95 protein-coding genes (1 of these 95 running past the window's edge) are annotated in these 115,343 nt (G+C 65.5%); 45 read left to right on the plus strand and 50 right to left on the minus strand.

Translation table 11 applies throughout. The annotated features are described in order from the left end of the window. Window positions 1-849, minus strand: an 849-nt coding sequence (locus AC07UH_RS17710) for a hypothetical protein (RefSeq protein ID WP_495193959.1), incomplete at its 3' end; no start/stop codon positions are given. Window positions 850-1,822: 973 nt separating this feature from the next. Here AC07UH_RS17710 and AC07UH_RS17715 point away from each other — a divergent pair. The 4 genes from AC07UH_RS17715 (at window position 1,823) to AC07UH_RS17730 (ending at window position 10,801) form a co-directional block, all read left to right on the plus strand. Next, window positions 1,823-8,752, plus strand: a complete 6,930-nt coding sequence (locus AC07UH_RS17715; RefSeq protein ID WP_495189998.1) for an autotransporter outer membrane beta-barrel domain-containing protein — start codon at window positions 1,823-1,825, stop codon at window positions 8,750-8,752. Window positions 8,753-8,882: 130 nt separating this feature from the next. Further along, a complete protein-coding gene (locus tag AC07UH_RS17720; RefSeq protein ID WP_495181336.1) occupies window positions 8,883-9,062 on the plus strand; it encodes a hypothetical protein in 180 nt (59 codons plus the stop codon). Window positions 9,063-9,614: 552 nt separating this feature from the next. Then, window positions 9,615-10,064, plus strand: a complete 450-nt coding sequence (locus AC07UH_RS17725) for a hypothetical protein (protein WP_495189999.1) — start codon at window positions 9,615-9,617, stop codon at window positions 10,062-10,064. 5 nt (window positions 10,065-10,069) lie between these two features. Continuing rightward, window positions 10,070-10,801, plus strand: coding sequence for a TorF family putative porin (locus tag AC07UH_RS17730; protein WP_495181338.1), 732 nt, complete (start codon window positions 10,070-10,072; stop codon window positions 10,799-10,801). A 24-nt stretch (window positions 10,802-10,825) separates the two neighbouring features. Here AC07UH_RS17730 and AC07UH_RS17735 read toward each other — a convergent pair whose 3' ends face one another. From AC07UH_RS17735 to AC07UH_RS17745, 3 genes are all read right to left on the minus strand, one after another. Continuing rightward, window positions 10,826-11,197 carry a response regulator gene (locus AC07UH_RS17735; protein WP_495181339.1) on the minus strand — a complete coding sequence of 124 codons (372 nt, stop codon included), beginning with the start codon at window positions 11,195-11,197 and terminating at the stop codon, window positions 10,826-10,828. Between the two features lie 52 nt (window positions 11,198-11,249). Further along, window positions 11,250-13,064 (minus strand): putative bifunctional diguanylate cyclase/phosphodiesterase, encoded by a 1,815-nt coding sequence (locus AC07UH_RS17740; protein WP_495181340.1) that lies wholly within the window; start codon window positions 13,062-13,064, stop codon window positions 11,250-11,252. 184 nt (window positions 13,065-13,248) lie between these two features. Further along, window positions 13,249-15,324, minus strand: a complete 2,076-nt coding sequence (locus AC07UH_RS17745) for an ATP-binding protein (protein WP_495181341.1) — start codon at window positions 15,322-15,324, stop codon at window positions 13,249-13,251. 344 nt (window positions 15,325-15,668) lie between these two features. On the opposite strand from AC07UH_RS17745, the gene AC07UH_RS17750 reads away from it, so the two are divergent. The 4 genes from AC07UH_RS17750 to AC07UH_RS17765 all read left to right on the plus strand — a co-directional run bounded on the left by AC07UH_RS17750 (window position 15,669) and on the right by AC07UH_RS17765 (window position 17,668). Next, window positions 15,669-15,980 (plus strand): hypothetical protein, encoded by a 312-nt coding sequence (locus tag AC07UH_RS17750; protein ID WP_179944597.1) that lies wholly within the window; start codon window positions 15,669-15,671, stop codon window positions 15,978-15,980. A gap of 117 nt (window positions 15,981-16,097) precedes the next feature. Continuing rightward, window positions 16,098-16,769, plus strand: a complete 672-nt coding sequence (locus AC07UH_RS17755; RefSeq protein ID WP_495181461.1) for a hypothetical protein — start codon at window positions 16,098-16,100, stop codon at window positions 16,767-16,769. A 229-nt stretch (window positions 16,770-16,998) separates the two neighbouring features. Continuing rightward, window positions 16,999-17,319, plus strand: coding sequence for a Rap1a/Tai family immunity protein (locus tag AC07UH_RS17760; RefSeq protein WP_495181342.1), 321 nt, complete (start codon window positions 16,999-17,001; stop codon window positions 17,317-17,319). Window positions 17,320-17,323: 4 nt separating this feature from the next. Continuing rightward, a complete protein-coding gene (locus AC07UH_RS17765; RefSeq protein ID WP_495181343.1) occupies window positions 17,324-17,668 on the plus strand; it encodes a hypothetical protein in 345 nt (114 codons plus the stop codon). 6 nt (window positions 17,669-17,674) lie between these two features. Here AC07UH_RS17765 and AC07UH_RS17770 read toward each other — a convergent pair whose 3' ends face one another. Beyond that, complete coding sequence (locus AC07UH_RS17770) at window positions 17,675-18,571, minus strand: AraC family transcriptional regulator (RefSeq protein WP_495181344.1); 897 nt, start codon at window positions 18,569-18,571, stop codon at window positions 17,675-17,677. Window positions 18,572-18,719: 148 nt separating this feature from the next. Here AC07UH_RS17770 and AC07UH_RS17775 point away from each other — a divergent pair, with 148 nt between their 5' ends. Then, complete coding sequence (locus AC07UH_RS17775) at window positions 18,720-19,445, plus strand: SDR family oxidoreductase (RefSeq protein WP_495181345.1); 726 nt, start codon at window positions 18,720-18,722, stop codon at window positions 19,443-19,445. A gap of 145 nt (window positions 19,446-19,590) precedes the next feature. Then, window positions 19,591-20,862: a PQQ-dependent sugar dehydrogenase gene (locus AC07UH_RS17780; RefSeq protein ID WP_495181346.1), complete on the plus strand. Its 1,272-nt coding sequence runs from the start codon at window positions 19,591-19,593 to the stop codon at window positions 20,860-20,862. A gap of 82 nt (window positions 20,863-20,944) precedes the next feature. Here the strand turns inward: AC07UH_RS17780 and AC07UH_RS17785 are convergent, their stop codons facing one another. The 4 genes from AC07UH_RS17785 to AC07UH_RS17800 form a co-directional block, all read right to left on the minus strand. Beyond that, window positions 20,945-23,335, minus strand: coding sequence for a TonB-dependent receptor (locus tag AC07UH_RS17785; protein WP_495181347.1), 2,391 nt, complete (start codon window positions 23,333-23,335; stop codon window positions 20,945-20,947). 89 nt (window positions 23,336-23,424) lie between these two features. Next, on the minus strand, window positions 23,425-23,802 hold the full coding sequence (locus AC07UH_RS17790) for a winged helix-turn-helix domain-containing protein (RefSeq protein WP_041394111.1): 378 nt from the start codon (window positions 23,800-23,802) through the stop codon (window positions 23,425-23,427). Window position 23,803: 1 nt separating this feature from the next. Then, window positions 23,804-24,010, minus strand: a complete 207-nt coding sequence (locus tag AC07UH_RS17795) for a TOBE domain-containing protein (protein ID WP_137897767.1) — start codon at window positions 24,008-24,010, stop codon at window positions 23,804-23,806. 63 nt (window positions 24,011-24,073) lie between these two features. Beyond that, window positions 24,074-25,336 (minus strand): S41 family peptidase, encoded by a 1,263-nt coding sequence (locus AC07UH_RS17800; protein WP_495181348.1) that lies wholly within the window; start codon window positions 25,334-25,336, stop codon window positions 24,074-24,076. Between the two features lie 153 nt (window positions 25,337-25,489). On the opposite strand from AC07UH_RS17800, the gene AC07UH_RS17805 reads away from it, so the two are divergent. Further along, complete coding sequence (locus AC07UH_RS17805; protein ID WP_495181349.1) at window positions 25,490-27,568, plus strand: TonB-dependent siderophore receptor; 2,079 nt, start codon at window positions 25,490-25,492, stop codon at window positions 27,566-27,568. A 90-nt stretch (window positions 27,569-27,658) separates the two neighbouring features. Here the strand turns inward: AC07UH_RS17805 and AC07UH_RS17810 are convergent, their stop codons facing one another. Beyond that, a complete protein-coding gene (locus tag AC07UH_RS17810) occupies window positions 27,659-27,799 on the minus strand; it encodes a hypothetical protein (RefSeq protein WP_495181350.1) in 141 nt (46 codons plus the stop codon). Between the two features lie 208 nt (window positions 27,800-28,007). On the opposite strand from AC07UH_RS17810, the gene AC07UH_RS17815 reads away from it, so the two are divergent. The 3 genes from AC07UH_RS17815 (at window position 28,008) to AC07UH_RS17825 (ending at window position 30,743) form a co-directional block, all read left to right on the plus strand. After that, on the plus strand, window positions 28,008-30,158 hold the full coding sequence (locus AC07UH_RS17815) for a TonB-dependent receptor (protein WP_495181351.1): 2,151 nt from the start codon (window positions 28,008-28,010) through the stop codon (window positions 30,156-30,158). Window positions 30,159-30,250: 92 nt separating this feature from the next. Further along, complete coding sequence (locus AC07UH_RS17820; protein ID WP_495181352.1) at window positions 30,251-30,526, plus strand: BrnT family toxin; 276 nt, start codon at window positions 30,251-30,253, stop codon at window positions 30,524-30,526. Then, window positions 30,513-30,743 (plus strand): BrnA antitoxin family protein, encoded by a 231-nt coding sequence (locus AC07UH_RS17825; protein WP_495181353.1) that lies wholly within the window; start codon window positions 30,513-30,515, stop codon window positions 30,741-30,743. Before AC07UH_RS17820 ends, AC07UH_RS17825 begins: the two co-directional genes overlap by 14 nt. 51 nt (window positions 30,744-30,794) lie before the next feature. Here AC07UH_RS17825 and AC07UH_RS17830 read toward each other — a convergent pair whose 3' ends face one another. Beyond that, entirely contained in the window at window positions 30,795-33,839 is a 3,045-nt protein-coding gene (locus tag AC07UH_RS17830; protein ID WP_495181354.1) for a TonB-dependent receptor domain-containing protein, read from the minus strand. A gap of 352 nt (window positions 33,840-34,191) precedes the next feature. On the opposite strand from AC07UH_RS17830, the gene AC07UH_RS17835 reads away from it, so the two are divergent. Then, a complete protein-coding gene (locus tag AC07UH_RS17835) occupies window positions 34,192-34,962 on the plus strand; it encodes a thioesterase domain-containing protein (RefSeq protein ID WP_495181355.1) in 771 nt (256 codons plus the stop codon). Here AC07UH_RS17835 and AC07UH_RS17840 read toward each other — a convergent pair. After that, on the minus strand, window positions 34,959-35,606 hold the full coding sequence (locus tag AC07UH_RS17840) for a PAS domain-containing protein (protein WP_041394123.1): 648 nt from the start codon (window positions 35,604-35,606) through the stop codon (window positions 34,959-34,961). The genes AC07UH_RS17835 and AC07UH_RS17840 overlap by 4 nt on opposite strands. Before the next feature lie 194 nt (window positions 35,607-35,800). Between AC07UH_RS17840 and AC07UH_RS17845 the strand changes: the two genes are divergently transcribed. Next, window positions 35,801-36,235, plus strand: a complete 435-nt coding sequence (locus tag AC07UH_RS17845; protein WP_495181356.1) for a pyridoxamine 5'-phosphate oxidase family protein — start codon at window positions 35,801-35,803, stop codon at window positions 36,233-36,235. A 15-nt stretch (window positions 36,236-36,250) separates the two neighbouring features. On the opposite strand, the gene AC07UH_RS17850 is transcribed toward AC07UH_RS17845, so the two are convergent. Both AC07UH_RS17850 and AC07UH_RS17855 read right to left on the minus strand, forming a co-directional pair. Beyond that, window positions 36,251-37,948, minus strand: a complete 1,698-nt coding sequence (locus tag AC07UH_RS17850) for a methyl-accepting chemotaxis protein (protein ID WP_495181357.1) — start codon at window positions 37,946-37,948, stop codon at window positions 36,251-36,253. A gap of 50 nt (window positions 37,949-37,998) precedes the next feature. Next, entirely contained in the window at window positions 37,999-39,936 is a 1,938-nt protein-coding gene (locus AC07UH_RS17855) for a methyl-accepting chemotaxis protein (protein WP_495181358.1), read from the minus strand. 360 nt (window positions 39,937-40,296) lie between these two features. On the opposite strand from AC07UH_RS17855, the gene AC07UH_RS17860 reads away from it, so the two are divergent. From AC07UH_RS17860 to AC07UH_RS17875, 4 genes are all read left to right on the plus strand, one after another. Continuing rightward, entirely contained in the window at window positions 40,297-41,415 is a 1,119-nt protein-coding gene (locus AC07UH_RS17860) for a serine hydrolase domain-containing protein (RefSeq protein WP_495181360.1), read from the plus strand. Between the two features lie 61 nt (window positions 41,416-41,476). Continuing rightward, the gene (locus tag AC07UH_RS17865) at window positions 41,477-42,802 is read left to right on the plus strand and encodes a chloride channel protein (RefSeq protein ID WP_495181361.1); all 1,326 of its coding nucleotides are present in this window, start codon (window positions 41,477-41,479) and stop codon (window positions 42,800-42,802) included. Between the two features lie 223 nt (window positions 42,803-43,025). After that, the gene (locus tag AC07UH_RS17870; protein WP_495181362.1) at window positions 43,026-43,259 is read left to right on the plus strand and encodes a hypothetical protein; all 234 of its coding nucleotides are present in this window, start codon (window positions 43,026-43,028) and stop codon (window positions 43,257-43,259) included. Continuing rightward, a complete protein-coding gene (locus AC07UH_RS17875; RefSeq protein WP_495181363.1) occupies window positions 43,252-44,235 on the plus strand; it encodes a GGDEF domain-containing protein in 984 nt (327 codons plus the stop codon). The genes AC07UH_RS17870 and AC07UH_RS17875 overlap by 8 nt, the downstream gene beginning before the upstream one ends. 1 nt (window position 44,236) lies before the next feature. On the opposite strand, the gene AC07UH_RS17880 is transcribed toward AC07UH_RS17875, so the two are convergent. Then, window positions 44,237-44,527 carry a hypothetical protein gene (locus AC07UH_RS17880; protein WP_495181364.1) on the minus strand — a complete coding sequence of 97 codons (291 nt, stop codon included), beginning with the start codon at window positions 44,525-44,527 and terminating at the stop codon, window positions 44,237-44,239. A 196-nt stretch (window positions 44,528-44,723) separates the two neighbouring features. On the opposite strand from AC07UH_RS17880, the gene AC07UH_RS17885 reads away from it, so the two are divergent. Continuing rightward, the gene (locus AC07UH_RS17885; RefSeq protein WP_041394135.1) at window positions 44,724-45,443 is read left to right on the plus strand and encodes a Crp/Fnr family transcriptional regulator; all 720 of its coding nucleotides are present in this window, start codon (window positions 44,724-44,726) and stop codon (window positions 45,441-45,443) included. Between the two features lie 285 nt (window positions 45,444-45,728). Here the strand turns inward: AC07UH_RS17885 and AC07UH_RS17890 are convergent, their stop codons facing one another. Then, window positions 45,729-46,814 carry a catalase family protein gene (locus AC07UH_RS17890; RefSeq protein WP_495181365.1) on the minus strand — a complete coding sequence of 362 codons (1,086 nt, stop codon included), beginning with the start codon at window positions 46,812-46,814 and terminating at the stop codon, window positions 45,729-45,731. 13 nt (window positions 46,815-46,827) lie between these two features. Next, window positions 46,828-48,858, minus strand: a complete 2,031-nt coding sequence (locus AC07UH_RS17895; RefSeq protein WP_495181366.1) for an L-dopachrome tautomerase-related protein — start codon at window positions 48,856-48,858, stop codon at window positions 46,828-46,830. 174 nt (window positions 48,859-49,032) lie between these two features. Between AC07UH_RS17895 and AC07UH_RS17900 the strand changes: the two genes are divergently transcribed. Next, window positions 49,033-50,040, plus strand: a complete 1,008-nt coding sequence (locus AC07UH_RS17900; RefSeq protein ID WP_495181367.1) for an aldo/keto reductase — start codon at window positions 49,033-49,035, stop codon at window positions 50,038-50,040. A 55-nt stretch (window positions 50,041-50,095) separates the two neighbouring features. Here the strand turns inward: AC07UH_RS17900 and AC07UH_RS17905 are convergent, their stop codons facing one another. Continuing rightward, the gene (locus AC07UH_RS17905) at window positions 50,096-50,251 is read right to left on the minus strand and encodes a hypothetical protein (protein WP_171009366.1); all 156 of its coding nucleotides are present in this window, start codon (window positions 50,249-50,251) and stop codon (window positions 50,096-50,098) included. Between the two features lie 333 nt (window positions 50,252-50,584). Here AC07UH_RS17905 and AC07UH_RS17910 point away from each other — a divergent pair, with 333 nt between their 5' ends. After that, window positions 50,585-50,776: a ParD-like family protein gene (locus AC07UH_RS17910; RefSeq protein ID WP_041394142.1), complete on the plus strand. Its 192-nt coding sequence runs from the start codon at window positions 50,585-50,587 to the stop codon at window positions 50,774-50,776. Continuing rightward, a complete protein-coding gene (map, locus tag AC07UH_RS17915) occupies window positions 50,776-51,543 on the plus strand; it encodes a type I methionyl aminopeptidase (protein ID WP_041394143.1) in 768 nt (255 codons plus the stop codon). The genes AC07UH_RS17910 and map overlap by 1 nt, the downstream gene beginning before the upstream one ends. 60 nt (window positions 51,544-51,603) lie before the next feature. Here map and AC07UH_RS17920 read toward each other — a convergent pair whose 3' ends face one another. Further along, the gene (locus AC07UH_RS17920; RefSeq protein WP_495181368.1) at window positions 51,604-51,972 is read right to left on the minus strand and encodes a hypothetical protein; all 369 of its coding nucleotides are present in this window, start codon (window positions 51,970-51,972) and stop codon (window positions 51,604-51,606) included. Window positions 51,973-52,101: 129 nt separating this feature from the next. On the opposite strand from AC07UH_RS17920, the gene AC07UH_RS17925 reads away from it, so the two are divergent. Beyond that, window positions 52,102-52,470: a hypothetical protein gene (locus AC07UH_RS17925; protein WP_495181369.1), complete on the plus strand. Its 369-nt coding sequence runs from the start codon at window positions 52,102-52,104 to the stop codon at window positions 52,468-52,470. Between the two features lie 16 nt (window positions 52,471-52,486). On the opposite strand, the gene AC07UH_RS17930 is transcribed toward AC07UH_RS17925, so the two are convergent. Both AC07UH_RS17930 and AC07UH_RS17935 read right to left on the minus strand, forming a co-directional pair. Next, window positions 52,487-53,269, minus strand: coding sequence for a hypothetical protein (locus tag AC07UH_RS17930; protein ID WP_495181370.1), 783 nt, complete (start codon window positions 53,267-53,269; stop codon window positions 52,487-52,489). Window positions 53,270-53,335: 66 nt separating this feature from the next. Further along, complete coding sequence (locus AC07UH_RS17935) at window positions 53,336-54,277, minus strand: diguanylate cyclase domain-containing protein (RefSeq protein ID WP_495181371.1); 942 nt, start codon at window positions 54,275-54,277, stop codon at window positions 53,336-53,338. Between the two features lie 273 nt (window positions 54,278-54,550). Here AC07UH_RS17935 and AC07UH_RS17940 point away from each other — a divergent pair, with 273 nt between their 5' ends. Beyond that, window positions 54,551-55,744: a PQQ-dependent sugar dehydrogenase gene (locus AC07UH_RS17940; protein WP_495181372.1), complete on the plus strand. Its 1,194-nt coding sequence runs from the start codon at window positions 54,551-54,553 to the stop codon at window positions 55,742-55,744. A gap of 19 nt (window positions 55,745-55,763) precedes the next feature. Here AC07UH_RS17940 and AC07UH_RS17945 read toward each other — a convergent pair whose 3' ends face one another. Together AC07UH_RS17945 and AC07UH_RS17950 are read right to left on the minus strand one after the other, a co-directional pair. Continuing rightward, the gene (locus AC07UH_RS17945) at window positions 55,764-56,171 is read right to left on the minus strand and encodes a hypothetical protein (protein ID WP_495189890.1); all 408 of its coding nucleotides are present in this window, start codon (window positions 56,169-56,171) and stop codon (window positions 55,764-55,766) included. A gap of 89 nt (window positions 56,172-56,260) precedes the next feature. Next, window positions 56,261-58,285, minus strand: coding sequence for a TonB-dependent receptor domain-containing protein (locus AC07UH_RS17950; protein ID WP_495181374.1), 2,025 nt, complete (start codon window positions 58,283-58,285; stop codon window positions 56,261-56,263). Window positions 58,286-58,507: 222 nt separating this feature from the next. On the opposite strand from AC07UH_RS17950, the gene AC07UH_RS17955 reads away from it, so the two are divergent. Next, complete coding sequence (locus AC07UH_RS17955; protein WP_041394156.1) at window positions 58,508-58,744, plus strand: hypothetical protein; 237 nt, start codon at window positions 58,508-58,510, stop codon at window positions 58,742-58,744. A gap of 46 nt (window positions 58,745-58,790) precedes the next feature. Here AC07UH_RS17955 and AC07UH_RS17960 read toward each other — a convergent pair whose 3' ends face one another. Continuing rightward, complete coding sequence (locus tag AC07UH_RS17960) at window positions 58,791-59,885, minus strand: DUF5694 domain-containing protein (RefSeq protein ID WP_495189889.1); 1,095 nt, start codon at window positions 59,883-59,885, stop codon at window positions 58,791-58,793. Between the two features lie 70 nt (window positions 59,886-59,955). After that, window positions 59,956-60,384 (minus strand): hypothetical protein, encoded by a 429-nt coding sequence (locus AC07UH_RS17965; RefSeq protein ID WP_495181376.1) that lies wholly within the window; start codon window positions 60,382-60,384, stop codon window positions 59,956-59,958. A 102-nt stretch (window positions 60,385-60,486) separates the two neighbouring features. Between AC07UH_RS17965 and AC07UH_RS17970 the strand changes: the two genes are divergently transcribed. Both AC07UH_RS17970 and AC07UH_RS17975 read left to right on the plus strand, forming a co-directional pair. Next, window positions 60,487-60,837, plus strand: coding sequence for a hypothetical protein (locus AC07UH_RS17970; RefSeq protein ID WP_041394159.1), 351 nt, complete (start codon window positions 60,487-60,489; stop codon window positions 60,835-60,837). Window positions 60,838-60,860: 23 nt separating this feature from the next. Continuing rightward, window positions 60,861-61,349: an RES family NAD+ phosphorylase gene (locus AC07UH_RS17975; RefSeq protein WP_495181377.1), complete on the plus strand. Its 489-nt coding sequence runs from the start codon at window positions 60,861-60,863 to the stop codon at window positions 61,347-61,349. On the opposite strand, the gene AC07UH_RS17980 is transcribed toward AC07UH_RS17975, so the two are convergent. From AC07UH_RS17980 to AC07UH_RS18005, 6 genes are all read right to left on the minus strand, one after another. Further along, window positions 61,346-62,260, minus strand: a complete 915-nt coding sequence (locus AC07UH_RS17980) for a glycosyltransferase family 2 protein (RefSeq protein WP_137897730.1) — start codon at window positions 62,258-62,260, stop codon at window positions 61,346-61,348. The genes AC07UH_RS17975 and AC07UH_RS17980 overlap by 4 nt on opposite strands. A 5-nt stretch (window positions 62,261-62,265) precedes the next feature. Beyond that, window positions 62,266-63,183, minus strand: a complete 918-nt coding sequence (locus tag AC07UH_RS17985) for a polysaccharide pyruvyl transferase family protein (protein WP_495181378.1) — start codon at window positions 63,181-63,183, stop codon at window positions 62,266-62,268. Continuing rightward, on the minus strand, window positions 63,180-64,253 hold the full coding sequence (locus tag AC07UH_RS17990; protein ID WP_495181379.1) for a glycosyltransferase: 1,074 nt from the start codon (window positions 64,251-64,253) through the stop codon (window positions 63,180-63,182). The genes AC07UH_RS17985 and AC07UH_RS17990 overlap by 4 nt, the downstream gene beginning before the upstream one ends. Further along, window positions 64,250-65,155 (minus strand): galactosyltransferase-related protein, encoded by a 906-nt coding sequence (locus AC07UH_RS17995; protein WP_495181380.1) that lies wholly within the window; start codon window positions 65,153-65,155, stop codon window positions 64,250-64,252. Before AC07UH_RS17995 ends, AC07UH_RS17990 begins: the two co-directional genes overlap by 4 nt. A gap of 118 nt (window positions 65,156-65,273) precedes the next feature. Further along, window positions 65,274-66,407 (minus strand): glycosyltransferase, encoded by a 1,134-nt coding sequence (locus AC07UH_RS18000; RefSeq protein ID WP_495181381.1) that lies wholly within the window; start codon window positions 66,405-66,407, stop codon window positions 65,274-65,276. Further along, window positions 66,404-68,422, minus strand: a complete 2,019-nt coding sequence (locus AC07UH_RS18005) for an HAD family hydrolase (RefSeq protein WP_495181382.1) — start codon at window positions 68,420-68,422, stop codon at window positions 66,404-66,406. Before AC07UH_RS18005 ends, AC07UH_RS18000 begins: the two co-directional genes overlap by 4 nt. A 93-nt stretch (window positions 68,423-68,515) precedes the next feature. Here AC07UH_RS18005 and AC07UH_RS18010 point away from each other — a divergent pair, with 93 nt between their 5' ends. The 5 genes from AC07UH_RS18010 to AC07UH_RS18030 all read left to right on the plus strand — a co-directional run bounded on the left by AC07UH_RS18010 (window position 68,516) and on the right by AC07UH_RS18030 (window position 74,008). Next, a complete protein-coding gene (locus AC07UH_RS18010; protein ID WP_495181383.1) occupies window positions 68,516-69,025 on the plus strand; it encodes a hypothetical protein in 510 nt (169 codons plus the stop codon). 52 nt (window positions 69,026-69,077) lie between these two features. Then, window positions 69,078-69,572 carry an RNA polymerase sigma factor gene (locus AC07UH_RS18015; protein WP_495193960.1) on the plus strand — a complete coding sequence of 165 codons (495 nt, stop codon included), beginning with the start codon at window positions 69,078-69,080 and terminating at the stop codon, window positions 69,570-69,572. A gap of 76 nt (window positions 69,573-69,648) precedes the next feature. Beyond that, window positions 69,649-70,596 (plus strand): FecR family protein, encoded by a 948-nt coding sequence (locus tag AC07UH_RS18020; RefSeq protein WP_495181385.1) that lies wholly within the window; start codon window positions 69,649-69,651, stop codon window positions 70,594-70,596. Between the two features lie 84 nt (window positions 70,597-70,680). After that, entirely contained in the window at window positions 70,681-73,215 is a 2,535-nt protein-coding gene (locus tag AC07UH_RS18025) for a TonB-dependent receptor (RefSeq protein ID WP_495181386.1), read from the plus strand. Window positions 73,216-73,246: 31 nt separating this feature from the next. Next, window positions 73,247-74,008, plus strand: coding sequence for an energy transducer TonB (locus AC07UH_RS18030; RefSeq protein WP_495181387.1), 762 nt, complete (start codon window positions 73,247-73,249; stop codon window positions 74,006-74,008). A gap of 1 nt (window position 74,009) precedes the next feature. Here AC07UH_RS18030 and AC07UH_RS18035 read toward each other — a convergent pair whose 3' ends face one another. The 3 genes from AC07UH_RS18035 to AC07UH_RS18045 all read right to left on the minus strand — a co-directional run bounded on the left by AC07UH_RS18035 (window position 74,010) and on the right by AC07UH_RS18045 (window position 77,558). Then, complete coding sequence (locus AC07UH_RS18035; RefSeq protein ID WP_495181388.1) at window positions 74,010-75,032, minus strand: site-specific integrase; 1,023 nt, start codon at window positions 75,030-75,032, stop codon at window positions 74,010-74,012. Between the two features lie 137 nt (window positions 75,033-75,169). Next, the gene (locus AC07UH_RS18040) at window positions 75,170-76,597 is read right to left on the minus strand and encodes a sugar transferase (RefSeq protein WP_495181389.1); all 1,428 of its coding nucleotides are present in this window, start codon (window positions 76,595-76,597) and stop codon (window positions 75,170-75,172) included. Window positions 76,598-76,868: 271 nt separating this feature from the next. Beyond that, window positions 76,869-77,558, minus strand: a complete 690-nt coding sequence (locus AC07UH_RS18045) for a methyltransferase domain-containing protein (RefSeq protein WP_495181390.1) — start codon at window positions 77,556-77,558, stop codon at window positions 76,869-76,871. Between the two features lie 124 nt (window positions 77,559-77,682). Here AC07UH_RS18045 and AC07UH_RS18050 point away from each other — a divergent pair, with 124 nt between their 5' ends. Genes AC07UH_RS18050 through AC07UH_RS18060 form a run of 3 tightly spaced genes read left to right on the plus strand, consistent with a single transcriptional unit; the run spans window position 77,683 to window position 80,619 of the window. Further along, window positions 77,683-78,279 (plus strand): D-glycero-alpha-D-manno-heptose-1,7-bisphosphate 7-phosphatase, encoded by a 597-nt coding sequence (locus AC07UH_RS18050; protein WP_495181391.1) that lies wholly within the window; start codon window positions 77,683-77,685, stop codon window positions 78,277-78,279. Beyond that, window positions 78,276-79,412: an AGE family epimerase/isomerase gene (locus AC07UH_RS18055; RefSeq protein ID WP_495181392.1), complete on the plus strand. Its 1,137-nt coding sequence runs from the start codon at window positions 78,276-78,278 to the stop codon at window positions 79,410-79,412. Before AC07UH_RS18050 ends, AC07UH_RS18055 begins: the two co-directional genes overlap by 4 nt. After that, window positions 79,405-80,619: a glycosyltransferase family 9 protein gene (locus AC07UH_RS18060; RefSeq protein WP_495181393.1), complete on the plus strand. Its 1,215-nt coding sequence runs from the start codon at window positions 79,405-79,407 to the stop codon at window positions 80,617-80,619. Before AC07UH_RS18055 ends, AC07UH_RS18060 begins: the two co-directional genes overlap by 8 nt. Here AC07UH_RS18060 and rfaD read toward each other — a convergent pair. From rfaD to AC07UH_RS18125, 13 genes are all read right to left on the minus strand, one after another. Then, window positions 80,610-81,593 carry an ADP-glyceromanno-heptose 6-epimerase gene (gene rfaD, locus AC07UH_RS18065; protein WP_495181394.1) on the minus strand — a complete coding sequence of 328 codons (984 nt, stop codon included), beginning with the start codon at window positions 81,591-81,593 and terminating at the stop codon, window positions 80,610-80,612. The genes AC07UH_RS18060 and rfaD overlap by 10 nt on opposite strands. A gap of 2 nt (window positions 81,594-81,595) precedes the next feature. Continuing rightward, on the minus strand, window positions 81,596-83,053 hold the full coding sequence (gene rfaE1, locus AC07UH_RS18070) for a D-glycero-beta-D-manno-heptose-7-phosphate kinase (RefSeq protein ID WP_495181395.1): 1,458 nt from the start codon (window positions 83,051-83,053) through the stop codon (window positions 81,596-81,598). Window positions 83,054-83,060: 7 nt separating this feature from the next. Then, window positions 83,061-84,107: a glycosyltransferase family 2 protein gene (locus AC07UH_RS18075; protein WP_495181396.1), complete on the minus strand. Its 1,047-nt coding sequence runs from the start codon at window positions 84,105-84,107 to the stop codon at window positions 83,061-83,063. Continuing rightward, the gene (locus AC07UH_RS18080; protein WP_495193961.1) at window positions 84,079-85,371 is read right to left on the minus strand and encodes an MATE family efflux transporter; all 1,293 of its coding nucleotides are present in this window, start codon (window positions 85,369-85,371) and stop codon (window positions 84,079-84,081) included. Before AC07UH_RS18080 ends, AC07UH_RS18075 begins: the two co-directional genes overlap by 29 nt. Before the next feature lie 17 nt (window positions 85,372-85,388). After that, on the minus strand, window positions 85,389-86,423 hold the full coding sequence (locus AC07UH_RS18085; RefSeq protein ID WP_495181398.1) for a GDP-mannose 4,6-dehydratase: 1,035 nt from the start codon (window positions 86,421-86,423) through the stop codon (window positions 85,389-85,391). Between the two features lie 19 nt (window positions 86,424-86,442). Then, complete coding sequence (locus tag AC07UH_RS18090; protein WP_495181399.1) at window positions 86,443-87,360, minus strand: NAD-dependent epimerase/dehydratase family protein; 918 nt, start codon at window positions 87,358-87,360, stop codon at window positions 86,443-86,445. An 8-nt stretch (window positions 87,361-87,368) separates the two neighbouring features. Further along, window positions 87,369-88,700 carry a lipopolysaccharide biosynthesis protein RfbH gene (gene rfbH, locus AC07UH_RS18095; protein WP_495181400.1) on the minus strand — a complete coding sequence of 444 codons (1,332 nt, stop codon included), beginning with the start codon at window positions 88,698-88,700 and terminating at the stop codon, window positions 87,369-87,371. A 12-nt stretch (window positions 88,701-88,712) separates the two neighbouring features. Continuing rightward, window positions 88,713-89,828 carry a CDP-glucose 4,6-dehydratase gene (gene rfbG, locus AC07UH_RS18100; RefSeq protein WP_495181401.1) on the minus strand — a complete coding sequence of 372 codons (1,116 nt, stop codon included), beginning with the start codon at window positions 89,826-89,828 and terminating at the stop codon, window positions 88,713-88,715. Next, complete coding sequence (gene rfbF, locus AC07UH_RS18105; protein WP_495181402.1) at window positions 89,813-90,583, minus strand: glucose-1-phosphate cytidylyltransferase; 771 nt, start codon at window positions 90,581-90,583, stop codon at window positions 89,813-89,815. The genes rfbG and rfbF overlap by 16 nt, the downstream gene beginning before the upstream one ends. Window positions 90,584-90,594: 11 nt before the next feature. Beyond that, window positions 90,595-91,584: an FAD-binding oxidoreductase gene (locus AC07UH_RS18110; RefSeq protein WP_495181403.1), complete on the minus strand. Its 990-nt coding sequence runs from the start codon at window positions 91,582-91,584 to the stop codon at window positions 90,595-90,597. Between the two features lie 148 nt (window positions 91,585-91,732). Then, window positions 91,733-92,782, minus strand: coding sequence for a glycosyltransferase (locus AC07UH_RS18115; RefSeq protein ID WP_495181404.1), 1,050 nt, complete (start codon window positions 92,780-92,782; stop codon window positions 91,733-91,735). Continuing rightward, complete coding sequence (locus tag AC07UH_RS18120; protein ID WP_495181405.1) at window positions 92,779-94,095, minus strand: O-antigen ligase family protein; 1,317 nt, start codon at window positions 94,093-94,095, stop codon at window positions 92,779-92,781. The genes AC07UH_RS18115 and AC07UH_RS18120 overlap by 4 nt, the downstream gene beginning before the upstream one ends. A gap of 205 nt (window positions 94,096-94,300) precedes the next feature. Next, window positions 94,301-96,076 (minus strand): hypothetical protein, encoded by a 1,776-nt coding sequence (locus tag AC07UH_RS18125; protein WP_495181406.1) that lies wholly within the window; start codon window positions 96,074-96,076, stop codon window positions 94,301-94,303. 213 nt (window positions 96,077-96,289) lie between these two features. Between AC07UH_RS18125 and AC07UH_RS18130 the strand changes: the two genes are divergently transcribed. Genes AC07UH_RS18130 through AC07UH_RS18145 form a run of 4 tightly spaced genes read left to right on the plus strand, consistent with a single transcriptional unit; the run spans window position 96,290 to window position 101,737 of the window. Then, the gene (locus tag AC07UH_RS18130; protein ID WP_495181407.1) at window positions 96,290-96,967 is read left to right on the plus strand and encodes a polysaccharide biosynthesis/export family protein; all 678 of its coding nucleotides are present in this window, start codon (window positions 96,290-96,292) and stop codon (window positions 96,965-96,967) included. Window positions 96,968-96,978: 11 nt separating this feature from the next. Further along, complete coding sequence (locus tag AC07UH_RS18135) at window positions 96,979-99,168, plus strand: GumC family protein (RefSeq protein WP_495181408.1); 2,190 nt, start codon at window positions 96,979-96,981, stop codon at window positions 99,166-99,168. A gap of 4 nt (window positions 99,169-99,172) precedes the next feature. Then, window positions 99,173-100,441, plus strand: coding sequence for a hypothetical protein (locus AC07UH_RS18140; protein ID WP_495181409.1), 1,269 nt, complete (start codon window positions 99,173-99,175; stop codon window positions 100,439-100,441). Window positions 100,442-100,447: 6 nt separating this feature from the next. Next, on the plus strand, window positions 100,448-101,737 hold the full coding sequence (locus AC07UH_RS18145; RefSeq protein WP_495181410.1) for a hypothetical protein: 1,290 nt from the start codon (window positions 100,448-100,450) through the stop codon (window positions 101,735-101,737). Between the two features lie 73 nt (window positions 101,738-101,810). Here the strand turns inward: AC07UH_RS18145 and AC07UH_RS18150 are convergent, their stop codons facing one another. Continuing rightward, complete coding sequence (locus AC07UH_RS18150; protein ID WP_495181411.1) at window positions 101,811-102,560, minus strand: WecB/TagA/CpsF family glycosyltransferase; 750 nt, start codon at window positions 102,558-102,560, stop codon at window positions 101,811-101,813. A gap of 266 nt (window positions 102,561-102,826) precedes the next feature. Between AC07UH_RS18150 and AC07UH_RS18155 the strand changes: the two genes are divergently transcribed. The 4 genes from AC07UH_RS18155 (at window position 102,827) to AC07UH_RS18170 (ending at window position 112,989) form a co-directional block, all read left to right on the plus strand. Beyond that, window positions 102,827-104,173 (plus strand): nucleotide sugar dehydrogenase, encoded by a 1,347-nt coding sequence (locus AC07UH_RS18155; protein ID WP_495181412.1) that lies wholly within the window; start codon window positions 102,827-102,829, stop codon window positions 104,171-104,173. Next, on the plus strand, window positions 104,170-105,153 hold the full coding sequence (locus AC07UH_RS18160) for an NAD-dependent epimerase/dehydratase family protein (protein WP_495181413.1): 984 nt from the start codon (window positions 104,170-104,172) through the stop codon (window positions 105,151-105,153). Before AC07UH_RS18155 ends, AC07UH_RS18160 begins: the two co-directional genes overlap by 4 nt. A 152-nt stretch (window positions 105,154-105,305) precedes the next feature. After that, complete coding sequence (locus AC07UH_RS18165; protein WP_495181414.1) at window positions 105,306-105,665, plus strand: hypothetical protein; 360 nt, start codon at window positions 105,306-105,308, stop codon at window positions 105,663-105,665. Window positions 105,666-105,864: 199 nt separating this feature from the next. Then, window positions 105,865-112,989 carry an autotransporter outer membrane beta-barrel domain-containing protein gene (locus AC07UH_RS18170; protein WP_495181415.1) on the plus strand — a complete coding sequence of 2,375 codons (7,125 nt, stop codon included), beginning with the start codon at window positions 105,865-105,867 and terminating at the stop codon, window positions 112,987-112,989. A gap of 160 nt (window positions 112,990-113,149) precedes the next feature. Here AC07UH_RS18170 and AC07UH_RS18175 read toward each other — a convergent pair whose 3' ends face one another. Beyond that, window positions 113,150-114,667 (minus strand): relaxase/mobilization nuclease domain-containing protein, encoded by a 1,518-nt coding sequence (locus tag AC07UH_RS18175; protein ID WP_495189887.1) that lies wholly within the window; start codon window positions 114,665-114,667, stop codon window positions 113,150-113,152. Window positions 114,668-114,783: 116 nt separating this feature from the next. Then, window positions 114,784-115,343 carry the 3' portion of a hypothetical protein gene (locus AC07UH_RS18180; protein WP_495181417.1) on the minus strand. The gene runs 49 nt beyond the window's last position, so 560 of the gene's 609 nt are visible here — the last part of the coding sequence; the start codon falls outside the window, past its right edge — the gene reads right to left on this strand; the stop codon is at window positions 114,784-114,786.

Here is a 115,343-nt window from a genome sequence, read left to right on the forward strand (position 1 = left end):
GCTTGCCGCCAACTTCCTCTCAGGCGTGGCGCTCGCAACAGCTCTCGCGTTCTGGCTGTGAATGAGTCTGAGCCCTAGTGCGCGATCGACGTCGTCGGCCGCCGCATCGCCGTCGTCGCCGTCCTGCTCGTGGCGGCGCCGCACGCTCGCCTTGAGATCGCGGGCCAGCGCGCGCGCATCGCGGGCGAAGGCGGCGTCGGGATCCTCGCCGACGGTGACCGCGACGCTGGTCACATCGCTCACCTTGGTGACGGCGCTGGTCAGATCGGCGGCCTCGGTGTCGCGCTGCGCGGTCGCGGCCTGGATTACGGCGGCATGCTGCACGTCGCCGCGGGTGGCGGCGACCGCGGCCGCCGCGACCAGCACCGCCGGATCGGTCGGGCTGACCGCCTTCGGCGGGGCGGTGTCCCTGACCGGATCGATGTCGATCGCGCTGAGATCGATCGGCGTGCCGCCGACGCTGATGAACGCCTGCACCGAGGCGGCCAGTTCGCGCGCGATCTGCGCCACCGCCTGTCCGTGCCGGGTGGGATCGCCGGTGTGCATCATCTCGACCAGATGCAGCTGCGCCTTGAGGTCCTGCAGTTTCTGGCTGGCATGCGCGCGCGCGATCTCCGCGTCGCGCTTCACCGCGCGCAGCGTTTCCAGCGTCTCGCTCGCCCCCGAAACCTTGTGCGCATCCGGGCGATGCACGGGATGGGGCTGTTGCGGATCGATGCGGTTGGGATCGGGGGCGCCGGCATCCACCGTGCCGTCGCTCACCGACACGTCCTGGACCGGCGCGATCGGCGCGATGCCGAACTGCTGCGGATTGGCGGAAACCGCCGGCGAGGCGCTGCCTATCTTCATGGATCCATCATAGGATGGAATCCGGAACCGCGGAAACGCGGCCGGCGCCGGCGCGCCCGACGGCACGCCGGACCGCGGCATGGCCTACCCGGCCACGCCGCGGCGTCAGATCAGAATACGGTCGCGATGATGCCCGCCCAGAGCGCGGCGGCGATCGGCAGCGCGATCAGGATGCCATGCGCCCCAAAGGGGTGACGCTCGGCTTCGGGGTAATTGAAAATACGCATCAGAACCTCTCCCAGCGTTTTCGCCTTAGGAGGTTAACGTACCAATTTGGGAAAGAGGTTCAAGGGGTAGACGGATCTTTTGTTTTTTTGGCATGGGTCACCCGCACCGCATTGCAGCGACAACATCTCGAAATCGTCGTCCCGACCCTCGCCGTGGCAGGCTTGTGCTGCCATCGGTGGATGCCGTGCCGGCAGAGAAATCTCAGCACGCAAACGCCTCACCTTGCTTGGGCTATCCTTATCCAAACACACGGGTTTTACCAGCCATCACGGGTCTATCGCGTCTCAAAACGGGGCGATGCGCGGTACCGCGGCGATGGCCGCCGGGACGGTGAAAGTAGGGCGATGGCGGGGTGTCCGGGCGCTGCACGAACGTCCGTACCGCGGCGCGGTTTTTTTCGAGGCCGGATGCTACGGGAACGTTTTCGTGGTTCGGGTATGGCCGATGACGACTGTGAACCGACTCCCGCCACCATGGCGGCGAGCCCTTCATGGTTAACAGCACCGCCTGAAGCGCGGCATATTCATGACAGGACACGGCAAGTTATGTCGGTTTTGGCAAGTTTCTGTTCGGCAAGCCAAAGGATCAATTTTAGAGTCTGAAGTTGACACAATGTTTCCTCTTCGTCCATTGCTTCTCCGTTAGGTACCGGAACTCGGTATCGGATGACGGGGGTCATATGAAGGTGGGAAATAGCATGCCGCAGGGCCGGCGGGTTCGTGTGCGCGCGCTGCAGACGAGTGCCATGCTCGGGGCATTATTGGTTGCGGGACCGGCATTTGCACAATGTTCGCCTGATCCGACGACCGCCAAGGGCACGACGACGTGCACCGGCACCGACACCGACGGCCTGACCGTCGCCACGACGGACACCACGGTCGTCGTCGCGGCCAATGCGACCGTGCGCCCGGGCAATGCGGCTGCGGCGATCCTGTCGCGATCGACCGGCGCCACGTTCCAGATCAGCGGCCGCGTCGATGGCGGCACCGACAAGCCGGGGCTGTTCGTCACCACCGAGCCGCCGAACACCTATGTCGTCACCGGGCCGTGCGATCCCTATGCCGGCGCCTCGCTCAATTACGTCTGCCCGCCGACCGGCAGCACGCAGACGAGCTATTCCCCGGCCAGCGCCACCATAACGGTGCTTGCCGGTGCGACGGTGACGGGCGCGCAGGGCATCCTGATCCAGCGCGAGGCGAGCAACACCAAGGGCTATATCTCCGCCCGCCTCATCAATGCCGGCACGATCACCGGTACGGCAGGGCTCGCAGTGGTCGCCGACCAGACGAGCTTCAGTTCGCTGTCGGTCGACAACGCCAAGACCGGCACGATCGGCGGGATCATCGGTGCAGTGTCCTATGTCACCAACGCCGGCGTCATCGACGGCGGCAGCAACGGCGCGCTTGCCTCCTCGACGTCGGGCATGGGTGTCGCCAACACCGGACGGATCGTGTCGAGCGGCCAGTCGACGACGATCAACGGCACCGGTTCCATCAACGTGACCAATGCCGCCGGCGCGACGATCGGTGGCGGTGCCACCGCGATCCGCACCACCGGCGCGCTGTCGCTGACCAATGCCGGCACGATCAACGGCGCGGTGATCTCGACCGCCGCGGCGGGCACCGCCAGTACCATCGACACCCGCGTCGGCACGATCAACGGCGATCTCACGCTGGGCGCCGGCGACGATACGTTGCGCGCTCGATATGATGCGAAGACGGGCAAGATCGGTTCGATCACCGGCGCGATCGATGGGGGCGGCGGTACCAATACGATCACCATCGCCGTCGACGGTGACACGACGTTCGGCAAGACGGTGCTGCCGACCAATTTCCAGCGTCTCGGCATCGACTTCGACAAGAATGCGGTGGCGACGCTGGCGGCGGACTTCACCACCGGCACCGCGATCCAGCTCAGCGGCTACGGCACGCTGCTCAATAAGGCAGCACTCGTCACCACCGGACCGGCGGTGACTAGCATCTTCTACGGCGGCGCGAGCGTCACCAATCAGGGTTCGGTCGCCGCGACGCTGACGGATGCGAACACCTATGCCGTGACGACGGGGGCGACGCTGACCAACAGCGGCACGATCACCGCCAACGGCGGTTCGGGCGCGTCGGCCGGCAGCCTCGCCAACAGCGGCACGATCCGCTCCAGTTCGGCGACGGGCGCCATCATATCCGGTTACTCGATCGCCTCGACCAACAGCGGCACGATCGCCGGCGACACCGGTCTGGTGCTGTCCAGCGGACGCCTGGTCAACAGCGGCACGATCTCCGGCGACACGACGGGCGTGAAGATCGGCTATGCGACGCTGATCAACGGCGCGACGGGGACGATCACCGGCGGCACTGCAGCAATCGGCAGCAGCGGTTCGGGGGTGGTGATCGCCAATGCCGGCAAGATCACCGGAACGGTCAATCTTGCCTCGTCCTCCCTCTATGATTCGAGCGACGACGTGTTCGTCGACGATGGCGGCACGGTTTCGGGAGCGATCCGGCTGGGTGGCGGCGACGACCAAATGGTCGTCGATCTGACCAGCGACGCATCGCGCCCGCTGGCGGGCGCTGCGGGCGGCGTCGATGCCGGTGCCGGCTGGGACACGCTTCGCTACCGGGTCAAGGCGGATGCGAGTGCCGCGCTGGCCCTGTCGAACGGGTTCGAGGCGCTCGCCTATGAGGTGAGCAACGGCGCCAAGCTGGCGCTGACCGCCGCCACCCCGCTCACCACGACGATCGGTCTGGTCGGCGACGGCGCGGTGACGCTGAACGGCTCGCTCTCGATCACCGACCGCAACCTGATCGATGCCTCAATCCGGACGACCGATCAGCTGACCGGTGCAGGCACCGGGCCCGACCGCAAGCTGACGATCATCAACGCCGGCACGCTGGCGCTGACCGCCACCAAGCAAAATTATTATTACCCGCCGCTTGCCGCGATCAATGCGGATACGGCCGACGTCACCAACAGCGGCACGATCTCGGTCACCGATAACGGCGGCCATTATTATCCGGCGGTCGCGATCCTGGGCGGCAAGACCGTCACCAACAGCGGCACCATTACCGACACGCCCGGATCGAAGGCGACCGGCGTCAGCGGCTTCGCCACGCTGAACAACAGCGGCACGATCCGCGTCGACGGCGTCGCCGCGCAGATCGGCTATTATCGCTCGGCCACGATCACCAACAGCGGCCTGCTCGAGAGCCGCCAGGCCAGTGCGGTGACCCTGGGCGGCAGCGGCAGCGTCGTGACCAACGAAGCGGCAGGAACGATCAAGGCGGCGACCGCGATCGACCTGTCGGACGGTGGGCTGATCGTCAATCGCGGGACGATCATCGGCAATATCGCGACATCGGGTTATGGCTATGGCAATGCCGCCTATGTCGCCGATGGCGGTACGCTAACCGGCAATCTGACGTTCGGGTCGGCTAATGACGTCTTCGTGCAGACCGGCACGACCACCGGCGTCACCGGGACGATCGACGGGGGCGGGGGCTTCAATGTCTGGGGCTTCTCGCGCAAGGCGAGCGACACGGTCGCGCTCGACACGCGCGGCGGGATCAATTTCCAGTCGACCTATGTCGAGGCGCTCGGCGCCGACACCCGCGTCACGCTGACCGCGGCGAAAAACTTCGCCGACACCGTCTACCTCCAGGGCGACGGCACGATCGTCAACGAAGCCGCGATCGACGGCGCGGTGCGAACCTATCTGCCCGTCTCGATCACCGGATTGGGCCAAAGCGGCAAGCTGACGGCGCTGGTCAACCACGGCACGATCCTGGGTGGTGTGGGAGGCGAAATCCAGTCGTTCAGCAACAGCGGCACGATCGGGAGCGCCGCGCTGGAGGCGGATACCATCTGGCAATGGGGAGACAAGACAGCGCTGGCATTCGATAACAGCGGCACGATCAATGGGGGCACTTATACCGGAGTGAGCCTGCGAGGCACGGCGTTGACCGGCGTTTCGGCAACCAACAGCGGCACGATCAGCGGCGGCTTGGACGTATGGGCGACGTTCGCACAACAAGACACGCCGGCACCGATCACGATCACGAACGGCGGTACGATCACGTCGACCCGTTACGAAGCGCTGTCGATCGGAGTCAGCGACCCTGATTACCTGCAGACGGTGGACGGATCGACCACATCCGCAGCAAACGGGCCGGTCGCCATCACTCTGACCAACGGCGACAACGGCACCATCACTGCCTCTGGTTCGTCCGGGGTCGGCGTTTCGCTGTATCTGCCAAACGCCGCCACCGGTTCGACCTATGCGATCACCAACAGCGGCACGATCCAGGCGACCGGCGCCGGCCAGTCTGAAACCTACACCGACTGGAACGGCAAGACCCACGTCTACGATACGCCCGCAATCGCGCTGGCGATCGACGCCGGCAGCGCCACCGGGACGATCGTCAACAGCGGCATCATCCAGGCGACCGGCACCAACGCCGTCGCGCTGTTTGCCAACGGCAAGCTCGACCTTACCAACAGCGGCACGATCCGCGGTGGCACCGGCACCGTCCTAGCTGCCGACGACGAGTTCGTGCAGGACATCGCTTCGACATCGCTCGCCGGCGCGATCCAGACGGTGGGAAGTGCCGCCAACCGGATCGTCAACACCGGCACGATCATCGGCTCGATCGGCCTCGGCGCCGGCGACGACCGGATCGAGAACCGCGGGCGGATCGACGGCAACGTCTTCCTCGGCGCGGGCGACGACACCTTCCTGCAGCGGATCGATGCGGTGCTCAACGGCACCGTCGATGGCGGCGAGGGTAGCGACAGCCTGATCGTCGAGGCGAACGTCGACGGCACGATCAACGGCGACCAGTTCGTCAATTTCGAGCGCTTCACTCAGACCGGCAGCGGCAAGGTGAGCTATGCGGGCAATTTCAAGCTTGAGACGATCGGCCTCTCCGACTCGACGGTGAACGTCGCGGCGGGCCAGACGCTGGCCAGTACCGGTCCGGTGACGATCACCGGCGGCAATGGCGCGGAGACGGTGACCAACGCCGGCACGATCGCCGGCACGGTCGATCTCGGCGCAGGCGACGACCGCGTCGTCAACACCGGCACGATCAACGGCGCGGTGCTGCTCGGCGCGGGCAACGACAGCTTCGTCGAAGGTCCGGGCAGCCGCGTCGTCGGCGGGGTCGATGGCGGTGAGGGCGACGACCTCTACACCGTCCAGCTCGCCGGCGACCGGACCGGGATCGGCCAACGCAGCAACTTCGAACGGCTGTCGGTCGAGGGCAGCGGCACGCTGGGGCTGAAACTCGACCAGAACTTCCAGTCGGTCGTGCTCACCGGCGCCGGGCTGAACGTCGCGCTCAACGGCTTCACCATCGGCCGCGTCATCGGGTCGGACACGGCCGAAACGCTGACGAGCGACGGCGACATCGCCGCGGTGTCGTTGGGCGGCGGCAACGACGAACTCGCGCTCGGCACGGCGCGCGCCAGCGGCGTCTACGACGGCGGAGCGGGCACCGACCTGCTGCACTTCACCGGCAGCGGCCCGGTCACGCTTGCCGGCACCGCGACCGGGTTCGAGCGCGTCGCGCTCGACGGCAAGGCGCTGACGATCACCGGGACGCTCGGCACGCGCGACGCCGCGCTGGCCTTCGGCGACGGCGGCAATGCGGTGACGCTCGCCAAAGGCGGCACGCTCGCCGGCACGATCGACCTCGGCGCGGGTAACGACAGCTTCCGCCTCGTCGCGGGCAGCACGTTGCGCGGCACCGTCTCGGGCGGCGCCGGCACCGACACTGCGACCGTCGAGATCGCCGACAACCAGACGCTCGACGGCAATACGCTGCGCAACTTCGAGATACTGGCGAGCGAGGGCAAGGGCACGCTGACGCTGACCGGAGCGCAGCGCTACGACCGCGTCGTCGCCAACACCGATCTGGCGGTCGCCGCCAACGGATCGCTCACCACGCAGACCGTCACGCTCGGTGCGGGCGGGCGCCGCCTCGCCATCGCCGGCGGCTTCAACGGCGCGGTGCAGGGCGGCGCGGGCACCGACACCGTCCAGGTCTCGGGCGGCAGCGAGGCGGCGCCGGTCGTCTTCTCGCGCGTCGCCAGCGTCGAGGCGTTCGGCATGACCGGCGGCTTCGCCCGGATCTACGGCGATGCCGCGCTCGGTGCGGTGACGCTGTCAGGCGGGCGGCTGGTCGGGCAGGGCGGATCGACGATCAGCGCCAGCCAGATCGCCGTCGGGTCGAATGCGACCTTCGGGTCGGCGGGCATTGTCACCGGCAATGTCGCGATCGCCGGCACGCTCAGCCCCGGCGCCTCGCCGGGAACGATGACGGTCAACGGCAACGTCGCGCTGGCCGCCGGCTCGGTGTCGCTGTTCGAGCTCACCCCGACCGTCTCGGACAAGCTGATCGTCAACGGCGCCGTCGCGATCGCGCCGGGGGCGACGCTGCGCATCGTCCCGCAGGGCACGCTGCGCCCGGGCACCTCCTACGATCTGATCACCGCAAGCGGCGGCATCACCGGCAGCTATACGACGGTCGACAAGCCGAACAGCGTGTTCGGCTTCCTGATCCAGCGTGCCGACCGGATCCAGCTGCTCGGCCAGTTCCTCGACAATCCGGCAGCCGGCGCGCAGGCGTCGCGCAGCATCGCCTATCTCAACGCCGCATTGCAGGTGCAGCCGTCGACCAGCGCGCTGTTCGACGCGGTGCCGTCGCTGCTCACCGCGAGCGGCGCGTCGAACGCCCCGGCCTTCGCGCGGCTGACGCCGGAGCCTTATGCCGCGGCGACGCAATTGGGCATCGACCAAGCGCTGAGTCTCGGCGACGTCGCGCGCGGCCCCGGCTTCGCCACCACCCGGCGCGAGGAGGTCGGCGCCTTCACCTTCGCGCAGGGCATCGGCCAGTGGCACACGCTGGGCGGCGACCGCGCGGCGGGCACCGCCGAGGCGCGCAGCAGCGGCTATGGCTTCCTCGGCGGGATCGGCGTCGGCGACCGCGACTGGTCGGTCGGCGTGTTCGCCGGCTATCTCGACAGCCGCCAGCGGCTCGCCGCGCTCGACGCGCGGACACGCACCGACGGCTTCGTCGCCGGCCTGCACGCCCGTTATGCGGAGGGGTCGATCCGGCTGTCCGCGTCGCTGCTCTACGAGGGCGGCGATGCGCATACCGCGCGCGCGCTGCCCAATGCGCTCACCGCGACCAGCGACTATCGCCTGCACAATTGGGTCAGCGACCTGTCGGCGGGCTATGCGGTCGCGGTCGGCGGGGAATGGGCGGTGACGCCCAGGATCGGCATCACCGCGATCCGCACGACCCGCGATCGCGTCGTCGAACAGGGCGGCGCGTTCGCGCTGACCGTCGCGCAGAACCGCCACGCGGCGACCTTCGCCGATGCCGGTGCCGGCTTCGCCCGCGCCGACACGTCGGACGCCGCCTTCCGCCCCTATGTCGGTTTCGGCCTGCGCGCGCAGCTGCAGGGCCGCAAGCCCGAGGCGTTCGGCGGCTATGCCGGTGCACCGCTGGTCCTCGAAGCCTTCGGGGCGCAGCGTGCGCCGCTGGTCGGCACCGTCTCGGCGGGGGTCGGCTATCGCCTCAACGACGGCATCGAGCTGTTCTCGACCGTCGAGGCGCAGACCGGCCGCGAGGACCATCGCGAGAGCATCGCGACGGGCGTCCGCCTGCGCTTCTGACCCGGCGAACGCCGGTCCTTTGGGCCGGCGTCCGCACCATTTCATCCCGCGGGACGGCTGCGGTTGCATCATTCGGCAAGTTTGTTCGTAGCTTGCCACTCGCATGCTGCGACCGCGAAGGAGCCCGTGATTGTCCGACCCGTCCGCGCCGATCGACTATGCGCAATTGGCGCAAACCGAACTGGATCTGGCCGCCCGTTCGCCGAGCACGGCGCGCCGGCGCGCGCACCTCGATCAGGCGGCGATCTTCGCGACGCTGGACGAACGGCAACGCGCCGATCGCGACGATGGCGACCGCTCCGCCGGGTGAGCCGACCCAGTGACGGCTGTCAGGAGATGATCTGCCTATCGCGGAAGAGCCTCCCGGCCGGCTTACAAATCTCGTCGCTCGATCAAGCCACCTTAAGGTTCCTTAAGCTCACTTATCTTGTTGCTACAAGATTTTAGCCCCGTAATTGCACCATCTTAAGGAACCTTAGGACTCGTCTCAACGGCAGTTTTCTGCATTTTTCCAGACACTTGACGCCACGGCCCGCCGTGTAGGGTGTGCAAAAAACAGGAACTTCCCGCCGTCTGTTTCCGTGCTTTTCCGACCTCTCGTCCGGATGGCTGGCGTAGACCTGGGAGAGGCGAACGTATGGCGACCAATCGCGCAATCATGCAGGTCGAGGCGTGCGCAGATCCGATGCCGCGGTGCACCGACGACGGCCGACCGCCGCTGCCGATGCTGCGCCCGTCTTACATTTTGTTGCGAGGCGCCGGCGCCGCAACCCGAGGCCCCTTGCCCGGATTGTAGGACCATGGTCCCACAACATCCGCATCACCGGCCGGGACAGGCCGGGATGCCGCAAGGAGAGACATGATGGCCTATATGCTGCTCGCCGGTCTGGCGCTCGGCGCTGCCGGCGCCACGCTCGGCATGACCGTGGATCATCGCACGCAGCTCGATCACCATAGCGGCCGCGTCGCCGTCACCTATCGTGGCGATGTCGCGATCCACCACAAGCAGGTCGGCACCGCGCCGGGCGGCGGTCGCAGCGCGACGCTGCGCTGCGACTGGACTGCGAAGATGACCGTCGCCCGCCACGCGACCGGCACCGGCGGCTCCAGCATGACCCGCCATATCGCCGATACGCCCGCGATCGCCGGCACCCGGCCGGGCTGGTGCATCACCAACCGGTCCGCGATCAGCGAGGAGGTCGCCAGCCGCGCCGGCGACATGCAGCGCCATCTGGTGACGGTCGCCGAAGAGGATCATGCCGCCTTGCGGGCCGAACTCGACCGGTTGCACGGGGCGGAACGCACCGGATGATGCGCATGCGGGCAGTGCTGCTGACCCTCGCCGCGGCGGCCCCCGCCGCGGCGCAGGACGTGCCCTCCGCCGGCGTGACCGCGAGCGCGGAAGTGACGAGCGACGAGGTGCGGCGCGGACTGAGCTGGAGCGGCGGCCGCGCCGCGGTCGCCGGCGAGCTGCGTGGCTCGCGCGGCGCGCTCGACGCGTCGGTGCGCGCGGTGACGCTGCGCGACAGTCCGCGCCATGCCGGCGCCGAGGCCGTCGTCGACCTGACCGCCGGCACCGGCTGGGACCTCGGCGCGATCCGGCTCGACGCCACCGCGACCGGGCATCTGTTCGCCGGTGCGCGCGGCCGGATGGACTATGTCGAGTTCGGCACCACCGCAGGCTATGGCTATGGCCCGATCTACGCGACGCTCGGCGTCGCGGTCGCGCCGTCGCAGGATGCGATCGGCGGCAGCAACGTGCATGTCCGCGCGGACGCCAACGCCGGCATCCCCGGCACGCCGTTCACCCTGCTGGCTGGGCTCGGCCGTTCCTCGGGCAGCGTCACCGATCCCGCCCGCGCGGACCGGCTGCGGCCGGGCGGCAGCTATGTCGACTGGCGGCTCGGCGTCGAGCATCGCCGCGACCGGCTGACCTTCGGCATCGACTATCTCGGTACCGATGTCGCGCAGGCGGACGCCAGCACCCGCTTCGCCGATGCACGCCACGCCGGCGACCGGCTGGTCGGTCGCGCGCAACTGTCCTTCTGATCCCACCGGCCGGAGCGATGTCCGTCAGTGGGTGATTGACCGGACGGGTCGCGTGATGAAGCGCTGGATCGTATCGCGCAGCCGGTCGTGCGACACCGGCTTCTGGATCACCGCGCCTGCGGACGGGCAGCCGTGACAGCCCTCGGGATGGCCGGTGACATAGAGGACGGGGATGGGACCGCCCGCGCCGGTGATCCGCCGCACCGCGGCGACGCCGGTGCCACGGCGCAGCCGGACGTCGGCGACGATCAACGCCGGCACGCGACGCGTCGCCGCCTGTTCGGCCTCGGCCTCCGTCTCCGCCACCTCGACGGTGCGTGCACCCGCGAGGATCGCGGCATCGCACACGAACTGACCGAACAGATAGGAATCCTCGATGATCAAGACGTGCGGCATAAGGACTTCCAGCTAACCGCTTGGAAAATGCCGTTAAAGCAGGATTGTTCCGTTAGTGTAACGGTATTTGCGAGGAAGCGGCCGCCTGACTGCCGACGACCTGCCGGTCGCGATGGTCCGCCAGCCACGTGGCGAAGTCGTCCGCTTCCATCGGCCGCGCGAACCAGAAGCCCTGCGCCTCGTCGCAGCCGAGCCGGGTGAGCACCGTCGCCGCGGCTTCGGTCTCGATCCCCTCGGCGACGACGTGATAGCCGAGCTTCTTGGCGAGGCCGATCATCGTCTCGACCAGCACGAAATCGGGTCCTTGCGCGCCGGTCAGGTTGCGGATGAAGGCCTGGTCGATCTTGAGCACGCGCGCCGGCAGCCGCTGCAGATAGGCGAGGCTGCTGTGCCCGGTGCCAAAATCGTCGATCGCCAGGCAGATGCCCGCCGCGGCCAGTTCGCGCAGCATGGCGAGCGCCTGATCGGGTTGCGCCATGATCGCGCTTTCGGTGAGCTCGATCTCGAGCCGGTCGGGACGCAGGCCACGCTGCGCGAGGCCGCGCTGGACGCGCGCGACGAAGTCGGCCTCGGTCAGATTGGCGGCGGAGATGTTGACCGACAGCGTCTGCGCGATCGCCGCATGGTCCCAATGCGCCAATTGGTCCATCGCCGCATCGAGCACCCATTGCGTCGTCGGCCGCGCCAGCGAGGTCTGTTCGATGATCGGGATGAATTCGGCCGGCGAGATCTCGCCGAGCTGCGGATGCCGCCAGCGCAGCAGCGCCTCGGCGCCGAGGCAGCGGCCGCTCGCCATGTCGAGCCGCGGCTGATAGACCAGCCGCAACTGATCGCCCGCCTCCAGCGCCGCGCCGAAATCGCGCAACAGACGATATTGGCGCTGGTGGGCGGTGTCGTTGGCGGCGGAGTAGAGCGCGATCGATCCGTCGGCGCGGCGCGCATCCTGCGCGGCGCTCGCCGCGCCGCGCAGCACGTCGTCGGGCAGCACGTCGCCGAGGACGAAGGGCCGCACGCCGATCGCGACGCTGGTGACGAAGCGTGCCGAGGACGATCGGCGGATCAGCGCGAACCCCGATTGCAGCACGTCGAGATAGGCCGCCTGTTCGGTGTCGGGCGGCGACAGGAAGGCGAATTGCGCCGCTCCGACGTGATAGACGGTCCGGCTCGGCCCGAGCATCCGGGCGAGCGAGCGCGCCGCTTCGCGGATCAGCTCGTCGACGCGCGTGCCGCCCATCACGCGCGTGATCCGGCTGATCTGGTCGTCGCGCGCGAGATCGACCACCACCGCAAAGCGCGGCTCGCCGCCACGGTCGCGCGCGAGATCGGTCAGATCGTCGCGGAACTGGTTGCGCGTCGGCAGGCCGCTGATCGGATCGATCCGTCCGAAGGCATGCTGCAACTCGATCTGCGCCATCACCATCGCGGCGAGATCGACCAGCCCGGCCAGCTCGGCCGGCGAGACCTGCCGCGGCACGGTGCCAAGGACGCACAGCGCGCCCAGGCCATAGCCGTCGCTGGTGATCAGCGGCGCGCCGGCGTAGAATCGCGTACCCGCGCGCGCCAGCACGCTGTCGGCATAATGAGGGTCGGCCAGCAGATCCTCGACGACCAGCGGCACGGTCGATTCCGCGACCGCCGCGCACGGCGCCTTGTCGCGCGGAATGCTGCAATGATCGATACCGACGCGCGACTTGAACCATTGCCGGTCGCGATCGGTCAGCGACACGGCGGCCACCGGCAGGCCGAAGATCTGGCTCGCCATGCGGGTGATGCGATCGAAGCTTTCGCTCGGCGGTGTGTCCAGCAACTTGAGCTGGGCGAGGGCATCCAGCCGGGCGTTTTCGACGTCGTTCGCGCGCGGTTTCATTGGGATTTGTATTAGAAACAATGTCTTAAATATGTGTGGCGGGCGACCGCCGGCGGTCGCGACCCCGCCATGAAACGCCTCGCCGCGCCTGGACGGCGTCGGGCGAGGCATTTACCCGGCCTTGGGGGGCACCGAGCGTCAGGATCACTGACGCTTATTCCCTAACGAAAGGTAAAGGCTCCGCTCAGGAATGGGCGAGCTGGCGGTCGATCGGCGCCGGCCCGGCCAGCACTCCGGTCAGCGCGGCGAGCAGATCGGCCTGGCGGAACGGCTTTTCGAGCCGCGGCAGATCGGCCGCGAGACCGACCGCATCCGAATAGCCCGAGACGACGAGGACGGGCAGGCCCGGCCGCCGCGCGACGATCTCGCGCGCCAGCTCGACCCCGGTCATGCCGGGCATCAGATGATCGGTGACGAGCAGGTCGATTACGCCGGCCTCGTCCAGCCGGGCGAGCGCCTCGCTCCCCGAACGCGCCTCGATCACCGCGAAGCCGAGATCGACGAGCATGTCGGCGGTCGATGCCCGCACCAGATCCTCATCGTCGACGAGCAGCACGGTGCCGGCGACCGCGGCCGCGGCGACGCCCGGCGCCGGGCGCACCGCCGCGGCTGCCGCGCCGGCGGGCAGCCAGAGCGCCACCGACGTGCCTTCGCCGACGCTGCTGTCGATCGTCAGGCGGCCGCCGAGCTGCAACGCCAGACCGTGCGCCATCGACAGGCCGAGCCCGGTGCCGCGGCCGACGCCCTTGGTCGAGAAGAACGGCTCGACCGCGCGCCGGCGCGTGTCGGCGTCCATCCCGGTGCCGGTGTCGGTGACGCGGATGACGACATAGGCCCCCGGCGCCAGCCCCGCCGCGGCCGGATTCTCCCCGTGCTGCGCCGACACGGTCAGCCGGCCGCCTCCCGGCATCGCATCGCGCGCGTTGACCGCCAGATTGAGCAGCGCCATCTCGATCTGCTGCGGATCGGCGATCGCATGCGGCAGCGCCGGAGCGATATCGAGCTGCAACCGGATCTGCGGCCCCAGCGTCGTGCCGATCAGGTCCGCCATGCCATGGATCAGCGCCGACGGCGCGACCGGCTCGGGGCGCAAAGGTTGCCGGCGCGCGAAGGCGAGCAGCCGCTGCACCAGCGTGCGGGCCCGGTCCGCCGACTGCAACGCGCCCGCGATCAGCCGCTGTTCGCGCTCCCCACCGATCTGGCGGCGGTGGAGCATGTCGAGGCTGCCGATGATCGGGGTCAGCAGATTGTTGAAATCGTGCGCGACGCCGCCCGTCAGCGATCCCATCGCTTCCAGCTTCTGCGATTGCTTGAGCGCCTCCTGCGTCTCGACCAGTTCGCGGGTCCGCTCCTCCACCCGCTGTTCGAGCGAGCTCGCCGCGCGGCGCAGCGCCTCTTCCATCACCTTGCGCTCGGTGATGTCGATGGTGACGCCGGCCATGCCCTCGACCCCGCCGCCCAGCAGCAGCGCCGGGCGGCCGCGCGCCTCGATCCAGCGCTGGTCGCCGACGGGCGTGGTGATGCGATATTCGACGTGATAGTCGCGCCCCTGCGCCAGGCTGGCCTCGATCGCCGCGCGCACCCGGTCGCGATCCTCCGGCGCGACCGCGGCCTCGAAATCCTCGTAGGTGAAGGGCGCGGCGGGATCGCGGCCGAACGTCACCCGGCACGTCTCCGACGTCTCGAGCCGGTGGCCGAGCGCATCGAGCGCCCAGGTGCCCATCCGCCCGGCGTCGAGCGTCAGCGTGCGCAGCCGTTCGCTTTCCTCCATCGCGTGGATCAGCCGCGCATTCTCGATCGCGGTGCCGGCGAGCTGCGCGAGCATCTGCAACCGGTCGATCACCTCGGGGCCATGGTCGCCGGGATCGGACCAATAGGCGCCGAGCGCGGCGACCGGCTCGGGCGTGCCGATCGGCGCCATGATCAGGCTGCGCACGAAGGTGGCGCGATAGGCGTCCTGCGGCACGCGCGGATCGGTGCGCACGTCGGCGATCACCGTCGTCTGGCGATGGCGCATCACCCAGCCCGAGATGCAGCTGTCGGCGGCATAGCGATTGCCGCGCCACAGCGGCCCGATCGCATCCTCGGCGACGTAATAGCATTGGTCGCCGTCCTTGAGCGCGACCGCGATCCCCTCGGCGTCGAGCGCGTCGCGCGCGGTCAGCCGCAGCGCCTCGACCACCGCGGCGATCGACCGGGCGGCGCCGAGCCGTTCGCTCGCTTCGCGGAGCAGCGCACTGACCTCTCGCCCCTGGGGCACTATCGGTTCCTTCGTGGGAGCGGGTCCCGCCTGACCCTTATCATCTCCCCCCGGCGAACGCGACGAGACAAACAGCGTGGAACCACGTGGATGGCCTGATCGCGATCGGCCGGGCGGCCGATTGCAACGATCCTGGCGAAGGATCGTTAAAGCCCCGTAACAGCAGGATGTCGCGACAGGATGAAACGCGTCGTCGGGTCCGCCGCAGCCGATGAATCGGCCAGATCGGCGCTCCGAGGTCGCCCGACTCCCGCCGCATAACGCGCACGTCTTGCCTGATATCGATTGTCAATTGGCGCCGAGCCTGAGCTGTCTCCTGCGATCCATGTTGGAAAGGTGAGTATATGCGTCTGAATTTCCCTAAATCTTCCGCGGTTGTCGTGATCCTGGTCGGTGCCACCGCGCTCGGCGGCTGCGCGACCAAGGGGTTCGTCCGGGAGCAGATCGCCACCGTCAACACCCGCATCGACGGCATGGACGGCCGTCTGCGCACGGTCGAGGGCACCTCGGGCCAGGCACTCGCCCAGGCACAGGCCGCCGCGGGCCAGGCGCAGCAGAACGGCCAGCGCATCGATCAGCTCAACGGCCGCGTCGATGGCCTCGACCAGCAGGTCCAGCAGCAGGCGCAGCAGCGCGCCCGCCGTCCCCGCGGTTAAGCACCAGGGCACCGGACGGCTCTGCTGAACAAGATCGTGTCGACAGGGCTGTCCCGTCGCGGCCGCACGGCGCTCGCCGTGCTGGTCGCGCTGGCGCTGAGCGTCCCGGCTGCGGCGATCGCGCCGCAGCCGGGCGCGCGCAAGACCGCGCCGCGCGCCAAGGCGCCCAAGGCCAAAACCAAGGCCAAGACCGCGAAACCGGTCGCTCCCGTCGTCGTGCCGGCGCTGCCGCGTTCGGATGCGGCGAACCGGGTGATCGCCTGGGTCGCCGCGGCGCACGACAATGCCGGCCTGCCCTATGCGGTGATCGACAAGCCGACCGCATCGCTCTTCCTGTTCAGCGCCAAGGGCGAATTCCTCGGCGAGACGCCGGTGCTGCTCGGGGTCGGCGTCGGTGACGAGTCCTCGCCGGGGATCGGCGCCAAGCGGCTCGAGGAGATCGGCCCCGCCGAGCGGACGACGCCGGCGGGACGGTTCGTCGCCAAATTCGGCCGCGCCTTCGGCAACCAGCGCGTGCTCTGGGTCGATTACGCCAATTCGGTCGCGCTGCATGCGGTGATCACCACCCACAAGAGCGAACATCGCGTCGACCGCCTGCTGTCGCCGACCCCCGACGACAACCGGATCAGCTTCGGCTGCATCAACGTCGGCACGAGCTTCTACACCAAGTCGCTGCGCCCGCTGTTCCAGAAGAAGGGCGGCATCGTCTACATCCTGCCCGACACGCTGCCGCTCGACGACGTCTTCCCCCGGCTGCGCCTGCTGCCCTATCTCGGCGCGACCGCCTGAAGAAAGGTTCGTTCACGCGGAGACGCAGAGGACGCAGAGGTGTATCGGATGGGTTAGCGCGGTCCTGACATCGCATGACCCGACGGGAAACGCCGCGGGTGCGGCAAGTGCAACACTTCTGCGCCTCCGCGCCTCCGCGCCACCCATCCTTCTGCTTTTGCTGGCTGTCGGTCTGACCTAGGCTGCCGCTGCGCCCCGGCACCGGAGGCGGTCATGCGAAGGAACGATCATGCTGATGCTCACGCTTTCCCTGCTGGCTGCGGCGGACCGACCGGTGGTGGTGAGCGCGCTGACCACCGGCCAGCTTGTCGAGCAATGCCGCGGCAAGGACAACGACCCGACCTCCAATTTCTGCACCGGCTATATTCTCGGCGTCTTCGACACGCTGTCGCTGGCCCGCCAGATCTGCCCGTCGCCGGCGCGCGCATCCAATATCGAGGTGCTGGCCTCGGCCCGCAAATATCTGCGCAAGCACAAGAAGGCCGCTGCCGCCCCGGCCTTCGTCATCCGCGACGCGCTGCGCGACGCCTTTCCGTGCAAACGCAAGTAACGGCATGAAGGACTGGGCGGCGGTCGTCGCGGCGGGGCTGGCGCTGCCCGGGGTCGAGCAGGGCAGCCGCTATGGCCGCCCGGCGCTGCTGTTCCGCGGCCGGATGCTCGCCGCCACCACCGCCCCCGACCCGGCGAGCTTCGTCCTCCACGTCGCCCTTCCCGACAAGGAGGTGCTGATCGACACCGACCCCGCGACCTTCTGGGAGACGGATCATTATCGCGGCTGGCCGGCGATCCTCGTCCGTTATGGCACGACCGCGACCGGGCGCATCGCCACGCTGCTCGCCCGCGCTTGGTGGGACCGCGCCACCATCGCCCAGCGCCGCGGCTATGGCGAACGGCCGTGACGCGCGTCACACCGGCATCAACAGGTTGCCGCTGGTCTGCAACCGCTCGATATCCCGGCGTGGCGGGGCACCGAACAGGCGGGCATATTCCCGGTTGAACTGCGACGCGCTGTCATAGCCGACGGCGAAGCTCGCGCTTCCCGCAGTCGCCCCTTTCGACAGCATTAGCCGGCGCGCCTCCTGCAAGCGAAGCTGCTTTTGATATTCGAGCGGCGTCATCTTGGTCACCGCCTTGAAATGCTCGTGCAGCGACGACGGACTCATCCCCGCGGCCGCGGCGATGTCGCCGATGCGCAATTGCCGGTCGAAGCCGTTGCGGATGAGCGCGATGGCTCGGCTCACCTGGTTGAGATGACTGTCGGCGACCGCCATGTAGCGGAGCGCGGCGCCGTGCGGGCCGCTGAGCAGGCGGTAGAGGATCTCGCGCTCGATCAGCGGTGCCAGCGTCGGAATATCCTCGGGCCGTTCCAGCAACCGCACCAGCCGGATCGCCGCATCGATCAGATCGTCGTCGCTGCGATAGACCGCCAGCGCCGGCAAATCGGCCTTCGGCGCGCGGCCACCCGCGGCGAGGATGAGGTCCGCCAGCGCTACCTGGTCGATATCGATCTTGCAGCACAGATAGGGCGCCTCGGCGCTGGCCTCGGTCACGTGCCCGACCAAGGGCAGATCGACCGACACCAGCAGATAGTGCGTCGCATCGTAGATCAGGCTGCGATCCGCCAGCGACACGCGCTTGGCGCCTTGGGCGATCAGGCAAAGCGACGCGTCATAGACCGCGGGCAGCGGCACCGTCGGCTCGTCGGCACGAAACAGCGACAGCCGCTTCACCGCCGTGCTCGCCATGCCGGTACGGGTGATGTGCCGTGCAACGAGGGCGGCGAGGTCGGCGATCCGGGTCATCGCCCTTGTGTGTCCGCATCCCGCCACGCCCGCAAGCGCATCGCTGCGGTTTCGGAGGATCGTGCAATACGTCCGGGGGATCGCTCTCACGCTCCGGCCGGCGCCGGTGCCACCTGTGTCGCGTCACAGCGACAGCAAGGAAAGCATCATGACCGACGTCATCGACAAGACCATCCTCATCAGCGGTGCCTCCAGCGGCATCGGCGAGGCGACGGTACGCGAACTGGCCACGACGGGCGCCCGTCTGTTCATCGGCGCGCGCCGGACCGACCGCCTGGAAGCGCTCGCGGCCGAGCTCGGCGCCAATGTCGGCTGGCAGGCGCTCGACGTCACCGACGCGGTGAGCTTCGCCGCCTTCGCCGACGCCGCACAGGCGCGGTTCGGGCGTATCGACGTGCTCGTCAACAATGCAGGCGTGATGCCGCTCTCGCCGCTCGCCGCGCTGAAGCAGGACGAATGGACGCGGATGATCGACGTCAACATCCATGGCGTGCTCAACGGCATCGCCGCGGTGCTGCCGCGCTTCGTCGCGCAGGGATCGGGGCATGTCGTCAACGTCGCATCGATCGCGGCGCATATGGTGATGCCCAGCGCGGCGGTCTATTGCGCGACCAAACATGCGGTGTGGGCCATCACCGAAGGCCTCCGGCAGGAGCATGACGACATCCGCACGACGATCATCTCGCCCGGCGTCGTGGCGACGGAGCTCGGCAACGACATCACCGATCCGGACATCGCGACGGCACTGACGACGTGGCGGCAGAAGTCGCTCACCCCCGACGCGATCGCGCGCGCGATCCGCTATGCGCTCGCGCAGCCCGACGGCGTCGATATCAACGAGGTCATCGTCCGACCGACGGCCGCCGGAATGTAGCCCCCGGACGCCTCCCGACGGCCCGCCCCGGGGGGGCGGGGGCCGTCGGGGGCATGCGCGATCAGGTTACATTTTGTGTCGCGGGCGTTGCGAGGGATATGTGACCGATGCGGGCGGTTCCAAGGTCGACGAAGCCGGAGCCACCATGACCAAGACCCTCTTTGCGCACCTTGTCCTCGCCTCGACGATGCTCGCCGGGGCGGCGCATGCGCAGTCCGCACCCAAGGTCGTCGGGCTCGCGCCGCAGCCCGACCCCTATGCGACGGCATCGGTGATCAACCATCCGCGCACGATCGGCTGGCCCGAGGGGCGCACGCCGGTCGCGCCACGCGGCTATGAGGTGGTGAAGTTCGCCGGCGGTCTCGACTATCCGCGCCAGGCGTTGCTGCTGCCCAATGGCGACGTGCTGGTCGCCGAGGCGCGCACCAAGCCCAAGCTGGATGCCGAGCCGGAGGTGCAGCGCGGCCAGGCGCTGTCGAAGACCGCGGGATACAGCGCCAACCGCCTCACGCTGCTGCGCGACGCGGACCGCGACGGCGTCGCCGAGCAACGCTTTGTCCTGCGCGAGGGGCTCAACCAGCCGTTCGGGATGCAATATGCCGACGGCCGGCTCTACGTCGCCAACACCGACGGGGTGGTGAGCTTTCCCTATACGCCTGGGCAGACGCGGATCACCGCCGCGCCCAAGCCGCTGATCGCGCTGCCCGCGGGCGGCTACAATAACCATTGGACGCGCAACCTGCTGCTCAGCCCGGATGGGCGGACGCTCTTCGTGTCGGTCGGCTCGGCCTCGAACGTCGGCGAGCACGGCATGGCGGAGGAGAAGCGCCGCGCCGGCATCCTCGCGGTGGATGTCGCGAGCGGACGCGAGCGGATCTATGCCTCCGGCCTGCGCAATCCCGTCGGCATGGCGTGGGCGCCGGCCAGCGGCGTGCTGTGGACCGCGGTCAACGAGCGCGACGAGATCGGCGACGACATCTCGCCCGATTATCTCGTCGGTGTGCGCGACGGCGGCTTCTACGGCTGGCCGTACAGCTATTACGGCAGGCAGGACCCCCGCCATGCCAACGAACGCCGCGATCTGCTCGCGACGACGCTGATGCCCGACGTCGCGGTCGGGGCACATGCCGCGGCACTCGGCCTCGCCTTCGCCAAGGGGGATGGGCAGACCGCCTATGTCGCGCGCCACGGATCGTGGAACCGCGCCAGCTTCAGCGGCTATGACGTGCTGGCGGTGCCGTTCTCGGCAGGTCGACCGACCGCGGCGCCGCAGCCGTTCCTCACCGGCTTCGTCGCCGATGCCAGAAAGGGCGAAGTCTACGGCCGCCCGGTGAGCGTCCAGACGCGCGAGGACGGCGCGGTGTTCGTCGTCGACGATGCGGGCGACACCGTCTGGCTGGTGCGCCGCACGTCGTGACCGTAACCACGCCTCTTCGGCCTTCGCATTGACCCCGTAGATCTCCTGGGTGGCTCGCAGCGCCTCGGCATCGGCCGCCGCGCTACATCCGGAAGCGTATCGTGCCGCCGATGGTGCGCGGATCGCTCGGCGAGCCGAGGATCAGGCCGGAATTGCCCGCCTGGATCGTCAAATTCTGGATATAGTCCGCATCCAGCAGGTTGCGCGCCCAGACGATCACCTCGAGGCCATCGGCGAAGCGATAGCCGATGTTGGCGTTGGTCAGATTGTAGCCGCGGATGTAGGTGAAGCGCGACAGGCTGGGGTCGCCGTTATAGCCGCTGCGCGAGGCGGTATCGACGTGGACGAATACCTCGCCCGTACCGATAGGCCGGGTGTAATCCAGCCCCGCGGTCAAGGCGAAGCGCGGCAGCGAGGCGAGGCGGCGGCCCGTCAGGCTGCACTGCGTCGTCGCGGCGGTCTGCACCTCCAGCGGGCAGGGGCCGGCGGGATAATCGCTGTACGTGCCATCCGAATAGGCGAAATTGGTGCGGGCGCTGAGGCCGGGCAACAGGACGGCGGTGACGTCCGCCTCGATCCCCTTCACCGTCACCTCGGGAATGTTGGAGAGATAGCCGCGCAGCTGCACCGTCTGGGTCAGCGAATTCTCGACCACCGTCGCCTGGAAGTCGTGCACCTTGGTGTAGAATCCGTCGACGTTGACGATCAGGCGCCGGTCGAACAGCGTGTTCTTGATCCCGACCTCATAGGTTTCGTTGCGCTCCGGGCGCACCACCGCGGTGGCCAGCACCGGGCGATTGTTGTTGTCGAGCGGCAGGCCGGACATGTTGATCCCGCCCGATTTGAAACCGCGCGCATAGCTCGCATAAGCCATGGTGTTTTCGGTCGGCTGCCACGCGATGTTGCCGCGACCGGACAGGCTGCCGTCGCTGTCGTGCGCGTCATAGCTTTGCGGCCGCAGCACGCCGAGGCGCGCGTTGATCAATGCGGTGCTGGTCGTCGCCGGCCCGCCGGAAACGGTGGTGTTGTAATAGCCGTCCTTGTCCTCCTGCGTGTAGCGCAGGCCGAGCGTCGCCGTGACGGTCGGCACGATCCGCCAATTGACCTCGCCGAACGCGGCATAGCTGCGGCTGCGGAAATCGGTGCGGCCATCCTGGCCGTAGCCGTCCAGCAGATTGGCCGGCACCGCCGTGTTGTTGGTGCCCGTCGTCGTGCCGATCAGATAGCGCGCCGCAGCGGGACCGTAGATGCTGATCGGCCGCCCGACGATCCTCTGCCGGAAGCCATACAGGCCGACGACATAGGAGATCGGCCCGGTACCGTTCGAGGCGAGGCGCAGCTCCTGGCTATACTGGTCCTGCCGCGAGGGGATGTGCTGCGACGACTGGATCGGCAGGCCGGTATAATCGCGGTCATTCTCCGCATCCCAGTTCCAGAAGCGCCACGCGCTGACCGAGGTGAGCGTCGCGAAACCGAGGTTCCAGTCGGTGATCGCGCTGACCCCGCCTTCGTTGGTATCGACGCCGAGCGGCCCGTCGATGTCGGTGACGCGATCATAGGCGTTGGTGCTCGCCGGCGTGTAGCCGAATTGCGCGGCGAGGCCGGCGGGGCCGCCGAACTGCCGGCCGGCAGCACGCAGGCTGGTGCCGGTGCGCAGATAGACCTGTCCGCAGCAATAGGCCTGGAAATTGGTGAAGTCGGCGATGACCCGCATCTGGATCGCGTCGTCGGGCTTGAACAGCAGCTGTCCACGCACCGCCTGCGTGCCGAGCGTGTTGGTGTCGCGGCCGGTGCGGATGTTGTCGATCACGCCGTCGCGTCGCGTCGACACCGCAGACAGGCGATAGGCGATGCTGTCGGTGATCGGGCCGGAGACCCAGCCCTTGGCCTGCGCGAAATTGTAGGAGCCGTAGGACAGTTCGGCGAAGCCCTCCTGCGTGAAGGTCGGCGATCGCGTGGTGATGTTGAGCGCGCCAGCCGTCGTGTTCTTGCCGAACAGCGTCCCCTGCGGTCCGCGCAGTTCCTCGACCTGTTCCAGGTCGGCGAAGTCGAACGCGGCGGTGGCGGGGCGGGCGTGATAGACCTGATCGACGTAGAAGCCGACGCCCGGCTCCAGCCCGTCATTCGCCTGGCTGACCGCGACCACGCTCGATCCCAGGCCGCGGATGGTGAAGGCGGTGTTGCGCGGATTGGCCGAGCTGTAGTTGAGGCTGGGGATCAGCGTCGTCAGCCCCTGCGTGTTGACCGTATAGCTCTGGTCGATCAGCGCGCCGCCCACCACCGACAGCGCGGCCGGGACCTTCTGCGCATTCTCCGCCCGGCGCCGTGCGGTGACGATGACGTCCGCGACGCCGTCCGTGCTGTCGGCGGCTTCGGCCTGCGTCGGGTCGGCGGTGGTCGATTGCGCGACGGCGGGTGCCGCGACGACAGGCATGGCGACCGCACCCAGCAAGACCGCGAGACGCTTGGACATCGATGAACACCCCTTTGGCGCGGGGCGTCCGCGCTCGTTATATCCGGGCGTATATCGACTGTGTATTCAGGCGTATATAGAGGATCGGCTCAGCGCGCGGCGGGGGGCAGCGGCTCCGGGCGAAGGCTGGCGCGCAGCCGCGCATAGGCGGGGCGATCGGCGATCGTCGCCGCCTCGGCTTCCATCTCGCGATACGCCTGCAGCACGAGGATGCCGGTGTCGGTGATGCGCGCGCCCCGCTCCACCCCGCCGCCCCGCAGCGTTTCGACGACCGGCGGGTCGAAGCAGCGGTTCATCTCGTCGACGAGCAGCCATGCGCGCCGGTAGCTCATGCCGAGCGCGCGCCCGGCCGCCGAGATCGAGCCATGCGTCTTGATCGCGTCGAGCAGGTCGGCCTTGCCCGGCCCCAGAGCGAGGGCATCACCGCAGGCGATCTGGAGCTTGAGCCAGAGCGGGCCGATCTTCATGTCATTTGCCGATCATCACGTCGCTTGCCTTGACGATGACCGTCACGGTATCGCCCGCGGCGAGGCCGAGGTCAGCAATCGCCTCTTCGGTGATGCTGGCGGTGACGATGGTGCCGCCCCCGATGTCGACCTTGACGGTGCCGTTGACCGCACCGGGCGTGATCGCGACGATCGTGCCGGAGATCTGGTTACGCGCGCTCAGCTTCATCGTTCATCCTCCTCATCGTGTCGGACCCGTCTACGTCGATCGCCCGCCGATCGCCACGGTGCATCATCGCGCGGGCGATCCGCCGCTGCCGATCGCGGCCAGCACCGGATCAGCGGTCCGATCGCGCTCGGCGCGGTCGAGATAAAGGGTCGGCCGATAGGCTTCGCGCGGCAGGCCGGTGACGGTGAACAGCTGCTCGGTGCCGATATCGACCCTGGCTGCCGATCCGTCGATCGTCTCGTTGCTCAATCCGCCGAGCAGATGGGCGAGATCGGTGCCGACGGTCGTCGCGCCGATCGCGTCGAAGCCGATCATCAATCCCTCGCCCATGCTGCCGGTCCAATGGCCGCCGGCGACATAGACCTTGCCGGCGTAACGGCTGCCATAAGGCGCGACAAATTCGGTGAATTTGCGCGTTGGCCCGAGCACGCGCGTCTCATAGGGAATGACGTGCGTCTGATAGGGCCGGTCGTGATCGACGAAATGCCCCATGATCCCCCGCGCCACGCTGGTGTTGCCGCCGCTCGGCGTATTGCGCAGATCGATCAGCAGCGTCGTCGTGTCCGCCAGCGTCGCCAACGCCTCGCCGAACTGCTTGATCAGCGCCTGATCGCCCAGGGCGTTGTTGATCCGGATGATGCCCAGCGCACCGTGCCGTTCGTCCTCGACGAGCGGACCGGTCTCGATACGAGCCGCCTGGTCCGACGTCGCCGCCAGCGCGATCGTGCGCCGGCGCCGGCCGTCGACGATGTCCAGCGATCGCGGCTGCTTGCGGCGTCCCGCCAGCGCCACGTTGAAGGCGAAAGCGACCTGGACCGGGCTCAACGCGGCGAACGGGCGGCCGGTCACCGCCTCGATCGCGGCGCGCGGCGGGTCTCCGTCGATCCGCAGCACCGTCATCCCCGACCGGACGCCCTTGGCCAGCGCATCGCTGCCTGCCCGCACCTCGCCGATCCGGAACGCCGCGCCATCATAGGTGCCGAACAGGTCCGACGATGTCGGGATGATCGCCCAATCGTCCGCCTCGAAGGGGCCGACGATGAAATGCGGGTCCGCAAAATTGTGCGATACCAACTGGAGCGTATCGATGAACGCCTTGTCGGACGGCGCAGCCTTGGCCCGGGCCGCGAAGGCGGCGAGGATCGCATCGCCGTCGATGCCCGCCCGATCGAAATAGCCGTAATGGTCGTGCAACAGCGTTTCGAACGAGGACCATGCCTTGGCGGCGTCGAACGCAGGCGGCTGGGACTGCTGCTGCGCGTTCGCGGCAATGCTCGATAACAGCATCCATCCGCAGAGCGGGACGAGCAGGCGCGGTGCAATCATGGCGTGTGGTATCGGACAATCGGCGCGCCACGGGAAGGGCGATGCCGAAGGTCGACTGCAGGCGGTATTGCGTCGCAGCAAAGCGGCTTTATGATACGTTGCAACATACCTAACGCCGGCGCATCGCATGATGGACCGGTGCCTGGAGACCGCATGCCTCTTACAACCGGCTTCGTCCGTCGTTTCCGTCCGTCCGCTTTGGGGTACGTCCTTGCGATCGGTGCCGCGCCGCTCGCCGCGGAGGCGCAGGACGTCGAGGAGGAGCGCGCCGACATCGTCGTGCTCGGCACGCGCAGTACGGTCGATCGGACGCTGTCGTCCGATCCGGTGACCGAGCGGATGTCGCAGTCAAGCCGCTCGCTCGAACACGACGTCCTGCAAGCGGCGGGCACGTACCGGCTCAGCGATGCGCTGGAGCTGGTCAGCGGCTTCAGCCAGCAGAACAATCGCGGCGGTGTCCTCGACAATTTCGCCATCCGCGGCTTTCTCGGCACGCCCGATGGCGGCGCCGAATTCTACGTCGACGGCTTCGTCGCCAACCGCGGCATGGCGCCGCCTCGCGATCCCGCGACGGTCGAGCGGATCGAGGTGCTGAAAGGGCCGGCGGGTGCCGTCTTCGGCGACGTCGATCCGGGCGGGCGGGTCAACATCGTCAGCAAGGTGCCGCGCTTCTCGTCGCATGCGCATGCTGCCGTCACCTACGGATCGTTTGATACGCGCCGGGCCGAGCTCGATGCGACGGGGCCGATCAGCGACACTCTGGCCGCACGGATCGTCGTCGCGGCGGAGGACAGCGACGGCTGGCGCGATACCGTGTCGCTCCGGCGCCGCATCGTCTCGCCATCGCTGACCTGGCAGCCCAGCGCGGCGGTTCGCCTGACCTATCTCGGCGAGATCATGCGGTTCGACACGCCGTTCGATCGCGGCATCCCCGCCGTCGGCGACGATGCCAACGCGCTGCCCCGCTCCAATTATTACGGCGAGCCGGCGAACGGCGTCACGCGGTTCCGCAATATGCGCCATCAGCTCACCGGCCTCGCGCGGCTCGCCACCCGCTGGACGCTGAACGGCGGTGTCGTGTGGCGGACGGGATCGCTCAAGGGCTTTTCCGCGGATCAGTCGCGGATCGTCGGCACGCAGCTATGGCGCCAGCGCCGGTCGCGCGACTTTGCCGTCGACGATCTGTCCGCGCGGCTGGAACTCGCCGGCGACGTCGGACGGCACCGCGTCAGCATCGGGCTGAAGGGCTATCGCCTGACCTATGGCGAGCGCTGGATGCGCCGCAATCCCACCGGGGCGGCGCCCTATGCGGTCGATCTGTACGATCCTGCGCCGACCTATGGCGCGATCGCCGCGCCGCTTCTGCCCTTCACCAACAACGACGAGCGCCGCTGGGCCGGCACGCTCTACGTGCAGGACATGTGGGACGCGACCGATCGGCTCACCCTCGTCGGTGGGGCCAGGATCGACCCCTATCGCCAGACGATCGTCAACAACACCACGGGCGGTACCGGACGCACCGTCGACGCGCCGGTCAAGTTCCGCGCCGGCGCGCGTTATGCGGTGGACGGCCATGTCTCCGTCCATGCCAATTGGGGTGAGTCCTTCCTCCTCAACTCGGGCACCGGGCGGACCGGGGAGGGGTTCGCCCCCGAACAGGCGCGCGGCTATGAAGTGGGCGTTGCCGGACGCTGGCAAGGACTGGACGTCGGCCTGACCTGGTTCGACATTGCGAAGACGAACATCCTGACCACCGATCCCATCGACGCCGGGTTCAATGCGCCGGTGGGCGAGTTGAACAGCCGGGGTGTCGAGGTCGACGCCTCGCTGCGCCTGGGGCAGCGCTGGCAGGTCGTCGCCAATTACGCCTGGGTCGATGCACGCAACGACGACGCGGCCTTCGCGACGCCGCGGGTCCTCGGCGTTCCCGCCCATGCCGGCACCGTGTTCGTCGTGCACCACCTGCCGCTGGCGAACCGCACATGGCAGCTCAGCGGCGGCATCGGCTATGTCGGCGACCGCGCCGGATCGCTCGACGCCGTGCCGCTGGTGCTGCCCGACTACGTCAAGGCGAAGGCCGCGATCGAGGTACCGGTGTCCGACGTGCTGCGCGTCCGGCTCGAAGCGGACAACCTCTTCAACGCCCGCTATGCCGCAAGTTCCTACAGCAGGTTGTGGGTCTTCCCCGGCGCACCGCGGACGGTGCGCGCATCCTTGCGGATCGGGATCTGACCACACCGACGCAAGGCGTTCCGTCTAGGTGTCAAATCCTCCCCCGCCAGGGGGAGGAATGCCGCTACGCCGATGGATGTCCGATCGACCCTAGGCGAAATTACCCAATTTATCCGCCTCGTCATCGGGCAGATCATGCTCCGCCGGACTGTCGTTCGGCATGCCGGTGCCCGGCTCGGTGGACATATCGCCGGGGTCGGGCTCGTTGCCTGGAATGCGGGTCGGGTTCATCGTCTCGTCCTCTGCTGTACCGTGCAAACGCACGAGCGCGCAGAAACGGCACCGACGGTCCGGCGCGCGGAGGGGGCCAGTCGCCCGTTCGGCTAACGTCCTGATGAATAATGCGTCATCATCGCCGGTTCGGCTTGCCGGTGGCGAACGTGCGGTGCAGGGGCTGCGGCCCGGGAGATCATGTTACACTATAACATAGGGGACGCCGATGCGACCTGCCCTGATCGTAAGCCTGCTGCCGTTCCTCGCCCCGTCGATCGCCCGCGCGCAGGATGCGCCGGCGCCGGTGCCGCCCGCAACCGCCCCGGCCGCGCAGACCGGCGATGCGGGCGCCGGCACCGACATCGTCGTCACCGGCCAGCGGCTCGATGCGGCACGCGCGCATATCCAGCCGAGCCTCGGCGCGACCAGCTACGAGATGACCAGCGCGACGATCCAGGCGCTGCCGGGCGGCGAGAACCAGCAGTTCAACCAGATCCTGCTGCAATTGCCCGGCGTGGTGCAGGACGGCTTCGGCCAGTTCCACGTCCGCGACGATCATAACGGCCTGCAATATCGCATCAACGGCACCATCCTGCCCGAAGGGCTGGCGGTGTTCGGCCAGACGCTGTCGCCGCGCCTCGTCGACAAGCTCGAATTGCTCACCGGCGCGCTGCCCGCGCAATATGGCCTGCGCAGCGCGGGGATCATCGATATCACCACCAAGAGCGGGCTGTTCCAGAACGGCGGCACCGTGTCGCTGTACGGCGGCAGCCACGACACGATCGAGCCGAGCTTCACCTATGGCGGCTCGACCGGGCGGACCAATTACTTCGTCTCGGGCGACTATCGCCACGACGCGCTCGGCATCGAGAGCGTCGACGGCCGGTCGAACCCGGTGCACGACGATACCGACCAATATCAGGGCTTCGCCTATGTCGATCACATCCTGAACGACAACAACCGCATCTCGTTCGTCGGCGGCTATTCGAACCAATGGTTCCAGATCCCCAATCCGGTCGGCGCGCAGCCCGACGGGACCTGGTCGGTCGGCGGCCGCACCGCCTTTCCGAGCGAGGCGCTCGACGAGCGCCAGCTCGAACGCACCGGCTTCGGGCAGCTCAGCATCCTCCACGACGCCGAGCCGCTGACCGTGCAGGCGTCGGTGTTCGGCCGCTATTCGTCGCTGCGCTATCGCCCCGACGTGCTCGGCGAATTGCTGTTCAACGGCCAGGCGCAGGCGGCGCTCAAGCAGGATTTCACGCTCGGCGCGCAGACCGACGCGGTCTACCATCTCGGCAGCGCGCACACGCTGCGCGGCGGCCTACTCGCCAGCCGCGACCGCAGCACCAGCGCGACGCAGACCAACGTCTTCCCGGTCGACGACGACGGCGCGCAGGCGGGCGAGCCGATCATGATCGCCGATCGCGCCGCCAAGACCGCGGTGACGCTGAGCGGCTATCTGCAGGACGAATGGGCGTTCGCGCGCACGCTGACGCTCAACTATGGCGCGCGCTACGACCATTATGCCGGCTATCGCACCGAGAACCAGCTCAGCCCACGCGCCAATCTGGTCTGGCAGCCCGATGCCCGCTTCACCGGCCATATCGGCTATGCGCGCTATTTCGTGCCGCCGCCCTTCGAGAATGTCGCGGTGACCAGCGTCGCCTCGCTCGCCGGCACCAGCGCCTATCCCGCGGTCACCACCGACACGACGCCATTCGCCGAGCGCCAGCATTATTTCGACGCCGGCTTCCAGATGAAGCCCGATGCGCATCTCACCTGGGGCATCGACGCTTATTACCGCATCTCGAAGAACCTGATCGACGAAGGCCAGTTCGGCGCGCCGATCATCCTGACGCCGTTCAACTATGCGCAGGGGCGGATCGGCGGGATCGAGGCGAATGCGAGCTACGCCCGCGGGCCGTGGAGCGTGTACGCCAATTTCGCCGCGGCCAAGGCGAAGGGGCGCGACATCGTCTCGAGCCAGTTCAGCTTCGGCGCCGACGATCTCGCCTATATCGCCGACCATTACATCTATCTCGATCACGACCAGAGCTACACCGGCTCGGGCGGCCTGTCCTATGCGATGCGCACGGGCGCGCTGGCCGGGACCAAGCTGGGCGGCAGCCTGCTCTACGGTTCGGGCCTGCGCACCGACGGTGCGGTGCCGAACGGCGCCAAATTGTCGCCCTATGCGCAGGTCAACCTGACCGCGAGCCACCATTTCGCCGCGCGCAACGTCGACGTGCGCTTCGACGTCATCAACGTCGCCGACCATAAATATGAGATCCGCGATGGCGGCGGGGTCGGCGTCGGCGCGCCGCAATATGGCCCGCGGCGCGGCGTCTTCTTCGGGGTCAGCAAGGCGTTCGGCTGACGCCCGGCGCGGGCCGCATCGAGCAGATCCCTGACCACCTATGGTGGACTATGGCTTTGCGACATCTATTTCCGGGTGTACGATAAACGACGATGGAGATCGAGTTCGATCCAGCCAAGGATGCGCGCAATCTCGCCAAACATGGTGTGTCGCTGCGTGCGGCGGCAGGCTTTGACTGGGACACGGCATTGGAGCGTGAGGACGATCGCTTCGATTACGGGGAGGTCCGGTTCGTTGCCTTGGGGATGATCGCCGATCGCCTGCACGTGCTGGTGTTTACCGAAGGCTCCCATGACGGTGCCGTGCGCGCGATCAGCCTGCGTCCCGCCGAGAAACAGGAAGCGAGATTCTATCATGGCCAAATTTGATCCCGCTATCCACGACGACAACCCGCCGATGGATGCCACCTTTATGACTGGGATGACGCCGTCGCGACGCGGGCGTCCCAAGTCGGACGCACCGAAGGTGGAGATCAAGATCCGTCTGGATGCGGCGACGGTCGAGCATCTGCGCGGCAGCGGCCCCGGCTGGCAGACGCGGGTCAACGCATTGTTGGCAAGGATGGTCGCGGCCGGACAGATCTGACCGGCCGCGATCGCGTCATCCCGGCATGGCCGGGATGACGGATGGTCAGGCTTAGAAGTTGATCGTCGTGCCGATCGCGATGTTGCGGCCCAGCGAGTCGTAGCGCTGGGGAATGGTGTTGCTGCGCGCCAGGCTGATATTGTACGAATCCGGCACGATCGGTGGGCTCTTGTCGAGCAGGTTGTTCGCGATCAGGCGCAGCGCGAACTGCTTGGCGATCGCGAAGTTGAGCGCCAGGTCGAAATAGTTCTGCGGCGCGACGCGATAGTAATTGGTCAGCGCCCGCTCCGGGGTGCCGCCGATCGCCGGATCGCCCGAATTGTTGGCGTTGGTCAGCGAGCCGACATAGCGCCAGTTGAACGAGGCGCTGAACTTCTTGTCCATCGTCGTATAAGTGGTGCGCAGGCCATGGCTCCACTTGGGGATCAGCTGGCCGCAGCCGTTGCCGTAATAGCCCGCGCAATTGCGCTCGGGCTGCACCGGCGAATCCTGGCCGCCGGCGAAGGTGGTCAGCGAGCCGTTGAAGCCGAAGTCGAGACGGCCGATCGTGTCCAGGTCGAGCGCATATTGCGCCTGGAAGTCCCAGCCCTGCGCGATCGAGGTGTAATAGTTCGTCGTGCCCTGGCGGATATAGCCGGTGGTCGCGTTCGTCCCGTTGGCGAAGAGCGTACCGGTGGTCGGGTTGCGGACGATGCCCTGACAGAAGAACTGGTCGCCGCCCGAGCGCAGGCAGCCATCGGTGTAATAGCTATAGTCGTTGTAGCCGAGCGAATTGTCGATCTTGATCCGGTAACGATCGACCGAGAACACCAGCCCCTTGATGAAGCGTGGCTTGACCACCAGGCCGTAGGTCTGGGTGTAGGCGGTCTCCGGATCGGCGGTGAAGCCGCCCGAGCGCACCGAACAGGCGGCCGTGCCGTTCGGCGTGGTGCCGTTGCTGCACAACAGCGTCTGGCTGCCGTACAGCGCGTCCGACAGGCCAGTCGCTCGGCACACTTCGCGCGAGGCGATCGGCGCGCCATAGGTCACGCCATTGGCGCCGGTGGTGACGGTGGGAGCGCAGAAGTCGTTGAACGTGCCCGAACCGCCGCCCGCGAACTCAATGTTGCTCGCCTGACGGATCTCGACGACGGTCGGCGCGCGCTGCGCCTTGTTGAACGAGGCGCGGAAGGTCAGGTCGCGGACCGGGGCGTAGACGCCCTCGACCTTCCAGGTGTTGAAGGTGCTCGGGTTGCTGCTGTACTTGGAGACGCGATAGCCGCCGTTGAGCTGGACCAGTTCGGCGAACGGCTTGTGCTCGACCAGCGGCGCCTGCACCTCGATATTGGCTTCCCAGACGTCCTGGCTGAGATAGGTGTCGTTGCCACCGAGCGCGCTGCGATAGGCGGCGTCGGCGCGCGACGACAGCGTATCCTTGCGATATTCGGTGCCGAGCGCGATCGCCAGACCCTGTTCGGCGAACGGCGAGGTGATGCCGTATTTGCCGAGGTCGCCGGTCATATTGGCCTGGACGTCGTACAGCGTGCCGGTGGTCACCGAGGTGCCGGTGCCGAACAGATAGTTGATCAGCGCAGGGTCGGTGTTGCCGGCGCTGAAGATGTCGAAGGGCACGCAGCCCGCCGCGCCGCTCGCGCAGGTCGGTGCCGCCGCGGTGCCGCCGACGTTGACCGCATTCTGCAGATTGCCGGGGATGCCGAAGCTCGGGATGTAATCCTGATGGTTGCGCGCGTAGACGCCGCCCACGTCATAGGTCCAGGCGTCGCCGACCTTGCCGCGGACACCGCCGGTCAGACGGACGCCGGTGTTGACGTAAGTGTCCGGCCGGTCGCTGTTCTCGCCGAGGCGATAGGCGAGCGTGACGGGCACGCTGGTGGTGCCGGCGCCGCAGCCGATCGTGGTCGCCTGCGTGCCCGACAGATACGGGTTGCTGCAATTGACGTTGACGGTGCCGCTCGCGATCGTCGGATAGTTGTTGTACGATTTGTCGCGGAACCAGATCCCCGACGCATAGAGTTCGGCCTCGGGGGCGAGTTCGAGCGTGGCGAAGCCGCCGGCGTTTACCCGCTCGGACGGCCGCTGATAGGCATAGCCGCTGAAATAGTTCGACGCGTTGCCGGGGCCTGCGGCGAACGGCACGAAATTGCGCGAACCGTCGGGATTGTTGACGAACTGTCCGCCGGCGTTGGCGCCCGCCTGCGGCGTGATCAGACCGCTGGTTGAGCTGCTCGGGGTCAGGCCGCACGACAGCGGACCGTTGAGCTGCAGCTGGGTGATGTAGCAGCCCGCGTTCGACCGCGAGGTGAGGGGGATCTCGTCGGTCTTGCGATAATTGACGAAGCCGCTGAGGTGGAGCTTGCCGTCGAGCAGCTTGGTGCCGGCGGTCAGCGTCACGTCGGCACGGCCGCCGTCGTTGGTCAGGCCGCGCGGGCTGCCGAAACCGGCGGCACGGGCGAGCGGCGAGACGATCGTGTCCTTGTTGTTGTGATTGTAGAAATTGTAATTGGCGTCGAGCTGGACGCCCTCGAAGTCCTTGCGCAGGACGAAGTTGACGACGCCGGCGACCGCGTCCGAACCATAGACCGACGAGGCACCGCCGGTGAGCACGTCGACGCGCTCGAGCAGCGACGGCGGGATGATGCCGACGTCCTGGCCGTTCTGCGTGCCGAGGCGCTTGCCGTCGATCAGCACCAACGTCCGCTCGAAGCCGAGCGTGCGCAGCTTGATGCGCTGGCGACCGTCGGAATCGTTGTAGGTCTGCTGGCTGTCGGGCGCGACCTGCGGCAGGCGGTTGAGCACGTCCTCGACGTTGACCGGCGCCTGCGCGCGGATGTCCTGCTGCGTGACCGAGGTGATCGGTGCGGCCGAAGTGACGTTGGGGCGGTTGATGCGCGTGCCGGTGACGACGATCTCGCCCGAGCTGGGCGCGTCACCCGACTGGCCGGCGATCGCCGCGGCGCGGGTGTCGGAGGCGACCTCGGCATCGGCGCCGGGCTGCGGATCGGCCTGCGCCGCCTGCGTGACGGCATCGGGCGAGGCCGGATTCGGGGTTGCGGCAGGCGCCTGTTGCGCCATCGCGGGGAGGGTCCAAAGCCCCATCGCACCGATCAATGCGATACGCGAAACCGAGTGAATCAACACGCCTCTCCCTCTCTCTTCGCCGCCTGGTAACGCTACCGTAAACTGTCCGGCGGTCGGAACCAAATCAGGTCCTCACCAGACCGGGATAATACCAATTTCCTCCTAAAGTAAATACATCTTGATTTTGAAGGCACTTATCCCCTGCAACTGTGGCATGCGTGCCATAACGGGCGCTGACGGGCAGGCGGTGGACCGCTCCCATCGGGCACCGCCGCGACCGGATGCCAGCGCGCCCGCATCGTCGATCACCGCCCGCACCGCTGCTGCCGGTAAGCAAGCCTCAACGGGTCATCGATTATGATGCGAAGGCATGACGGCAGCGCTCCCCTATCACTTTTTGCTGCTTCCCGGGCTGGGCGACGACGCGGGCCATCACGTCCGCACGTTGGTAGCGACGCTGGAGCGGTTCGGCAGCGTCCACCAGCTGCGCAGCGTGCCGGATCTCCGCATGGCGCCGCGGACTGCCGGGACCTTCGCCGCCTTGCTCGATCTGCTCGAACCCGCTCTGTCGGCGACGCCGACGGCGCAGCGCGTCGTGCTGGTCGGCTATTCGATCGGCGGAACGCTCGCCTTCGCGCTCGCCGACCGGCTGGCGCGCCGCGGCCGCGCGCCGCACCTGGTCATCATGATCGACAGCAGCGCGGTCTATCCACCCGCCGCACTGAGCCTCGCGCAGGATGTCAGGACCGAACTGGCGCGGGGCCTGCGGTATATCGTCATCAACCTGCCGACGATGCTGGCGATCCGCGGCGGCCTGTTGCGCGTCGCCCGGGCGTACGTGCGGCTGGGGAATAAGATCAGCCCCAAGCATATCAACGGATCACGGATGCGCCTCCTCGTGCATTATTGGGTGGATGCGATCACGGGAACGACCCTGCCCGATTATGGCGGGCGCGTGCTGCTGTACAAGGCGGCCAAGCACCGGCCGCGGATCACCGCGGCCGATCTCGGCTGGAGCCGGTTCGCCGCGACCTTCGAAATGAGGCGGATGCCGGGCGATCACTGGACGATCCTCAAACAGCCCGAATTGTACGACAATCTTGCCGACCTGCTGCACGACCGACCCGCGAGCGGCGTTTAGTCGACCGGCTGGAGTGCCGCGGTCAGCAGCCGTTCGATCTTGCCGAGGCCGTCGTGCCCCAATTGGACGCTCGCCGTTCCGTCGGACGACTGCACCAGCCGGCGTTGCGCCAGCACCCGCAGCCAGCGCTGCACCGAGTCAACCGGCAGGCCGGTCGATCCGGCGACGTCCGCGACCGACGCCAGTCGCCCCTCGGCCTCGGCGAGATAGAGGTCGAGCAGGATGAGGCCGGGGAAATCGCCGAACAGCTCGCGGCCGAATTCCTCCATCTTGAGGCTGTAGAGGTGCTTGAGGCGCAGCGCCGCCTTCCACATGCGCAGCGGCGTGTCGCGCGGGGCCTCATCCTCGCGCCACGACAGCGTCGAGACCAGATGCCCTGCCGCATCGAAGCGCGAGACGAGCAGGTCGACCTCGACGGTGGTGCCGTCGGGACGCCAATAGCGCTTGCGCAGCCGGGTCGGCGCCGCCTTGTCGACGAGGCTGCCGAGCATGTCGGCGCTCTTGTCGAGATCCTCGGCGACGGTGATCGAGCGATAGGAGGCGCCGATCAATTCGGCATGCGGCCGTTGCAGCAGGCGGCAGAAATTGCTGTCCGCGACGAGTATCGTTCCCGCCGTGCTCGAGACACAATGCGCAACAGGCATTCCGAATCCTATGGTGCCGGCCCCCGTGCCGCGGCGGGTGCCAGAGTATCGTGGTAAAGCAGCATCTTAGTCCATAACCGATTATTCTTCGCGGCGATATGGGCTTGGGGGGCACGACGCACCCGAACGGCGCCTGCGTTCGTTCCAGCCGCCGGTGCCAGTCGCACCTTCGCGCCCAGCAAAGGACATGCCGCATGACGGACCTCACGCTCCACGATCTGTCGAAGAAGATGGCCAAGCTCGACTTCGCGATGATGGCTACCCGCTCGGCGGCCGGCGTCATCACCGCACGGCCGATGAGCAACAACGGCGACGTCGACTATCACGGCGAAAGCTATTTCTTCTCCTATCAGGATTCGCGCAAGATCGCCGACCTGCGCGACGATCCGCACACGACGCTCAGTTACACCGGCGCGGCCGGGATGCTCGGCGGGCCGCCGCTGTTCGTCACCGTCGAGGGCCGTGCCGCGCTGATCGAGGACCGTCAGGCGTTCGCCGACCATTGGACCAAGGATCTCGACCGCTACTTCCCCGACGGCATCGACACGCCCGGCATCGTGATGATCCGCGTCGACGCCGCGCGCATCCGCTATTGGGACGGCAGCGACGAGGGCGAGATCACGCCCTGACGCGGCCCGGCGGCCTCACGCCACCTGACTGAACTCCGCATCCTCGGCATCCGGGCCGCCGCTGGTCAGATCGAGCGCGAAGCCACGGACGCGCGCCTGCTGGTCGAGCACCGATCCCGGCCGGGGTTTGCTCAGGGTCGCCAGCTTAGTGCCCTTGACCGCGGGACGGCGCGGCGCGGCAACGACCGCCTTGCGCGTGACCCGGGCCTTGATCAGGCCGGTATCGTCGAAGCGGAAGAAGGCGATCGTCTGCTGCAACTCCTCCGCCTGGTCGGCGAGCGTCTCCGACGTCGCCGAGATCTGTGCCGAGGCCGCGGCATTCTGCTGCGTCACCTCGTCGAGCTGCTGGATCGCCAGATTGACCTGATTGGCGCCGAGGTCCTGTTCGCGGCAGGCGGCGCTGATCTCGGCGACCAGTTCGGCGGTGCGGCGGATGTCGGGCACCAATCGGGTCAGCATGTCGCCCGCCTGGGTGGCGGCGACGACGGTATCGGAGGAGACCGAACCGATCTCCGCCGCGGCGGCCTGGCTGCGCTCGGCGAGCTTGCGGACCTCGGCGGCGACGACCGCGAAGCCCTTGCCGTGGTCGCCGGCGCGCGCCGCCTCGACTGCGGCGTTGAGCGCGAGCAGGTCGGTCTGGCGGGCGATCTCCTGGACGATGCCGATCTTCTCGGCGATCGTGCGCATCGCCTGCATCGCGCGATCGACCGCGACGCCGCTGTCCTCGGCATCCCGCGCCGACTGGCGCGCGATCTTCTCGGTCTGGGCGGCATTGTCGGCATTCTGTTTGATGTTGGCCGCCATCTGCTCCATCGATGCCGACGCCTGTTCGGCCGCCGCGGCCTGTTCGGTCGCACCTTGGCTCATCTGCTCCGACGAGGCGGACAATTGCATGCTGCCCGCCGCGACCTTGTGCGCCGCCTCGCCGATGCTGTGCACCACGGAACGCAGGCGGCCCGACATGGTGTTGACGGTGGCGACCAGATCGCTGATCTCGTCGTTGCCGGTGACGCGCACCTCGCTTTGCAGATCGCCGGCTGCAACCGTCTCGATCGCCTGCCCGGTGGTGCGCAATCCCTGCGCGACCATCCGCGACAGCCAGAAGCAGCCGACGAACCCGATCAGCAACGCCAGCCCGGCGGTGACGAACAAGGCCCGCCGCGCCGAATTGCAGAGCGCGTGCGTCTCGCTGTTCGCCTCGACCATCTGCGTACGCGCCTGATCGACGATCTGGTCGGCGATGGCGACCAGCGCATTGACCAGCAGGCGCGACTGATTGACCGACAGCGCGCCTGCCTCGGCATTCCTGTTGGCGAGCGCGAGCGTGCGGACCTGATCGTGGACCGGCAGGAATTCGGCCCATTTTGCCTGCGCCTGCTGCCACAATGGTCGTTCCTTGTCGGTCGCGCCGGCAAGGCCGCTCGCGAGCAGCTTCTGCGCCTCGTTGCGCGTCGTCATCAGGTCGGCATCGAGCTGCCGCATCTGCGTCACATCCTCGATCAGCGCCAAATTCTTCTCCTGGCGGACGACGATATTGGCTTTGATGACGAACGATTGGGCGATCTCCAGCCGTCTGGCCGGGCCGTTGACGAGATCGTCGACCGCGCGGTCGAGCGCATCCATCCGGCTGATGCCGATCCAGACCACGCCGACCAGCAGCAGCATCAGGACGGCGAAGGTCATCGCCATCTTCACCTTGATCGTCGCGCGCATGTTCGTTCCCCAGCCGTAACAATATAGGACATTGTAGGCTGGGAAACGCATCACCCCATGCGGCCGAACTCCACATCCTCGGCATCGGGGCCGCCGGTGGCGAGGTCGAGGGTGAAGCCGCGCAGGCGCGACGACGGGTCGATGCGCGTGCCGGCGCGCGGCGCCAGCAGCCGCGCCGCCTTGGTGCCCTTGATCGCGGGGCGCTTCACCGGCACCGGCGCCGGCCGGTGCGCGACGCTGCGGGTGGGACGCACCGCATCCTCGGGCAGGCGGAAGAAGGCGATGCTGTGCTGCAATTCCTCCGCCTGTTCGGCGAGCACGCCCGCGGTCGAGGAGATCTGCTCGGAGGCGGAGGCGTTCTGCTGCGTCACCTGATCGAGCTGCTGGATCGCCTGGTTGATCTGCGAGGCGCCGATATCCTGTTCGCGGCAGGCGGCGCTGATCTCGGCGACCAGCTCGGCGGTGCGGCGGATTTCGGGCACCAGCCGGGTGAGCATCTCGCCCGCCTCGGTCGCCGCACCGACGGTGTCCGACGACATCGCGCTGATCTCCGCCGCGGCGGTCTGGCTGCGCTCCGCCAGCTTGCGCACCTCCGCCGCCACCACCGCAAAGCCCTTGCCGTGGTCGCCGGCACGTGCCGCCTCGACCGCGGCGTTGAGCGCGAGCAGGTCGGTCTGGCGCGCGATCTCCTGGACGAAGACGATCTTCTCGGCGATCGTGCGCATCGCCCGGACGGCGCGATCGACCGCGACGCCGCTGCGCTCCGCCTCGGTCGACGACTGGCGCGCGATCTTCTCGGTCTGCGCGGCATTGTCGGCGGTCTGTTTGATGTTGGCCGCCATCTGCTCCATCGATGCCGAGGCTTCCTCGGCCGCCGCGGCCTGTTCGGTCGCACCCTGGCTCATCTGCTCGGCGCTCGACGAGAGCTGCTGGCTGCCGCTGGCGACCTGGTCGGCCGCGCCCGAGACGTTGCCGGCGAAGCTGACCAGCGACTCGACCAACGTGTTGATCGCGTCCTTCATCCGCTGGTGATCGCCGTCGCAGTCGATCGCGACGCGTTCGAGCAGCGAGCCGGTGCTGACCAGATCGAGCACGCGATTGCCCTCGCCGATCGGCAGCAGGATCGCGTCGAGCATGCCGTTGACGCCCTGGATCAGCCCGGCGAAATCGCCCCTGAAGCGCGCCGCGTCGCCGCGCTCGCGCAGCTGGCCGGCGGTCGAGGCGACGATCAGCCGCTGGATCTCCGCGATGATCGCGCGCAAATTGGTGCGCAGCAGTTCGATCGTGTCGTTGATGAACGCCTTCTTGCCGGGAAAGGCGTCGAGCGGCGCGTCGAAATGGCCCTGGCCGAATTGCTCGATACAAGCCATCGCCTGCTTCTTCACCGCGATATGGCCGGCGACCATCGTGTTGATCCCCGCCGCCATCGTCGCGAAATCGCCGCGGAAGGCGTCGACGGGCACGAACACGTCGATGTCGCCCTTGTCGTGCTCGGCCGACATCCGGTTCATCTCGGCGATCAGCCCCTTGAGGTTGCCGCGCAGCCGCTCGATCGTGTCGTTGAGGAACGCCTTCTTGCCCGGGAAGGCGTCGAGCGGCGCCTCGAAATCGCCGTCGCCGAAGGCGGCGACACAGGCCATCGTCTTCTTCTTCGCGGCGATATGGCTAGCGACCATATAATTGACGTCCTGCGCGGCGATGCGCAGGTCGCCGACGAACTGCGCGGCGGGCAGCACGACGTCGATGTCGCCGCGCTCATGCTCGGCGGACATGGTCGCGACCGCCTCCTTGAAGGCGCCGACCGGTGCGGTCGCCGCGTCGAGCATCGCGTTGATCTCGTTCAGCAAATCGCGGACCTCGCCGCTGCCTGCCGCGACGTCGCCGCGCTCGGTCAGGCGGCCTTCGGCGAAGGCGCCGCGCAGGCGACGCACTTCCGCGACCGCGGTCTGGATATGAGCCGAATCCTTCAACGAGAGATAGGGTCGCATGACCAATTGCCTTTGATACGGAGGAAAACGTCGGACAACAGACCGGCATGATGCGTCGCGGGCCGCCGCTGGTGAGGCGGCCACCGTGCGCTGCCGGCAACGAGAACAGCCTCGCCGGGTCATGGCGGGGCAGGCATGTCAGGCGGCGCCGAAGACAGGCAAACCGCAGGTTATTGCGTCACATTATCATGACGCCATATTCGAACACGTGAAACGCGAAACAAAGAAACAGGAAACGCTGGATCACGCATATGTCCGATATGGATTTAAGATCGAGTTAATGGACCCGGCCGGCGATCCGATCCCGTCCACCCGTATTATTCATGCAACACACGTTCGCCGATACGTTATGGCCGGCGCATGACGATGACGACGACGCGACGCACGCTCCTGATCGGCGCAACCGCCGGAGCCATCACCAGCGGCGCCGGGGCGGCTAGGCGCGCGTCCCCGGCGTTCCGGTTGCGGCCGTGGCTGGCGCTCGCCGCGGTGCCGGGGGCGAGCTGGGCATGGCTCGACGGCGCGACGGTGACCGCGCAGGCCGAGGGCGACGCCCGCGCGGGCGTTCCCGCCACTTCCGAGACGCTGTTCGAGGCGGCATCGCTGTCGAAGCCGGTGCTGGCCGCCGCGGTCCACGCGCTCGTCCGCGACGGCAGGATCGACCTCGACGCCCCCGTCGCGCGCCACGTCGACTTCACCCGCGATGCCGCGACCTGCGCGATCACCCCGCGCCATTTGCTGTCGCATGCCGGCGGCCTGCCGAACTGGCGCACCGATGCGGGCAGCGACCTCGTCAGCCGCTTCGCGCCGGGGTCGGCGTTCCGCTATTCGGGGGAGGGGTTCGTGCTGCTCGGCCGGCTGGTCGAGGCGGTGACCGGGCGCACCGCGGCCGAGGTGGTGCGCGACCGCGTGCTCGTCCCGGCCGGGATGACGCATAGCCGCTACGGCTGGACCGCGGAGCAGACACCGGCGGTCGCTTGGGCGCACGATGCCGACAGAGAATTGCTCCCCGAGGCCGGACCGGCGCATTTCGAGGCGCAGCGGGCCGCCGGACCGCGCCGCCCGGTCGAGACGTGGACGCGCAGCGACCAGATCGCCGCGGCCGCCGCGCTCGGCAAGCCGCCGCTGCCGCTCTTCATGACGCCGAACATGGCGGCGGGATTGTGGACGACGGCGGGCGATTATGCGCGCTTCCTGCGCTTCGCGCGGCGCTATCCGGCGATGGACGCGCCGGCGGTGACGGTGGCGGGCGATCTGTCCTGGGGGCTGGGCTGGGGGCTCGAACGGTCGGGCGGGCGGCGCTTCGCCTGGCATTGGGGCAGCAACGACGGCGTCGCCAATCTGTTTGTCCTCGATCTCGACCGCGGCACGGGGCTGGTGGTGCTGACCAACGGCGCCGGCGGCCAGCGCGTCTATGCGCGCGCGGCACGGGTCGGGTTCGCGCGCGAATTCGATGCGCTGACCTGGTTGCAGCCGTAACCCGCGGCGATGCGGGGACAAGACGGGTGACGATCGCCGCGCGGGGGGATTAAGAGACGGCATGCCCGATACACCGACGCTTCCCCGCCGTAGCCGCCGCTGGACGCCGGCGCGGTTCCGCGCGCTGCTGCGGTCGCGCGGGCCGACATCGGTGCGCTTCCGCCAGCGGATCGCGGTGATCGCCGGTGCGGTCGCGATCGGCATCGTCGCGGTGCTGTTCGCCGAAGCCGCCGACGCGACCGCTTCATTGTTCGACCAATACGTGCGGCGGCTGCCGTGGCTGCCGCTGCTGACCACGCCGCTGGGGTTCGTGGCGCTGGTCTGGCTGACCCGCCGCTACGTGCCGCTGGCGCGCGGATCGGGCATCCCGCAGGTGATGGCGGCGCGCGCCGACCCCGCCGCGGCGACCGGCAATCTGATCGCGGTGAAGACGGTGGCGGGCAAGGCGCTGCTGACGATGGGCGCGATCCTGTGCGGCGGCAGCGTCGGGCGCGAGGGGCCGACGGTGCAGATCGCCGCGGCGGTGATGGGGGTCAGCCACCGGCTGATGCGCGTGACGATGAAGGGCACGGTGGTGATCGCGGGCGGTGCGGCGGGCGTCGCTGCGGCGTTCAACACGCCGCTCGCCGGCGTGCTGTTCGCGATCGAGGAACTGGCCGCCGCCTATGAGCAGCGGATGACGCTGATGGTGCTGTCGTCGATCGTCATCGCCGGCATGGTCGCGCAGAGCCTGACCGGCAATTACGTCTATTTCGGCGAGATCGGCGCGCATATGTCGCTGACCGCGGCATTGGTCGTGGTGCCGGTGGCGGGCCTCGCCGGCGGACTGGCGGGCGGATTGTTCGCGCGCGCAATGCTGGCGCTGGCGCGCGGCGGCAGCCGGCTGACGCGGTGGAGCAAGGCGCACCCCTTGCTGTTCGCCGGCCTGTGCGGGCTGGTCGTCGCCGGACTGGGTGTCGCCACCGGCATGACCTGGGGCACCGGTTACGGCGCCGCGCGCGGGATGATCGGCGGGGTCGATGCTCCCTTGTGGTTCGGCCCGGCCAAGTTCGTCGCGACGCTGGCGACGGCGGTGGCGGGGCTGCCCGGCGGCATCTTCGCGCCGAGCCTCGCGGTCGGCGCGGGCGTCGGCAACCTGCTCCACGCGCTGTTCCCCGCCGATCCCACCGGCGCGGTGGTGATCCTGGGCATGGTCGCCTATTTCACCGGCGTGGTGCGCGCGCCGCTGACCGCGGTGATCATCCTGTCGGAGACGACCGCGAGCCGCGGGCTGATGCTGCCGATGTTCGCCGCGGCCTTCCTCGCCGACTGGGCGAGCCAGGCGGTGTGCCGCGAGAAACTCTACCACGGCCTGTCGGCGACCTTTTCACCGCATCAGGCGCCTTAGTGTATTATATTGGTGGCACACTTATGGCGCGGCTGCTACTATCGGCCTGCCAGTGCCTCTTTACCCTGTGCCTGGCGATCCTTTGATGGACTCCTCCGGCTGCCCCTCGTCCGGGGGGCAGCCGGCCTTTTGCCGCGGCCCTGCAATAATGAGCTTTTTCCGCACGTTAACCTTTGCGGTCTAGCGTGGAGGCAAGGACACGCCGCACAGGAGGGAGAGCGATATGGAGGAGCTTCGGCCGATGCCGCCCGGCGCGACGCCGCTGGCGATCCCGCCCGAGCTGGCGGCGAGCGTCGCCCGCCATCAGGAGCATCTCTCCGCGCTGATCGCCAGTCTGCGCGCGGCGGGCGTCGACGAGGCTATGGTCGCCGCCAGCGTCCGCACGTTGGTGGACAGCTATGCCGACGAACTCACCGCCGCGTTGCGCGAGATGCTGAGGGGGCAGTTGCATGGATGACGCCCGGCTGCACGACGAGGATGCGCGCGTCGCCGCACTGCGCCGGCTCGACGTGCTCGACAGCGCGGCGGAGTCGCCGTTCGAGAAGATCGTGACGCTGATCCGCACCGTGCTGGCGGTGCCGATCGCGACGGTGACGCTGGTCGATCGCGACCGGCAATGGTTCAAGGCGGAACGCGGCATGAACTGCCGGCAGACGCCGCGCGCGATCTCCTTCTGCACCCACACGATCCAGCAGCGCGAGCCGCTGATCATCGCCGATGCGCAGGCCGATCCGCGCTTCGCCGCCAGCCCCTTGGTCGCCGGGCCGCCCCATGTCCGCAGCTATGCCGGCATCCCGCTGCGCACTCCCGAGGGCTATAACGTCGGCGCGCTGTGCGCGATGGACACCGTCGTCCGCCAGTTCACCGCGGCCGAGATCGCGATCCTCGGCAATTTCGCCAATATCGTCTCCGACGAACTCGAGCTGCGGATGATCGCGCAGGTCGATCACCTCACCGGCGCGCTGACCCGCCGCGGCTTCGTCGAACAGGCGGAGCGCGAGATCGCGCGATCGTGCCGCTACGGGCGGTCAAGCACGTTGGTGATGCTCGACCTCGACCATTTCAAGGCGGTCAACGACACCTATGGCCATCCGATCGGCGACCAGGTGCTGCAACGCGTCGCCGAGGTCGTTGGCGTGACGCTGCGACCGAGCGACGTGCTCGGCCGGCTGGGCGGCGAGGAATTCGCGCTGCTGCTTCCGGAGACCAACGGCGACGAGGCGATGGTCGTCGCCGAGCGGCTGCGCGGTGCGATCGCCGATCACCCGATCGCGCTCACCGACGGCCGCATGCTGCCGGTCAGCGCGAGCTTCGGCGTCGCCGCGCTCGGCCCCGACATCGCATCCTTCCCGGTCTGGCTGCAGCGCGCCGATACGATGCTCTATGCCGCCAAGGCGGGCGGGCGCAATTGCGTGCGCCTCGCGCCGGCGTAGCTCACCCGCCGGCGTCGAACGCGAGGCTGGCGCCGATCCCGGACAGAAGGGCAAGCGCACGGTCTTGCGCCTCCTCGCGCTCACCGCGCTCGGCGACGATCTCGGCCCGCGCGTCCATCGCCACCGTGACGAGCGCGACCGCCTCGTCGACACTGAGCACGGACCGGGCGACGAGACCGTGGATCAGGCTTTCGACCAGCAGCAGCGCCGCTTCGCCATGCGCGTCGGCAGCCGGCGGTGCAGCCCTGTCGAGGTCGAGATCGGGGGCGGGGTCGCGAGTGTCGTCGATCATGATGCGCGTCATCCGTTCCGGTCAGGCGCGAGCGTCTTCTGCGTCTCGCAGCCGGCGGAGCCTGGGATATGGCCGACAGGGACATAGCTAGCAGGAATCGGGCCGCCTGCCCCATGCTTGCATCAATATTTGTGTATAACTTTTGTATATAACTTTGAGCAATATTACATGCTGGGATCCTGTGTGATGAAGCAGCATGACCAATCTCTTCGTCGAAAAATTACGCGGTTACTCGCCGCTCGACGAAGAGGACGTCGCCGGCCTGCTCGCGCTCACCGCCCGCCCGCGGCTCGTCAAGACGCGGCACGACCTGATCCGCGAGGGCGATCGGCCCGGTCCGGTGTTCGTGATCATGGAAGGCTGGGCGTGCCGCTACAAGGTGCTGCCGAGCGGCACGCGGCAGGTGCTGGCGTTCCTGATGCCGGGCGACGCCTGCGATCTCCACATCGGCCTGCTCGCCGAAATGGATCACAGCATCCAGACGATCACGCCGGCGCAGGTGGTGACGATCGACCGCGTCGACATGGACCGGCTGATGGCGCAGCGGCCGGCGGTGGCACGCGCGATGTATATCGCGCAGCTTGTCGACGAAGGCACGATGCGCGCCTGGATCACCAGCATGGGCCGCCGCACCAGCATCGAGCGCGTCGCGCATCTGATGTGCGAATTGTACCTGCGCGCGCGCGACATCGCGATCACCGGCGAACAGTCGCTGGCGCTGCCGCTGTCGCAGGTATTGCTCGCCGATGCGCTCGGCATGACCAGCGTGCACATCAACCGCGTGCTCAAGGAGCTGCGCGTCGCCGGTGCGATGACGCTCAACCGCGGCAGCCTGGAGGTCAGCGATCCTGCCAAGCTGGTCCGCATTGCCGGCTTCGACGACGGCTATCTCCATCGCCGCAGTAGAACCGCCTGATCCGGGAAACCGGTCGAGGCGATGACGCCGCGACCTCGCCAGCCCCGTTCTGTTACCTCGAACTTGATCGAGACTTCTGCGAAACTCCACCAGTGCTCCTGCGAAAGCAGAAGCCCAGGAGTCCCCGAACACCATAAGATGTTGTTTTGCTTGGCTCTGGGCTCCTGCGTTCGCAGGAGCACTGCGCTGGTTTCCCGATGATCGGGACCTTCGCAGAGGTGTCGACCCGATCCGGGGTGACGAAAGATGGGGCTTTGGCGATCATCAACACGCGGGGTGACGCGGCTAGGCCGGTATCGCCTCGATCGTCGCGGTGTCGGCGGCCGGGATGCCGTTCTCGCGATGGCGGAAGTCGCTGAGCGCCTTGTAGACCTGCAGCCGCGCACGCATCACCCCGCCGAGCGGGCGATGCACCGCGAGGCTGTGCGCCGGGCGGAAGGTCATCACCTCGTCGAAATAATGGACGCGCTCGGCACTATAAGCGGCCTGACGCGGCAGCCGGATCGTCGCGACGGTGACATAGGCGCTGTCCTCGACCGGCCATTCCACCGACGTGTCCTCGATCGGCTGCGTCTCGGCATTCGCCCACAGCTGCGCGCGCAGCTCGAAGACCGCGTCGTGCACATCGAAATAGTCGACCGCGGCGTGGCGGAAGCCGTCCTCATCGGCATGCGGGTCGAGCTGCCAGTCGTCGAGCGCCCGCTGCTCGGGCGCGACGGGGAAGGCGCCGAGCTTTGCGACGTAATCGCCGAAGCGGATCGGGCATTGGCTGAAATAATAATCGTCGAGCGGATGGCTGAACGGATGGCCGTAGAAATCGAGCGTCGGGCTCGGCCCGCCGGTGACCGCGTTGAGCACCGTGTTGATGTTGCGCGCGAGCGACGAGGCGACGCTTTTCACGCCCTCGGGCAGCGGCGTCGCCGCGCCGATCTTGCCGGCCTGCGACAGGAAGCCCGCAGCGGTGCCCGCGGGGAAGGTGGTGCCGCTCGCCAGCACGAAATCCTGCGTCGGCGCGTCATGGCCGGGCAGTTTCTCGCCCTCGACGCCGAACACCTTGATCGCCATGCCGCGATGCGTCGAGACGCGGTCGCCGAGCCGCTCGCCCGGCCCCTGCGCGAAGCGCACCGCGACCTGGAACGTGCCGCCGCGCGCGAACAGGCCTTGCGCCAGTTCGGGCGGCAGGTCGTCGGCGACGGTCAGTTCGCCGATCACGCAGGCGGTGCTCTTGGCGTGGCTGGCGCGGACGGCATGGCCCTCGCGCTGTTCGACCGTCTGGCTCTCCTTGGTCATGCCGGCGATGATGCCGTCGATCGTCTTCTGTTCGTCGGGCTCGGGCGTCTCGATCCCGGGGGCGTAGCGCAGATAGGTCATGATTGCCTCCGGATCACTTGACGGGCGGGAAGGAGAACAGCTCGGTCTTGATCGACGCGGGCGCACCCGGCGTGAACCAGTTGGTGTCCTGGATATGGCTGGCGGTGACGTACATCGTGCCGTCGCGCCCTTCCGAAAAGGTGTCGGGCCAGCGCAGCCGGCGGTCGGTCAGCACCGTTTCGACGGTCGATCCGTTGAGCCGCTTGATCGCATAATCGGTCGGCGAGGTGAGGTAGAGCACGCCCGCCTGGCTCATCCACAGGCCGTCGGCGACATGCGTCTGCGCGACGGTCGTCACCGCGGCCGCGCGATCGGCCTCGCTGACCTCGGGGCGCAATTTGGCGGTGTCGATCGCGTAGAGCGTCTTGCCGGTCAGCGCCTGATAATACAGCGTCTTGCCGTCCTTGGAGATGGCGATGCCGTCCGACGCGAACGCCGGCTGGCGGCCGTCGGGACGGACCAGCGGCTTGCCGTCGATCGCCACCTTCACCGTCTTGTCGATCTGCGTCGAGGCGTGGCCGTCGAGCGCGCGGAAGCTCTTGCCGCTCTCCAGATCGACGACGATGATCGCGCCGCGCGTGCCGGAATCGGTGATGTAGCCGGTCTTGCCGTCGGGCGAGAAGCGGATGTCGTTGAGATAGGTGCCCTGCAGCGCGACGTCGCCGGGGACCGCGATCACCTTGGTGACGCGGTTGTCGGCGAGGTCGATGCGGACGAGCTTGGGCGCGCCCTCAAGGATCTTCTCATTGCCCGGCGCGCCGGGGTCGAGCACCCAGAGATTGCCGTGGCCGTCGGGAACGATCGATTGCACACAGACGAAATAATCGCCGACCGGCAGTTCGTTGGCGCGCGCGTTGCGCCAGCTGTTCCACTTGGCGTCGGGATAGGGGCGCAGCGAGCCGTCCTTCATCACCTCGGCGACCGAGATCGGCGCATCGTCGGTCCAGCGCGGGAAGTTGACGAAGCGGCGGCCGTCGGCGGTCACCGCGACGCCGGTCGCCTGATGGTCGAATTGCGCGACCTGGGTCAGGCGGCTGTCGCGCCCCTGCGCCTGGGCGACGCCGACGGCCGCCGCGGCGACGAGGCCGATCGCGGCGATACCGGCGGCAAAGGGGGCGACTTTCTTCATGGGCAAACTCCGGTCGATACTATCGGTGAGCGCGGCGGGATCGCCGGCGAACAGGTTGAGCAGGTGGCGCGCGACCGCATCGGGGTTCTCGCGCTGCGGGAAATGGCCGACGCCGGCGAGATGGACCTTCGCGAACGGGCCGGTGAATTTGGCGGGGACGTGCCTAGACGCGCTCGGCGGATTGATCCCGTCGGCATCGCCCTGGATGTACATCGCGGGCAACGCCAGCGTGCGCGTCGCCTTGACCTTGTCCTCGAGCCACTGGCTGCGCGGATCGGGCTCCGCCTCGTCCCAGCGCGCGCGATAGCTGTGCAGCGTCACGTCGACCCAGTCGGGATTGTCGAACGACCGCGCGACGCGCGCGAAGGTCGCCTCGTCGAACCAGCCGGGCGGTGACCAATTGACCCAATGGATGTGCGCGAAGCCTTTGCGGTCGTCGCGCACCGCCTGCGCGCCGCGCGCGGTCGCCATGAACCAGTGATACCATTGCCGCTGCGCCTGTTCGAACGGCGGGGTCGGCATGCCGCCGAGCCGCGGCGGGGTCGACAGCATCGCCAGCCGCACGATCCGCTCGGGCCAGCCGACCGCGAGCGCCTCGGCGGTGTTCGATCCCCAATCGTGGCCGGCGACCATGAAGCGCGCGATGCCGAGCGCATCCATCAGCGCAATGGCGTCGATCGCCAGCATCGCGCTGTTGCCGGTGCGCGGCGCCGCGGCATCGGCGAAGCGGGTGGCGCCGATGCCGCGCAGGGTCGGTACGATCACCCGGAATCCCGCCTCGGCCAGCACCGGCGCGACCGCGTCCCAGGTAGATGCATCGTCGGGCCAGCCATGTATCAGCAAGATCGCGGGCGCATCGGGTCCGCCCAATTCGCGATAATCGATGATCAGATCATCACGGGCGACCGTCGGCATGGCGTTCTTTCTGTTACGTCACCGCCGACAACCGTCGATCAACTCGCGCGTTCCGATTTTAATCTGCATCAATAAAACATATTGGCCGGGAACGACGGGCCAAGGCTGCCGTTCTGGCCGCTACACCCGGCATCGGCGCACGGCCGGTTCGCCCCCGGCAGGAAAGGCCGCATCATGGCTAGGCAACGCTATCGTCCCCCGCACGACTTCGGCCTTGGCGGGGTCGCGATCGGCAACGAATTCCAGTTCGCCACCGACGACCAGGCCGAGGCGACGCTGGCCGCCGCATGGGATGCCGGCGTGCGCTATTTCGACGTGTCGCCCTGGTACGGGCTCGGCCTCGCCGAGCGGCGCTTCGGCCGCTTCCTCGCGCGCAAGCCACGCGACGAATTCGTCCTCTCGTCCAAGGTCGGAAAATTGCTGCGCGCCAGCCGCGACCATCAGGCGAAACGCTATTTCCCGTTCACCAACTCACCCAATACGCCGCATTTCGATTACAGCGCCGATGGCGTGCTGCGCTCGATCGACGACAGTCTGCAACGGCTCGGGCTCGACCGGCTCGACATCGTCTTCGTCCACGACCTGTCACCCGACAACGATTTCCTGCCCGACGATTGGGAGACATTGTGGACCGTCGCGGAGCGGGGCGCCTTCCCGGCGCTGACCCGGCTGCGCGAGGAGGGCGTGATCGACGGCTGGGGGATGGGGGTGAACTGCCCGCAGCCGATCCTCCGCTGCCTCGAGGTCGCCGACAGCGACGTGCATCTGCTCGCCAGCCAATATTCGCTGGTCGATCACGCCAATGCGGTCGAGCAGGTGCTGCCCGCGGCGCGCGCGGCGGGGGTGAGCTTCGTCGTCGGTTCGGCGCTCAACGCCGGCTTCCTGGGCGGCGAGCCGCGCTACAATTACGGCGCCGACAATATGGTGATTGCCGCCGACAAACGCGACAAGCTCGCGACGCTGCGCGCGGTCGCGGGGCGGCACGGCGTCGATCTCGTCGCCGCGGCACTGCAGTTCAGCCTGGCGCCCGACGTCGCCGCGGCACTGATCGTCGGCACCGCCAGCCCGACGCATATCCTCGCCGACCATGCCGCGTTGCGGGCGAAGATCCCTTCCGGCTTCTGGGACGAATTGCGCGCGACCGGCGTGCTCCATCCGGACGCGGCGGTCCCGCCGGCATGATGCCGACCCCGGGCGAACACGGCCCCCGTCGTGTTCGCCCGGGATCGGCCGCACCTCAATGGACCGCGACGCCCTCGTCGACGAGCCCGAAGCTTTCCTCCAGCGTGGCGATCGACATGCTTAAATGAGCCGCCGGCAACGCCAACCCCATCCGATCCATGATCATCAGGGCACGTTCCATCAGGGACAAAGCTTCGAAACTGTCGGTCATCGTTCGTATCCATCGGCCCGGGTTAGGGCTGAGCGGCGCCTACGCAACATAAGCACCGCCTACCAACGAACTTAGCCAATGATTGTAAGTGATTGCGTGACGCACAGATGATAGCTTCGTCATGATTAACATCGTCGTAAGCATGTAAACGCCAAACAACTTGTAGAGGCAAGACCTTTTGCCGCCCTGAAGTGGCAAGATCATTGTCCGACCCCGCTTATGCTCTCCATCCGACCATGACGATTATCAGAAACAGTCCCTCCTGCACGTCGCGGCATTGACCGGCCGGCATACGGTCCATATACGAATCGTATAGCCGAAAGGGACGAAGAGATGGGTATCGTCAAGATCGACGACGCACTGCACGCACAGGCGCGCCGCGCCAGCACGACGATGTGCCGCTCGATCAACGCGCAGGCCGAATTCTGGATGAAGATCGGCATGCTCGCCGAGGCCAATCCGACGCTGTCGTTCAACGATATCGTCGCCACGCAGCTGTCGGTCCGCGCGGCGGCAGCCGCCTGATGGTCAAGACTCCCGACGAACTGGCGCTGATGCGCATCGCCGGCCGGCTGCTCGCCTCGGTCTTCGAGATGCTCGACGCGCAGGATCTCGCCGGCATGTCGACCTTGCAGATCAACGACATGGTCGAACGCTTCATCACCGTCGACCTCGCCGCGCGGCCGGCGAGCAAAGGCCAATACGGCTTTCGCTTCGTGCTCAACTGCTCGATCAACCAGGTCGTCTGCCACGGCGTCCCCGACGCCGACGAGATCGTCCGCGACGGCGACATCATCAACCTCGACATCACGCTGGAGAAGAACGGCTTCATCGCCGATTCCAGCAAGACCTATCTGGTCGGCGACGCCCCCGCCGCGGCGAAGCGGCTGGTCCGCGTCGCGCAGGAGGCGATGTGGGCGGGGATCCGCCAGGTCCGCCCCGGCGCGCATGTCGGCGACATCGGCTTCGCGATCGAGCGCCATGCCCGCCAGAACGGCTATTCGGTGGTGCGCGAATTCTGCGGCCACGGCATCGGCCGCGACATGCACGAGGAGCCGCAGGTGCTCAATTTCGGCCGGCGCGGCGCGGGCGTACGGCTGCGCGAGGGCATGACCTTCACGATCGAGCCGATGGTCAACCAGGGCAGCCGCAGGGTCTCGACCCGCGACGACGGCTGGACGGTGGTGACCGACGACGGCAAGCTCTCCGCGCAATTCGAGCACACCGTCGCGGTCACCCACGACGGCGTCGAGGTCCTGACCCTGCGCCGCGACGAGACGCAGGCGGGGTAGGGGACGGCGCCGGGCTGCCCGGTCGGCGTACCTGCGCTCGATCCGCCCCGACCCGTCAGCTCAGACCTGGTCCTTCAGGTCGAGGATCGGATGCCAGGTACACGACGTCGGCGTGAGTTCGACGGCGCTCGAGCAAATCCGCCCGGCTTCCGCTATGTTCGCCAGCGTCGCTGTACGCCCCGGCTCGAGGATCACAATCTTGCGCCGGCCCGCGCTTTCCAGCGCGAAGTGGCAATTGCCGGTGCTGCTTGTCACGCAGCGGACTTGCAGAAGATGACGATTGCCATCGTAATCGGTCGCCGTGGCGAGCTTCGTACCGGGATGATAGGCAAACGACAGCCTGAGATCCGGCCGCGGCAATGCCGCTGCCGTCAAAGCGACCGCGCCGAATATGGTCGCAACCACCAATGATCGCCGGATCGAAATCATAAGCCCCCCATTCCAATCGAAAGACTGATCGGACTCGACCGGTTTGTCGAGCGTGATGACTGCATCGCGCAGCCGCCATTCATGTGGTGCGGTCTATCGCCGCGGGATCAGGTTTCGATGGAGCGAATGATGACCGTGCTGATCACCGCTTTGGTCTTGGCCGCGACCGGCGCGGGTGCACAGATGCCGGCGCGCGACTATCCGAGCTGCGACCTGCACGCGCAGCAGGCGCTCGTCGGCGGGCCCGGTGGGTCGATCGGGGACCGGGGGCAGGCGCATATCACACTGCGCGCCAACATCCTGCAGGCCGACATCGGCAACGCCCGCAAGGCGCGCCGACTGACCCAGCCGCAGGCCGATACGCTGTGGCAACGCGTGGAGCGCGTGCGCCACGGCAGCGACGGCTTCACGCGGCAACAGGGCTTCCTCAGCGCAGGCGAACGAGCCTCCTACGATCGCGCGCTGGACGCCGTCGCCACTCGACTCTGCCGGCGGTGATCCGGCGCGGCCGCGCTCAGCCGCGGGCGAAGATCGTCGCGGCGCCCGAGGCGACCGAGGCGAGCCGGGCGACCGCGGCGTCGTAAGCGGCGGGCATCTGCGTCATCGCCGCCATCGCGCGATCGATGTCGTTGAGACTGCCCCGCGCGGCATCGTGATCGTCCGCGCCATGCTGCCGCTCGGCGCGGCGCAGGATCGCGCGCACCTCGTTGGCGAGCGCGCGCGCGTCATTGGCGAAGGCGGCGTCGTCGGCGCCATCGTCCGGATGCGCCGCAGCGCCGCGCCGGCCGGCATCGCTCCGCGTCCGGGTCGCGGTGCCCGCGGCAGGCGTCACCTGCACATCGCTGCGGGCGGCGTTGCCGGTCGCGCCGGCGAGGTCCTGCGGCACGTCCTCGGCCGGCGCGGGGGTCGGCGTCAGATTGGCCCCGCCGACGATCGTGACCTCGGTGCCCTGCACCGCGAAGGCGGTGCCGCCGGCACCGACATATTCCTGCACCGCTTCGGCCAGTTCGCGCGCGATCTGCGCCGCGGCCTGGGCGAGCTTCTCGGCATCGGCGGCATGGAGCAGCTTGAGCAGGTGCAGCCGCGTCTTCAGTTCGGCGATCCTGGCGGCCGCGCGCGCCTTGCCGCCATCGCTGCCGCTGCGCCGTACCGCGTCCAGCGTCGCCAGCGCCTCGCTCGCGGCCTGCGCCGTGCCGTCGGCCGGTCCGATTCCCGGGGCCTCGGCCGCGGATAGCGGTGCGATGCGGTCATGCGGGATCGGGGCGATCGCCGTCAGCGTGGATCTGGCTAGCTTCATGGACCGTCACCCCATCGTCACCCGTCCATTATAGCGGGATCGCCGTGCCCGCGGAAACGCGCGCCCTCAGACCGTCCCGTAGACGTCGCGCCCGCCCGCGGCCGCGCCCGCGGCGAGATTGGCGCGCGCCTGTTCGATCGAGGCGGTCGTCTCGTCGCCCTTGCCGACGACGATGCCGGCCGAGGCGGTGAGCGGCCCGATCACGTCGCCGCTGCCGCGCAGCTTCAGCCGCCGCGCATGGAACGCGTCGAGCGCCTCCTCCGCCAGCGCCCGCGCCATCGTCAGCGCGACGTCGCGCAGCACGACGATGAATTCGTTGCCGCTCCACCGGATCAATTCCTCGTCCGGGAAGCTCTCGCGCAGCGTCGCCGCGAAAGCGCTGAGCACGTTGTTGCCGACCGACCGGCCATAGCGCGCGTTGATCCCGACCAGCCCGTCGATGCCGAACAGGATCATCACATACGACCGCCCCGACAGCGCGACTTCGCGGAACAGCCGCTCCCCGCCGGCCTGGTCGAGCGCCGCGGTGAGCCCGTCGCGCTCGTGCCCGGCGACGCGCGGCGCGCCACCGGTGATCGCGTCGCGCAGCCGGGCGAGCTCGCCACGAAGGTCGGCGAGTTCGCGCTCGGCCTGCGCCAGCCGCGCGACGATCGCATCCTGATCGACCGGCACGCGGCCACCCGCCGCGCCGATATCCGCGCCGAGCGTGCGGGTGAGGTCGTGGGCGTCCGCGGCGAGCGATCCCAGTTCGTCCGCCTGCATCGCGACGTTGCGCTCGCGCCACGTGACTTCCGGCGGCCCGTCGCGACAGTAGCGGTCGATCAGCATCGTCGCGGTATCCGCGGTCAGCCGCAGCCCGCCGTCGGTATGCTCGTCGATGTCGCGCGCCAGCGGCGAATGCGGATTGGCGACGTAGCGGCTGGCAAGATCCTGATAGGCCGGACTCGGATCCAGCCGGTGCCGTTCGAGAAATGCCAGGGCCTCGCGGGCAAGGTCGAACGACGGCATCGTGACGGGTGCTTTCGATAGGACCGTTTTGGAGATAGGACAGTTGCCCTGACGCGAGATATCGTGCCCGGATGCGGCAGGCAACATCCTGGGTTATGGAAACATCGTGCTTGACACGACGGGCGGCGGGCAAGCCCTCATCCAGGATAGTGTAGCGGCCGTTCACCCTCTTTACGCGGCATCCTCCTTGATTGTCATACGTTTAGTCGAAAACCGCAGGCGCATTCCGCAGCGGCGGGGGCCTTCGACGGGCCGCAACGGGAGCATGACGTGATGCGGCCAGGCCTGTATGTCCCGATCGCGCTGGCGATGGCGCTGGCCGCATGCGGCGATGGCGACGGCGGCAGCGACGCCGCCCCGATCGGCAGCCCCGCACCGACACCGACACCGGTGCCGGCCCCTACGCCGACACCGACCGCGACGCCGACCCCGACCCCGGCGGTGGCCGCGGTCGACCAGCGCGTCGTCGCCAGCTTCGACAATCCCTGGGCGATGGTGTTCCTGCCCGACGGGCGGATGCTGGTCACCGAGAAATCGGGGCAGCTCCAGCTCGTCACCCAGACCGGCGGCAAGACGCAGGTCGCCGGCGTGCCGCGCGTCACCTTCTCGGGCCAGCTCGGCCTGCAGGATGTCGTGCTCGACCCCGGTTTCGCGAGCAACGCGCGGATCTGGATCAGTTATGCCGAGCCCGCCAGCGGCGGCCAGCAGCTCGCCGTCGCGCGTGCGACGCTCGATCTCGCCACCACGCCGCGGCTGACCGACCTGGCGGTGATCTGGCGCGCGACGCCGGCGACCACCGGCGGGCAGCTGGGCGCGCGGCTCGCCTTCGCGCCCGACGGCCGGACGTTGTTCGTCACCAGCGGCGAGCGCCAGCAGGGCACGCCGGCGCAGGATCTGTCGGGGACGCTCGGCAAGATCGTGCGGATCACGCTCGACGGCAGCGCCGCATCGGGCAACCCCTTCGCCGCGACCGCCGGCGCGCGCGCGGAGATCTGGTCGCTCGGCCATCGCAATCCATATGGCCTGGTCTTCGCGAGCGACGGCCGCCTGTTCGAATCCGAGATGGGACCGGCGGGCGGCGACGAGTTCAACCTGATCGAGGCGGGCAAGAATTACGGCTGGCCGCGGGTGTCGGAGGGCGACAATTACGACGGTACGCCGATCCCGCGCCACGCCACCAATCCTGCCTATACGCCGCCCCTGGTCAGCTGGACGCCGGTGATCGCACCCGGCGGGATGATCCAGTATCGCGGCACCGCCTTTTCCGGCTGGACCGGCGACTTCCTACTCGCCGGGCTGGCGCAACAGGGCATCGTCCGCGTCCGGGTGTCGGGCAGCACCGCCAGCGAGGTCGCGCGCATCGGCCTCGGCAACCGCATCCGCGAGATCGAGGAAGGGCCGAACGGCACGCTCTGGGTATTGCGCGACGGATCCGGGGGCGCGCTGGTCCAGCTGACGCCGCGATAGGGGAAGAGGCGCCGCGCCGCTACGTCGACGATCGCTCCGTCACGCGCCGCGCCAGGCTGGCATACTGGCCGGACAACGACTTCGCTTCGCCGGTCTCGATGCGGTTGCAGACCGCATCGACCGGCCGGATCGACAGCGATCCGACGACGATGCTGGGGTTGAAGATCATGCCGTCGCGCGCCGCGGCATCGCCGTCGTCCGCCCACGCGCCCCCGAGATTGCGCCGGATCACCTCGCCGACATAGCAGGCCACGCCGATCACCAGATCGGCGACGTCCGCCGGATCGACCCTCTTCTGGTGAAGCCCTTCGAGGAATGCGTCCATCTGACCGATGCCCGCTTCGGAATAGTCCAAAGCGCTGCCCGTATCATCCTGATAATATGCGACGAATTCCTCCGCCTGCTCCTGTATCCCTGCCCGATCCACGCCGTCCCCCCGGATATCCGCGATGATCCTTATTATAGCGGCGACGCGCGCCGAGCCGCGTAGCGCGCTGTGCAAGGCACTCCCGCGCGCTAGAACCGCGCCGCGGCGGAGACGAAGGCACGTCGGCCGTCCTCGTTATAGTCGATGCTGGTCAGCCTATCCTGGCGGACGTCGAACAGGTTGAGCAGCCCGGCGCGCAGCGTCAGCCGTGGAAAGCGGTAGCTGACCGACGTGTCCACCGTCGCATAGCCGTCGCGCGTGACGGTATAGCGGGGGTTGGGCGAGACGTTGAGATATTGGCGGCCGACGTAATTGGCGGTCGCGAACCAGCCGAACGCATCGCCTACCTGCCAATTGGCGGACAGGTTGGCGGAATGTGCGGGCGTATAGGCGACCGGCAGTGCCGGATCGGACGACCGGTTGACCGCATCGAGATAGCTGTAGTTGGCGGTCACCTCGAGCCCGCGGGTCACGTCGGCACGCAGGCTGGATTCGACCCCCTGCGTCCGCACCCGCGCCAGATTCTCGTAACGGAAGATCGGACGGCCATCGGGCAGGATACCGACGAAATTGGGATAGGCGCGGGCCAGTTGCGGATCGCGCGTACGGTTGACGATGCTGATCTGGTTGCGCAGTTCGTTGCGGAAGAGGGTAACGCCGGCAGACATGCCCGTGCCGTCGAACCGCGCCGACGCCTCGTAGCTGGTACTGGTTTCCGGCTGCAGGGCGGTCGAACCGATGATGTAGCAGCCGGCGGTCGCGCTGCCGCATGACACCGACCCCCAATTGGGCGCATTCTGGAGCAGGGTCGGGGCGCGGAAGGCGCGCGCCCAGCCGCCCTTGAGCGTCACCCGATCGACGGGATGCCAGACCAGATAGGCGCGCGGACTGTGGCGGCCGCCGAAATGCTCGTGGCGATCATAACGGTCGCCCAGCGTCAGCCGCAGACGATCGACGATCCGAATTTCGTCCTCGCCGAACAGCGCCCATTGGCCGACCCGGGTGCTCGGCCGCATGCTGCCCCCCGGAACGCCGGGCATGCCGGTCAGATGCGCGGGATCGTAGAGGGCCTGATCGCGATATTCGCCGCCCGCGGTGAAGGTCTGGCGCAGCGCGGCGACCGGTACGGTCAGTCGCCCGTCGACCTGCCCATCGCTGGCCCGATTGGGCTGAACCCTGCCGGACACGTTGCCGGCCAGGTTGCGGATGCGGTTGCCATAGGCACGCAATTGGCCGTGGCCCCAGTCGAACGTCCCCTCATAGGTCAGCGCCGCGCTCTGACGGGTCAACGGCGTGTCGCCATGGAGCAGCCGGTTGTAGCCGTAATTGAGCGAGACGCTGTTGCGCCGGTCGGGGGTCCAGACCAGCGTCCCGTCGGCGAACGTCTCCTCGACCCGGTCGAATCCGGCCAGGGTCGCGCCGGCGGCATTGCGCGTCGGAGCGTCCGCCTCGCGCACATTATGGCCGCCGTACAGTTTGATCCCAAGCGTGCCGGGGAGGAGCGGGCCGCTGACATAGCCGCCGAGCTTGTCGTAATTGCCCGACGCATGATCCTGCTGCACCGTGCTGTCCGCGGCCAGCGTACCATGCCACGCATCGCCGACCGGCTTGGTGATGACGTTGACGACGCCTCCGATCGCATCGGTGCCGTACAGCGACGACAAGGGGCCACGCACCACCTCGACCCGTGCGATCGCTTCGACCGGCACCCAGTTGGAATCGAAATTGTTGCCGCGAAACGCCGCATTGCCGGCGTTGACGCGTTTCCCATCGATCAGGAACAAGGTGTAGTTGCTCGGCAGGCCACGGATCTGGATGGTACGCTGGTTGCCCGCGCGGTTGAGCGTGACGCCCTCGCTGCGATCGAGGATATCGGTGAGATCACGGACCGGGCGAACCGCCAGCTGCTCGGCGGTGATCACCGATACGCTCGCGGGAACGTCGATCAGGCGTTGCCGCTGCCCCGATGCGGTCACGACGATATCGGTTGCCGCGGACGCCAGCGCGTCGTCAGTCGCCGGCGCGTGGTCATCGTCGACGGACTGCGCCTGTTGCGCCCACGCCGTCATCGGCGTCGCCGACAGCAGCAACGCGATGATCCAGATCTTCCTCATCATGTCCCCCGACCGGCACCATGATCCGCTCCCCTGCGGACCTCTAGGCTGACCGACAGACAGCGCGATTGATTAATAGCTAATGCGAGTCAATATATTTAAGACAAGTGCTTGGATGGACCGGTTTTGATCGGCCACCCTCCGCGGATTCGTTCAGGAACGATGTCATGTCGGTCGCGTAATGCTGACCACCAGCCCATTTCCGGGTGCGGAGAGATATCCATGAAAATCAGCACGATCCTGGGCGCCATCGGCATGATCGCCGCCACCCTGGGCACGGTCGGCACCGCCGACGCGCAGCGCCGCGACCACGACCGCGATCGCGGCCGCTACGAGCATCGCGACCATCGCGGTCCGCACGGCATGCGTCACGATCGCGGCCGCCGCTTCGAGCGCAACCGTCACGATCGCTGCCGCACCGTGATCCGTCACGACCGCCGCGTCCGCGTCTGCCGCTGACCGGATCGGGAGCCGGCGACCCTCGCGTCGCCGGCTCCCCCTACGGCTAGCGCAGCACGACCTGCGGATCGACCAACCGCACGTCGTGCATCTGGCTGAGATAGGCCTCGTAATACCCTTTGTGCGACGCGCCGACGATGGCGAGCATCCGCATGCCGGGATAGCGGCCGAGCACGTCGCGGATGTTCGCGACCATACGCAGGTTGCGCGTCTCCCAGTAACCGACATAGCCCCGGCCGAATTGCTGCGGCGATGGTTCGATCAATGCGGCGCCGAAATCCGCGCGATAGGCCTGCAGCGGCATCTCGAGCGAATTGAGGAAACGATAATAAGCGAGCAGGCCGCCGGGCTGCGACAGGCCGCGCCGCAGCGGCGCCTCCGCCGCTGCGCGGGCGCGATTGGCGGGATTGTCCCAGGCCCGTTCGATCGCCGCCTGATACGCCTTGCGCTCCGCCGGATCGGGGCTGTCGGGCGTGTCCGCGGAATGGTCGTCGACGCTCCACAGCCGTTCGAGCCCGAGCCGCGCGGCGAGTACCGCCGCGATCAGGCTGCTCTCGTTACGCGATACCCTGCGCGCATCGAGCGCGGCCACCAGCGTGGCGTCGAGGCCGTCGCCAGCATGGCGCTCCACCGCGGGCAGCCGCAGCCATTGCACCAGCGCGGAATTCGGCTCGCCCGCGGCGAGGAACACCGCCGCCAGCCGGCGCCGCTGCGCTGGCGAGGACGCGGCGGGCCAGCCGGCAAGCAGCCGCTCCGCCTCGGCATTGGCGGCGGGGACGTCGAGCCCGATCGCACGGCCGGCGGGTGCGGGATCGAAGCAATAGGCCTCGACCGTCTCGGCATAACGCGACGGATAACGACGCAGCGCATCGCATTGCAGGCCGGACATATCCTCGGTCGCGATCCCCGTCGGCCGCCAGTCCGCGAGGCGGTCGAGCAACGGCGTGAGCGTCGCCGGATCGAAATCCTTGGGTAGGCCCGACAGGTGCAGCGTCCCGAGCACCAGCACTTCGTTCGGCCTGCCGACGGGTGGTCCTTTCAACGTCTCCGGGTGGAAGACGGGGCGGTAATCCTGCGCCGGCGCTGCTCCCCCAGCCACCGACAGCGCCGCTAGGGCCCCACCCACAAACCTGCGTACCATGCGCATCCCCCAAAAGCGGATGCGTCATGCTACCACCACTGTATTGGGCGAGCAATACAGTGGTATTCGATCACCGCACCGCGCTGCGCAGCCCGGCGGGGAGCTGGTCGATCGGGCAGTAACGATAGGACGTCGCGGGGCCGCGCGTCGCGAGCGCGAAGGTCAGCGCATCGGCAACGGTCACCGTCTGGCGCTCGACGAAGCGGGGGGCGGGGCCGGCACCCGCGTCGATGCACGACTGGCTGACGGTATAGCGATTTCCCTTGCGCGACAGCACCCGGGCGCGACAGGCGCGGGTATGTGCGGTGCTGAGGCCGCGGCCGTCATATTGGCGGATCTCGGCATTGGCCGGATCGCGGCAGCTCGCGCCCTTCATAACATAGATGCCGGGCTTGAGCCGGTAGACGCCGCCCGGCCTGGGCGAGGGATCGACGCTAGCCCAGGCGCCGGTCGCGGCGAGCAGCGCCAGCAGCGGCGCGGCGATCGTCATGCGTGTCATACATCCTCCTTGGTTGCCTGACGGATAAACCCGGCAAGCCGGACCGCGGCTCCATTGCGTCATGGCTGTTTCGAGTGCATATAACGGGCAGGGAGTGCACTCATGCTAGCCGCGTTTCTAGACGATATCCGCGATCACGACATGATCGCCCCGCGCCGCATGGCGGACCGGCTGCGGCTGCCGATGGCGCGGCTGGCGCGGCTGGCGCACGTCAACCGCAACACGATGGCTGCCAAGCCGGAGAGCCCGGCGGTGCAGGCCAAGCTCGGCGAGATCGCGCGGATCATCGCGCGCGCGGCCGAACTGTCCGGCGACGAGGGCAAGGCGATCATCTGGTTCCGGCACCAGCCGATCGCCGGTTTCGGCAAGACCGCCGAGGAACTGGTCGAGGCGGGGGAGGCCGCGGCGGTGCTGTGGACGCTCGAGACGATGGACCAGGGCGTCTATGCGTGACGGGTCGCTGAGCTGACCGACGCATGGCCGTTCCGCTCCATCCGCTCGCCGCGCGCTATTGGCGGATGCTCGGCGTCCGCTGGCAGGGGCAGCCGTTCGACAGCGGCGCGCATCTGACCGGCGGACGCTGGAACCCGCCCGGCATGGCTGCGCTCTATCTGTCCGCCGACTACAATACCGCGATCCGCGAGATGCATCAGGATCTGGTGCGGCCGGGGACGCTGGTCGCCTATGATCTGGTCGCGACGGCGATCGCCGACCTGCGCGATGCCGATCCGGCGATTCTCGACTGCCAATGGCGCCGCATCTTCAAGCTGGACGGCGGCATCCCGCCGAGCTGGACGCTGGCGCAGACGCTGCGCGACGCCGGGGCCGAGGGCGCGCTGGTGCCGTCGGTCCAGCATCGTGGCGGCACCAATCTGGTGCTGTGGCGCTGGCACGACGCCCGCCTCGCCGGCGAGGGCGCGGCGCTGACCCTGCTCGATCCCGAGGCGGTGCTGACCGGCCGCTAGCGCGACGGCCGGCGTCGCCGCAGGACATCGTCCGCGCGATGCCGCCAATAGCCTACCGCGCCGCGCAGCTTGTGGCGCAGGCGGAAGGCGTAGAAGGCGCGGATGCCGCCATGGGTGGTGACGGGATCGGTGAGATCGCGGCGCAGGTCGGCGATATCGCGCGCCAGCGCGCGCCGGATGCGCGGATCGCGCCAGTGCTTGGCGTAAAGCGCACCGTCGCCGAAGCCATAGCCGGCGAGCAACGCCGTCTCCTCGTCGAGCCGCCGGCGGCCGTGATGATGGTCGACGACGAAACGGTGATCGTAGTGCAGCGCGATATCCTGGCGCATCGCGCGGACCAGGAAATCGGTGTCCTCCGCGGCGACGAACGGCGCGCCGGCACCGAAGCGCGCGTCGAACGCGCCGACCCGCCGCGGCACGTCGGCGGTGAAGGCGAGGTTGGCGCCCATCACGAAGCCGCCGGGAAAGCTGCCCGCGGGCGCGGTCATCGGATGATCCTCCAGCTTCACCGTCACCGGCAGATCGGCGGGATCGCCGAGCAGGATGCGCCCGCCGATGATCGCCGGCCCCGCCACCTCGGCGAACGCCTGGACCAGCGCCGGGAAATAATCGGCGTGGAGGACGCAATCGTCGTCGGTCATCGCGACGATCCGCCCGCGCGCCCGGGCGAGGCCGAGGTTGCGCGCACGGGCGAGGCCGGGCCGCGCCTCGTGCAGCCGATGGACGGGGAAAAGCGGCCGCCACGCCGCCAGCCGCCGCGGCGTATCGTCGCGCGAGCCGTTGTCGACGAGGATCACTTCGACCGCCAGCGCCGGGGCCGCCGCGACCGCCCGGTCGATCGAGGCGAGCGTCGCGGCCAGCGACGCGCTGCGGTCGCGCGTGCAGACCAGCAGGCTGACATCGGGACGCACGCCGCTCACCCCGCGTCGCGCAGCCGTTCGGCGAGGACGTGCGCCTCCGCCATCGTCGCCGCGGTCGCGACCGCCGTGGCGGCGGGCCAGGCGGCGGCATAAGCGGCGATCTTGCCGTAATCGTTGTCGAGCACGACGTGCGGAATGCCGAGCAGGTCGGCGAGGATATGGCCGTGCAGCCGGTCGGTGACGATCACCTCGCCTTGCGCGAGCAGCCGCAGGCCGCGCGCGACGCGCGCCTGCGCCTGCGCCTCGCGCGCCGCGACGCCGGTACCGGCGGGCAGATCGGGATCGTCGTCGAGCCAGTCGACGACGCGCGCCGGCGCCGCGGGCGCGCCGCCATGATCGCGCCGTTCGTCGTCGCTGCGCAACAGCATCAGCAGCGCGACCTCGGCCGCGCCGCGCGGCTGCGCGCCCAGCGCGATCGCGGAATCGGGCACGAGATCGACGGGGCAGGCGATCCGCGCGGTGGCGAAGGCGTGGCTGCGCGCATCGCGGACGTAGAGCGTGAAATCGGGATGTTCCGCGGCGAGCACGGCGAACCGCCCGGCCTTGGCGGGATCGCGGAAGTGGATCGACTGCGGCAATTGCACCACCGGCCGGTCGCGCACCGTCGCCAGCAGATGTTCGCGGAAATGCTGATGATGCGGCCAGATGTCGCCGAGATTGCCGCCGCCATGCAGGAACAGGGTGCCGCTCGGGCAGGCGCGGCGGAAGGCGTCGGCATCGAAGTCATGCCATGTCGACACGTAGACAGGTCCACAGCCGGTGATGCGGCGGAGCATCGCCAGCTCGCCGAGCCAGATCGCGCTGTCGCCGACATTGGCGTGATCGGGGAAATCGACCAGCGCATAAGGCGCGCCGGCGCCGACATGCGTGCGATAGCAGGCGTCGAGCACCGCCAGCGATGCAGGCGCGGTCATGCCGCGAGCACCGCACGATCGGCGCCGGCCGCACGATAGAGCGCCTCGCACCGGTCGAGCCATATATCGCGGGTGAACATCCGCTCGACCCGCGCGCGCGGCACGAGGCGGGGGATGGCGAGCGCCGTCCCGATCGCTGCGGCGAGCGCGGCGACGTCGCCGGCGGGGGCGAAGGCACCGGCCTCGCCGATCACCTCGCGCGCGGCGCCCTGGTCGAAGGCGGCGACGGGCAGGCCGCACGCCATCGCCTCCGCCGCGACGAGACCGAACGGCTCGTCCCAGCAGGGGGTGAACAGGAACACCGAGGCGCGCGCCATCTCCGCCGCGAGCGCCGCGCCGGCGAGATGGCCGCCGTAGCGTACCGTCGGCCCGAGCAATGGCGCGACCTCGGCGGCCCAATAATCGGGATCCTCGACCGGTCCGAACAAGGTGAGCGGCACGCCGGCACGCAGCGCCGCCTGCGCGGCGAAATGCGGCCCCTTGTTGGGGGTCATCCGCCCGCACCAGAGCGCGCTGCCGTCGCCCTGCGGCGAAAAGCGCCACGCATCGGCATCGATGCCATTGTGCAGCACCGACGCCTGCGCCGGCGCGCCCTCGGGCCACCAGGCGGCAAGCTGCGTCGCCGAGGTGACGGTGAGCCGATGCCCCGGCGTCGCGCTGGCGCGGACGAACCAGTGCAACGCATCATAGGGCGGCACGTGCAGCGACGTGACGGTCGGCGTCACCGCGGTGCGCCGCGGCTCGATCGCGAACCGGTGCAGGCTGTTGTTGTGGACGACGTCATAGCCGCCTGCCTCGATCCGGTCGCAGGCGGCGGCATAGCCGGCGTCGAGATGCGCGATCAGCGGCGCCGAGCCGCGATGCTCCGCCCAGGGGAAGACGCATTCGTAATGTTTCGCCACGACGGGATCGATCGCGAAGCGCGGATCGCTGTCGCCCGAGGCGAACAAAGTGACGTCATGGCCGCGCGCCTGCAGGCCCGCGGCGAGCTGCCAGCAATGCGCCTCCATGCCGCCCGCGAACGGCTGCGCGATGCGCTGACGGACATGGGCGAGGATCGCGATCCTCATGCCGCGGCGCGCGCCTCGAGCTGGCGGATGACGCTGGCGGTATTGGCATAGGGCTGGTGGCTCTGCTGGCCGGTGAGCGCGAAATCCTCGGGGCCGGGACGGCGCAGGATACGCACCGGACGACCGGCGGTGTCGTCGACCAGCCCCATCAGGCGGAAGGCGTGCAGCCAATGACCCATGGTGCGATAGCCCCATTTCGCCTCGAACAATTCGGCGTTGCGCACGACGCTGTCGAGATGATGGACCGGCGGCATATGGTGCGGGTGATATTGGTGATAGGCGCGCCCGCCCTTGATCCACGCGATCTCCACGCCGGCCTGGTCGAGCGTCTTGCCGAAATCGGTGTCCTCGCCGCCATAGCCGACATAGCGTTCGTCGAACCCGCCGATATCGAGGAAGGTCGCGCGCCGCATCGCGAAGTTGAGCGACCAGAAGCAGCGATAGTCGTTGCAGCGCTCGACGCCCTGCGGCGGGGGACCGCGGCGGTCGGAATGGCGCACCGCAAGCGCCTCGAACCGGTCCATCGACAGATCGGCCTCGGTCGCCCCGCCGGGCAGATAGAGCACTTCGCCCATCAGCAGCGCATCGGTGTCGGCGAGGAAGCCGGCATAATCGGCGACCAGATCGGGTGTCGGGATGCAATCCATGTCGAGGAACACGATCCCTTCGCCCTGCGCGCTGCGCGCCGCGGCGTTGCGCGCCGCGGCGAGCGGCAGCGCGTCGGCGACGACGTGCATCTGGCGGATCGGAAAGGGGGCGGCGGGCAGGTCATAGGCCTCCGCCTGCATCACCGCGACGATCAGCTCGACCGGCATCTGGCGCTGCCGCGTCAGGCCATGGACGAGATTGACGAGATGATCGGGCCGCCCCTTGGCGAGCGTGACGACGGAGATGGAGGTCATAGCGGGTTCCGTGAGAGAGGAGGGCTGGGGTGCGTGGGGGTCGTGGGACTTGGGAGATTGCCCCCCATATCCGTCACCCCGGACCCGTTCCGGGGTGACGGAGTGGGTGGGGCGGGGGTCATGCCCGCTCGGGTGCGGTAGCAGGGCGGACCGCCTGCGGCGTCCACAACCGGTCGCTCAGCGCCTCCAGCCAGCGCGCCGCATCCTCGGCGGGTGCGTCGGCGATCATCGCGCGCTGCGCTGCCGGGCGGTGGCCGGCGCGCGTCTCGGCGAGCGCCGCGGTCCAGCCGCCCGCCGACGAGGGCAGATGCGGCCGCACGCAGGCGACGCCCGCCGCGGCTAGCGTCTCGGCCTTGCGATGCTGTTCGTCGAAATAGCGCCACTCGGGCACCGCCAGCCACGGCCGCCCCGCGGCGAGGATCTGCTGGCAGGTGGTGTTGCCGGTCGAGGCGATGACGATGTCCGCCGCGGCGATATGGTCGGCGGCATCGTCGACCCAGCCGCGATGCTCGAGATTGGCGGGCTCGGTGGCATGCCAGTCGCGCTGCACCGGGCCGATCGTGATCCAGCGCGCGGCCGGCGTCGCGCGCGCACCGACGCCGAGCGGCGCGGCCGCGAACCCGCCGCCCCCGCCGCCCGCGACGACCAGGATCATCTCCTCGTCGGGCGCGACGCCGATCCGCTGCCGCGCCACCTCGCGCTCGGGGACGCGGGTGTCGACGCCGAGCCCGCCGGCGAAGCACGTCTTGGCGCGCATGCCCGCATCCCATTCGGGCTGGGCGAGCGCGGCGTGGAACGGTGCGAGCAGGCCCGCCGCGCCGTCATAGGCCGCGCGGTGGCCGGGATCGCCGCGATCGCCATGCTGGAGGATCTTGACGTGCGGCACCGAGCAGATGCGGGCGAGCTGCGCGATCTCGGCAGAAACGTCGCAGATCATCAGCGCCGGGTCGGCCGCGTCGAACCAGTTCGCCAGCGTCGCCATCGCGCGGCGGATGCCCGGCCAGCCCAATGGTGCGCAATGCAGCGTGTCGGGCGTCGCCACCCAGTCCATCGCTCCCGCCTCGTCGCCGCTCGGCTCGAACAGCGAGGGCAGGCGGACGATCGCGACGTGCGGCGGGAGCGCCGGGAAGATGTCGTCGCGCGCGCAGAACAGCGTCAGCGGCCGGGTCGGCGGCAAGGCGTTGGCGATCGCCGCGCAGCGTTCGGCATGGCCGCGTCCCTGATGGTGGACGAAATAGCCGAACGGCCTCACGCCGCCTGCGCCAGCGGCGGGGTGGCGGACGCGACGAGGCCGAGCCGGTCGAGCCCCTCGACGATCCCCGCCGCATGATGCGCGCTAGCCCGGTACAGGCCGGCGCGCGCGGGCAGATCGGCGAGCTCGTCGCCGGCGTTGCCGACGACGATCGCCTGGCCGCAGGCGGCGAGCATGTCGGCGTCGTTGCCGCTGTCGCCCGCCGCGATACACTGGCCGGGCGACCAGCCGTGGCGCGCGGCATAGAAAGCGATCGCCGCGGCCTTGCCGCCCGCCGGTGCGAGCACGTCGATCAGTTCGCCATGCGAGAAGATCACCCGCGCGCCGAGCCCCGCCGCAGCGAGCGTGCCGCGGATCGCCGCGGCATCCGCCGCGGTGCCAAAGAAGCTCAGTTTGTGCGGCCCTTCGGTCGCGACCGGCTGCGGCGTCACGCCGAGCGGCGCCAGCGCGCGCACCACCGCGGCGCGGTCCCATCCGGCGTCGAGCGCGCGCGCATAATCGGCGCAGCCGCGCCAGCCGCCGACACCATCGGACAGCAGCAGCCGCGTCCCGACATCGACGATATAGGCATCGGGCTCGGGCAGGTCCCAGCGCGCCAGGATCGCCTGCGCCGCCTCGATCCCGCGCCCGGTGGCGACGACGAAACCGAGCGGCGACGCGCCGCGCCATGCGGCGAAGGCCGCGGCGCCGTCACTGTCGCCGGTCAGCGTATGGTCGATATCGCAGGCGAGCAGCCGCGGCGCGGCGATGTCGCGATAGATCGCGACCGAGGCGGCGGCATAGTCCGTCCAGCAATAGGCGCCCACCCGCGTGCGGCCGGCCTGCGCGAGCGCGGCGTGGCGGACGGGATCGCCGATGATCGCGCGGCAGGCGCGGGCGATGCCGGCATCGTCGCGCGGATCGATCAGCACGCCATGGTGCAACCGCGCGACGATCTCGGCGGGGCCACCGTTGCGCGTCGCCACCACCGGCACGCCCGCCGCGGCCGCCTCGATCAGCGTCAGCCCGAACGGCTCGTGCAACGCCGGATTGACGAACACCCCGCCGTGCGCGGCGCGGTCGTAGAGCGCGGCGACATCGGCCGCGTCATGCCGCGGCGGCAGCGCGATCCGCCCGGCGAGCGCCGGGTCCGCCGCGAGGCGATGCAGTTCGGCAAGCACCGCGGCTTCCTCGCCGACGGCATGGTCGTGACGCCCGGCGAGGATGACCAGATTGGCCTGCGCCCGCAGCGCCGGATCGCCGGCATAGGCGCGGACCAGCGCGGCGAGGTTCTTCTTGGCGACCGGCCGCGCCACTGCGAACAGGATCGGCAGGTCGGGCCGGTCGAGCCAGTCGCCGAGCCGGTCGGCGAGCGTGTCGGCATCGTTGGCGCCGGCCGCGTCGCGCTGCGGCACACCGGGCGGCAGACAGTGGATACGCCCCGTCACCGCCACGTCATAGCCGCCGATCTGCCGCTCCGCCTCGTCGCGGGTCGACACCAGGATCGCCGCGGCGCCGGCGATCGCGGCACGCTCGGCGCCGATCCGCGCGTCGAGCCCCTCGCCCTCCAGACCGGCCGCGCGCTTGTCGATGCCGAGCGCGTGCGGCGTATAGGCGAAGGGGATGCCGAACCGCGCGTGCGCGGCGCGCGCGACCGCGGCGGCATCGGCGAAATGCGCATGGATCACGTCGGGCAGTCGCGGCAGCGCCGCCAGATGCGCGGAGAATGCCGCGGTGAACGCGGGCAGCTCGGCGTCGAGCGCCTCCTTCTCCAGATAGGCCGCCGACCCGGTCGCGATCCGGTCGATCGTCACCTTGGCGTCGAGCGTCTCGCGCGCGCGCGCATGGCAGGGGTCGAGCCGCGCATCGGCGAACCGGCGGGTGACGATCGAAACCTGGTCGACATCGTCACGCCGTGCCTGCGCCCGCGCCGCCTCGAGCACGTAAGCGATATGCCCACCGGTATCCGCGGTGATCCCATAAGCGACGGGCGGCGACTTCAGACAACCGCCGAGGGCCAGATGCAGGATGAACAAACGACCCCCAAGTTATTGTAGGTTCGAAACGTTTCCTCACGCATTTTGGTTTCGTCACGATCTGTTCACATAACGCTTGGCGGCGACTCGGCGATGATTCATAGAATCGCGATGCCGATCCGCGCCGAAAACCGCTGGCTCTACCCGATCGACTGGCCGCAGGTGTCGAGCGCCATCCGCTTCGTACGCGCCGGCGCGCGCTGCGAGCGCTGCCGCCGGCCGCATCGCCGCCATGTCGCGCATCTCGGCGACGGTCGCTGGTGGGACGGCGCCGCGACCGGCTGGCGCGACGGCGACGGCCGCCGCATCGCGATGCGGCGCGGTGCGGTGCCGCTCGCCGGCGTGCGCACCACTTATGTCGTGCTCGCCTGCGCGCATCTCGACCACGATCCCGGCAACAATGCCGCCGCCAATCTCGCCGCTCTGTGCCAGCGCTGCCACATGCTCCACGATGCCGCCGAACATCGCTGGCAACGCTGGTGGAACGCCTTCCGCCGGCGCGCCATCCGCGACCTGTTCGAGGATCCGCCGCTCACCCGTCGGCGGCTGATGCATCTATCGACCCGTCGCGGTGTCGACACGTCGAGGCGTCGACGCACATAATCTGAGTATACGATTCCTTGTTGCGGGTGATTATCATTATTGATAGTCGCCCGTGATCGTGCGTGACATTGCAGATCTCGATCGCCGGTTGCGTCGTTTCGTCGGCCGGCTGGCGCCGCGCGAGGAATCGGGCGACATCGTTCAGGAAGCCTGGCTGCGCGCGCTCCCCGGCCTGCGCCAGGGCCATGTCCTCGACCCCGCCGCCTATCTGTTCCGCGTCGTGCGCAGCGTCGTCATCGACCGCGGCGCCAGGCATCGCCGCGCCGCGCAGGTGCTGGTCGACGCGGGCGATCGCGTCGAGGATGTCGCCGACCGCGCCGCCTCGCCCGAGACGCAGGCGCTGGCCCGCGACCGGCTCGCCCGCATCCGCCGCCTCGCCGACACGCTGCCGCCGCGGGCACGCGAGGCGTTCCTGATGCGCCGCTTCGAGGATCTCGACCAGGCGACGATCGCCGAGCGGATGAACATCAGCCGCGGCATGGTCGAAAAGCATCTGCGCCTCGCGCTCGCCCAGATCGCCCGCACGCTCGACGAACCCGACCCGTGACTGCCGGGACGAGGTCGGGTTTCGCCGCGCCCGGCCGTCTGGTCTTGCAGGGAGCAGGATCGGAAGGACCGGGATCATGACGCGCCAGCCGCCACGCGACGCACCGCCGGAAGAGGAAGCGGCGCATTGGGTCGTCCGCCTCGACGCGGGGCCGCTGTCGCGCCGCGAGACGCGCGCCTTCGCCGCATGGCTGGCGGCGGACCCGGCGCATGCCGCCGCCTACGACCGGCTCGCGACGATCCTGCTGCCGCCGACGTCAATGCGCGTGCCGCCGCGCCGGCCGCGTCGCCGCGTCGGCAACGCGATAGGGACGCGACCGCGGCTTGCACTCGCGGCGAGCGCCGCGGCCGCGACGCTCGCCGTGCTGATCCCGGCCGGCGACGCGCTACGGCTGCGGTGGCAGGCGGATGCGATCACCGGCATCGGCGAGCGCCGGCTGATCCGCCTGCCCGACGGCTCGCAGGCGTGGCTCGGACCGCAGAGCGCGCTGGCGTGGCACATGCACGCCAACCGCCGCGACCTGCGCCTGTTGCGCGGCACCGCCGCCTTCGCGGTCCGCCGCGATCCCGCCCGCCCGTTCGCGGTCGCCAGCGGCGACGGCCAGGCAATCGCCCGCGGCACCGCCTTCATCGTACGGCGCGACGCCGGCGCGACCGAGGTCGATGTCCTCCAGCATCGCGTCGAGGTGCGCACCGGTCGCGGCGGGACGTCGCTGCGCGAAGGCTGGCAGGTCCGTTATACCGCCGACGGTATATTGGCACCCGACCGCCGCTTCGATCGCGATGCCGCCGTCGCGCTGCTCCGCGGCCGGCTGATCGCCGACGATCAGCCGCTGGGCGATGTGATCGCGGCGTTGCAGCCCTATCGCCATGGCCGCATCCTCCTGTCGCCGCGCGCGGCGCAGCGCCACGTCGATGGCGTCTACGATCTCGATCGTCCCGAAGCGGCGCTGGCGCTGATCGCGTCGTCGCTCGGCCTGCGCCGTCTCGATCTCGGCGGGGTGACGATCCTCTACGCCGGCTGATTATTTTGGATGCCGGGTCGGGTATCCCGTCGATCGTTCGTCTTCCGTAACGGTAATGACAATCATTAGCGTTTGGGGGGCTTCATGATACGGTTCGGCAGGGTGATCCGCGGCGCGATGGTGCCGGCGATGCTGGCGGCATCGGCGACGATGGCGGTCGGCGTGGCGCGCGCGCAGCAGGCGGCGGAACAGCCGCGCAGCTTCAACGTCGCGGCGGGACCGCTGGCACAGGCGATGCGGCGGTTCGCCGAACAGGCCGATCTGCAATTGTCCTATCCGGCCGAACTCGCCCGCGACAAGCAGACCGCCGGGGTCAGCGGCACGCTGTCGCGTGAGGCGGCACTGGCCCGGCTGCTCGCCGGCACCGGTCTGCACGGGCGGCTGGAAGGGCGATCGCTGACCCTGCTGCCCGACACCGCGGCAAAGGCCGACGGCGAAGGCGAGCATGTCGCGCTCGCCACGCTCCACGTCGCCGGCGCGGGCGACGATGCGGCCGGCCGCGGCGCCGGCGGCACCCGCCGCGACGAGGCCGACCGGCCGTTCCGCACCGCCGGCTCATCGGCCTATGTCACGCGCGCCGCGATCGACCGGATCCCGCCGACCGCGATCGGCGACATCCTGAAGACCGCACCCGGGGTGATCTCGAGCGGCGCCAACATCGGCAACACGCTCGACGTCAACATCCGTGGGCTGCAGGGCGCCAGCCGCGTCGCGATGCTGGTCGACGGCGCGCAATCGGCCAGCTCCGACTATCGCGGCTACACCGGCAGCAACAACCGCCTGTCGATCGACCCCGAACTGATCGGCGGCATCGAGATCGACAAAGGACCGACCGGCGGGCCAGCCGGGGCGGGCTATACCGGGGGCGTGGTCAACATCTCGACCCTGCGGGTCGGCGACCTGGTGCCCGAAGGCGAGCACTACGCGCTGCGCCTGCGCGGCAGCATCGGCAGCAACACCGTGTCGCCGCCCGAGATCGGCGCATCGGGCGGCCGGTTCGGCGACAAGGACGAGGATTTCCATCCGCGGTTCCGCGACGGCGACTGGCCGGCGCTCCGCAACCATTTCGGCAGCGTCGCGCTCGGCGCGCGCTTCGCCCGCGTCGATCTCGTCGCGGCGGTGTCGCGACGCGACCAGGGCAATTACTTCGCCGGCCGCCAGGGTGGCGAGCCGGTCGGTGAATATGACCGCGGCGAGGAGGTGCTCAACACCAGCCAGCACACCACCTCCGGCCTGCTCAAGGCGACGTGGCACGTCGCGCCGGAGCACAGCCTGGAACTCGGCTATATCCGTTACGACAGCCGCTACGGTGAGTCCTGGGAGAGCGAGTTGTTCTGGGCGCAGGGCAAGAACCAGAAGCCCGAACAATTCGCCAAGACCGATACCTATACCGCGAAATACGGGTTCAAGCCGGCGGGGCAGTCGCTGATCGATCTGACCGTGCAGGGCGCGGTGGTCGACAAGGTCGAGAGCAGCATCGCGTCCGACGCGCCGTTCCACACCCGCAACACCGGCGCGTCGCTGGTCAATCGTTCGGTGGCGGAATTGCCCGGCGACGCGGTGCTGACCAGCAGCAACGGCATTTCGCTCGCGCTGGAAAAGGCGCGCGATGACATGCAGGAACCGGCCATGCTGCTCAACGCCAACGGCGAGCGGCAGATCACCAGCCTGTTCACCGACAACCGCATCGACGTCGCCGACTGGCTGACGCTCAACGGCAGCGCCCGCTACGTATATTATCGTCTGCGCCGTGATCTCGCCGACGACGATCCGCGCAGCACCAAGGAGTTGCGGGCGGTGTCCAAGATCGACAGCGGCAGCGGCACGACGGTCTCCGGCGGCATCACGCTGTCGCCGTTCCGGGGCATCGGCGTCTACGCCTCTTATGCCGAGGGCTATCGCCCGGTCAGCCTGCGCGAATGGACGATGGCGATGGCTTGGACCTATCTGGTGCCCAACCCCAATCTGCGTCCCGAGCGAGCGCACAACATCGAATTCGGCGTCAACGTGTTGCGCGACGGTCTGCTCTTCGCTGGCGATCGGCTCCGGCTGAAGGTGTCGCGGTTCGACAACCACAATCAGGACTATGTCATCCGCCGCCAGTGCAACCAGAAGCGATATTGCACCGAGGGCGGCTACAAATGGTGGCGCACGCCGTACAACATCGATCACGCTGACTTCCGCGGCTACGAGGTGAGCGGCAGCTACGACATCGGCCGCCTGTTCGCCGAGGGCGCCTATACGCGCTACGATCACGTCGAATATTGCATGACGCAGGATCAGTGTGACGAGACGCCGTTCGTCTCCGATTACCAGCGCGTCTATGTCCCGCCGCGCTATTCGGGCAGCGGCACGCTCGGCGTGCGCCTGTTCGATCGCGCGCTGACCCTCGGCGCCCGGGTGAACGTCTTCGGTGCCCGCGTCACCACCGAGGCGGCGCAGACCTTCAACAACGAGACGATCTGGGGCGGCTTCGTCCAGTTCCAGCCCTGGGCGTCGACCCGGCTCGACCTCAGCGCCGAGAATATCGGCGATCGCTTCTATTATGACGTCATGTCGACCACCTGGGTGCCCGCCTCCGGGCGGACGGTGCGGCTGACGCTCACCCAGCGGTTGTGAGCCGCGCAGCAGACCGGCGGGCGCCGTTACGGTGCCCGTCCCGGTCGCGGCCTCGCGCGTGACGATCGCCGGCCCGTCCGGCGGCTATCGCGGCTGCCCGCGGTGCCGGTGGGCGGGACGTCTCTGTACGGCAGCGATGCTGGTCGTCGCGATCGCGGCGGCCGGCGTCCACCTGCACGACGCCGTCGTGCCGGCTCCGCCCCCGCCATCGCTGATGCTGTTCGACATCGACGCCGCCCCACCGGCCTCTCCCCCGGTCCCGGTGCAGCCGCACGTCGCACGACAAGTGACGCCGCAGCATCAGGCGAGCGTGCCGGTGCCGCCCCCCGTGCCCGCGCCGCTGCAGGCGCCGGTGCCGATCGTCCGCAGCCTGCCCGCGTCGGCCGCCGCCAGCGCGCCGACACCGCCTGCGCCCGCCCTGCCGCATCCCGCGCCCCCTCCCGCCGCACCGCCGACCCCCGATGCACCGCCCGCCGTCGCCCCGGCCGGGGCGAGCGAGACGAGCTGGGAAGGGCAGGTTCTGGCGCGGCTGGCGAAGCGAAAGGCCTATCCCGAAGCGGCCCGCAGCGCCGGGATCGAGGGCACCGCGCTGGTCCGCTTCACCGTCACCCGCAACGGTGGCCTGCTCGGCGTGGTGCTGGTCGCGTCGTCCGGCTCGGCGCTGCTCGACCATGCCGCGACCGCCGCGGTCGCGCATGCCGTACCGTTCCCGCCGATCCCGCCGACGCGCGCCGAGCGCATCGAACTGACCGTGCCGGTCAGCTTCTCGCTGTCGGCGCTGCGCGAGCGCTAGACTAGAGGAACCGCTGGCCGGCGTGATCGCGGAACAGCTCGGCATTGCGCACGTAATCGGACAGGACCTGCACCGATTTGTGGCGGCTGACCTCCTGCAGCTTGAAGATCGTCGCCCCCTGCGCCGCGCCTTCGGTCAGGAAGCCGGCGCGCAGCGAATGACCGGCGAATTGCGTCGGGTCATAGCCCGCTGCGGCGGCATGCTGCTGGACCAGCCGGGCGATCGCCCGATCGGACATCGCATCCCCGGTCAGCGCATCGCTGCGCGACAGCCGGCGGAACAGGGGGCCGGAATCGTGCCCCGCCGCGGCCATCCAGGCGAGCAGCAGCGCCTTGGGGCGGATCCGCGAGCCCTCCGGAATGGCGATCACCGCACCGGCACCGATCCGGTCGGTCTTCGAGCGCGCGATGGTCAGCCGCAATCCCTCGGGAACCAGCCCGACATGTTCGACGCCGAGCGCGACGATCTCCGAACGGCGCAGCGCCGCGGCCATGCCCACCGCCAGGATCGCGCGATCGCGCACCGCCCGGAGCCCGTCGCCCTCGATCCCCGCGAGCATGTTGCGCAGCGCCGCGGCATCGGCGGGCTGCTTGCGGCGCTTCGCCCCACCATGTTCGGCGCGGATGCCAGCGAGCACCTCCGCCAGCCGCCCGGCGGTGGGCAGGGCGGTCGGCGCGGGGTGGCCGCCGGCGCGGTGGTAATGACCGATCGCCGCGATCCGCCGCCCGATCGTCGCCGGGTTGAGCCCGCCGACCGCCTGGTCGCTGGCGAACACCGCCACCACCTCGGGCGTCGCCGGCAACGCGACGAGCTGATGCGCCGCACACCAGGCGCTGAAGATCGCCCAATCCGATTCATACGCGCGCCGCGTCGCCCCGGCGCGGGCGGCGCGGGCATAGGCCGCCGCCTGCTCGATCTTGTCGTTGAGGATCGCGGGAAGCGCGGGTTGCTCGGGCGCGAATGTGGGGAGCGTCAGCGCGGCGGGATCGATCGGGGGCGCGGCAGGGCGGCGGGGAGGAGCCATAACATGGCTGTGCCATGGCGGATCAGTGAGCGCCAGCGCTGTGTCCGAGAATCACGGTTATCGGACACAGTGCAAGGCGTCAGACGATACGGCCGGGGCCAATCGCTGGATGCCACATGCATTTGGGTCAACCGGCGCTAGAATGCGTTCCGATGCAGGATGACCCGAACTGTAAGGAAAATGATCTTAAGATCACGCCATATCGACCAGTTTTCTAAATATTCGAGATCGGCATGCAGACGATTCTTCAAATCATCTTCGACTAAAGTTGCGCCTCGATAACCACGAATCTGGGCTAGGCCGGTAAGACCCGGTTTGGTCGCATGCCGACCCCAATAACGCTGATCTACTTCCCAGAATAGTTTGTCCGCTGCTCGCGAGCCCAAGGCATGGGGCCGTGGCCCAACAATGCTCATATCCCCCTTCAGCACATTGATAAGCTGAGGTAATTCGTCGATACTTGTTCGACGGATGAAGCGCCCCACTTTCGTCACACGGTCGTCACCACGAGACGTCGATCGATGCCCCTCGCTGTCGAGCTCGCGGACGTACATAGAGCGAAATTTATACATTCGGAACATTTGATTGCCGCGACCAATACGCACTTGTCTAAACAAAATTGCCCCAGCACTATCAAGCCGAATAGCAATTGCCGTTAACATAAATATAGGCAAAAGGCACATAATAGACAATATTGCCGCAATCAGGTCGAATGTCCGCTTGACAATACGATCCATTAAATCAAGCGGACCAGCAGCCACGATGATTGTCGGTACATCACGGTTTAGACCTAAGCCAAGCGGCGCAAGTGTAGTCAATTCAGGTATGACAATCTCGCTTTGAATATTGGCACCACGCAAAGCTTGCGCCCATGCCTGCCGACGCTGAGGTACACAAGTCACAACGACGCGATCAGCGCTTGCAATCAGCGTCGCCAACCGGTCGTACATGTGTGGATCATGTTCTTCAGGATCGAAATATGATTCCGCGGCCATCACCATCGAAAATTCACCCGGCGGGATTGGTGCGCCTCGATCGCACAATAGGATCGAACTAAACGGATTACCTCCAACAATGTCTTCAAGGTGCCGCACAAAGAAGTATCGGCCGATGCCGAGTAAAGATATAGTTAGGACGCAACCAAAACCAATACTCAACCGAGAGAAAGTCGTTCCAGATTTGAGAAAGAAGATTGCAAGAAGGACGCAACCGGCTGCAAGCACAACGGCTTGCAAACCCCGCCGGATAGCGCGAAACGGATCCTGCAAATTGGCAGCATCGTAAGCGTCCATATTAGACGCAATGAGAGCGTGAAGTGGGATTAGTACCAGCGCAAATACCAGCCATCCCGTATCAAGCGACAACGCATACCGAGGAATCGCAGCTAGCATGAATCCAGTCAAAATAGCTGCGGCATCGACGCAGAAGAGATAGAATACCGCTCTAAACTGCAGCAATGCGCTTCGAGGCCGCCAATGTGCCCCGGAAGGATGCATGCTGGATGCCGGTTGCTGCTCAGACTGGATATCGCACCTTTGATTATGCGGATCCATATTGTCCAACATGCGAACGCATTACCTTATTTACGTATCATTGGCTTTGACAAAATCCATTGGGCAATAGCCAATTTGATCGGCAACCTCAATCAGCGCCATCGCGCCGCCTCCGCAAACCCACCTCTGACAGTCCAAACGTGTCTGATTCGCCCCAAGGCGTTGACCACGGCACACAAGTCGGCACCCTGTGTCGAGACACAGAGTCTGGCATGCTCGACGTCGGTAGCCGGATCAATCCACCATCACTCTATCCCGGCACACGATCCCCAGCAGACATTCCTTAACGGCTGCGACGGATGGCGATCAGCGATTTTGGCATGCCGGCCAGACGTTCGATACGCACTTCGGCATCTGGGAAAAGCGCTTTAATCTGTGGCACCGTCAAAAGGTCATTTTCCTGAACGATATCGAGCGCTTGACCAATGTCATTGGTACGCCCGAAGCGGCCTAGCGACATCTTGGTAAGCAGCGACGCACGGGCCTGTTGCGGCAACCAATGAATGAACGGAACGCCATAATGCGGTTCGATCGGAAACCAAAAATTGGGTGTTTGCACGTAGTAGCTTGGCGCCAGTCGCCTTACCTCGCCAGCAAATGCCTTCATACTGCCCCATCGTCCGACATGCTCTACGACGGAATTGGAATGAACCATGTCAAAGCTGTTATCAGGGAAAGGAAGCGCACAGGCATCAGCCAGGCTCGACTGAAAAATTTCGTCTTCTGCCTCGGGGTTCTCCATATTTACCATATGGATCCGCACGTTCCGCGACGTGAGGTATTCGTCGCCGAATATCTTCCAGTAGTGACGGCGCCCGCCACTATCGAGGATGCTAACCGAACCCTTTTGCTGATAAATTTCTTCGATCAATTCACGGATGATCGCTGATCGACGCTGGCGTAGCTTGAAGCCCAAGGACGATGGATTTTCATAATCCGTCGCTCGCTGGACTAAGTTTTTCAGCGCTCCCATCGATGTCTTCCCTACGGTTTAGGCTTCCCGGCGGCCATCGTAGTAATCCCCTGGCAAGTCAAGGCAACGGCGGAGATCCGTGTGGCCGCTAGCCGCCCTGTTCGGGTTCCCCTATGGGAGCCGAATGGTTGCCTGCAATGCCCTTCCGCCCTCGAATGTGCCGCCACACCCGAACCGATTGCGTAAAGCCGTATTTTTCGACAGAGATGGCGTCATAAATGTCGATCACGGCTATATCGACAGTATAGCCCGATTTGAATTGATGCCAGGCGCAGCCTTGGCGATCCGCGCCTGCCACGATGCGGGATTCTTTGTTTTTATTGTAACAAATCAGTCCGGTATTGCTCGAAATTATTTTAACGAGTCAACGTTGCTCGATATCCATGCTTATATGATCGGCGTGTTGGCCGCACAAGGCGCAATCATCGACGATATTCGCTTCTGCCCACATCATCCGGATGCCATATTGCCCCGCTATCGACAGGTCTGCGTATGCCGCAAGCCGGCGCCTGGTATGATTTTGGATTTGGCGCAGTCATGGCAGATCAATCTGGAGTCGTCGTTTCTCATCGGCGACAAGCCCGGCGATATCGAGGCGGCGGCAGCCGCCGGATTACGCGGCCATCTGTTCGGCGGCCAGGATCTTGCCGCCTTTACGCAATCGATCCTGAACCAGTTACATCAAGTGGATATGGATAATCAGAAGGACCATTTGCAATGATCCTACCAGATCGCGTGCATCACTGGCTAACCCAATCAGCTTTGCCGCTCTGGGCTGATATCGGCGTTGATCGCGAGCAAGGCGGCTTTGTCGAGCGGCTTCTCCCGAACGGCAGCCCTGACTGGGCTGCTCCAAAACGCGTCCGTGTTCAGGCCCGCCAACTCTACGTCTATTCTCACGCACACGTTTTGGGGATGATGCCCGGCGCCGATGCTATCGCATCACAAGCCTATGAATTTCTTTTGCGGCATGCCTGTCCACAAGGAATTGACGCCGGTTTCGTCCATTCCGTCTCGCGGGTGGGCATGGTGATAGATTCACGCCGTGACAGCTACGATCATGCGTTTTTGCTCTTTGCGTTTAGCTGGTATTATCGGGCAAGCCACCGCAGGGATGTAAAAGCCGTCATTCTAGACCTTGATGCGGCAATTCAGCGCCTGCTCCGTCATCCGAATGGCCCGGGGTATCTGCTGGACGACCAAGGCAGTCTCGCGCTTCACCAGAATCCCCATATGCATCTGTTTGAAGCAGTCCTCGCCGCGTTCGATGCAACCGGCGATGCTCGCTTTCTTGATCGCGCGAACGAAATTTTCTCGATCTTCCGCAATCATATGTTCGAACATGAAGCAGGAGCATTGCGGGAATACTACGACGGCAATTGGTGTCCTGCGTCAGGCGACGAGGGTCAAATCGTCGAGCCGGGACATCATTGTGAATGGATCTGGCTGCTGAAATGGTACGCCGACCGTATAGGGCAGCCCCTGTCCGCGGAGGCTTATGCGCTGGACGCCTTTACACAGCGCTACGGGTTTGCACCGCTGAGCGGTCGCGTCTGTGATGAAGTCGACACGCAAGGCAGGATGCGGCGATCGACCACTCGATCGTGGCCGCAGGCTGAAGCGCTGAAGGCACAGATCGCCTTGGCCGAGGCGCGCGACACCCCACTTGACCCCCGTGCTGACGCAATCGTCGAAAGTCTGTTCGCAACCTATCTGGATCGCCCCATCCCAGGCACGTGGGTCGATTGGGTAGATGATCGTGGTGAGCCATTGGTACACACCATTCCGGCAAGTACCTTCTATCACATATTTCTGGCATTTTCCGAATATCTGCGGGTACAGTCCGATGACTGATCATCCGATTTCTGATCTTCAGTGCTACGCAGTCCCTCAACCCAAAATGCGCGGTCGCTATTTCATGCGCCATTGGCGCAACGCGATTGCGATGATGATCATCGACGCCAGCCTTCGGCTCGTCCCGGTAAGACGACGGCAAGGCGTAATTGATCCGCAGCGGATATTGGTCGCCAACTGGGCGCATCTGGGCGACGTGATCATTTCTACCGGCGTGTTGCGGGCATTACGACAGCGCTATCCAACGGCAGAAATTGGCATGATCGTCGGTCCCTGGGCTAAGGCGGCGATCGAACACACCGGTCTGATCGATCATCTTCATGTTATCGATCAATGGCGCCTCGACCGGTCATCGACGCCCATCGCCGAAAAAAAGCGACGCTATCGCCGTAGTCGTAAGCGTACCTTGGCCGAAATCCGTCATCTGTCGTACGACGTGGGCATTGACCTTTTAAACCTTTATCCTCCCGCTCACCCCCTCTTCTTTCGGGCGGGAATCCCGTTGAGAATTGGCTATACAAGTGGTGGCTTTGGCCCCTTGCTGTCTCGGCCAATCGAGTGGCAGGATGATGACCGCGCGATGGCGGATCATTATCGTGACCTTCTTGACGCGATTGATCCGGCTCGGCCGTTTGCCCCCGATGCGGTGCAGCCCCGTCGCGCAAAAGCGGCGGTAAGCGGCCTGCCGCCGGAACTGGCGCACGTCGGCCCTTATGTTGTACTCCATCCCGGCGCCGGCGCTGACTTCAAGGATTGGGGCCTGTCCCGCTGGCACGAACTGGCGGATCGTCTGCGTCACGACCGACCAGACCTCATCCTGGTGTTCACTGGGGCCGGTCAGACAGAATTGGCCATGACGGCTGCTTTGGCTAAGGACCGCCCTGGCACGATCGACATGGCGGGGCGGGTCGATTGGGAGGGATTCGTCAGTATCGTCGCGCATGCCGCACTGGTCATCTGCCCGGATACCGCAACCGGCCACGTCGCGGCGCTGTTCGATGTCCCGACGATCAGTCTCTTCACCGGTACTAACAAGGTGGCACAATGGCGGCCGTACAGCGATCAGGCGACGGTTCTGGTCCAGCCGGTACTTTGCTCACCCTGCAACCGCTCAGGATGCGAAGCAATGGCTTGCCTCCGACAGACTACGGCCGACGACGTCATGGCGACCGTGGTAAACGTCCTACCGCCCAGCGATCATCGGTAGGGATCGTCGACGCATAGATAATTCTGGACATAGTCAGCGACACCGTCCTCCAGCGACGTGAACGGTACGCTATAGCCGGCGGCACGCAGCCGCCCCATCGCCGCCTGCGTAAAATATTGATACTTTCCCCTCAACTGATCCGGCATCGCGATGAATTCGATCCGTTCGGGCAGGTCCAGCGCTGCAAACACGCTACGCCCGAGATCGAGCCAAGAGCGCGCCTGTCCCGTACCGAGATTGAACAAACCTGATACGTCCGGCTGCGTCAGCAGCCATATGGCCACACGGGCAGCATCTTTGACATAGATGAAATCGCGAACCTGCCCGCCATCAGTAAATTTCGGATTGTAACTGCGAAACAGCCGCAACGGCTCACCATCAGCAATACGCCGGGTATTGTGTGCAACGACGCTCTGCATCGAGCCCTTGTGATATTCATTGGGACCATAGACATTGAAGAACTTCAGCCCCGCCCAATGAGGCGGCGTCGGGCCGCCCGCTTCGACGATCGCGGCGATCCGCCGATCAACAAAATGCTTGCTCCAGCCATAAGCGTTGAGCGGCACCAATCTGGCCAGTGCAGTGCGGGAAAACGCATCGTCGAACCCGGCGCTGCCATTACCATAGGTCGCGGCGGACGACGCATAGACGAACGGTACGCGGTGCTCGACACACCAATCCCAAAGATCCAGCGTCAATCGGATGTTATTGCGCACGATGGCATCGACATCAGTCTCGGTGGTCGCACTGATCGCTCCCATATGGACGATCCCGCGTAGTCGGCCGCCATGGGCTGCTAGCCAGCCCGACAGCGCTTCCGGTGGGATGACATCGGCAACGTCGTGGTGGACGAGATTACGCCAGCGCTCGTCCTGACGCAGCCAGTCGCATATCACCGTCTCATGACCAGCCGCGGTCAATTCGGCGACGATGTTGGAGCCGATCATCCCGGCCCCGCCCGTAACAAGAAACATGGCTAGGCGACCTTTTGCGTAAGACGGGCAATGATATCACTGGTGCTGTGACCCGGAGACAGATCGGCCAGCAGGACCTTGCCGCCATAGCCAAGTACCAGATCAGACCCCACCACCTGCTCGACGGTATAATCCTTGCCCTTGATCAACAGATCGGGTCGGATCGCTGCGATAAGTTCGAGCGGCGTATCGTCGTCAAACAGGATGACAAGATCAACGGGGGCGAGGCTGGCAAGCACGATGGCGCGCGCGTCTTCGCGCTGCACCGGCCGGCTTGGCCCCTTCAAGCGCTGGATCGACGCATCAGTGTTCAGGCCGACAATCAGATGGTCGCATGCCGCACGCGCCTGGGCGAGTTGAGAGACATGACCGGGATGGATAAGATCGAAACATCCATTGGTGAAGCCAACCCGTTTTCCCTCCTCTCGCCAACCCGTGACGATACTGATGGCCTCGTCGAGCGATACGATCTTGCGGTCGGTCGATTGGACACGTTCCTGACGCAGCTCATGCGAAAGTTCATCGGTGGTGACCACCGCAGTGCCCGGTTTGCTCACCGCCATGCCCGCCGCGACATTGGCAAGTTCGGTCGCTGCGACCACTGATAAGCCGCTGGCGAGTCCCAGCGCCAGCGTCGCAATGACGGTATCGCCCGCACCGGATACATCGAATACCGCCCGGGCCAGCGCCGGAAGATGTTGTGGCGTGCTTCCGCGCTCCACCAGCGTCATGCCCTTGGCACCGCGGGTGATCAACAGCGCAGGCGATCCCGGCATCCGGGCCAAGAGGCGATCCGCCGCGATCTCGACCTCGTCATCGGCACCGTCGCAAGCAATCCCGGCCGCCGCAGTTGCCTCGCTGACGTTGGGGGTCATCAGCGTAACACCATCATAGCGGGCGACATCCGCGCTCTTGGGGTCCGCCACTATCGGCTTGCCGGCCGCTCGCGCCGCGGCGATCACCGCGGTTAGCAGTGGCGGGGTCAGCACGCCCTTGGCATAGTCGGACAGCACCACCGCATCGACGTCGACCAGATGCCGTTCGACCGCGGCCAGCAGCGGCCCGTGATCAGCGGCATCCGCTTGCTCGATATCCGCGCGCAACATCTGCTGCTGAGCGGCGATATACCGGATTTTCTGGGTCGTAGGCCGCCCGTCGGTGATCAAATCGGCTTCAATCCCCGGATCCGCCGCAACCTGCGCCCGCAGGGATGTGCCCGCGGCATCGTCGCCAATCAGGCCGATCAAGACCGCCGAGCCGCCCAAGGCGGCGACATTGCGCGCGACGTTGCCCGCCCCGCCCAGCATAACATTCTCACGCTCGATCCGCACAATTGGTATAGGCGCCTCGGGCGAGATCCGTGCGCAGTGACCATAGACGAAGGTATCCAGCATGATGTCGCCGAGCACCAAAATGCGCCGGCCGGCAAATTGCGAAAGGGCTTCCGAGGCGATGCTCATGATATTCCTACTGGGATTTCTGTGAGGCCGGTTTTAGCGTACGTTGATATCCCCAGCGAGCGGCTCGCACCGCGATTGAGGGAACCAGGAAGAGCGGGAACGATTTCAACCAGAAATTCGGGTATCGCCAATAGTGACGGACCGTCAACGGCAATGCCTTTTGCCAATATTCACGCTTTTCGCCGCGTAAACGCGCTGCCCGTAAATGCATATGGACATGTACGGAGGAAACTTTCTCCATCACCCGGTGATACGCTAGATTGTTTCGGCCAATGACATCACCAAAAACTTGATCATATCCAAAGACATCAATTCTCATTCGATTGAATTGACCAAGCTTCAGGAAAGAGTCATTGCCGCTGCGCCAGCCGATCAATCGTATCGGAATGCAAAGCCACATAGGTAAGGCCGCGAGCATCTTGAGGATGACATAAATATGGACATAGCTGTTGAGGTATTGATCAACCGGCTGTTCCCGAACGACGGCCATCCATAGGTCGCGTCGCACGATCAGACTTGATAGATATCCGAACGACGCTCCGATCTTACTAGCAATGATGTTGCGTCCTTCGAGCAACGTATCCTCTGCAAAACCAAGCGCAATCGGGTCAGGAATAGTCAACGGTGTCAGCAGATCATCATTATATCCCTGGGCTGCGACGCTGATGCCCGCGATGTCAGGGTGCCGGGCCAAGGCTTTCTCGATATGAGCAAAGGCACCCGGCTCGAGCTTGTCATCGCTACCAAACAACCAACAAAAATCACCCGATGCCAATTCGACCGCGCGTAGAAAGTTCCTGTCGGGCCCCTGATTCGTCTCTGACCTTGAGAAGGTCAGATTAGGGAATGTTTCTCGGTACCGATCGACCACAGTATCCGTTTCATCTGTGGAGGCATTATCGCTAATTACGACTTCCACATCGAAGCCATGACCGCTTTGGGCCGCTATGCTGTCCAGCAGCATCGGAAGCTGTTCAGCCCTATTAAAAGTTGGTATGCAAATTGAAAGGCGCATAATGTTCCCTTTACGTCGCCACAATACTACGGCGCGCATGTGATAGACAGCGAATCGGCAATATCCATGCGACGGTCAGCAAAAAACAAGCAATCAGGCCAGCAACCATTCCTTCAAGGCCAAAGAAATGAGCTCCAAATACTTGGAGTACTATGCTAAGGATCGACTGAAAGGGCACAGCCAACCAAAATATACTGAGATCATTCATACTTTGAAGCACCATCGCAAATGTGTCTGTCCATACACGCACCCCTATATAAATAGTAAGTAGCACTATAAGAAGTATAGGTAATGAACTAGACAAAGTTGGTGCAATAATATGAACGATAAAAGGATTAAATACAGCAACAGCCAACCCACAGGCTATAACAAACCCAATCCCAATTGCAATGTAACGCTTAACCATCGATAAGACACGATGCCAATCACCATGCACGATCGCTTCGCTACACACCGGCCACAGTGCAAGGAGCAAAGCATTGTAGACGAAAAACACCAGTTGAAATAGCTTCGTTGCGACATTGTAGATGACGATATCTCGAGCGGGTAAGACCCGCGCCATAATGATATAATCGACTTGCAGAACGGCAGCGGCAAGCAGACCAAAAATCCAGAAGCGTGCCGCTCGCTGCAGCAAAGGCATGACCAAATCGTTTCGAAATTGGTGATGCTTGGTACGCCACGCAGTTCGAACGAGCGCAATTATAGGAAGCACAGCGACCGGGGCGTAGTAGAGAAAGATGCTCCACGGCAGCTGCGATTTGACGGAAAGATGCGCTACTCCCCATACCGCAAGCGTGCCAAGAACCGTTCCCATCGCTGGTACCAGGTTAGACAGATACCCGCGATGTTGTGCAAACCATACCTTGTAGATCACGCCCCCTAGGGCGGTACCGATACCTGGAAAGGCCATCGCATAGAATGCGAGAGTACGGTCGACATCTGATAGTTCGCCAAACTCCCCAAGCAGCATCCTGGCGAGCCAAGGGCCTGCGATGATCATACTCAATACAACAAATGATGCCGCTCCGCCGGACAATAGCGTCGCAGTAAAGATGATGTCCTCTACTTCGTTCTCGCTTGCTCGTCGTTCCGAAATGTGGTTCTGCAAGCTGATCGCGATGCTAAAATCGCTAAGGGCAAACCAGCCGACTAGGCTGCCGAGAACCGCGAATGCGCCATAGCCAGTCGTACCAAGGCTATCGGTCAGGATGCGCACTGCCGCGAGTTGTGCCGCGACCTGTAGGCCGCGCCCTACCCAGCCACCACCGGCCACAATCCAGACATGCGGAACGCGTATCATCGTCCGGCCGGTGTCGCTCAGCGGTTCGACATCATGACCTGTCGCGCCCAGGATACGGCGTTGCCGATCCCCTCGCGCGCACTGACCTGCGGCACCCAATCGAGCAATGTCCTAGCCTTGGCAAGATCAGCCACGAAAACGCGTTGATCACTAAATCGGGCTGGCAGTTGCTCATATTCCATTTTAGCACCGGTCAATTCCTCGAGCAGCGCAAATAGCTCAAGCAACGACAGGCTGTTCTCCATACCGCCCCCGACATTAAGAACCTCTCCCTTGGCGCGCTCTATATGTTCCAGTCCTGCAAAATAGAGACGCGCCATGTCGCGCGCCTCAAGCACGTCGCGAACCTGCTTGCCATTACCAGCGATGGTGAATGGCTTGTCTAGCAGGCCCTGACTAATCTTGACTGCCTGCGAACAGAACCAAGCGATCCAGCCTTGGTCGGCAGTGCCGAATTGACGCGATCCATACATAGAAGAATGACGGAACACGAGCGTCTTAAGCCCATAAACACGCGCAAAGTCTTGCATATATTGGTCGGCAGTGCCCTTCGAGCAGCCATAAGGCGACTGGAAGTCGAGTAGGGTTCGTTCGTCTAAACCGTTGGGATGATCGGGATCGACATAGCGCGTATCAGTCTCTTGATAGCGAATATACTCTAAATCCCCATACACTTTGTTGGATGAACTGAAAAGAACGGCGGCATCCGGAACATGATCACGCACGGCCTCAAGAACATTAAGCGCTCCCATGGCGTTAATTTCAAAATCAAGACGCGGGTTGGCGATCGATGTCGTCATGGCGACTTGGCCAGCGACATGAAACACGGCGTCTGGCTTGAATTCTCGGATCGTTCGTGTTACGTCGTTAACATTGCGGATATCGCCGTGCACGTGCGTGACGCTGCCCTGACTTCGTAGCCAGTCAAGATTTTGTGCCGACCCGGTGCGGGAAAGATTATCGAACACCATCAACTCGATGCCGCGCTCCATTGCGGCTGCCGACAGGTTGCTGCCAAGAAAGCCGCAGCCGCCAGTCACTAGAAGTCTCACTGTCCGTCTCCTTGGATATCTACAGGCTTACGGCTGCAGCCGTCTGCGCCATACCGCAAGTCAGCGGGGTAGTCGCCTGCCAGCCGATTGCTGCGTTGATCTTCGTAGGATCACCGACGACCCGCATACTTTCCGCCGGCCGATATGGTTTCGCTCCCCAACGCAGCACGGTTGGATCTCCGTCCACTGCAATCACTGCAGCCGCAGCTAGCGTACGCAGGCTGATGCCGTATCCTGAGCAAATATTAAAAATCTCACCATTCGGAAAAACCTGGGCGGTAGCAAGATCTAGACAGGCCGTCACGACATCGCCCACATAGAGGTAGTCACGTTCTTGATCGCCTGGTGTTAGGTCAACCAGTCGGCCCTGGCGACTGGCCGCCATGACCATGGGGACGAACTTGTGATCCCCTTCAAGAGGTCCGTACATGCTGAACGGGCGGACAACGGCTACCGGCGCGCCAGTACGCCGAGCAAGATCCTGAAGCGCCAGCGACGCGGCAGCCTTGGTGACGCCATATACACCGGTGGGGACGAGCCGGCGATCTTCGGCAAGCGTGCCATCTTCCGTGCCATATTCATAGGAAGTGCCGATGTGAATGAAGCGACACCCCGATGTGGCTGCTGCCTCTGCAAGACGCATCGACGCCGTAACATTGAGGTCGAGCGCCGTGGCGAAGTCGGACTGGCGGTAATCGACGCCATAGGCAGCGCAATGGATAATTGCATCAACGCCAGTTAATACCGAGGCAAGATCGCCGCTGCGATCAGCGAGGTCGAGCTCAAGCGTAGCGACATTTGGCGCGAGGCAATTGAGCCGTCGGCGATTGCTCGAGCCACGCAACGCCGCACGCACGTCATATCCTCGGGCAGCCGCACCCGCGGCGACGTGTGCCCCCAGAAAGCCTGAAGCACCGGTGACAAGAACTGTTGACATGATATAGTTTAGAAATTTAGCCCGAAGAATTCTTCGAGCTTCTCACCGACATAGTCGAACTGCGTCTGGCCCAGCGCCGGGAAGAGCCCCAGCCAAAAGGTGTTGTTCATCACTTGGTCGGTACGGGTCAGATCGCCAACGACGCGATAGTTGACGTGTTCGAAATATGGCTGACGGGTGAGATTGCCCGCAAACAGCAGCCGCGTGCCAATCTTGTTTTGATCAAGGAAACGGGTGAGGTCGACGCGCTTGGCATCGACGCCGTCGCGCAGCATCAGCGGATAGCCGAACCAGGACGGGTTCGAATCCGGCGTCGCCTCGGGCAGGATGAAGATCTCTTCCATCCCCTTGAGGCGCTCCGTCAGCAGGTCGAAATTGCGCCGGCGCGCCGCGACAAAGCCGTCGGCACGATCGAGCTGGGCAAGGCCGCAAGCCGCCTGCATGTCGGTAATTTTGAGATTATAGCCCAGGTGGCTGTAGACATATTTGTGGTCGTAGCCGAACGGCAGCGTGCCGTGCTGCTGGCCGAAGCGCGAGCCACAGGTGTTGTCGCAGCCCGGAGCGCAATAGCAATCGCGACCCCAGTCACGGATGCTCTCGATGATCGGCTTCAGTTCCAGCGACTGGGTGAAGACCGCGCCGCCTTCGCCCATCGTAATGTGATGGGCGGGGTAGAAGCTAACCGTAGCGACGTCGCCCCACAGGCCGACGTTCTTGTGTGCGCCGGTCTTGGCATCGAGATAGGTCGCGCCCAAGGCATCGCAGCAATCCTCGACCAGCCAGAGATCGTGCTCGTCGCAGATGCGGCGCACTTCGGCGAGGTTGAACGGGTTGCCGAGCGTATGGGCGATCATGATCGCGCCGGTCTTGTCGGTGATCGCCGCCTCAATCAGGCTGGCGTCGATATTATAGGTCGGCACATCAACGTCGACGAACACAGGTACCAAACCGTGCTGGATTGACGGGTTGACTGTGGTCGGGAAGCCGGCCGCGACGGTGATCACCTCGTCCCCGGGCTTGAGACGACGATCGCCAAGCTTGTGGCTGGTCAGGCACGATAGCGCGAGCAGGTTCGCCGACGAGCCCGAGGTGGTGGTGAGGACGAACGGCGCGCCGAGCAGCTTGGCAAGCCCGGCCTCGAATTCGGTGTTGAACCGACCGGTAGTCAGCCAGCCGTCGAGTGAGGCCTCGACCATCAGCTCGATCTCGGGCGCGCCGATCACCTTGCCGGCGGGCGGAATCACCGTCTCGCCGGGGACGAACGGCTTCGGCGCGAATTGCGCTTCAGCATATTGCCCGACAAGCTGGCGGATTTGCTTGCGAAGGTCGTCAGCGGTCATTGAAATCAAGTCCTATGCGTCGGAAGCGAGACGGGCGCCAGCGAAGCGCTCCAGCTCGGCGTTGCAATATTCGTACATGTCAGTGCCGGCCAGCCAAGCGCGGTGCCAAGCGACGATGCTGTCCAACGCCATGCCGAGCGACCAGCGCGGCTGCCAGCGCAGCCCGGCGCGGGCTTTGGAGATATCGAGCTTGAGGTAATTCGCCTCGTGCGGCTGGACGCTTTCGTCGCGGACCCAGCCCGCCTCGTCGCCCCACAAGGCGCACATCCGCTCGACAATCCGCTGGACCGGCCACGCATCATCGTCGCGCGGGCCGAAATTCCAAGCGTCCGCGGCGCGGCTCGGATCGTGCCACAAAGTCTGGCACAACGTCAGATAGCCCGACAGCGGCTCGAGCACATGCTGCCACGGACGAATAGCGAGCGGATTGCGGATCACTACCGGCTGGCCGTCGGCGACCGCGCGCAGAATGTCGGGGATCAGTCGGTCGACCGCCCAGTCGCCCCCGCCGATGACGTTGCCAGCCCGGCCCGAGGCGAGCGCGACGAGGCTGGTTTCGCCGAAGAAGGAGCGGCGATAGGCGGAGGTGACGAGCTCAGCGCAGCCCTTGGAGTTGCTATAGGGGTCATATCCCCCCATCGCCTCGTCCTCGCGATAACCCCAAACCCATTCGCGGTTTTCATAGCATTTGTCGGTGGTGACAACGCACACCGCGCGTACGGCGGTCGCGCGTCGTACCGCGTCGAGTAGATGCACTGTACCCATGACGTTGGTGGCATAGGTGCCGACCGGATCGTCATAGGAGGCACGGACCAGCGGCTGCGCGGCCATGTGGATGACAATCTCGGGATCGGCCGCGAGCAATGCGCGCTCAAGCGCCAACTGGTCGCGGATATCACCGACGATCGAGGTCATGCCGTCGGCAATGCGCGCCTCGGCGAACAGCGACGGGCTGGTAGGCGGCGCAAGCGCGAAGCCGGTAAGGTCCGCGCCCATCCGTTGCAGCCAGAGTGACAGCCAGCTGCCCTTGAACCCGGTATGACCGGTCAGGAACACCCGCTTACCCGCCCAAAAAGCGGGATTGACATCGCCAACCAGAACAGCCGAGGATTTCACCACGTCCGCCATGGCGCCTTGCCGCTGTCCCACAGAGTGTTGAGCAATTGCTTCTCGCGCAGCGTATCCATCGGCTGCCAGAAACCGTGATGCTCGAATGCCATCAATTCGCCATCGGCGGCCAGCGCACGCAACGGCTCCTGCTCCCAGATGGTGTCGTCATCCGTGACATAATCAATTACTTTCGGGCTGAGCACGAAATAGCCCCCATTGATCATGCCGCCATCGCCCTGGGGCTTCTCGAGGAAATGCGTGACCTGCCCATTGTCGATCTCGAGTGCCCCAAAGCGACCGGGCGGATAGGTGGCGGTCATCGTCGCGAGCTTGCCATGAGCGCGGTGGAATTCGATCGACTTGGCGATGTCGATGTCGCCGACCCCATCGCCATACGTGAAGAAGAAGAATTCCTCATCCTTGACGTGGTCCGCAATCCGCTTGAGCCGCCCGCCGGTCATGCTGTCGTCGCCGGTATCGACCAGCGTCACCTTCCACGGCTCGGCACGTTTCTCGTGCACGATCATCTCGTTGCCGCGCATGTCGAAGGTAACATCGGACATATGCAAGAAGTAATTGGCAAAATACTCTTTGATCACATAGCCCTTGTAGCCACAGCAGATGACGAAATCGTTGACCCCATGCGCCGAATAGATCTTCATGATGTGCCAAAGGATGGGGCGGCCGCCGACCTCGATCATCGGTTTGGGGCGGAGACTGGTTTCCTCGGCAAAGCGCGTGCCAAGGCCGCCGGCCAAGATGACTGCCTTCATGGGGTTACACCTCAATTCGAACTGACGAATGCATCGGAGAAGAAGCGGCGGGACGGAAGTCCCCGGGATGTAAGCAGATCACGGGCAGAAGCGATCATGCCGTTGGAGCCGCACGCATAGACGACGGTGTCGGTGGGATCAAACCCGTCGGCAACGGCTGCGTCATGCACATAGCCGCGCTTGCCGTTCCATCCGTCATCGATTCCGGAAAGGAGATGGTGAAAACCGATATCAAGCCCCAAGCTGACAGGATCCCAGCAGAAATTCTCCGCCTCGCGATTACCCCAGAAGACACGGATACGATGCTGCGCGGCAGCCTCCGGGTCAGTCGCGATTTCCTCCAGCAGCGCCTTCACCGGCGCGATACCGGTACCCGTCGCAAGGAACAACAGGTCATGCGGCCGCTCCTCCCGCAAAAAGAAGGTCCCGAACGGCCCCTCGATTCGCAACAGGTCGTTGACCTGGGCACGTTCGAACCAATAATGGCTCAACTGGCCGTTGGGATAACGCTTGATGATTAGCTCTAGAAAGCCGTTAGACTGCGGCGCATTCGCGAGCGAATAGCTTCGGCGAACACCTTCGACGATCACATCGACATATTGTCCGGCGAGAAAGCGCATCGGAGTTGCCGGAGGAGTCTTGAGAACGACCTTCACGATTTCCGGCGCCAACCTGTCGATCGAAAGGATGCGTGCCGGCATAGTCTTGACCTCAAGACCGGCAAGCCGATCGAGCGGTTCAATGTCGAGCGTGACGTTACCAACCGCACTGCGGCAGCAGGTCAGAATCAGCCCGCTTGCCGCTTCCTCTGCATCCAGACTTTCACCTTCGGGCCGCAACACGGCGGTTTCACCTGCACTGACAAGCGCTTTGCATATTCCACAACGACCAGTGCGGCAGCTATATTCCAGTACGATACCCGCATGGCGCGCAGCGTCCAGAATTGAGACGGCTGGGTCGGCGGGAAACGCACGGCCGGTGTTGAGCGTGACACTAGGCATAAGCGTGACGCCTGATAGAGAATAATGACGATCAGTCTAGCATGTTGCTAAAAATCGCTAGACTGCCGCAACCGGCCGGCCGCATGCAACATGCGCTCTCGCATCGCGCATGCATTCATACCAGCTATATATGCTAAGCCAACGCTGCTTAAATGAGGATTCTGGTTCGCAACGGTGCCTCGATCCTCTGCGCAACCGCCGCCCAGTCGAACTGCTGTCGATAGTCCGCTAGCGGGGACGCACCGGGCGCTGCCGACGCGACGGCCGTCGCGACGATGTCGGCATCGGACGCAGTGGGTTTGATGAAGTTCGCCCACGATGGCGCTACTGTACGATGGATGGGCAGATCCGAGCAAATGACTCGACAACCGGAAACCCCTGCCTCCACCAAAGGCATATTAAATCCTTCCGCATGCGAGAGCGACACAAAGACAGCGCAATGACGGTACAGCCATCGCAGTTCCGCATCGCCGACGTCATCCAGCCAGCAGATACGTGCGTCCGGCTGGCTTTGGGCAGCGCGCAATCGATCTGCCGATTCCCCCCAGCCGGCACGGCCAACGACGACGATCGGAATTTTACAATCTGGGTGCTGGGATAACGCGATCAACCGCTCGTAGTTTTTGCGCGGTTCAATCGTCCCAACGGCCAGTAGGAAGCCACCCTCTACCAGCCCGGCAACGGGAGCAGCGGCTTCCATCGCCCAATCAAGCCCGGGCGCGTTACCGCACACTCGAAATGTCGCATGGGGGAAGGTTCGATGGAGGTCTTCCTGCGCGATTACCGTCGGCGCAAAAACCTGATCATAGCGGCGCAGCATCAAGCGTTCCCAATGCGCAAACATCATCTTTCCCTGCAAAGTGATGTTTTCGGGATGGCTCCAGGCGAAAGCGTCGTGAATCACGCGTACGATCGGCGTACGAGAGGTGAGCATCGACGGTCCAGCGGGGAAGGCTGCGCACACCAGCCCCTGGCAATTCTTGATGTGACGAAGGTAGCGCGCCGTCGCCATCCAACCACGCAAAGCGGAGCTTACCGTGATGACATCGGCCGAACCCGACAGCGCAGAACCGGGCGACACCAGTGCAACGACATCGTCGGACCGCGCTCGGGCGGCCTCGAAGACGTTGATCGCGAAACGTTCGATACCGGTAAGCTTGGCCCGACGGGTGGCCAGGATCAGATCATGAACGATCAAGCGCCCACTCCCAGTGCGGTGTTGCGCTTCCGACGGTCGGTCCGGGCAATCTTGCCGGCGACCGCCCTGCCGGGGGACGTGGCATCGCGGCCCAACGCGAGCAAGATAACTGCAACGACGGTGAGGAGCGGCGTGCGTAAGGGGTAATCAACGATGCTGGCCAACAAACATAGCACCAGAGCGAAAGTCGCCGTCCGCCGCAGGAACATCCGCTCGTGCCGCTCCTCCTTGAAAGCAGCTATCGCAGTACGGCCGAACCACAGCAGGAATGCGCCCACTACCAACAACGCCGGCAAGCCACCGGTGATCAGAATTTCAAGTGGATCACTATGCGCCCGGTTGAAGAAGCCGCGCTTGACAAGGGATTCGGGTTCGAATTGCATGAAGACGCGATCGAAGCTGCCAAATCCTGTTCCCCAAGGGAAATAATGCCAGGCCATATCGCGCATCGTCGGCAAAGCTAGGAAACGCATGTCCTCGCCGATCTGGCCTGCCGATCGGCTCAACCGCATGAAACCCGAGTCCTGCGCCATATATGCTGCAAACCCGATCATCACGAGCGGTGATACGGTCAGCAACAGCAAAGGAAGCACCCGCGCCCGACGGCGCTGGCGACCACGCAAAATGTGGATCAGGGCGATACCGATGATGCCAATCACCGCAATCATGGCCAGGATCAGACCGGTGCGCGACCCCGTCAACAAGACCGCGGTAGCAAAATACAGGATTCCGACCAGCGCGATACCGAGCCGGATATAGGCGGCACGATGCGCCCAACCATGCCGCACCCCCCATTGCGCCAGCAACAAGATGCCGATCACCAACAACAAGGCTTGATGATTGCGATTGGCCAGCAATCCGATCGGCAGGCCAGTATCCGACGGCGAATAAGGATACAGGCCGCCGCTAGCAAACTGTAACGTCCCCAAAATCGCGCTCGCAGAACAGATGATCAGCACTGTATCCGCGATCACTTGCCATTTAGCCCGCGGGATACCGGCCATCGCGACGAGCGCTGCAAATGCAGGCAGCGTCGCCAGCAGGCTGTTGACGGTCCGCGACGGCATCAGGCTGATGGGACGCCACGGCTGGGGAATGCCTGCGATCGCCGCGGCTTGAATGTAGTCGGAGCGACCGCTCAATCCCGCCCATAAAGCGGGCGGCAACGGGACGAGCTGCAATAAAATCGTGGCAGCGAAAAGCGATAGCAACAGGAGCAATGCCCGCAGGCCGCGCCAATCCCATTCACCCGGTACCAAGGCACATAGTCCGATCGCGAGAACGGCCGCGGGGCGCACATAGAGCAGGGACATTGCGTCCCATCGCGCGACCCCGCCACCAAGAGCGCATAGTATCACAAAGACCAGCAGGATCGCCAACCTCGGATGCGATCGAAGGTCGGCAAGCCATTGACTACCCCAAGGCAAGGATATCCCGCGGGGCCTGGAACGGCGGCGACTGTTTCGCCTCATGATCGCAGACAATATTCGGCCTTTCTGCCGTACGCAGCAACATTGCTCAGGCCGGCTGAGCCGGCCTTATTCCCGGACCGGACACCTTGACCCACAGGGACTGGCCCAATGCACCCTGCTGATGCAGCACCAACATGCCGTTTTCAACAGCTACCTCAAGCCGTCCGCGTGACGCACGAAGTCGTGACGGACTGCCTGCCAGAGCCATCCACCGCCCGGCCGTGACCGAAATGTCGATCGCCCCGCCTTCGGCTTGGAGACGGTAAGCATCCGTAGCGGCGCTTCCGACGGCGAGGCGCGTCATGCCATCCGCCGGAACGCCGACGAAGCGACTGTTGCGCGACAAAAGCACGGCATCGGCCGACCGCACGCCCTCTGGCAATAGAATTTTGAGCGCAGGATGTCCTGTCGTCTTACCGAATTTGTTGCCATCATAGATCAGCCCGATATCCGGATGCGCGCCGTCAGGAACGAGCATCGCCTTTACTAGGATTATTTCCTCCCCAAAATTGCCCTCACCGTCGTTGTCTACAATGGCGCATGCAGTCGTTGCCACGTTATACAGGTTGAATACTGTCTTACAGTTGCTAATTTCCACTGATTTTGTGGAACAACCTATCCGATTGTAAAATTTCGCATCAAAATTCCAGTTGTCTCCAACGATATACCCCTTGATGCTGCCCCCGGAAATCCTGATGTGGGAAACGTCGCCAGCCTTCATGTCCCCGCTGCCATAACGTTCACGATCGGCGGGTCGCGGCTGCTCGCCGAGCGCGAAGGCATCAGCTCGGCAGTCTAGTTTTTGAATACCGCTCTGCCCCCAGTAGAAAGCGCTCCGCGTAGTATGGCCTTGGACGACGATGGCTTCGAAACGGCTATCGCTGTCCCACGTAGCCGGCTCCCATTGCGGCATTACCGCCACGCCATCGTAATTGGCATGCTGCAGGCGGAGGGGACGGTTCTGAACCGTCACTGATTTCCACAAATTGCGCCGGCCGTCCCGCTGCAAAAGCCCCGGACTGACGCTATTGACCACCCTCCCCCCCAAGACCTTGCTGTCGAAGCAATGATATCCCAGTTCAATTCCCGTATCTGCAGAATTCAAACATTGTGCATTAACTATTTGAATGTTAGATACATGCTCACCATTTTCTACTCCACCTTCGCTCGCCGTGACATATATATTGTTCTGAGTTGTAGTTCCATCGCAATAGGCATCCACGATACGCACGTCCTGCGTGCCGCCATTGCAAATAATAATATTATTTTGATACGCGTTGGTCAGCCTTGCCTTGATAACCGTACATTGCTTGGCGCGATCGATGCGTAGGTTGCTGCCTTGCGAACCGACAATAGTGAGATCGCTGATTGCACAACCGGCACCGGTGACCTTGACCATATCGCTATGATGGCTCGGCAGCGTCGCCGGCGCTTCGCCGTTCAGCCGCAAGCCATCGAGACGGACACCGTCCGCTGATACCAACAAGCCAAGCCCATCATGTTTGGCAAGCCGCTGCAATATACCCCCGGTGCCAACGATATGCTGCCCGGTCGTACGAAGTTCCACCATGTCGCCTGCGAATGGGAAGACACCCGGTGGAATGACAAAATTTTGGCCACTTTCGATCGCCTCGCGCAGTGCGGCCGACAAATCGCCGCTATAACGGCCGGCACGCACTTCGGCCTGGATACGGGATGGGAGCGTATCGATGAGCGAAGGCAATCCACTCACATTCGCCTGCGCCCTCTGCTCACCGCACCCGACGAGCGGATTGGCGCTGACGCAGATCAGCCCGGCAAGGGTTCGACGGCGGGTCCACATGTCTTGTTTCCTACTATACGGCGTCCACAACGATCCCTTGCCAAGCTGATGTCATGCCGTCCATTGATGCCTTGCTTTACGGCGATGCCTCGGGGCATAAGGCCGCCGCGTGGCTTGAGCGACCGGAATGCAGTCCGGCTCCAACGGGCTAATTCAGAATCTGTCCTCAGGAAATTCAAATTCATGCGAGTTCTTGCGTTGATAGTGCCACTGATGATGGCCACTCTCGCAGGCTGTGCCGGCCCGAAGTTTGTAGGTCGTCCAGGGCTGGAGCTTGTGTCGACCGGCGAACTCCCGCCGCCCGCACGCCAGGACCTGCTACTTCAGCAACGCTCGTATCTCATCGGCCCGCTCGATAAGGTGACGATCGACGTTTACGGCGTGGCCGAATTGAGCCGCACGACGCAGATCGAAGCTGATGGGACGCTTGCGCTGCCGCTGATAGGGACCATGTCGGCTATGGGCCGCTCGTCCAATCAGCTGGCTCAGGAAATTGCGTCACGCCTTCGGGGGCGCTATGTCCGCGATCCGCAGGTCACGGTCAGTGTTGATACTGTAAACCAGACGATCACCGTTGATGGCGAAGTCACCAAGCCAGGACTCTATCCAGTTAACGGCAGACTGACTTTGATGCGTGCCATCGCGCAAGCACAAGGGGCGGGCGAATTTGCAAATTTGAGTTACGTCACCGTATTCCGGCAGGTGGACAATAAACAAATGGCCGCATTGTATGACGTGAGGGCTATCCGCCAAGGCATGTATGCCGATCCCGAGGTTTACGCGAATGACTTTGTTCTCGTCAGTGAAGACCGTGGCGCACGCACCTTCCGCACCTTCCTGCAAGGTTCCGGCTTACTGGTTGCCCCGCTGGTTGCCCTGATCCAGCGCTAAGGCGAGCATATATGTATATCACTGATCGGCCCGAAGGGGCCCTTACGCTGGCGCCTAGTGCGGGTACGGTTCATGCGACCGCCGCGACCTCTAAGGCCAATCTTTTGTTCCAACTACTGTCGCTTCTGAGGCGCCGGTATTTGACCATTTTGGCGGTGATCGGCATTATCGTCCTGATCAGCCTGACCTACACATTGCTCGCGACCAAGCAATACACAGCAGAATCGCTCATCGAGATCAAACGCGAGAATGAAAATCTCGTGTCCATCAGCTCGCAGGCGCAGCAGATGATGGTCGACCAGGAGTTTTACGAAACGCAATACGGCCTGTTGCGAGCACAATCGCTTGCTGAGCGGGTGGCCACCAGCCTCCGCCTCTTTGACAGTCGCGACTTTTTTGAAAAGATGGGTGGAGCCAGCCCCGAATGGCTGCAGGGTGATCGTTTTACCCCGGCATCACGTACGCTGCGTATCCGGTCAGCGGGCGCGATCCTGCTCAAGCATGTGTCAGTCAGCGGTGATCGCCAGTCGAGGCTGGTGCGCATCAGCTTCGTCAGCCCCGACCCGAAACTGTCGAAAAGCGTTGCCGACGCTTGGTCGCAAGGGTTCATCCGCGCGACACTGGAACGCCGCTATGGCGCGACGGCCTATGCACGCAACTTCCTGCAGAGCCGACTGACGCAACTGCGCCAGCGTATCAATGAGTCCGAGCGCGACTTGGTCCGCTACGCCGGTGAACAGGGTATCGTAAACCTCCCAGGATCGAACGGCGCGCGCGACGGGCAAATGACCAGCGAGCGTTCGCTTGCAGACACCAATCTGGAAACGCTCAATACAGAATTGGCAACAGCCACCGCAGCGCGGATCTCAGCACAGAGCCGTCTGGCCGTTCCTGCCAGTCAGGCAACCGAAGGGCTGAACAATCAGGCGATTTCGTCGCTGCGCCAAGAACGTGCCAGCAAAGCCGCGGACTATGCCAAACTGATGACGCAATTCGAACCGGATTATCCACCGGCGCGTCAAATCAAGGCGCAGATCGATCAACTTGATCGCTCGATTGGTGCCGAAGAATCCCGCGTCGGCGGCACTCTGCGACAAGCATATCAAGCTGCGGCGGAGCGGGAGAGCTTGCTAACGCAGCGGGTAAACGCCCTGAAGTCAGGCGTGCTCGATACGCGCCGGCGCAGTATCCAATATAATATCTATCTACGCGACGTGGACACCAACCGCCAATTGTACGATGCCTTGCTGCAGCGTTTCAAGGAAATCGGCGTCGCGGGCGGCGTCGGCGCCAACAACATTTCGATTGTCGACGATGCGGAATTACCGATCAAGCCGTCGTGGCCGAAAGGGTTCCTGATCCTGCTCGGCGCCATTATCGGTGGCGCCGCGCTGGGCTTCGGCATCGCGCTGCTCCAAGAACAGCTCGACAAGGCGATCTCCGATCCGCAGCAGATCCCCGACGAGCTCGGCGTGCCGCTCTTGGGGGCAATCCCGACCTACAACGGTGGCGATATCGCCGAGGCATTGCGCGATCCCAAATCGATGCTCACCGAAGCCTATAATTCGACGCGCATGACACTGTCGCTGGCGACCGACCATGGTTTCCCCCGGGTTATCGCGGTGACGAGCACTAGGGCGTCGGAGGGCAAGACGACGACGTCCTATGCGCTCGCTAATCTACTGGCCCGGTCGAACAATCGCGTTCTGCTGATCGATGCAGACATGCGGCGGCCGGCGCTGCACCGCATGTTCGGTGTAGAAAACGGGAAAGGCCTCAGCAATTATCTGGCTGGCGAGGATCACGCGCCGTTGCTGCGGGATTCGGCGGCGACTGGTCTGTCGTTCATGACCGCCGGCCCTAATCCGCCCAGCACGCCAGAATTGCTGGAAAATGGACGCCTGACCCATCTACTAGCCGAAACCCGTCACCATTTCGATTACATCGTGATCGATGCCCCGCCGCTGCTTGGCCTGGCAGACGCTGCCTTGATTGGCAGCCATGTCGAAGGGGTTGTCTTTGTAGTTCAGGCGCACAGCAGTCAGAAGGGCATGGCCCATGCCGCCATTAACCGACTGCGTTCTGCCAAGGTCAATCTGCTCGGCGCAGTGCTGACTAAATTTGATCATCGTCGTGCCGATTACGGCTATTCTTATAGTTACGGCTACGCCTATGGTGACACCGCCGGCAAGAAAGGATGACGCCATGTCGGCTGACCAGCCGTCCGCGTTTCGCCTCACTACTAAGTGGCGTGTGGCGTTTATCGTCGCAGCCACGGTGGTCGCATCGTGGTTCACCCTGACGATCACGGCCTCGACAGTGCTAACCAGTATCGATCCGGTGCTGGCCGCCCGGCTTGATAGCCGCAACAATCGCGCAATCGAGGCGCAGGCGTTGGCTTCCGTGACCAAGCTCGATCGCGTTTCGGCGCAACGGACGCAGGCATTATCAATACGCGCGCTACGGATCAGTCCGCTTAGCAGCGACGCGGCGATCACGCTGGCGTCAGCCCGCGAGGTGCTTGCTCCTGGCATCAACGTCATGCCTGCCGTTGCTTACAGCGAATTTCTTTCGAGACGCAATCCGCTCACGGAAATGTATTTAATTGAACATTGGGTAGCAGCGGGCGATATCCCTCGCGCGCTGCGCTCCTACGATCATCTATTTCGTGTTAATGATGCCTATCGGGTACAATTTCTCCCCGTATTGCTCGCTGCAAGCGCGCAGCCGGCGGTGGCAAAGGCGGTAGCCCGCTTGCTGGAAACCCGGCCACCATGGCAGAAGGAATATTACGGTGGCCTTCTCGCCAACTTTCCCGGCCCAGAAAACTTTGCGGTTCTAGTCCGTGCAATGCACTTCAATCTCGCCAACACGGAAGAAGCGCCGCTTATCAAGCTGGCGCTTGACCGGTTGGTAGCGGCACGCCGTCCAGACCTTGCGTTTACGCTGTATCGCGATGCGGTAGGCGATCGACGGACGCCCTCCCCCCTGCTACGCAACGGAAGCTTCGCGCGATCTGACGGGCTGCCTCCATTCGATTGGGACCTGACGCAGAGTGACGAATTGTCCGCCGAGATCGGTAGCAACCCCGCCGGTCAAACGGCGCTGCTGCTAGTCAATCGTGGCGGCCGGGCCGGGCCGCTGGCGCGACAGCTTCTCATGCTAAGGCCGGGATCCTACCGGATTACCGCAATGATCGGGAACGTGCGAGGTGCTGAACCCGATCGGCCGAGTTTCGTGCTGCAATGTCTTGGAGCCGACAATACAATGGCGTCCTTGCGCTGGCCAGAAATCACCGACGCCGGTCATGCCGTGACCTTCGGTTTTGCCGTTCCGTCGCAAGGTTGCCCCGCACAATGGCTTGTCGTTCAAGCCGGCAATCCCGTCGACGAGGTAACTGGTCAGCAATGGTTGACAGACCTGCGTCTAGTTCCACAGACCGGCATTCGGTCGCTTAAACCCTTGCGGCCATAATTACCCATGCGCTCTGACATCTTCTTAAAATTCGCACTGGCGTTCTTAATAATATTGAACCTAGCCGATAATGTTATTGCATCTTGGCTTCACAAGAATTTAGCAGATCCAGACCTAGCTCTGAAGATAATTTATATAAAGTATGCCGTCTTTGGAGTTTTTTTCCTTGGGTTTATTGTCGACATCGGATTTGGAGCTAAACTTCGTCGCTATGAATGGAGCGGACTGGTCTACCTTGGCTCCGTTCTAGTTATCAGCATCGCCATCATGACTACTCATTCAGATTATAGTAGCGCAAATCGCCTTTATATGTATTACTTTCCGCCTATTATATACTTTTCCGGGTGTTTTTTCGGTCGAAGATCAAACTTTACGGTAGCATACGTAATTAAAACTTCAACAATGTTCTACTTGTTTGCTGCTCTTATATTTGCAATTCTAAATATTATTATTGGTCCGGTTCAGCTGTGGCGAGACAACCTTGCCTATGCTTCGTTTATTCTTGACGCAAAGGGATTCAGCGACGCCATAATTGACGGCCTCCATGGTAACTTTTACTATTATATTTCCGGCAGACCCGTGCCTCGTTTTGTGGGATCGTACGGTGATCCGCTATCTATTTCTTATGCTGGTGTAGTATTATTAGCTGCAGCCTATTTTGCATGGCCGCGCCATCGTATCGTGTTTTGCTCTGCACTATTTATTATTATCATGGCGTCCCTGACACGCGCCGTTTTACTCACCTTGCCTATTGCTGCCTTCATATTCTGGTTCTTCGGTAAGCGAGGATTTGATGTCACACTGGCATTTTCTATGCTGCTAGTATTCATAGTAGCCGCAGTGGGTGAAAACGTCTTTTCGCTAACCGAAAATAGCTCGGCAGCGGCTCATGTTCTATCTGTCTCAGATATTTTTAATTTTCTCAATCCACAGTCATTTTTTGTAGGAGCCTTGGTCAGCGGAAAAATGCCTGAATTTGAGCCAGGACTCTTAAACATCTTGTTCACCTATGGCTTCCTGCCGTTCGCCCTCTTTCTTAGCTTCGTACGCGGCATATACCTTCGAAACGCGGCGGAAGGATCGCTGACACCGTACCTATCGGTAATCATGCTGATCGCGATCTTGACCTTGTCGGTGATCTCAAGCGTCTTCTTCGCTACGACATCGAGCTGGTTCGCATGGTTCCTCGCAGGCTTTGCCAGCAAACGTTCCTTCCTCGCTCTGCCGGAGAACGGCCAAGGAACGGAACGGGCGGTACCACATCCCCAAGTGCCGGGCGTCATAGCAACAGCCTGACCTGCTAGATCGCGCGACGGTGCCGTCCGATCGTCCGGGGGCCAAAACGCTATCGCTGTCGACCCCCGGTACTTTAGCGTTTGGTGGTCTTCAGGTCGTCACGGACGGCACGAAGGAACGTCCATGAATCGACGAAATAGCGTCTGAACAGGCGCTTTGGCTCTTGCGCAAAGCGCCACGCCCATTCGAAGCCCGTCTTCTGCACGAGAACCGGGGCACGGCTTTTGATGCCGGCGGTGAATTCCAGCGCGGCACCGACGCACAGAACATAGCAATCGCCCATTTGGCGACGGTTGGCATGAACCCATATTTCCGATCGGACCGAACTTACTCCGAAGAAAACGTGGGTAGGCGAAAACTCGCGAATCTGATCGGCCAGATGCAACGTCAGCGCAGCATCGCGATCGAAGCCGAACGGAGGTACAATGGTTCGATAGGCGTCGCCGGCGAACCCCTTTTCCACCATGAAACGGCGGTAGAAATCGGCAACGTCGTCGGTCGGGCAAATAAAAATGCAGCGATGACGCCCGGACTGTAGCAATGGCAGCAGGCGATCGAACAATGTCGATCCGGCAACGCGCTCGGCCAACGGCTCGCCGCGTAACCTGGCATAAGCATAGACAGGTACGCCATCCGCGATCGCTAGCCACGCATGGTCATAGGCCGCCTTCAACGCCGGGTCACGCACCATTTGGACTATATGCTCGAGGTTAGGCGTGATGAGGTTGCGTACGCCTTGGCCGGGTTCGACCTCCGCCGTCGCGAGCTGCTGCGCGAGTTGGGCCGTATCGCCATGCGCAAACCTGATTCCAAAAACTGCCATGGATTTCCCTTTGATCGGCCGCGTGACTATCGCGCATGATGCGCCGCATCAATCAGAGTGACGACCGACATGCCCGAAGCGCTTGCGACCGGGATGGGAACCGATTAGGGCGCTGGCTCGACGCAAGACGACTAAACATGCTTCGGTCGCTACCTGGGTACAACGGGCCATGCTCCTCGCTTATGCACCCGTCGATGTGCAGCTGCAGCGGTCATGCACCATCTGATCAGGTCATGTGACGGGGCCATTATGAGGCAAGGCCGTACGTGCTTCCAAAGAATTTTCCGGATACCAACGTTACCATCATTGGGCTTGGCTATGTTGGTTTAACTCTCGCGGTAGCGATGGCCGATGCTGGATATCGCGTGCATGGCGTCGAACGCAATCCGGAGGTGTTGGCGTGCCTGAACACTAAGCGCGCCCATTTTTCGGAAGTAGGACTCAATGCGCGATTGGCCTTGCAGATTGAAAAGGGACGGCTGACCTTCTCAGATAACTTGGCCGACGGCGAACGCTCGACGGCCTATATCGTCACGGTCGGCACACCTGTTGGCGAAGACAAGCGCACCAAGTTCGACGCAATCCGTGCCGTGATGGACGCGATTTGCAGCCAGTTGAAGGACGACGATCTAATTGTTCTGCGTTCCACCGTCCGGGTAGGAACAACGCGTGACGTCGTCGCGCCGATACTTGACGACACAGGCAAGCGCTACGATCTCGCATTTTGCCCCGAACGCACCCTCGAAGGGCGCGCCCTTCTGGAATTGCGGACCCTACCCCAGGTCGTCGGCGGCATGACCGATCAGGCGACCTTCCGCGCGGCGCAGCTTTTTTCGTTTCTCACGCCATCGATCGTACGCGTGTCGAGCGCGGAAGCCGCCGAAATGGTGAAATTGATCAACAACACGCAACGCGATTACATCTTTGCCTTCGCCAATGAAGTCGCCGAAATGTGCGACGCCGTTGGAATTTCCGCACAGGAAGTGATTGCCAGCGGCAATCTGGGCTATGCCCGGGCTAATTTGCCGTTGCCGGGGACGGTCGGCGGACCTTGCCTGGAAAAGGATCCATGGATCCTCGCCGAGGGGCTGGCCCAGCGCGGCTACACCCCGAAGCTCGCAATAGCCGGGCGTCAATTCAACGAAGCCATGCCGGCTCGCGTTGCCCAACAGGTCAAACGCGCGTTCGAAGATCTTGGTCAGTTGCCGGAGAAGATCGCCGTCCTGGGCGCGGCGTTCAAAGGACGCCCGGAGACCGACGATACGCGAGGATCCCTATTTCTGCCGCTGGTGTCGGCATTGCGCAGGTGCTTCCCGGACTCGCAGATCATAGGTTGGGATCCGATCGTTACGCCGGATGCCATAACCGACATGGGTGTTGCGGCGGCGACGTCGGTCGAGGATGCTTTCGCCGGCGCATCCTTGGTCGTGATGCAGAACAATCACGAAGCCTTTGCTAGGCTGCCGCTCGCCCCCCTTTCGCAAGTGATGCGCGCTCCAGGTATCATCCACGACCTGTGGAACCAGCAATCGACGCTCGCTTCCGAAGAGCTCGCCGAACATATTGCCTACCGAGCCTTCGGTGCTTTCAACGTCAAGGAAATGTCCGCATGACGCGCTATCTGGTCACCGGTGCAGCAGGATTTCTTGGTTTCCATCTGGTACGGGCGCTCGCCGGACGTGACGATGCCGAAATTATTGCCGTCGATTCATTTGTCCGTGGCGAACGTGACGCCCATTTCGAACAACTGGTCGCCCGTCCGAACGTCAGGTTTATCGAGGCTGATTTATCTGCAGCCGATCAGGTAGACCGACTCCCGGACGATGTGGACACTGTTTTTCACCTTGCCGCACTGAACGGCACGCAAAATTTCTATGAACGGCCGCTCGATGTCATTCGTTGTTGCACCCTGCCGACAATGTTGCTCGCAGAAAAATACGGTCAGTCCGGTGTACGGCGTTTTTTATACGCCGGTACCAGCGAATCCTACGCGTCGACGGTCACTCGCTTCGACTGGCCAGTTCCTACTGCGGAAGACGTTCCCTTATCGATCGACGATGTGACCAATCCGCGCTGGTCGTACGCGATTTCAAAAATGCACGGCGAGGTAGTGACTGCACAGGCCGGCCGTGTCCATGCCATGCCCTTTTCGATCATCCGCTATCATAATGCCTATGGCCCGCGGATGGGCGACAAGCATGTTGTGCCGGATTTCTACGCCCGTATGAGGGAAGGACGATACGAACTCTTCGGTTATGAAGACACCCGATCGTTCCTGTACGTCGATGATGCCGTGCGCGCGACGATCATGGTGGCGGAGGCGGAAGCCTGTGCCAATGAGATCGTAAATATCGGCGGTACCCGAGAGATCACGATGCTTGAACTGGGAAAGGCCATGATGGCCGGGCGCAATATCTCGGATGAAATTATCCTGCATGACTCGCCCGCAGGAAGCGTAAAGCGTCGAGCACCAAAGGTCGACAAGCTGATGGCGCTCACGGGATTCCAAGAACGGGTTTCGCTTGATCGTGGGTTATCGGCGACTGCGCAATTCTATCTAGATGACGAATTGATTGGTTCGCTCGACGCGTGACCGGATAGAGTATCGCAAACATGGCCCCGAAATTGGCAGCCTTGCCGAGCCTTTGGATATTCTGTGACGCACCCCGCTATCACCTGATAATGCAATCATTGCTTCCAGCAGCCTCGACCCAGGCTCATTGCGCAGCGTGTGAAAGAGATATGATGAAAACCGCACTACCCCTGATCATGGCGTTGATCCTGTCCGCATGCGCCAGCTCCGATGGCAGTGTCGAGAAGGTCACCCAACCGAAGAATGCGACGAGCCTCATGTTGACGGATGCGGATACCGCTGCGGTTGCCGAGTGCATGGCCCGTCTTTTGAAGACGACCGCGGTGCAGGAAACGGATGGCTATTCGATTACCCCATCCACAGAAGGCAAGACGACCTATCACGTAGTCGCCTTCACCGATCCGTTGAACCGGTATCGCACCCGCATCGATATGTTTGGGCAAAATATGAATGTGTCGGGCCCGCCAGCATCCATATGCCTACATCCCGAGCACACTACGCCGGTTGATTAATGTATCATCAGACATACTTAATCATTGAAGAATACGGCGTTGCAACCTGTTCATAACGCAGCTTATGACGAGGCTAACCGAGAAAGAATATATTTGACGCAGCAAGTATGAAGGTAAGGTTAAAGGATCAGCCTCATTATCTTCTAGACAAATTCTGTCTTGCATCGTAGCAAACCCCGTAAATACCGGGGGGTTCTACATGATCGGGAAGATGGCGTCGGCGCAGCGGGTGCGGGTGCGTGCTTTGCAGACCAGTGGAATGGCGCTGTCGATGGTGGTGGGAACGCCGGCCTTTGCGCAATGCGCACCCGATCCGACCCAAACCGACGCCACCACAACCTGCACCGGCACGGTCACCAGCGGTCTCAAGGTGGCCACCTACGGCACTACCGTCCTCGTTCCCGTCGGCGCGGTGGTGCAGGGCGGCATCGCGGTGGCGCTGCCGTCGACCACCTCCGGCTCGGCGGTTAACGTAAAGGTCGGCGGGCGGGTCGACGGCAATGCGCAACCGGGCATCAGCCTACTGTGGCAGGCCCCCGTAACCGGCTATGGCTATACGACCGCCAATCTCGCACTGACGGTCGCGCAGGACGGTACCGTCACTGGTCGCAACGCCGTCGTCGTCGGCCAGTCCGGATCGGGCTATGGCTATGCCTATGCGACGATAGACAACAGCGGCACGCTGACCGGGACGAGCAGCATCGCATTGCTGTCGACCGCGCCCGGCTATGCGGTCTTCTCCGCAATCACCAATCGCGCGACCGGCTTGATCGGCGCGATCAGCGCACCGGTGAGAACGCTCACCAATGCCGGCACGATCGATGGCGGCACGCGCAGCGCGGTCGACTGGGGCAATGGCGCCGTCTCCTATGCCACGGTCAGCAACAGCGGCACGATCACCGCTGCGAGCAGTGCCGCAACGCTCGCCAATCTGCGGACGAGCGACGCTTTGTCCAACACGGGCCTGATCGAGAATAGCGGCACAGGTGCGGCGATCAGCGGCGACACGCTGTCGATCGCCAATGCCGCGACCGGCCGCATCATCACCGCAGGCACGACGGCGATCAGCGCCACGACCTATCTGAACCTCACCAATGCCGGCACGATCACCGGCAACGTCGTCATTGCCGCAAACTCCAACTACGCGGGTAGCAGCACGATCGATTCGAGTGCCGGCACGATCAACGGTGCGGTGACCTTCGGGGCCGGCAACGATACGCTTGTCGCGGGCTGGAACGGGTCGCGGCTGGTCACCGGGATCACCGGCGCAATCGACGGAGGAACGGGTACCGATACGGTCCGCCTCCGCCTGACAAGCGATACGACGCTGTCGGCGGCCATTCCCCTGCCGACCAATTTCGAGCAGTTGGGCCTTGCCCCCGATGCCAAGACGACGGCCACGCTGGCGGACGGCTTTGCCGTTCCCGGCATCCTGGCGGTCAACGGCAGCGGTACGGTGATCAACCGCACCGGCCTGTCGGGGACGGCGCAGGCCGTGCTCGTCGGTTCGGATTTCTCGTCATCGGATTATTCGACCTTCGTCAACGCCGGATCTATCCGCACGACCGCGGGCGTCACCGGCATTGCAGCGGTTGCCATCGGATCCTACGTCACCCGGTTCGAGAACAGCGGCACGATCACCGCGACCGGCGACGGCGTGTCGTCGAGGACGCAGGGCAGCTTCGTCAACACCGCCAGCGGCACGATCATTGCGACGGGGACCGCAGTGTCGCTGTCCGGGCCGGACTTCACCAACGCCGGGACGATCCGCTCGACCGGCGGCACCGGCGTGATCCTGTCGGGCTCGTCGGGATCGAACTGGACCAACAGCGGCCGGATCGAGGGCGCGACCGCCGGTGCGCGGATATCGTCGACCTTGGTCAACACCGGCACGATCAGTTCGACAGGCACCGGCGTGCTGGTCGATTATTATGGCGTGCTCGACAATCGTGCCGGCGGGACGATCGACGGCGGGGTCGCGAGCGCCTCGACGTCGCTGTTCAACGCCACGATCGCCAATGCCGGTACGATCAACGGCAACGTCCGGCTGACCGGCTCGTCGTCCAACGGCAGCTACAATGCCAACCGCTTCTTCGCGCTGGCGGGCGGCGTGGTGAACGGCGATCTGACACTCGGCGGCAGCGATATGCTGGTCGCGGAACTCGCCGGCAGCAGCGGCGGCCGGATCACCGGCATCACCGGCACGGTGACCGGGGCGAATTCGCTATTGCGCTATCGCGTCCGTGCCGACACCACGACGACGCTGGCAATGCCGTCCGGCTTCGCCGGTATCGGCTACGACCTGTACGATGGCGTGACGCTGACCCTGACGGGTGCCGCCACCCAGTCACCCGCCGCTCTCTACACCGCGCCGCTGAGCCTTGGCGGACGTGGCACCGTCGATCTCGACGCCGTCATCACCACGAGCAGCCAGCCGGCGATCCAGGTAACGTCCCTCGCCATCGCACCGGGCGAGACCACGCCGACCACCCAGGGCCTGACCATCACCAGCCGTGGCGCGCTGACGCTCGATCACCCCGACACCGGCTCCTATCCGTATGCTGCGGTAGCGCTGGGCAGCAATGACAGTTTCACCAACGCGGGCACGATCACCGTTCGCGATCGGTCAAGCACGATCTACAGCCGCATTGCGGCGATCGGGGGCGGCAAGAGCATCACCAACAGCGGCACGATCACGCTCGATGCTGCAACCGGCGTGTCGGGTGCGGACAGCGTCACCAACACCGGATCGATCCTCCAGGCCGCCAGCGGCGCGCCCGCGACGGGCGTGACCAATGCCACGACCCTGACCAACAGCGGCACGATCGACGTCGCCGGCAATGCGGTGCAGATCGGGTATTATAGCACCAAGATCATCAATTCCGGCCGCCTTGCGAGCTCGGCGACCGCCGCGATCGGCCTGTCCGACTATAGCTCCTACGGCACCACCGTCACCAACCTCGCCGGCGGGACCATCGTCGGCGGTGCGGGCCAGGCGATCCAGTTGGCGGGCGGCACGATCGACAATGCCGGCACGATCACTGGCTCGGTTGATCTCGGCTATGCGTCTGGCGGCGGGCGGGCCTATGCGTCCGCCGTCTATATCGCGCGCGGCGGCACGATCGCCGGCGACCTGCGCTTCGGTCGCAGCGACGATCTGTTCGTCGCCATGGAGGACATTGCCGGGGTCAGCGGCACGATCGATGGCGGCGATGGCAACGACATCTATATCCACGCTCGCTCGACCAGTGGCAGCGTGGCGATCGGCGCACTGACCGCGATCAACTTCGAGCATGAAGGCGTGCGCGCGCTCGGTGCCGACACCGTCGTGACGATCGGTGCCGCGGCGCCGTTCGCCGACTATCTGCGGATCTCGGGCGACGGCGCGATCGTCAACGGCGCGACGCTGACCGGTGCGGTCCTCACCGGTACGGATTATTATACCCAGGATCCCAGCTACAGCGATGCGACGCTCGCCGCCTTCACCAACGCCGGCACGATCGGCGGCGGGTTCTCCGGCACCGTCGGCCGCTTCATCAACACCGGCACGCTGGGTTCGGAGACGCTGACGGGACCAGCGCTGTCGCTTTATGCGACGCCGTCCTTCGTCAACAGCGGTACGATCACCAACGGTCCGGCGCGGAGCACGGTGTCCCTGTCCGGCTATCAAGCGACGACGATCGCCAACAGCGGCACGATCACGGGCGGCGGCCTTTATGCCTCGCTCCAGGCTTACCAGCCTTATGATCCCTATGCTCCGGTCGATACCGGATCGCCGCCCGCACCGCTGACGCTGGCGATCACCAACAGCGGCACGATCACCGGATATGATTACGGGGTTACCCTGTCGGCTTATACCTCTGCCAAGGATGGCGCCGCGACCGTCATGCTAGATAACAGCGGCACGATCGAGGCAAGCGCCTTGGGCGGCCACGCCGTGACGCTGAACGCTTTCGGCGATCTACCCAACCAACAGGCCGTCACGCTCACCAACAGCGGGACGATCCGTGCCAATGCGGGCGGTGTGGCAGCCGCAGCCGACATGATATTCGGTGGCAGCATTCCGGCCGTCGCGGTCCGCTACGCGACCGGCATCACCGACACGGCGAGGATCACCAACGCCAGCGGAGGCGTGATCGAGGCGACCGGTACGCTATCCACCGCGATCCTTGGTCGTGGTGGGCTCGACCTCGATAATGCCGGCACGATCCGCGGCGGGGCGGGCACGACCCTCGCCTCCTCCGACTCGCTCTCTATCTATCTCGGCACGCCCTATCTCGCCGGCGCGATCCAGACGCTCGGCAATGCCGACAACCGCATCGTCAACACCGGCACGATCACCGGCTCGATTGCGCTGGGCGGCGGCAACGACCGGATCGAGAATCGTGGCCGCATCGAGGGCGACGTCTTCCTCGGCGCCGGCAACGACACGTTCCTCCAACTCGCAAGCGCGACGCTGATCGGCACCGTCGATGGCGGCGCAGGCATCGACGGCCTGATCGTTGACGCGACCGGGGGCGGGACGGTCAACGCCGACCAGTTCGTCAATTTCGAGAGCCTCAGCCAGATCGGCCAAGGCAACGTCAGCTATCTCGGCAGCTTCAAGTTCGACACGATCGGCGTCAGCGGCGGCACGGTCACCGTCGAAGCAGGCCAGACGCTCGCCACCAGCGGCCCGATCGCGCTGACCGGCACAGATGCCGGCGAGACGGTGGTCAACAACGGCACGATCCTCGGTTCGGTCGCACTCGGCGGGGGCAATGACGCATTCGTCGAAGGCGCGGGCAGCCGCGTCACCGGCATCGTCGACGGCGGCAGCGGTGACGATCTCTATACCGTCGCGCTCGCCGGCGACCGCAGCGGCATCGGCGCGCGCACCGGCTTTGAACGGCTCGGCGTCACCGGTACGGGCACGTTGCGCCTGACGCTCGACCAGGATTTCACCAGCCTGGCGCTGATCGGCACCGGCATCGATCTCACGCTCGCCGGCCACGGTATCGGCAGCGCGAGCGGATCCGATGCCGCCGAGACGCTGCGCGTCGACGGCGACATCGCGACGGTGACGCTCGGTGGCGGCGACGACACGCTCGCGCTTGGCACCACCCGCGCGAGCGGCCGCTACGATGGCGGCGCCGGCAATGATACGCTGGCCTTCACCAATGCCGCGCCGGTGACGCTCGCCGGCATCGCGACCGGGTTCGAACAGGTGTCGCTGACCGGCGGGGCGCTGACCGTGACCGGCACGCTCGGCACGGCGGGTGCCCCCCTCGCCTTCGGTACCAGCGACCAGCAGCTCACCGTCGGCAACGGCGGCACGCTCGCCGGCGTCATCGACCTGGGGGCGGGCAACGACAGCTTCCGCCTTGCCGCGGGCGGCACACTCCTCGGCACCGTAGCCGGTGGCGCGGGCAGCGACAGCGCCACGATCGAGCTCGCCGGCGACCGGACGCTGACCAATGCGCTCACCGGTTTCGAGACGCTGACCACGGAAGGCTCCGGCACGCTGGCGCTCGCCGGCACCTATGCCTTCGACCGGGTGAGCGGCAGCGGCAACCTCGCCGTTTTGGCGGGCAGCACGCTGACCGCCGGCCAGATCCAGTTCGGCGGAGGAGACAATCGCCTGACCATCGCCGGCCGTTTCGCCGGTTCGGTGGATGGCGGCGCCGGTCGCGACACGATCGCCGTCTCGGGCGGCAGCGAGGCGGCACCGGTGGCGTTCGGCTCGGTCGCCAACGTCGAAGCGCTGACGATGAGCGGCGGCTTCGCCACCGTGTCGGGCACCGCCGCTTTCGGTGCTGTCGACATGTCGGGCGGTCGACTTGTCGGCCTGTCGGGATCGACGCTGTCGGCGACGCAGTTCCTGGTCCGTCAGGGCGCGACCTTCGGTTCGGCAGGGACGGTCAACGGCAACGTCACCGTCGCCGGCATCCTCAGCCCCGGCGCCTCGCCGGGGACGATGACGGTCAACGGCAATGTCGCGATCCAGAGCGGATCGCTGTCGCTGTTCGAGATCACGCCAACCGTGTCGGACAAGCTCGTCGTCAACGGCCAGGTCGCCATCGCACCCGGCGCGACGCTGCAGCTCGCCCCGAGCGGCACGCTGCGCCCCGGCACCTCCTACGATCTGATCACCGCGAGCGGCGGGATCACCGGCAGCTATACGACGATCCTCAAGCCGGATTCACTGTTCGGCTTCATCGTTCAGCGCGGGGACCGCATCCAGTTGCTCGGCCAGTTCCTGGACAATGCCGCCTTCGCACCGCAGGTCAGCCGCAGCATCGCTTATGCCAACAGCGCCCTGGTGGCACAGGGGCCGGGCAGCACACTGATTGCGGCACTGCCGTCGCTGCTGACCGCCAACGGCACGTCCAATCCGACGGCCTTTGCGCGGATCACGCCGGAGGCCTATGCTTCGGCGAGCCAGATCGGCGTCGATAATGCGCTGGCGCTGTCGGCCACTGCGCGCGGCCCCGGTTTCGCGACGGGCGGCGACGAGGTGCATCCCTATACCTTCGCGCAGATGCTGGGCGGCTGGCACCGGCTGGGGGCCGATGCCAAGGCGGGCACGGCATCGGCTCGCAGCCAGAGCTACGGCTTCCTCGGCGGCATCGGCATCGGCGATGCGACGTGGAGCGTCGGTGGATTCGCCGGCTATCTCAATGATCGCCAGCAGATCGACGCCTTGGCGGCGCGGACCAAGCTCGACGGCTTCGTCGCGGGCATCCATGGCCGCTATCTGACGCCGGGCGGGTTTGGGGCGACCGCTTCCATCCTGTATGACGGTGGAGAAGCGCATACCGCGCGCGTACTGCCCGGCGCGACGTCGGCCAATGCGCGCTACGATCTGCATAGCTGGGTCAGCGATCTGTCGGTGAGTTACGATCTCGGCCTATCGACCGAATGGACGCTGCGGCCGCGCGCCGGGCTCACTTTGGTCCGGACCACGCGTGAGGGGGTCGGCGAGGCCGGCGGCAGTGCCTTCGCGCTGACCGTCGCGCGCGATCGCCACGTCGCCGGCTTCGCCGATGCCGGCCTGTCCTTCGCACGCAGCGACAGCTCGGCAGCACAGTTACGGCCGTTCGTGTCGCTCGGTCTGCGCTACCAGATCAAGGGCAGTCGTACCGACGCGGTCGCCGGCTATGCCGATGGCGGGCTCGGCCTGACCGCACTGGGCGCGGCGCGGGCCGATCTGGTCGGCACCGCCGCAGCGGGCCTCGCCTATCGTCTGACGACGGGGCTCGATCTGTTCAGCTCGGTCGCCTCGCAGACCGGCCGCGACGATCACCAGGAAAGCGTGACCACCGGCGTCAGACTGCGCTTCTGACGCCCCGCCCATACGGCGAACGGTATCGCCAGACCATGAGGGGCAACGCTCAGCGTTGCCCATTTTTGTTCGGAAGGGGAAATCTCTTAGAGGTCCGCTACTCCCCAATGTGCCACTATGGCCGTGATCCACCTGCGAACGCGATAGTCGATATCGGTCGTCATCGGCGTGGCCCACTCCTATCCCGCGACCGATCACGCTCTCTATTCTCGTGGTCGAGCGAGAGCGTCTTTCGCATGATCTCCCCGGCCCGGTCGGGCGGAGCTGCCGGCAATGGTCGGTTCGCCTGCGCCAGGAGCGACCCGATCCGCTCTGACACCGGCGAGGTGGAGCGATCGCCGATCGGGCCATGCCCCGGACGATCGGGCCGCTCCACCGCTGCTCGCCGTGCGTTGATCCGGGCATTTGCAGCATCACTCCGGGCAAGCGCCGCAGCGATCGGATCAGAAGTATCAGCGCCGTTATCCAGTCCGGAACGATCGCGAGACGCGATACCACCTCTCCTGGCATCGATCCGGGCGTTTGCAGCCTGCGTTCGGGCGAGCGCCGCAGCGATCGGGTTGGTGCGGTTGCGTTCCGCAACATCCGCCCTCCTGGCGCTGATCCGGGCATTCGTCGCCTGTGTCCGAGCCAGCGCCGCAGCAATCGGGTCCCGTGTATCAACGCCCCGGCCGAGGGCTGGCGCAGACGCATTCGCATCACGATTGATCTGCATTGCCCGGACCGAATTCGGAACCGGTTTCGGCATCGCGACGACGAATTTGCTGAGGGTTTGCGCGGTGACCTGATCGACAAGCGAGCGCGACGCCGACAGCTCGTCGATCGATCGCTGGAACGTATCGCGGACGATCGCCTGACGCTTCGCCAGCACGGCCTCGACAGGGTCGCCGCGGTCCGTCTCGCGCAGCCTGCGCACGCGATCCGCACGGCTTTTGTCGATCTGCGGGACCGCGCCCTGCTCGCGGATCTTCCGCGCCGCGATCGGTTCATGCTTCGGATCGATGCCACGCGCGCGCGCCGGCGTCGCGTTCGCCTCGATGCCACGCTCGCGCAGTTTCTGCGCAAAGCGCTGGCGGTATCGGAACAGGTCATCGCGATCGGGATGGAAGCGGCGGCCGTCATGATCGCGCCGGGCGACGGTCAGATGCACGTGCGGATGATCGCGATCGACGTGCAGCGCCGCGACCCAGGAGCGGTTGGCGAACTCCTCGCGTGCGAACGCCAGCGCCGCCTCTTTCAGCCGCTCGGGATCGGTGTTCGCCGGCATCGAAAGGATCATCGACAGCGATGTGGCGCCCTGCCGGCGTGCCTCGTCGCCGGTCTCCCATTGCTGCCAGTCGCGCGCCAGCTCCTGCATGTCGCGTCCCTCGCGCAGCACCTCGCCCTCGCTCGTATGAAGGTCGACCTGCTTCTCCGGATCATGCCCGAGCCGGCTGATATAGGTCATGTTGGCCAGCACGTGACCGCTGCCATGCTGACGCCCAGTCACGCGCACCATGACCTCGGGAACGCCGCGCGCGGTGCGCTCCATCGTCATGATCGCCCGGTTGCTGATCGCAGTATGCGACCCACCGCCGAACGCCTTCCTGACCTGCGGGCTTGGTCGATACGCCCCGCCCGTCGCGGCCGGTTTCGCTGCCGGTCGGGCGAGCATCGAGGCGATAGCGACGGCCAGCATCGTGCCGTCATCCTTGCGACGCGCACCCTTCCCGCCCCCCGGACGCGACGCACGTTTCCCGGGCGGCGCGAACACGCCCGCTATCGAGTCCAGCGTCCCCGCCGAGAGGTGGAAACTCATTCCGCCTCCCTCTCCGGCGCACCGGTCCAGTAGGCGACCTCGCCGCTGACATAGCTGCTCAACGTCCGGCGCACGTCGAACAGCAGCGCCTTCAAATCGGCGCACGTGTCGATGAATGGCGTCGCGATGCGCGCGATTTCCAACGTGCTGCCGGGCAGGTTCGCCGCGTTCATCGCGTGGACCGCCTGGTTGATGTTGCGCCCGATCGCGAGGACCTGTTTGCGCAGCTTGCCGATCTCGGATTGCGTGGCGGGGGCGAGCCGCAACACCCCTGCCCTGTCCCAGAGCTGCCAGCGAATGGCGCGCTTGAGCCATTCGTTTCGGCTTAGCCCGAGCGGCGCACCGGCCGCATCGATCGCCTCGATCTCGCGGCGGTGCAGGCGCAGCGTGACCCGGACGGCATCGTCCGGGTGACCGCGCCTTGCAACCGGCACCAGCGGAAGATCCTCGCCACCTTCGGCAAGAACGAGACGCGTCAGCGTGTGGGACATCCACGCCGAACGGCTCTGGCCGTTGGCGGTAGCGAGGCGGTCGATCTCGGCCGCAACGTCATCAG

This window comes from Sphingomonas sp. GW821-FHT04B01 (assembly GCF_059420425.1).

Coding starts and splice junctions, on each gene's coding strand:
- AC07UH_RS18175 (WP_495189887.1), bottom strand. CDS start 114,667: ATGCTGGCCGTCGCTATCGCCTCGATGCTCGCCCGACCGGCAGCGAAA.
- AC07UH_RS17950 (WP_495181374.1), bottom strand. CDS start 58,285: ATGAGGAAGATCTGGATCATCGCGTTGCTGCTGTCGGCGACGCCGATG.
- AC07UH_RS17865 (WP_495181361.1), top strand. CDS start 41,477: ATGCCCGATACACCGACGCTTCCCCGCCGTAGCCGCCGCTGGACGCCG.
- AC07UH_RS18130 (WP_495181407.1), top strand. CDS start 96,290: ATGATGGCCACTCTCGCAGGCTGTGCCGGCCCGAAGTTTGTAGGTCGT.
- AC07UH_RS17870 (WP_495181362.1), top strand. CDS start 43,026: ATGGAGGAGCTTCGGCCGATGCCGCCCGGCGCGACGCCGCTGGCGATC.
- AC07UH_RS17790 (WP_041394111.1), bottom strand. CDS start 23,802: ATGAAGATCGGCCCGCTCTGGCTCAAGCTCCAGATCGCCTGCGGTGAT.
- AC07UH_RS17760 (WP_495181342.1), top strand. CDS start 16,999: ATGCTGATGCTCACGCTTTCCCTGCTGGCTGCGGCGGACCGACCGGTG.
- AC07UH_RS17830 (WP_495181354.1), bottom strand. CDS start 33,839: ATGGGGCTTTGGACCCTCCCCGCGATGGCGCAACAGGCGCCTGCCGCA.
- AC07UH_RS17965 (WP_495181376.1), bottom strand. CDS start 60,384: ATGACACGCATGACGATCGCCGCGCCGCTGCTGGCGCTGCTCGCCGCG.
- AC07UH_RS17810 (WP_495181350.1), bottom strand. CDS start 27,799: ATGAACCCGACCCGCATTCCAGGCAACGAGCCCGACCCCGGCGATATG.
- AC07UH_RS17765 (WP_495181343.1), top strand. CDS start 17,324: ATGAAGGACTGGGCGGCGGTCGTCGCGGCGGGGCTGGCGCTGCCCGGG.
- AC07UH_RS18075 (WP_495181396.1), bottom strand. CDS start 84,107: ATGCGCGCCGTAGTATTGTGGCGACGTAAAGGGAACATTATGCGCCTT.
- AC07UH_RS17955 (WP_041394156.1), top strand. CDS start 58,508: ATGAAAATCAGCACGATCCTGGGCGCCATCGGCATGATCGCCGCCACC.
- AC07UH_RS17990 (WP_495181379.1), bottom strand. CDS start 64,253: ATGAGGATCGCGATCCTCGCCCATGTCCGTCAGCGCATCGCGCAGCCG.
- AC07UH_RS17895 (WP_495181366.1), bottom strand. CDS start 48,858: ATGCCGACGGTCGCCCGTGATGATCTGATCATCGATTATCGCGAATTG.
- AC07UH_RS18090 (WP_495181399.1), bottom strand. CDS start 87,360: ATGTCAACAGTTCTTGTCACCGGTGCTTCAGGCTTTCTGGGGGCACAC.
- AC07UH_RS18080 (WP_495193961.1), bottom strand. CDS start 85,371: ATGATACGCGTTCCGCATGTCTGGATTGTGGCCGGTGGTGGCTGGGTA.
- AC07UH_RS17735 (WP_495181339.1), bottom strand. CDS start 11,197: ATGCCGCACGTCTTGATCATCGAGGATTCCTATCTGTTCGGTCAGTTC.
- AC07UH_RS18010 (WP_495181383.1), top strand. CDS start 68,516: ATGATTCATAGAATCGCGATGCCGATCCGCGCCGAAAACCGCTGGCTC.
- rfbH (WP_495181400.1), bottom strand. CDS start 88,700: ATGACCGCTGACGACCTTCGCAAGCAAATCCGCCAGCTTGTCGGGCAA.
- AC07UH_RS18020 (WP_495181385.1), top strand. CDS start 69,649: ATGACGCGCCAGCCGCCACGCGACGCACCGCCGGAAGAGGAAGCGGCG.
- AC07UH_RS17970 (WP_041394159.1), top strand. CDS start 60,487: ATGCTAGCCGCGTTTCTAGACGATATCCGCGATCACGACATGATCGCC.
- AC07UH_RS18135 (WP_495181408.1), top strand. CDS start 96,979: ATGTATATCACTGATCGGCCCGAAGGGGCCCTTACGCTGGCGCCTAGT.
- AC07UH_RS17850 (WP_495181357.1), bottom strand. CDS start 37,948: ATGCGCGCGACGATCAAGGTGAAGATGGCGATGACCTTCGCCGTCCTG.
- AC07UH_RS17985 (WP_495181378.1), bottom strand. CDS start 63,183: ATGACCGCGCCTGCATCGCTGGCGGTGCTCGACGCCTGCTATCGCACG.
- AC07UH_RS17715 (WP_495189998.1), top strand. CDS start 1,823: ATGCTCGGGGCATTATTGGTTGCGGGACCGGCATTTGCACAATGTTCG.
- AC07UH_RS18045 (WP_495181390.1), bottom strand. CDS start 77,558: ATGGGAGCGCTGAAAAACTTAGTCCAGCGAGCGACGGATTATGAAAAT.
- AC07UH_RS18040 (WP_495181389.1), bottom strand. CDS start 76,597: ATGTTGGACAATATGGATCCGCATAATCAAAGGTGCGATATCCAGTCT.
- AC07UH_RS17820 (WP_495181352.1), top strand. CDS start 30,251: ATGGAGATCGAGTTCGATCCAGCCAAGGATGCGCGCAATCTCGCCAAA.
- AC07UH_RS17750 (WP_179944597.1), top strand. CDS start 15,669: ATGCGTCTGAATTTCCCTAAATCTTCCGCGGTTGTCGTGATCCTGGTC.
- AC07UH_RS17935 (WP_495181371.1), bottom strand. CDS start 54,277: ATGCCGTCGTTCGACCTTGCCCGCGAGGCCCTGGCATTTCTCGAACGG.
- rfbF (WP_495181402.1), bottom strand. CDS start 90,583: ATGAAGGCAGTCATCTTGGCCGGCGGCCTTGGCACGCGCTTTGCCGAG.
- AC07UH_RS18140 (WP_495181409.1), top strand. CDS start 99,173: ATGTCGGCTGACCAGCCGTCCGCGTTTCGCCTCACTACTAAGTGGCGT.
- AC07UH_RS17825 (WP_495181353.1), top strand. CDS start 30,513: ATGGCCAAATTTGATCCCGCTATCCACGACGACAACCCGCCGATGGAT.
- AC07UH_RS17905 (WP_171009366.1), bottom strand. CDS start 50,251: ATGACCGACAGTTTCGAAGCTTTGTCCCTGATGGAACGTGCCCTGATG.
- AC07UH_RS17730 (WP_495181338.1), top strand. CDS start 10,070: ATGCGGGCAGTGCTGCTGACCCTCGCCGCGGCGGCCCCCGCCGCGGCG.
- rfaD (WP_495181394.1), bottom strand. CDS start 81,593: ATGTTTCTTGTTACGGGCGGGGCCGGGATGATCGGCTCCAACATCGTC.
- AC07UH_RS18150 (WP_495181411.1), bottom strand. CDS start 102,560: ATGGCAGTTTTTGGAATCAGGTTTGCGCATGGCGATACGGCCCAACTC.
- AC07UH_RS17930 (WP_495181370.1), bottom strand. CDS start 53,269: ATGAAGCTAGCCAGATCCACGCTGACGGCGATCGCCCCGATCCCGCAT.
- AC07UH_RS17975 (WP_495181377.1), top strand. CDS start 60,861: ATGGCCGTTCCGCTCCATCCGCTCGCCGCGCGCTATTGGCGGATGCTC.
- rfaE1 (WP_495181395.1), bottom strand. CDS start 83,053: ATGAGCATCGCCTCGGAAGCCCTTTCGCAATTTGCCGGCCGGCGCATT.
- AC07UH_RS17995 (WP_495181380.1), bottom strand. CDS start 65,155: ATGACCTCCATCTCCGTCGTCACGCTCGCCAAGGGGCGGCCCGATCAT.
- AC07UH_RS18120 (WP_495181405.1), bottom strand. CDS start 94,095: ATGTCCCTGCTCTATGTGCGCCCCGCGGCCGTTCTCGCGATCGGACTA.
- AC07UH_RS17770 (WP_495181344.1), bottom strand. CDS start 18,571: ATGACCCGGATCGCCGACCTCGCCGCCCTCGTTGCACGGCACATCACC.
- AC07UH_RS18050 (WP_495181391.1), top strand. CDS start 77,683: ATGGTTGCCTGCAATGCCCTTCCGCCCTCGAATGTGCCGCCACACCCG.
- AC07UH_RS17740 (WP_495181340.1), bottom strand. CDS start 13,064: ATGAAACCGCGCGCGAACGACGTCGAAAACGCCCGGCTGGATGCCCTC.
- AC07UH_RS17800 (WP_495181348.1), bottom strand. CDS start 25,336: ATGATTGCACCGCGCCTGCTCGTCCCGCTCTGCGGATGGATGCTGTTA.
- AC07UH_RS17795 (WP_137897767.1), bottom strand. CDS start 24,010: ATGAAGCTGAGCGCGCGTAACCAGATCTCCGGCACGATCGTCGCGATC.
- AC07UH_RS17860 (WP_495181360.1), top strand. CDS start 40,297: ATGACGATGACGACGACGCGACGCACGCTCCTGATCGGCGCAACCGCC.
- AC07UH_RS17780 (WP_495181346.1), top strand. CDS start 19,591: ATGACCAAGACCCTCTTTGCGCACCTTGTCCTCGCCTCGACGATGCTC.
- AC07UH_RS18055 (WP_495181392.1), top strand. CDS start 78,276: ATGATCCTACCAGATCGCGTGCATCACTGGCTAACCCAATCAGCTTTG.
- AC07UH_RS17910 (WP_041394142.1), top strand. CDS start 50,585: ATGGGTATCGTCAAGATCGACGACGCACTGCACGCACAGGCGCGCCGC.
- AC07UH_RS17840 (WP_041394123.1), bottom strand. CDS start 35,606: ATGCCTGTTGCGCATTGTGTCTCGAGCACGGCGGGAACGATACTCGTC.
- AC07UH_RS17925 (WP_495181369.1), top strand. CDS start 52,102: ATGACCGTGCTGATCACCGCTTTGGTCTTGGCCGCGACCGGCGCGGGT.
- AC07UH_RS17960 (WP_495189889.1), bottom strand. CDS start 59,885: ATGGTACGCAGGTTTGTGGGTGGGGCCCTAGCGGCGCTGTCGGTGGCT.
- map (WP_041394143.1), top strand. CDS start 50,776: ATGGTCAAGACTCCCGACGAACTGGCGCTGATGCGCATCGCCGGCCGG.
- AC07UH_RS18125 (WP_495181406.1), bottom strand. CDS start 96,076: ATGTGGACCCGCCGTCGAACCCTTGCCGGGCTGATCTGCGTCAGCGCC.
- AC07UH_RS17940 (WP_495181372.1), top strand. CDS start 54,551: ATGCGGCCAGGCCTGTATGTCCCGATCGCGCTGGCGATGGCGCTGGCC.
- AC07UH_RS17885 (WP_041394135.1), top strand. CDS start 44,724: ATGACCAATCTCTTCGTCGAAAAATTACGCGGTTACTCGCCGCTCGAC.
- AC07UH_RS17920 (WP_495181368.1), bottom strand. CDS start 51,972: ATGATTTCGATCCGGCGATCATTGGTGGTTGCGACCATATTCGGCGCG.
- AC07UH_RS17775 (WP_495181345.1), top strand. CDS start 18,720: ATGACCGACGTCATCGACAAGACCATCCTCATCAGCGGTGCCTCCAGC.
- AC07UH_RS18170 (WP_495181415.1), top strand. CDS start 105,865: ATGATCGGGAAGATGGCGTCGGCGCAGCGGGTGCGGGTGCGTGCTTTG.
- AC07UH_RS17725 (WP_495189999.1), top strand. CDS start 9,615: ATGGCCTATATGCTGCTCGCCGGTCTGGCGCTCGGCGCTGCCGGCGCC.
- AC07UH_RS18025 (WP_495181386.1), top strand. CDS start 70,681: ATGATACGGTTCGGCAGGGTGATCCGCGGCGCGATGGTGCCGGCGATG.
- AC07UH_RS17845 (WP_495181356.1), top strand. CDS start 35,801: ATGACGGACCTCACGCTCCACGATCTGTCGAAGAAGATGGCCAAGCTC.
- AC07UH_RS17880 (WP_495181364.1), bottom strand. CDS start 44,527: ATGATCGACGACACTCGCGACCCCGCCCCCGATCTCGACCTCGACAGG.
- AC07UH_RS18060 (WP_495181393.1), top strand. CDS start 79,405: ATGACTGATCATCCGATTTCTGATCTTCAGTGCTACGCAGTCCCTCAA.
- AC07UH_RS17900 (WP_495181367.1), top strand. CDS start 49,033: ATGGCTAGGCAACGCTATCGTCCCCCGCACGACTTCGGCCTTGGCGGG.
- AC07UH_RS17835 (WP_495181355.1), top strand. CDS start 34,192: ATGACGGCAGCGCTCCCCTATCACTTTTTGCTGCTTCCCGGGCTGGGC.
- AC07UH_RS18160 (WP_495181413.1), top strand. CDS start 104,170: ATGACGCGCTATCTGGTCACCGGTGCAGCAGGATTTCTTGGTTTCCAT.
- AC07UH_RS17855 (WP_495181358.1), bottom strand. CDS start 39,936: ATGCGACCCTATCTCTCGTTGAAGGATTCGGCTCATATCCAGACCGCG.
- AC07UH_RS17875 (WP_495181363.1), top strand. CDS start 43,252: ATGGATGACGCCCGGCTGCACGACGAGGATGCGCGCGTCGCCGCACTG.
- AC07UH_RS18110 (WP_495181403.1), bottom strand. CDS start 91,584: ATGCCTAGTGTCACGCTCAACACCGGCCGTGCGTTTCCCGCCGACCCA.
- AC07UH_RS18165 (WP_495181414.1), top strand. CDS start 105,306: ATGAAAACCGCACTACCCCTGATCATGGCGTTGATCCTGTCCGCATGC.
- AC07UH_RS17815 (WP_495181351.1), top strand. CDS start 28,008: ATGCGACCTGCCCTGATCGTAAGCCTGCTGCCGTTCCTCGCCCCGTCG.
- rfbG (WP_495181401.1), bottom strand. CDS start 89,828: ATGGCGGACGTGGTGAAATCCTCGGCTGTTCTGGTTGGCGATGTCAAT.
- AC07UH_RS18145 (WP_495181410.1), top strand. CDS start 100,448: ATGCGCTCTGACATCTTCTTAAAATTCGCACTGGCGTTCTTAATAATA.
- AC07UH_RS17785 (WP_495181347.1), bottom strand. CDS start 23,335: ATGTCCAAGCGTCTCGCGGTCTTGCTGGGTGCGGTCGCCATGCCTGTC.
- AC07UH_RS17805 (WP_495181349.1), top strand. CDS start 25,490: ATGCCTCTTACAACCGGCTTCGTCCGTCGTTTCCGTCCGTCCGCTTTG.
- AC07UH_RS18035 (WP_495181388.1), bottom strand. CDS start 75,032: ATGGCTCCTCCCCGCCGCCCTGCCGCGCCCCCGATCGATCCCGCCGCG.
- AC07UH_RS17890 (WP_495181365.1), bottom strand. CDS start 46,814: ATGACCTATCTGCGCTACGCCCCCGGGATCGAGACGCCCGAGCCCGAC.